Raw genomic sequence first — 115,343 nt, forward strand, 5'->3', positions numbered from 1 at the left:
CCGACGGTTACATCAAGGAGCCCGATCGAGGTTCTACAAGAGTCTCGAGATACCCGGCGACGCGGGTACCGCAATCAAGTTTACAGAGTTTTAGGCTGCATAACAATACCAGGTCACTCCCCGAGCCGGTTAGCTAAGCCACACTTTTGTTGGCAAAAGCTCAGCCAGTTCAGTTCCCCCCAGTTTTAGATTCAGGTGGCTTACTCCACTTCCCTGAGTTTACTTCCCGAGGGCGTCCTCGGACGAAATAGTAACTGCCCCGCACCGCTGCCCGCACTTTCCCACCTAAATGCCGATAAACCTAATCCGGCGCACCCACCTCAAGGGGTGAATGCGCCGGATTTCAGTTCTTTTTAAGCGTTAGAATTCGCCATTAAAGAATGCGGAGCTAAAATCAATGCTCTCTAAAGAGGCAAGGAAATCTTCATCAACTTCTCCGGAAACAAAATCTGCTTCAGAGTAGTTTGAAGCCGCCATAGCCTCAGCAGTTGGTTCAACCCGAATATCGTTGTAACGAGCCAAACCGGTACCAGCTGGAATGAGCTTACCAAGGATAACGTTTTCCTTCAGACCAATCAGCGGATCAGACTTGCCGCTAAGCGCAGCTTCAGTCAAGATCTTGGTGGTTTCTTGGAAGGAAGCCGCAGCCAACCATGAATCGGTTGCCAAGGACGCCTTAGTAATACCCATTAGCTCAGGACGGCCTGCCGCTGGGCGGCCACCTTCAGCTACAGTAGCTCGGTTGACGCGCTTGAACTCAATCTCGTCAACTAACTGACCGGGGAGCAAGTTAGTGTCGCCCGGATCATCCAGTACAGTTACTCGACGGAGCATTTGGCGCACAATCACTTCAATATGCTTAGAGTGAATGTCTACACCCTGGGAACGGTACACTTCCTGCACTTCGTTCACCAGCTGGCGTTGAGTTTCTGACTTGTTGCGGATACGGAGCATCTTCTTAGGATCGATACGACCGGCAGTCAGAGCAGTACCCACCGCAACGTGTTCACCGTCGGCAACTAGCAGTTCTTGACGGCGGGAAACTTCCAGCACCAAATCAGCTTCAGCGTCATCACGAACGATAACGATCTTCCGGTTAGTAGGATCGGTGTCATCGATCTTAACGCGTCCAGCTGCTTCAGCCATCAAAGCCTCACCCTTTGGAGTACGGGCTTCGAAAAGTTCCTGCACACGAGGCAGACCCTGGGTAATGTCAGCTGCGGAAGCTGCACCACCGGTGTGGAAGGTACGCATGGTTAGCTGCGTACCAGGTTCACCAATGGACTGAGCGGCAATAATACCTACAGCTTCACCGATGTCTACTCGTTTACCAGTTGCCAAAGAGCGACCGTAACAAGCAGCACAGGTACCCACAGCAGATTCACAAGATAGTACAGAACGTACCTTAATCTCGGTGATTCCTGCGTCTACCAGCTCGCGAATGAGAACGTCACCCACATCTGCTCCGGCTTTCGCAACTACCTCACCCGCAGCGTTCTTAGCATCTGCTGCCAAGGTACGGGCGTAGGCGGTGGTTTCAACCGTGTCTAACTGAACGGCTTTACCGTTTGAATCCAGTTCAGCGATTTGCATAAGCAGGCCACGGCGAGTACCACAGTCAGCTTCGTGAACGATTACGTCCTGAGAGACGTCCACTAGACGACGAGTCAAGTAACCGGAGTCAGCGGTACGCAACGCGGTATCGGCCAAGCCTTTACGCGCACCGTGAGTTGCGATGAAGTATTCCAAAACGGAAAGACCTTCACGGTAGTTTGACTTAATTGGACGTTCGATCAGCTTCTGCTTCGGGTCAGACACCAGACCACGCATACCGGCAACCTGACGGATCTGATCCCAGTTACCACGTGCTCCGGAAGAAACCATCCGGTAGAGGGTGTTACGTTCGGGGAAGGCAGATTCCATGGTGGTAGCAACTTCCTTAGTAGCTGCAGTCCAGGTTTCTACCAGACCGTTGTAACGTTCTTCTGCGGTGATCAAACCGGTTTCAAAGTCGGCTTGAATCTTCGCGGCTTCTTCTTCGTACTTAGCTAAGATTTCTGGCTTAGAATCTGGGCTCACAATATCTGGGAAAGCAATGGTGATGCCCGACCAGGTAGACCAGTAGAAACCGGCAGATTTAAGGGCGTCTAGTGATTCAGCGACCAGCACCTTCGGGTACAGTTCAGCCAAATCATTAACAATCTTACCCAGCTTCTTCTTATCAACCACTGCTTCTACGTATGGGTATTCCACCGGAAGCTGTTCGTTGAAGATAGCCCGACCTAGAGAGGTTTCCAACTCTACCGGCTGTCCCGGTTCCCAACCTTCTGGGGCTTCCCAGTCGGCAGGAGGAACAATCCCCTCCAGGCGAATCCGTGCCCGCGCGTTCAAATGCAGGTAGCCGCGGTCAAAAGCCATAATGGCTTCGGCCATGGAAGTGTAACGAGGAACAACTGGGTTTCCTTCATTATCCTTCGCAACTTCCACATTTGGATCGGGGTTAGAGGTCAGGTGGAATAGACCAATAATCATGTCCTGAGATGGCATGGTTACTGGGCGTCCGTCAGATGGCTTCAGAATGTTATTGGAAGAAAGCATCAAAATGCGTGCTTCTGCCTGAGCTTCTGCTCCCAGTGGGAGGTGAACTGCCATCTGGTCACCGTCGAAGTCTGCGTTGAACGCACCACAAACCAGTGGGTGTAGCTGAATAGCTTTACCTTCAATCAGCTGTGGTTCGAATGCCTGAATACCTAAACGGTGCAGGGTTGGTGCACGGTTAAGCAGAACTGGGTGTTCGCGAATTACTTCGTCCAATACGTCCCAAACCTCTGGGCGGGAACGATCTACCTTACGCTGGGCAGCCTTGATATTTTGCGCGAACTTCTTTTCGATCAGACGTTTCATCACGAAAGGCTTGAACAGTTCCAGAGCCATCTGCTTAGGCAGACCACACTGGTGCAGTTTCAGCTGCGGGCCAACCACAATCACTGAACGGCCAGAGTAGTCTACACGCTTACCTAATAGGTTTTGACGGAAACGACCCTGCTTACCCTTGAGCATGTCAGAAATAGACTTCAGTGGGCGGTTACCTGGACCGGCAACTGCGCGTCCACGACGCCCATTGTCAAAGAGTGCGTCTACAGATTCTTGTAGCATCCGCTTTTCGTTATTGACAATGATTTCTGGAGCGTTTAGCTCCAGCAGGCGCTTCAAACGGTTGTTGCGGTTGATAACGCGACGGTAAAGGTCATTCAAGTCAGAAGTCGCAAAGCGACCGCCGTCTAGCTGTACCATTGGGCGCAAATCTGGTGGAATCACCGGAATTGCATCCAGTACCATGGCTTCAGGTACGTTATCGGTAGTGAGGAAGGCATTGACTACCTTCAGACGTTTTAAGGCGCGAGTCTTACGCTGCCCGGTTCCGGTGTTGATAATTTCGCGTAGCGCGTCTGCTTCTGCTTCGAGGTCGAAGTTCTTCAGACGTTCTTGAATCGCGGCAGCACCCATGGATCCCTTGAAGTAGATACCGTAACGGGATTGGAGTTCGCGGAAGATTAGTTCGTCACCTTCTAAGTCACCAACTTTTAGTTCGCGGAACTTATCCCACACGTTTTCTAAACGTTCGATACGCATTTCCCAGTTACGACGTACCGCAGTAATATCGCGTTCTGCCGTGCGTCGTTCCCGGTCGCGGGTTTCCTGCTTCGTGCCCTTTGCTTCCATTTCAGCTAGGCGGGTTTCTAATGCTTCCGCCAAAGCGTTAATTTCTGCATCGCGGCGAGCTTCCATCCGCTTGCGTTCTACTTCAAGCTCGTTGCTGAGGGTCTGCAGGTCTTCTCGACGAGCTTCTTCATCAACGGAAGTAATCATGTAGGCAGCAAAGTAGATAACCTTTTCCAGGTCTTTTGGTGCCAGGTCTAGGAGGTATCCCAGACGTGAAGGAACGCCCTTGAAGTACCAGATGTGGGTTACTGGGGTGGCTAGTTCAATGTGTCCCATACGTTCACGACGTACGTCAGCACGAGAGATTTCCACTCCACAGCGTTCACAAACGATCCCTTTAAAGCGAACTCGCTTGTACTTGCCACAAGCACATTCCCAGTCACGGGTGGGGCCGAAGATACGTTCACAGAACAGACCTTCTTTTTCTGGCTTGAGGGTACGGTAGTTAATAGTTTCCGGCTTTTTTACTTCGCCGTGGCTCCAGGCGCGTACATCGTCGGCAGTTGCCAGTCCAATGTGGAGCTTGTCAAACGCATTTGCATCAATCACAGTAGTTGCTCCTTATTAGATATCGTCTAAGGTTGCGCCAGCATTTGGGCGAGTATCCAGGGTAATCCCCAGTTCCTCAGTTGCCGAGCGGCCCACGTCGCGGGAGGTGGTTAAATCAATTGCATTGCCTTCTTTATCCAATGCTTCCACATCTAGACAGAGTGAACGCATTTCGTACATGAGGACGCGGAAGGATTCTGGGATCCCAGCTTCTGGGATATCTTCACCCTTAACGATGGAATTAACTACCGAGACACGGCCCTTCATGTCGTCGGACTTAACAGTTAAGAGTTCCTGCAATGCATAGGCGGCACCGTAGGCTTCCAGTGCCCAAACTTCCATTTCCCCGAAACGCTGTCCACCGAACTGGGCTTTACCGCCCAGAGGCTGCTGGGTGATCATGGAGTATGGACCGGTTGAACGAGCGTGAATCTTATCATCAACCAGGTGGTGCAGTTTCAGCATGTAGGTGTAGCCAACTGCGATCGGGTATGGGAATGGTTCCCCGGAGCGTCCGTCAAATAGGCGTGCTTTACCGTCCTCGTTAATCAAACGCATTCCGTCGCGGTTTGGTAGCGTGTTGCGGAGCAAGCCCATCAGGGTATCTTGTTCCACACCATCGAATACCGGGGTAGCTACGTTAGTTTGTGCTGGGGCAGAAAGTCCTTCTTCTGGAATGAACTTCGCCCAGTTTTCACCATTCTTAACTGCTTCGCGTACGTCCCAACCCATAGCTGCAATCCAGCCCAGGTGGTATTCCAATACCTGTCCTACGTTCATACGACCAGGAACACCCAGTGGGTTAAGGATGATGTCTACTGGTGTGCCGTCTTCTAAGAACGGCATATCTTCAACTGGAAGCACCTTAGAGACAACGCCCTTGTTACCGTGGCGGCCAGCGAGCTTATCACCGATGGTGATTTTACGACGCTGTGCAACGTAAACGCGGACTTTACGGATGATTCCTGGCTGTAGTTCATCATCGCTTGAGTTAGATTCGCGAATTCCGATTACGATACCGGATTCACCGTGTGGAACACGCAGTGAGGTATCGCGAACCTCACGAGCTTTTTCACCGAAGATGGCGCGCAGCAGGCGTTCTTCTGCGGTAAGTTCAGTTTCACCCTTAGGGGTTACTTTACCTACCAAAATGTCACCGGAAGAAACTTCAGCACCGATGCGGATAATGCCGCGTTCGTCTAAGTCAGCCAGTGCATCTTCTGCTACGTTTGGCAGATCGCGCGTGATTTCTTCATCGCCGAGTTTAGTTTCGCGGGAAGCAACTTCATATTCTTCGATGTGGATCGAAGTGAGAAGGTCTTCTTCAACTACGCGACGGGAAAGAATAATTGCGTCTTCGTAGTTCAAGCCTTCCCAGGACATGTAGGCAACCAGGAGGTTCTTACCCAGAGCTAGTTCCCCACCGTCGGTTGCTGGACCGTCAGCGATTAGATCGCCGGCTTCAACTCGTTCACCTTCAACTACAACAACGCGTTGGTTAGTGCAGTTACCAGAGTTGGAGCGCTGGAACTTTTCTAAACGGTAAGAGTCGTAGGAGCCTTCATCGGTGGCCACGGTTACCAGGTCAGCTGATACTTCGGTGACAACCCCGCTGTTGCGGGCGATTACCATTTCCCCTGCGTCGGTGGCGGCACGACGTTCAATACCGGTACCTACCAGTGGGGCTTCGGTGCGTAGCAATGGCACTGCCTGACGTTGCATGTTTGCGCCCATGAGTGCACGGTTTGCATCGTCGTGTTCTAGGAATGGAATCATTGCAGTTGCAACGGAAACCATCTGGCGGGCAGAAACGTCCATGAGGGAAATTTCTTCCACAGGTACCAGTGCAGGGTCTTCACCGGAGATACGGCAAAGTACTTGGTCTTCAACGAAGCGTCCGTCAGCAGTTACTTCTGCTGAGGCCTGTGCGATGGCTTGTCCGTCTTCTTCGTCTGCGGTTAGGTACAGCAGTTCGTCGGTGACTCGTCCGTCACGGACTACGCGGAATGGGGTTTCCACGAAGCCGAAGGGGTTGATACGCCCGAAGGTTGCTAGGGAACCGATCAGACCAATGTTTGGACCTTCCGGAGTTTCGATTGGGCACATACGTCCGTAGTGGGATGGGTGCACGTCTCGAACTTCCATGCCGGCACGGTCACGAGATAGACCGCCTGGCCCCAGTGCAGATAGACGACGTTTGTGAGTCAGTCCAGCTAGCGGGTTATTTTGATCCATGAACTGGGATAGCTGAGAGGTTCCGAAGAATTCTTTAATCGCTGCCGTAACTGGACGGATATTGATTAGCGAAGTTGGGGTGATGGCTTCGATGTCCTGGGTGGTCATACGTTCGCGGATTGTGCGTTCCATACGAGCCATACCAGTACGTACCTGTGCCTGGATTAGTTCACCTACTGCGCGGATACGACGGTTACCGAAGTGGTCGATATCGTCAGTTTCAAGCGGCAGTTCCACTGCTTTTCCGCCGCGTACACCTGGGAATTTCATGCCTTCACGTTCAAATCCGGTGGTTAAACCGCGTTTGTGCAGGCTGAGGAGGTATTTCACGGTGGTGACGATGTCTTCAATTCGCAGTGCTGATTCGGTAAGTGGTGCTTCTAAACCAAGCTTCTTGTTGAGCTTGTAGCGACCTACTTTAGCCAGATCGTAGCGTTTGGAGTTGAAGTAGAAGTTTTCTAGCAGGTTACGGGCTGCTTCAGCAGATACCTGTTCGCCGGGACGAATCTTCCGGTAGATGTCGGTGAGTGCTTCGTCTTCAGTTTTTGCGGTGTCCTTTTCTAGGGTTTCTAGGAGGACGGGGAAATCTGCGAATTCTTCACGTATAGCTGATTCACTCATTCCCAGTGCTTTGAGGAAGTGAGTTACTGGTTGCTTACGTTTACGGTCGATACGTACGCCTACGGAGTCGCGTTTATCGATTTCGAATTCCAGCCAAGCACCCCGAGATGGGATGATCTTTGCTGAGTAGATGGTACGGTCTGAGGTTTTGTCAGATGTAGCTTCGAAGTATACACCCGGGGAACGTACCAGTTGTGATACTACGACACGTTCGGTTCCGTTGATGATGAAGGTACCCCGGTCAGTCATCAGAGGGAAGTCGCCTAGGAAGACGGTTTGTCCCTTGATTTCACCGGTGGTGTGGTTCATGAAGTCTGCTTGTACGTAGAGCGGAGCTTCGTAGGTCTTGTCTTTTTCACGACATTCTTCTACTGAGAACTTTGGTGGTTCAAAGTAGAATTCTTTAAATGCGAGGGACATGGTTTGTCCCGCGTCTTCAATTGGGGATATTTCGGCGAAGATATCTTCCAAACCTGAGGTGGTTGGAAGGAGGTTTTCACCGGATGCATTCGCAGTCTCTACTCGTTTCCGCCACTGTTCAGTGCCGAGGAGCCATTCAAAGCTTTCGACCTGGAGGCTGAGAAGATTAGGAGCCTGCATTGGTTCGCGGAGTTTCGCGAAGGAAATACGTTGCTTAGTATGCCCTTGGGCATTTTTGCTCACTGCAACCAAAGGAAATCCTTCCCTATGTTTCACGGGTTGGCGCGCCGCACCGGTTGCCCCTCTCTGAATCCATTCCAGGGTACGCATAGCGCTTTATAGCGTGTGGTTATGGGTCACATCGGACAAACTGGTGCAACTATTCATATTACGCGGTTTAGGGGGCTTTTTCCAGAGTGTTTTCGCTGGGCGTGCGCGAACTCACGTGATTTCTTTATTTTGCTTTTCAGGTGCTTCATTTTCCGCTGGTGGCAGGGTGGTTTTTCTTTCCCGAGGGCGGTTTTGTTGCGTTCCGGATTTGTGTGTCGGTTTTGTTAGCTGCGGTAGTGTGTTTATTTACAGGGTTTTGTGGTTTTGGGTAAAAGTATTCCCCCGCTCGGTTTGAGCGGGGGAATACTTTAGTAAAAGTGAAATTACTTAACGGTTACGGTACCGCCAGCAGCTTCGAGTTCACCCTTTGCCTTTTCAGCGTCTTCCTTGGATACGCCAGCTAGGATTACAGATGGTGCACCTTCAACCTTAGCCTTTGCTTCGCCCAGGGAGTCACCGGTCAGGCCCTTAACAGCCTTGATTACTGCAACCTTCTTGTCGCCTGCAGCTTCGAGAACTACGTCGAATTCGGTCTGTGCTTCGCCAGCTTCTTCAGCTGCTGGAGCTGCTGCTGCAGCTGCAACTGCAACTGGTGCTGCAGCTTCTACGTCGAATTCTTCTTCGAACTTCTTGATGAAGTCGGACAGTTCTACCAGGGTCAGTTCCTTGAACGCGTCGATCAATTCTTCAGCGGTCAGCTTTGCCATTTTGGCACTTCCTTCCATTAGGTCCTGCTATGAGCAGATTTTATTTTGTTGGCGGCCAGTGTTTTTTAACCAGCCATTCGATAGATATAACCGTGGGGTTTTATCTGTGGAGGCCGAATCAGGCCGCCTTTTCCTGCTTTTCGCGCAGGGCGTCGATGGTGCGCACTGCCTTGGTGGCAGGTGCAGCAAAGAGGAATGCTGCCTTGGATAGTCCAGCTTTGAGTACGCCTGCTGCTTTGGCAAGCAGTACTTCGCGGGATTCCAGATCAGCGAGCTTCTTAACATCTTCAGCGGAGAGTGCAGCACCCTCCATTGCACCGGCTTTGAGAACCAGTGCAGGATTTTCCTTAGCGAAATCACGCAGTGCCTTTGCCGCTTCAACGACTTCTCCATTTACGAAGGCGATTGCGGTTGGGCCATTCAAGGAATCGGCTAGGAAGTCTAAACCGGCTTCCTTAGCAGCGATCTTTAAAAGCGTGTTTTTCGCCACGGTGTACTGAGCGTTACCGGCCAGGGAGCGACGCAACTGTGAAGTTTGCGCTACAGTTAGGCCACGGTATTCGGTCAGCACAACAGCGGAAGAGCTACGGAACAGTTCCACTAGCTCTGCTACTGCAGCTTCTTTGTCAGGCCTTGCCATGGGCCCTCCTTCCGTGATCATCCATCAGTGCCACTTCTTGGCTCCGTCTCTTCTACGATTCCGGGGATAAAAAATCCCCTGCTGCCTTTCGCATACGTAGGCACACAAGGGTCACATAATATGTTTCTCTTAAGTTACACCTACGTTGGTTTCGTTTCCGAGATTACACCTCTAAGAGGTACCGACGGTCTTTGGCTTCTTCTAGATTAACGGGTTGTTTTGGGAATTCCAACTTTTTTTCGCGTGCGACTGCTCACAAGCCCCACCGACCAGCTAAGACGCTGCCCTCCCGATCGGCTAAAAAGTAACCTTGTCGGTCGGCTAAACGGTCCCCTACGCAGCAAGTTAGGATCTCATCGCATGAGGGTATTAGTTACCTGAGATGAGCATTGGCTTTGTGACGAGGCCGTTCGCTTTCTCTGGTGGAGATTAGCTTCCTGAGATAAATATTAGTTTTGCGGCGCGGCAGTTCGCTTTCTCTGGTGGTAATTGACTTTGTGGGGTGAGCCAGAGGCTCACCCCACAAAGTTTGTAGTTTATTTAACTACTACGGTTTGAGAACTAGGTTAGTTCTTTGACCGGCGGTTCCAGTACACCAGGCCACCACCTACAGCTGCCAGGAGAAGTGCTCCTAAAGCGTAGTAGATGATTTCCGCACCGGTACGTGGCAATTCTGGCTTAGGAGGTACAACTGGAGTTACCTTCTTAAAGCCGAAGTCTAGGGTTAGATCTTCTGCTTTATCGACAGTTAGTGCAACTGCAACCTCTTTGCCGGTTGAGGAATCCACTGCCCGATCGGTGCCAACATTTGCTTTAGCTGCTACGAAACCCTTTGGTGGGGTAACCGTTACAACGTAGTGCACGTCTGCTGGAAGGATCTCTAGATCTGAGAAGTAGTACTTACCCTCTGCATTAGTGTGGGTAGTTTTTACTTCCTCACCAGCTACGTTCATAACTGGCTTACCGTCAGTACGGCTGATGGTAAGTTCTACATCAGCAATCGGCTTGTCGGTTGGATCTTGGATGCCATTGTCGTTCAGATCTTCGAATACGTAGTCACCAACGCGTACCTTTCCTGGGCGCTTAGCGTGGAATGGGTCGGCGTCCTTAACTGGTTCTCCGCCAGCTACTGGGGTGGCTTCTACTTGTGCATTGTTGGAATGTTCAAGTTCTTCGCCTAAAGCTGGAAGAGTTGCAGTACAGTCGAAGGTTGCTCCTGGTCTCATTTCAAATCCACCGGGAGCAGTAACTACTCCATCTACAGCAGCAATCGGTGTGCCATTGATTACACACTTGAAGTCGGTCAAAACTGGTCCTGAGAGTGTCTTATCGGTAACTTTCAGGTTAGTTAGGTACGAGGTTCCGGTGTTAGTAATGGTGAATTTAACGGTTGTCTTTTCGGTGCCCTTCAAGATGAGAGCATCAGCTGGAGTGTCGTGGTCTCCAACCGGTAGCACTGCTGGCTGACCGTTGGTTAGCTTTGGACCGTCAGCGGTGAATTCAACACCTTTCCAGTCGCCAACATATTTTTCAATGTCGATTGCTGGAACAGTGCGGACGTATCCGAAGTCTAAGGACAAGTCCTTATCGCCATCTGCAGTCAATGGTTTAACAGTGGTGGCTTCTCCCGTGGAGGAGTCATTTTCTCCGGCTCCGCCATTAGCACCTTCCACGGTCGGGATATGACCGGCGTACGCTGGGGGTAGTTCAGTTACTTGCACAGTGTACTTTTCGCCAGCCTTTAAGACCGGGAGGTTGCAGAACTTGTAGAGACCGTTATTGTCGGTGATTGCCTGTCCAACTTTGTTACCGTCAATGTCGATAACTGGTTCGTTGGTAGGTCCGAAAATGTCCAATTTAGCACCGGCAATAGGTTTATCTGTTCCGTCTTGTAAACCATCTTTGTTGATGTCTTCCCAAACGTAGTCGCCAACGCAAACTGAAGGCTTCTTCAAAATAGCTTCGTTGGTTAGTTCGATTGGGGTGACCTGCCCGGCTCCAATGGTGAAGTTAGCTTTAACATTAGTTACAGTGCTATCTCCTACTTTGAAACGTGGGTTTGACCAGGTGATGGATCCATTCGCTGGGGAATCGATTTCGCTAATTTCAATTTCGGTTCCAACTGGGAAAGGACGATCAGTGGGGTTGTAAACCTTTTCCTGACCTACTGGCAATTCCATGATTACTGGATTTTCAGTAGGGGCTACCCATCCGTTGAATTCGTTTGGTTGTTTACCACCGGGAAGTGTCCACTTAACAGCTACGCGTACTTTCGCATCAGCTGGAACTTGATTAACAGCTGGGCCGTCTACAAGTTTAGTGATTGAGAATGTGCCGTAACCGGGTAGCATCTGCGCGGTACCACCGGCGGAGGCTACAAAGACAGTGCGGTTATTCAACTTAACGTTAGTACCGGTGATAGTAGCGTTGTTACTGTAAATAATGCCGCGATCTACAGTTCCGTCTGCAGTTGTAGGTACGGTGTCATAGTTGATGTGGTAGTGGGTGGTTGGCTCCCAGGTTCCACCGTTTAGTGGAGTGATGGTGATAGTCATAGTTTTACCGTTATTGGTAATTACTGGCTTCACATCAAAGATGGTGTGACCATCAGTGTTTGAGAGCGCTTTACGATTCGGGTTAGAAGTTCCAACGCGAATATTGTGAGGTGGAAGAGGAACCGCTTGTGATTTGACGATGCGAATATCAACGGCTTCGGTTTCTGAGAAACGCTGTCCGTCTGAAAGCGTATCGGTAATTACTAAGGGGTTCGGGATCTGGCCACCAGCTTTTGCAGCCAGTTCTTCGGTGGTGAAACCGATATGCCAGTGAATGTCCTTATGCTTTGAGAATATTGAGTCTGCGTATTTGTAGGGATATGATGGGTTGTATTTTCCTGGACCAGGAACATATGGATCAATTGGCTTGTCGCCCGGGTTAGGAATTGGGGTGATTTTACCGTTTAGATCGAAATCGTGAGTGGTTTGATCGCCTGCTCGGAAGGCACTAATTACGATCCAACCAGTTCCGGTTAAATCAACGTTGCCTGCTTCTTTAGCGCGGGTTAGACCATCGTTAAAGGTACAGGTAACTTTAGAGCCTGCACTATTTGTTCCTGGGGTGAAAGTACAAGAACCGACATTGTATTTTTCGGTTGTATTTGGCACTGTCACCAAAATATCGTAGCCCACTGGGTCAATCGGGGTGAAGTTTACTGGTAGCTGGAGGTAGAAGCTATCGCCTACCTGTGGGTTTGCAGCAGATGCATCCCACTTCCATTTAACACAGGCACGTGCGCCAGAATATGCGATTGGTAAACCGTCACATTTTGGCGGAGCGCCCACTCCGGTCCAACGTTCTACAACAACGTCATAAACACGAATGTCGTTGTTTTGTGCCGCGTATGCTCTCTCCATAAAAGGAGAAATGAAGCCTGCCAAAGCCAAGACAAGCGAGAAGGTTAAAAGCATACTAAGCTTTTGCTTTAATGCGGATTTCATATACTCTCCATGCAATAACGCTCAAGATACACAGTCTCCGAGCGCATTGCGGGAGAACTATGCGTGAGCTTTTGTTAGTACGTACTTTGTATTATACACCTCTAATCGTCATTTAAGAAAGAAATCACGATAATATAAAGCACACAAGACATTGTATCAAGACCTGATTTTGCTCCCTATGGAAAAACAAGAACTCATATTTCCATGGAATTAATATTTAAGCACTGACATACATATTAAATCCAAAATCGTAAAAGTTACTTTCAAAAGCCCCTGCAAAATACTCTTAGAAAACGCTTCGATTCCAGCGTAAATTAATCTTCCCAAAAGGCTCTCTCTTCACCGACTCCCCAGCATTACAGTAAAGTTCTCAGCTACCTGAAAATCCCTTTGAAATATTTTAAGCCCCAGCTCACAGGTGAGCTGGGGCTTAAAATCAACTAGATCTGAAGATCAGGATGGAGAGTTGGTATCCAGGTTACGAGTCTTAGTAACATCCAAAGGAATGCCAGGACCCATAGTGGTGGAAACGGTTCCCTTCTTCAGGTAGCGTCCCTTAGCACTGGATGGCTTCAAACGTAGCACTTCATCCAACACAGTTGCGTAGTTCTGTGCCAGTTGTTCAGCTGAGAAAGAAGTTTTACCAATGATGAATGCCAAGTTCGAGTGCTTATCAACACGGAACTCGATACGTCCACCCTTGATTTCTTTAACTGCCTTAGCCACATCCATGGTTACGGTACCGGTCTTTGGGTTTGGCATCAAACCACGTGGACCAAGTACGCGACCAAGACGGCCAACCTTACCCATTAGATCTGGGGTAGCTACCGCAACGTCGAAATCGGTGTAGCCTGCAGCTACCTTTTCGATCAATTCGTCGCCGCCAACTTCATCCGCACCTGCGTCTAAAGCTGCCTGTGCGCGGTCACCCACGGCGAAGACCAGGACCCGAGCGGTCTTACCGGTGCCGTGTGGGAGGTTTACAGTACCGCGAACCATCTGATCAGCTTTACGCGGATCGACGGAAAGACGGAAGCAAACTTCAACGGTGGCGTCGAACTTAGTAGTTGACGTTGCCTTTGCCAGTTCCATTGCCTCAAGAGGCATGTATAGTTCGCCTGCGTGCACCTTTTCGGCCGCAGCGCGGTAATTCTTTGAGCGCTTCATAATCTGCTATCTCCTTGCAGTCGTGGTTGCTGGGCGAAGCTTGCCCTGCCACTTCATAAATTTTATTTAGAAATCAGGCTTCTACAGTGATACCCATGGAACGAGCGGTACCAGCAATAATCTTCATTGCTGCTTCCACGTCGTTTGCGTTCAGGTCAACCATCTTTGCTTCTGCGATTTCACGCAGCTGAGCTTCAGATAGAGAACCTACCTTCTGGGTGTGTGGTACGCCAGATCCCTTTGGAACTCCAGCAGTCTTCTTAATCATCTGGGACGCTGGTGGCGTCTTGGTGATGAAGGTGAAGGTACGGTCTTCATACACGGTGATTTCAACGGGAACGATGTTTCCACGCTGAGATTCTGTCGCCGCGTTGTAGGCCTTACAGAATTCCATAATGTTTACGCCGTGTTGGCCCAAAGCGGGACCAACCGGAGGTGCTGGGTTAGCAGCACCAGCCTGGATCTGAAGTTTGATCAGGCCGACAACCTTTTTCTTGGGTGCCATAAAATTGGGTCCTTTTACTTATCTAGTTACGTACTGTGCGTTTGCCCAGTACCTTTTTGTATGCCACCTACTTATAGACAGCACACAGTCTTCTATCATATCTTGCGCGCGGAGCGCAATCAATCCGATTAAGAAAGTTTCTTAACCTGATCGAAGCTGAGTTCAATTGGGGTTTCGCGTTCGAATACCATGATAGAAACGGTGAGTTTACGGTGTGCCGGGTCAATTTCCGTAACCGAGGCTTCCATCGATTCGAAAGGTCCGTCCATAACTGTGACAGATTCGCCAATTTCGAAAGTAATCGCGGGGGAGGTGAGAATTTCTGCAGAAACAGCCTTCTTCAGTTCCTTAGCTTCCCACATTGGGGCCAGCAGATTAACTACTTCATCAGTAGTCAGAGGTACTGGGTTCTGTGCGTCTCCAACGAAACCAAGTACTGCTGGAGTGTCTTTAACTACTCGCCAGGAAGTTTCGTTCATGATTGCACGCACCAGCACGTAGCCAGGAACGCGCGGGCGTTCTACAGTTTTCTTACCAGCCTTAGTTAGTTCAGTTACCGTTTCCATGGGAACTTCGGCTTCGAAAATATAGTTTTCCATATTCTGCGTTTGGATACGCTGTTCCAAGTTGGCTTTCACTCGGCGTTCGTGGCCAGAGTAAGTGTGGATAACGTACCAATCCCCCAGCTGTTCTTCCAGTTCAGCGCGTTTTGCAGTTAGGAAATCAACTTCAGCCGCGTCTACTGCTTCCGTAGCGTCTGCTGCTTCTGCCGCGTCAGCCACTTCTGTTTCCGCTGCTTCTACTTCACGGGTTTCGAGGGCGGTTTCCACCACTTCCTCCACAGTTTCAGTGGTTTCTTCAGAGTTCACCTGTTCGCTCACGCTAAAGCCTCCTATTTATAAATGATAAAAAGTAACACACCCTAGTGCGCTTTGACTGGGTGTGTAAATGATTCTTCTTAAGTGTAAAACAAATCCGCCGGATATTCTATCCAGCGGATTATTTTTAAAATGTGATTTAGCCAAATACTAAAACGGAAAGCCAACCAAAGAACAAGTCCAGCAGACCGGTGTATAGCATGATCGCTCCAACGAAAACCAAAACTACCAGCAGGTAAGTTTTCCACTCCCGGAAGGTGGGCCAAATTACCTTTTTTAGCTCGCTGATAACCTGCTTAACGAACTGGATGATGCGTGCGAAGAACCCGAGGGATTCTACATTCTGCGCAGTCTTATCTGCCACGGATCCTCCATACTATTAGCTTCCAAAATAACTTGCAGGGCAGGAGGGACTCGAACCCACAACCGCCGGTTTTGGAGACCGGTGCGCTACCAATTGCGCCACTACCCTACGCATTTAGTTCACAGTCAGTAACTTTTAAGCCACTTACAACAAACTGCGTGCTTAATGAGTCTAAACGATTTTAACTAACAAATACAACTCCAAAGCAAATAACGTGATCTGCACAACTGAGGATTCCAAATTAGATTCAACAGGCGCCCTCGGAAAAGATCTGAATCCTAAATTCCAAAAAGTAAGACGAAAAGATAAATCTCCGAAAAAAATAACCAGTTTCAGGCACACTAATATATGTGAGTACTTTAAATCAGCACCCCCGCGTTTCCGCACGACTGGGCGCAATTGCCCCCTCTGCCACCCTCGCTGTTACCAAGCGCGCTAAAGAACTGGCCGCCCAAGGTAAAAACGTAATCGGTTTTGGCGCTGGCGAACCCGATTTCGCTACCCCCGATTACATTGTTGAAGCAGCCGTGAAAGCCGCTCGCAACCCAAATATGCACAAATACACTGCCAACGACGGTCTTCCTGCCCTACGTGAAGCGATTGCAACGAAAACCCTCCGCGATTCAGGCTATGAAATTAACCCAGCCAATGTTCTGGTCACTAACGGCGGGAAACAAGCAGTTTTCCAAGCAATCGCTGCCGTAGTTTCAGCTGGTGACGAAGTTCTACTTCCAGCCCCCTACTGGACTACCTACCCCGAGGCAATCGCTTTAGCCGGTGGGAAAACCGTGGAAGTTTTCGCAAACGCCGCAGCTGAATACAAAGTAACCGTAGAACAGTTAGAGGCTGCGCGAACTGAAAAAACTAAAGCATTACTGCTTTGCTCCCCCTCAAACCCCACCGGATCGGTTTACACTCCGGCGGAACTTACTGCCATTGGAAAATGGGCAGTTGAAAAAGGTATTTGGGTACTAACTGACGAAATCTACGAACACTTAGTGTACGAAGATGCCGAACCTGCCCACATTGTGAAGCTAGTTCCCGAGCTGGCAGACACCTGTATCGTGATGAACGGGGTGGCTAAGACCTATGCAATGACCGGCTGGCGTGTAGGCTGGATGCTCGGCCCTGCCGACGTGATTAAAGCTGCCTCAAACTTCCAATCTCACCTGACTTCTAACGTAAATAACATTGCACAAATGGCTGCTTTAGAAGCTGTTTCAGGCTCCCTGGATGCAGTTTACGAAATGCGCGAAGCTTTCGACCGCAGACGTCGCCTGATGGTTTCTATGCTGTCCGAAATCCCCGGCTTAGTAGTTCCTAATCCGAAGGGCGCATTCTATGCGTACCCATCTGTGGAAGCTCTTTTAGGAGAAGAAATTGCTGGCACAGTCATCACTTCCTCAGCTGTTCTTGCCGACGTGATTTTAGATAAGGCTGAAGTTGCGGTAGTTCCTGGGGAGGCTTTTGGGCCATCAGGATTTATTCGTCTTTCCTACGCCTTAAATGACCGTGACCTGGAAGAAGGAGTTCAGCGGATTCAAAAACTGATCCGAGGATAGAAAACGCTAACGGCACAGATTGCTGGCCTATAGCACGTTTGCGTGAAGTTGCTGGCGTGTTTACGTGAAGTTGCTGGAGCGTTTGTGTGAAGTTGCTGGCGCGTTTGCGCGGTACTGCGCGCTGGCTACAAGTGAGCTTTTAACCAAGTGACCGTATTAGCTAACAGCTGCGGGGCTTGCGGACCATTGAAAATCTCGTGTTTTTCGCCCAAAACTACGCGATATTCAGCTTCAACCCCCGCAGCTTGTGCCTGCTTCACCAAATGCGCAGATCCGCTGGGCGATACCACTTTGTCAAACTCTCCATGCATAACTAACAGTGGTAACGACCATTTTCCTGCGTTGTCGTGAACAAAATACGACCAGTTAGTCAAAGTAGCCGCAGTTAATAGTGGAACCGGCCCCACGTAGTTAAGCGGGTCAGATTGGTAGGCTGCGATAACTTCTGGAAGTAAAGCCACTTCTGTTGGATCCATTTCCACTGTCGGCATTGCCGGATACTTTCGGGCTAAACGCAAAGCCGCAGCAGTTACTGACCGGGGGATCAGCGAATCTACTGCCGGCCCGGATAAAACTACTCCCATGATCCCTTCCGGACGTAATAATCCTGACACCGCGGTAATCAAACCACCCATTGAATGGCCGAATAAAAATAGCTTCTGGGTGCGTGACACTTTAGCTACCTTACCGCGAGCGCGAAAATGATCCCCAATTAGGGTCTTTATATCCACCACGCATTTTTCTACCGGCTGCCCCTTTCTTACCAGGGAAGTTCCGTGGGCTAACTGGTCGTAAGTGTAAACGTCAAAACCAGCTTCATTAAACCAGCGGATTACCTGAGAGTACCTTCCTTGGTGTTCGGCCAGACCATGTAAGAGCAGAATATCTGCTAATGGTTCCTGTTTTGTTTTATAGACGTAGAGTTGCATGGGGTCCTCCTTGCGGTGGCCTGAGCCACGCTTACTCACCTTAGTTTTTCAAGTACAATGTCTTAAAATGAATTCTATCCTCATATCTAGTTTTCCTCAGAAGTCCCACGGTGAAAGATTTAGCGAAACTTCCTAAAGCCCATTTGCATCTGCACTTTACGGGTGCCATGCGTCCGACAACTATGGTTGAGTTGGCACAAGAACAGGGAGTTCGTTTACCCGCTCACCTTTTAGAAAACGATCCCCTTACTGTCCCAGCTAATGCGCGGGGTTGGTTCAGGTTCCAGCGTTCCTATGATGCTGCCCGTGCTTTAGTGCGTTCAGAAGCGGTAATGCGTCGTTTGATTGATGAGGCTGTGGAGGACGATGTTAGCGAAGGTTCGGTTCGTTTAGAGATTCAAGTAGATCCCACTTCCTACGCGCCGTGGGTAGGTGGTTTAACTCCGGCTTTAGAGATTATTTTAGATCAGGCACGTATTTCTGGAATGCAGCATGGTCTTTCAGTAGGGGTGATTGTTGCCGCTTCACGGATAAGGCACCCTTTGGATGCCCGCACTTTAGCTCGGTTAGCCGCCAAATATGCGGGAACGGCTAACGGTGAAGTGGTAGCTTTTGGACTTTCTAATGATGAAGCTGCGGGTACTACAGCAGAGTTTGCCCACGCTTTTCGTTTGGCTCGTAAAGCTGGCCTGCCAGGAGTTCCTCACGGCGGGGAACTGCTTGGCCCAGATCATGTTAGGCAGGTGATTTCCCATTTGCAGCCGCGCCGGCTGGGTCATGGGGTGCGGGCAGTGGAAGATCCTCGGCTTTTAGATGAATTGATTGCAGCTGGCGTGGGTTTTGAGCTTTGCCCCACTTCTAATGTGTCTTTAGGAGTTTTTGGTGACTTATCTCAATTGCCTTTGCGAGATCTTTTTTCTGCCGGTGCTGCTATTGCCCTGGGGGCGGATGACCCACTGCTATTTCGTTCACGTTTGCTAACTCAGTATGAGTATGCTCGTTCACGTGGTTTTACAGATAGCGAATTGGCTTCGCTGGCAACTTCTTCGATTGAAATTTCTTTGGCTCCGCCAGACTTAAAAGCTCAATGGATTAAACAGGTACAGGCATGGTTGAACAGTTCCCACACGTAGTTAAAGGCATTTATAGCATCAACGGGGTGCGGGTGCGGACCGCGCGATTACGTGCAGGGGCTTTCCAAGTTGGTGATCCTGCTTTTGTTCTGGTCCATGGAATTGGGGTAGATTCTAGGTACTTTTACCAAGTTGCTGAAAAGCTACTTCCCTATGGAGAAGTTCTGCTGGTGGATTTACCTGGTTTTGGTGCTTCACCGCGCCCCCATACTCCACTTTCGATCGCAGGTTTTGCAGCTGTTTTACACGCCGTAATCAAAGCTGCTGAGCTTCATAATCCGGTAATCTTAGGACATTCTATGGGCGCGCAGGTGGTAGCTGAACTGGCTGTGCGTGATCCTGAAATGGCGCAGCGCATCCTGCTGGTAGGGCCGCCGGTAGATTTGCGACGCCACTCTTTCCCCCTTCTACTTTGGCGTTTTCTTCGTTCTTCAATACATGAATCCCCTAAAGTGGCAGCTTTCGCACTAAATGCTTACGCACGTTCAGGAATTTACTGGTTCTCTGTGACCCTACCGGCCGTGATTGGGTTTTCTTTACAAGAAAGACTTAAACTCACAGAAGCGAAAATATCTTTAATCCGCGGACAGTACGATTATTTGGCAGCTCGTAAATGGGTGCACCGCCTTCAGGCTGGTCTGGTTGAACGTGGGCAGGCAGCTGCCCCGCTGGTAGAAATCCCCCGCGGAGCACATTCAATAGTGCTCTGTTTTGAAGAACAGGTAGTAGCCAGCCTTGTAGAACTAAGTAATTTATCTACGCAAACAGATTGAGTGTAACCGTCTGCGGGGCTTTATACCAGCCCGCAGTAATAGCGGGCTACATTTTCTAAGTTATTCGGCGTTTACAAAAACTGGTTCGGGAATCAGCTCAATTCCGAACTTTTCCTTTACTCCTTGTTTCACAACCGTAGCTAGTTCAAAAATATCTGCGGCGCTGGCATTCCCTTGATTAGTTATGGCCAGGACGTGGGCGGTAGAAAGCGCTGCCCCTGACTCAGGACGAACTTTGAACCCCTTTGTAAAACCGGCTTGTGAAATCAGCCAAGCTGCAGAAGTTTTTACCTGGTCTGCGACTTGGAAACGCGGTGCTTCTGCGGGGAGGCTATCCGCTATTTGTGCTGAAAGGATCGGGTTGGTGAAGAAAGAGCCTGCCGAATAGGTGTTGCGATTAGTGTCATCTAATACCATCGATTTAGACCGGCGCAGTTCTAAAACGGCGTCTCTTACTGCCCGTACGTCCAGGCGTTCACCCAAGGTTACGCCCAGCTTATCAGCCAGTTCTTGGTAGGCGATTGGTGCAGATAAGGAAGCTGAACGGGTAGCGAACTCTACAGAAAGGATAATCCACCTGCCGGATGGTCCCCAGAGGCGCCCATTGGAGAGATTTGGATCGGTTACTGAACGTTTGAAGATTGACGTGCGGTAGCCAGCTTCTAAATCAGAGGCAAAAATAGTCTTGGTACGTTGTAAAAGCCGGTCGTAAACGCGAACTGAGGCAATAGAGTCTGCAACTTCCTGCCCGTAAGCTCCAATATTTTGCATGGGAGCCGCCCCCACTGTGCCGGGAATCCCCGAAAGAGCTTCTAAGCCCCCACCCCACTGCCGTTCAACCGCGGTAGCTACCAGTTCATCCCAGGCAACTCCAGCTGTTGCAGTAAATGAGATTCCCCCACAGGCTGAATCGTGGGTGAGTTTTATTTCAGAACGCATATCGCGAATTACTACGCCGGAAAATCCCGTATCAGTGGCCACAATATTTGATCCGCCACCAAGCATCATCACCGCAGTGCCCGCCGCGTCAGCAGCTTTCACAGTCTGGATAATTTCTGCTTCTGTTTCAGCGCGAACCAGGTTATTCACCGGCCCACCTACCCCCAGAGTTGTCCAGTCCCGTAAAAGGAGAGATTCTGGCTGATACTGTCGGTGCGATGGGGTGCGTTCTAACTTTTCCACCTGCGTAGGGTCAAGACTGTAAGTTAGCGAACATGATTCTTCATCCGCATATTTCGCCATGATTCTCCTTATGAAAACTATCTGCCGTGTCGCGGGAAGAATAGTTCTTGCGTATGTTGTATTTACTTACTTGCGTTAAGAATAGCAGTTGCGAAAGAATACTTTTTATTCGGCGGCTGAATTATCTAGTTTGTGATCATTTTGCGGGCGAAGCTGACCGGTGAGCAGAACTGAAATGAATACCGGTAGCACTAACGCCCCTAAAGCCCGTTGATAACCCACGTATTCAGCTAAATATCCGATAAGCGCTGGCCCGGCAATGGCAGCGCTGAAGCTAATCGTACTCATCACTGAAAGCCGAGAGGCGCTTCTAAGTGGGTCAGCAGCTAAAACTGAAGCGCTTAACGGGTATCCTAAAGCGACGCCAACTCCCCAAAAAGCCGCTCCAAATAAAGCCAGCCAATACACTGGGCTAAAGGCTAGGAACACTACCCCAACTAGTCCGAAAATCAATAGGGCACGTAAGAGTTTATCGACCGAGTAAAAACTTTGCAGGTGCGGTGAAAGAAGCCGCGTTGCAGTTAAAGCTGTCAAAAAAATCGCTAAAGAAGCAGTTCCATACCAAACGGGCAAACTGAAACCATCTACCATCGCCAGTGCCAGCCAATCTGCTGCGGCCCCTTCCGTAATTTCAATACCAAAAACCAACACTCCAATTAGTAGGGTACGTTTTTCTTTCCAAGCGTCACTACTTTTTACCACCTGATTAGTTGAGGTGGAATTGCCAGAAGTTTGTTCCCGGTGCTGATCGGTTTCTTTCACCGTCCCTCTGCCCGTCAGTTTTGCAACTGTTGCGGCAGGCAGAAAATGCGTGAAACTCCAAACTGCCAGTAGCGCAGAAAAACAGATTACCGCAGTAATGTGCGTGTAAATAGAAAAGCCGTTACGTAGTGAGCCGACGGCTAAAAGCGCGCCACTGACCGTGCCAATTGAAAAAGCAGCGTGAAACCAAGCCATCCGTGGTTTCCGCAGCTTCACTTCCACGTATCCGCCCTCGGTATTGATAGCTGCGTTAAGTAAGGAAGCGCCGGTATTGGCAGTTAAAAGGCAGCCTACCAGCAGCGGAACGGAGCTTGCTTGCAAAGCCCCCAGCACACCTAATAAGCCGACTGTCCAAAGCGTGAATCCGATAGTCCCGATGCGAGTGGGCCCAAAACGCGTCACTAGCGGACCGGCGGCGGGAATCGCCAGCATAGCTCCCAACGCGGCAGAAATCAGTAGGTTTCCCATTTGCGTGGGAGTGAACTGAAAATGGTCGCGTAAGGCGGGCAGTTCTGAAAGAAAAGTGGCGTGCACTAACCCCAGCACATAAAAGATTAAGAGAGTTGCTCGGGTTGCTGCATTAACTGCCTGATTCTTCATAAATTATTTCCCTAGGGCGCCAGATGAAGGAACATGAAGTTTAGACCTAGATATAACGAAACCCCCACTTGTGAGTGGGGGACGTTAAAGATTAATCTTAGCGGGTCTCGCGGTGAGCCACGGAGCGGCGGCAGCGCGGGCAGTACTTCATAAGTTCCAGACGATCCGGCGTGTTACGACGGTTCTTCTTGGTGATGTAGTTGCGCTCCTTGCACTCCGAGCAGGCCAGAGTAATCTTTGGGCGAACGTCAGATGCCTTGCTAGCCATGATGTTTTCCTTATTTTAAGACTAAAACTTACTGCTCGGCGACCCTTGCTTGAAACTTTTGTAAATTTCATTCAAGAATGAGCCGGTAGCGGGAGCGGGGTTCGAACCCGCGACCTCACGATTATGAGTCGTGCGCTCTCACCAACTGAGCTACCCCGCCGCATGGGGTTTGTGCTCCCACTTTAGATTACTAAAGTAGTCTATTGACTATTCATTCAAATAGCAATATGTTTTTAAGCACAAACAGAGCCCCGAAAGGGAATCGAACCCTTGACCTTCTCCTTACCATGGAGATGCTCTGCCGACTGAGCTATCGGGGCAACATCGACAATCTTACCGATATTCTTCAACTACTGTCAAATCATATTCCGTGTTGATTGTCACTTGCAGTTTTCCAGCAGGTACTGGCAAAACCAGTGGTGGAGGAGGGATTTGAACCCCCGAAGCTTTCGCATCTGATTTACAGTCAGGTCCCTTTGGCCGCTCAGGAACTCCACCAGTGCATTTCGTTGTTTCGTTACCTCAACAACTGGTGCTCCCCTAGCTTAACAGAAAACTATTTCTAAATGCCAATTCGATTTTTACGTTTTCAGCGATTAGTGACGCACCTCCCAACCACCTTGGAAAATACATCGCTTTTTCCTCGCTAAACGACTAACCTATTAGTAGAGTGTTTTGCCCGTTTAAGCGGGCTTAGCCCACTGTTTTCGCCATTTAGTAAGGAGTCATCATGGCAGATTCATCTTTTGATGTTGTTTCCGAAGTTGATCGGCAAGAAGTTGATAACGCAGTTAATCAAGCCGCGAAAGAAGTTAATCAGCGTTACGATTTCAGAGGGGTAGATGCCCTGCTCACTTTCAAGGGTGAAACTATCACCATGGAAGCAAACTCAGCTGAACGTGTATTAGCTATTTTAGATGTGCTTCAGTCAAAACTGATCAAACGCGGAGTTTCCCTTAAAGCCTTGGATTTAGGTGATGGTGAACCAAAAGTATCCGGTAAGATCTACCGTTTAGTGGGCACTTTAAAAGAAGGACTTTCAACTGAAAACGCTAAGAAAATCTCTAAACTAATCCGCGAAGAAGGCCCAAAGAGCGTAAAAGCTAATATCCAGGGCGATTCAGTGCGAGTTACTTCAAAATCAAGAGACGATCTGCAAGAAGTTATCGCCCTTTTGAAAAAAGCTGATATCGACGCTGCTTTACAGTTCACTAACTACCGTTAAAAACAAATCTTAAATAAAAGGGGTGGAACGCAAGTAGATTCTTGCGTTCCACCCCTTTATATCTTTAATAACCTGCCAGTTTCTCTAACTGCGCGATCCGCTGATCCATAGGCGGGTGGGTAGACATAAGCGAACGTAAAGCTCCTCTAAACGGGTTAGCAATCATCATTGCCGCCACATTAGACCGCGTGGGCGTGCGTTGCAACGGATTATTCTTCACTCCCGCTTCAATCTTTCGTAATGCTGAGGCTAAAGCTAAAGGGTCTTCGGTAAGCATAGCCCCATCGTAGTCAGCTTCCAGCTCTCGACTACGTGAAATGCCCATCTGCAAAATAGTAGCAGCTAAGGGAGCTAAAAAGATTAACGCCAAAGACCCCAGTAGTCCCAGCGGATTGCTCTGGCGGTTATCTCCGCGCATCACCCCAAATGACATTATCTGCGCTACCGCTGTGATGACACTGGCCATTCCCGCCGCTAACGTAGAGGTGAGAATATCCCGGTTGTAAACGTGCATTAACTCATGTCCCAAAACGCCGCGCATTTCCCGTTCGTTCAGAAGATGAATAATCCCCTCAGTGCAACAAACCGCCGCGTTCTTCGGGTTGCGTCCCGTAGCAAATGCGTTTGGAGTCATCGAAGGAGAAAGATACAGTCGGGGCATTGGCTGACCGGCTCGTTCAGCCAGCTCCCCCACCATCTGATACATCCACGGGGCTTCTTCAGGGGAAACAGGGCGAGCGTTCATTGAACGTAACGCTAACTTATCTGAGTTCCAGTAGGTGTAAAAGTTCATTCCCAACCCCATCACCACTGAAAGGTAAAAGGGGGCGCTGGAACGAGTTCCGAAAGAAATTAGCGCACCGATAGCCACAACTAAACCCCACATCGCCGCGAATAGCAGGGCTGTTTTCATTGTATTCTTACCCATCGGACTCCTTCCTCAGTTTCATTAAATAAGAAGCATACTAATGCAAGCATATCCTTTAGAAGCTGAACTTTCCTCCCCTAGTTTCTCTCAGCCACTTTAGTGGTTGCTTAAAATTTCCAATTATTTCGAGGGCGGAGTTTTACCCCCGCCCTCGAGAAAATCTGTAACTGGCTTACCGGACTATTCTCCGGGCTGTCCAACTAAATCTATTTCGGAAATATCTTCTCCCCGAGAAATCGCTGTCATGGCTTTACGGGAAGCAACTTTAATACGTTCGCGTGGCCCACGCCCGCCTTCCACTTCACCGTACTGGGCACCCAGCTCTTCTTCAAATGCGTTTAGAAGCTCCCACCCTTCCCAGGTGGTGTAGGCTACGCCGCGTTCTTCAAGGAGCTTAACCATTGCCTCATGTCCAACTGCTTCGGTAGTTGCCTGCAGTTTCCCAGCCTGCGCGTCAGCTACCAGGTTAGCGATAGTTTCTTGCGCATCAGACTTAGTGGAACCGATTAGCCCTACCGGGCCGCGTTTAACCCAACCGGTAGCGTAAATGCCGGTGAGCGGCTGACCATTTTCGCCCAGGACTCGCCCAGCTTCGTTTGGAATCACGCCGCGCTGCTGATCGAAAGGAATACCTTCAATAGGTGAAGAGAAGTAGCCGATAGCTCGGTAAACTGCCTGCACTGGGGTTTCTACGAATTCGCCGGTTCCTTCCACGGACCCATCCCCTACTAAGCGGGTACGTTCAGTCTTTAGCGCACGCACATTCCCGTTTTCATCTGCCAAGATTTCAACGGGTGAATGGAACATGTGAATGTGAATCCGGCGGCTGGCAGTGTGTTCTTCCTGCATAGCGTAGTTAGTGAGCGCCTTAACAACCTGTTTGGTCTGGTTGGAAGACGCGATTGCTTTTTCGGATCCTTCGTCAAAGTCAAAATCTTCTTCGTAAACAATCACGTCTACATCTGGCTGGTGTCCCAGTTCGCGTAGTTCCAGTGGAGTGAACTTCACTTGGGCGGGGCCGCGGCGACCAAAAACGTGTACGTCAGTTACGGGGCTCTTACGCAGTCCTTCGGCTACGTTTTCAGGGATTTCGGTAACGAGGAGGTCCTCAACGTGTTTAGCTAGGACTCGGGCCACGTCTAAGGCTACGTTTCCAACGCCCAAAACCGCGATTTCTTTGGCTTCTAAAGGCCATTCGCGCGGGTAGTCAGGGTGTGCGTCGTACCAGGAAACAAAGTCAGCGGCGCCGTAACACTGCGGGAGGTCTACGCCAGGAATGTCTAGGGGCGCATCTTTATCTGATCCGGTGGCGAAGATTACCGCGTCATAGTGGGCATGGAGATCTTCTACGGTAATGTCTGTGCCTACGTTTACGTTGCCCAATAAGCGGATATCTCCGCGTTGGAGGATCTTATAGAGGGCTACGATGATTTGTTTAATACGTGGGTGATCGGGAGCCACTCCGTAACGAACTAGGCCGTAGGGTGCAGGTAAGCGTTCAAATAGGTCAATATCTACATCCAGTCCTGATTTAGAAAGAATATCTGAAGCATAGATGCCTGCTGGACCAGCGCCGATTACAGCAACTGAGAGTGGTCGCGTCTGGGTCACGTTTCCCCCGTATGAGTATTTTATTTCAGCTAGGTGCTGAAGTTGGATATTTAGATCATTTTAAGTTTACGTAATCTGGCCATTAAATGCACCCGCCAGTTTCAGATCTTGGTTTAAGGTTCCAGTTTCTCCCTGTCGGTTTTGTTGCCTTTCTAAGACGCCTAGTTCTCTTTAGAAGCTTGGGTGTGCCGGGAAATCCAGTGAGCATAAGTATCTACGTGTAGAACTGTCTGCGTGTAATCGGAAGGCGGCTCTTGCTAAGTTAGCAAGAGCCGCCTTCCGAAAGGGGTTAGTTCATGCGATCTACCATTAGTTGCGCCAGGTCGATTAACGCCTGCTTCGCTTTTGAGTCCGGTAGGTCATCTAATGCGTCTACTGCTGAAGCCGCCCACTGTTTAGCTATCTGGCGGGTTTCTTCCACTACTTCAGATTTACCTAAGCGTTCCACTACGGAAGCTAAACGTTCCGGATCGGTCAGGTCTGAATCAATATCTGCTAACAGTTTTTGTCCGTCAGCATCTAAAGTGCCCGCCGCTAAACGCTCTCTCAGAAGTAGGATGGGTAAAGTGACTACGCCTTCTACTAAGTCAGTTCCCGGAGTTTTTCCAGAAACAGAACCGTCAGAGGTGAGGTCAATTACGTCATCTGCTAGTTGGAAAGCTACCCCAATCCGTTCACCATAGAGGCCCACTGCCTGGGCAACTTCATCAGTTGCCCCGCCGTGCCATGCGCCAAAAACGGCTGCGGTATTAATTAGCGACCCGGTTTTATCTGCCAGTACCTGAATGTAGAAATCAACCGGATCCTCATTATTTTGTGGACCGAAAGTCTCATTCAACTGTCCAATGCAGAGTCTTTCGAAGGTCTGCGCGTGGTAATCGATGGTGCGCTGCCCCAGGGAAGCTACCAGGCGGGAAGCACGGGCAAACAGTACGTCTCCGGCCAGGATAGCCCGATTATTTCCCCACTGGTGCTGAGCTGCGGGAACTCCGCGACGCTGTGGCGCTGAGTCCATTACATCGTCGTGATAAAGGGTGGCTAAGTGGGTTAGTTCCACTGCTGTTGCAGCTTCGATTACTGCCTGGGAGGCTACTTTGTCAGCTGCCCCTAGCTGGGCGCAAATAAGCGCCAGCATTGGACGCATCCGTTTACCACCTGCATTAGACAGATGGGAGGTTAGTTCATCAACCAGCTGACTTGAACCAGTCACTGAGTGGCGGAGCAACTCTTCAACTTGTTCCATGTCGGCGTTGAGAAGTTCTTCAAGCGTGTTTTCAGTCATTTTTCCATTAACTTTACGGGAGAAGTACTACTACATTGCCGAGTAGTTCCAGAACTGGGCCGGGGAATACGCCAAGTAGCACAGTTAAAACTGCTGCCATCATGATAGCTACGAAACTATAGCCTTCGGAGCGAATCACGACGGTATTTTCAGATGGTTCAGTTAAGAACATGAGGACTACTAAACGGAAGTAGTAGAACGCGGTCACTGCCGAACAAGCCAATGCTAAGGCTACTAGCCAAATCATTCCACCTTCAATACCGGCTGCGAATACTACGAACTTTCCAATGAAACCACCGGTGAGGGGGATACCTGCAAAAGAAAGCAGGAAAATCAAGAAAGCGGTAGCCAAGGCCGGTGATTTGCGTCCCAGTCCTGCCCAACGTTCTAAGGAAGTTGCTTCTCCGGTGACGTTGCCACCGTTATCAACTGAACGCACTAAAGTAACTACACCGAAGGCGCCGATAGTGGCGATCCCGTAGGTGAGTAGGTAGAAGATAATTGCTCCCGCAGAGTGTGCGGTAACGGCAAATAAACCAATCATCACGAAACCAGCGTGAGCAATGGAAGAGTAGGCTAAAAGACGTTTCACATCAGTTTGTACTAACCCAACAAAAGTACCCACTAAGAGCGTGAGAATCACGATGCCAACTAAAGCGTAGTTAAACTCCCACTCAAGTGGTCCCAAAATGGTCAGGTAAATGCGGATTAAAGCTCCAAAAGCAGCTACTTTAACTGCGGCTGCCATGAAACCGGTGATTGGGGTGGGGGCTCCTTGGTAAACGTCTGGAGTCCAGGCGTGGAAAGGTGCAGCGCCAATCTTAAACAGTAAGCCGATTAGCATCAATAGTCCGCCCACAGTGCCAAAGTAAATCATTGGGGATCCGGGAAGAATCCGAGCGATTGCGGAAAGCTGCAAAGAGGAGGTTGCCCCGTATAAGAATGCGCCGCCTAAGAGCAGGAAGGTGGAAGCAAAAGCACCCAGGACGAAGTATTTCAAAGCAGCTTCTTGGGAAAGCTGCCGCCGCCGCCGCGCGGTGGCTACCATCACGTAAAGTGGCAGGGACATTACTTCGAGGGCGATAAACAGAGCGATCAGCGTATTTGCAGCTGGGAATACCATCATCCCCCCTAAGCTAAAGAGCATTAGAGTGTAGATTTCCGTACGCTGGTAACCTTTTTCGATTGAAAGGTCCTCATCGGCTGAACCGGGACGGTCAGCTGGTTGAGCTGCAAAAGCACCATCTTTAAGTTCACTGCGGTCAGTAACTACCAAGATTGCGATTAGTGCTAATAGGAGTAGCACGGCTTGCACTGTCAGGGTAAGTGGGTCTTCGATGTATTCGATGGTGGCAGTGGGGTTGGTGAATCCTTCATTTAGCCTGGAGGCAACTACCAGGATTGCCCCGATAATGGTGGCTAATGAAAGTACCAGTTGCACGGTGCGACGACCCTTTGCAGGGACAAAAGCCTCTACCAAGACAGATACTACGGCACCTGCGAATACGATGAGGATAGGTAGCAGTGAAAGCCAAGGAATTTCTGGTGTCTGGAGTGGGGCAAATGGAACGAGGAAGTTCACTTTGAGTTCCCTTCGGTCTGAGCATTTTCAAGTGGAGCGCTTTGGAAATTAGTTACTGCTGCTTCAGAAACTGGGGTGAGCGCAGAAATCAGCGGAGCTGACCAGATACCTAGGATTACCATGGCGATTAGTAGTGGCGCGACAGTAAACTTCTGGCGCATATCTAAGTCAGAGAATTTATCCATGTTATCCGGTACCGGCCCGGTGAAGATCTTTTGGTATGGAACTAAAAGATAGAGGGCGGCCAGAACTACTCCAAAAACAGCAACGGCAGCCGCGATGGGAAGTACTTTCCAAGTGCCGATTAAAACTAGGTATTCCGGTACGAAACCAGAAAGGCCTGGAAGAGCTACCGAAGCTAAGCCGGATACCAACCAGGTGCCGGCAAGGATTGGGGTGACCCGTTGCATTCCGCGGTAGTCAGCGATTGCTCGGCTTCCTGTTTGCTCGGTTAGATAACCGGAGATGAGGAACATCGCGGCAATGGAAACTCCGTGTGCAACCATGTAGAACATTGCCCCAGTCATTGCAATCGTGGAACCTACGTAAATACCTAACACCATGAATCCAAAGTGGGATACCGAGGTGAAAGAAACTAAACGCATTAAGTCGCTTTGCCCAATCGCTGCTAAACCACCGTAGATGATGGAAACTAAGGCAAGGCCAATAATCACTGGCGCTGCATAAACCGAAGCATTTGGGAAGAGGGGAAGGCAAAGTGCGATCATCCCGTAAGTACCGATTTTGTCCAGCACACCAACTAGTAGCACTGAAGTGCCGGGTCGGGCTGCCGCAGCAGTGTCGGGTAACCAAGTGTGCAGTGGCACCATGGGGGCCTTAATCGCGAAAGCGATAAAGAAGGTGATGAAAATACCTAACTCTACGTTGAAAGGCAGTTGCGTTTGTGAAAGGTTCTCTAACAGGTATGCCTGGGGGGTTCGTTCTGCGTAGACAAAGAGGGTGATTACCCCCGCTAGCATTACTAAACCGCCTGCCAGCGAGTACAGTAGGAACTTCACTGCAGCTGCTTTTGCGTTGGCAATCCCGTAGCGTCCGATCATGAAGTAAAGCGGGATTAGCATGGCTTCGAATGCGAAGTAGAATACTGCTACGTCGCGGGCTGCGAAAATCAGCACCATGAATGCTTCCAAAAGCAGAATCAAAGCCGCGTAGCGCCCGGCTTCCAAACTGGGGTTAGCTGCCTGGCTATCTTCTTTCCAAGCTGCTACTAGTACCAGTGGAACTAAAGCTAACGCTAAGACAATCATTACTAGGGAAAGTTGCGTTACCCCCAGTGCCCAGCTAATTCCGATTTGCGGAATCCAACTGTAGGTTTCGGCTAGCTGATAGCTTCCAGCTAAAGTCCAGTCGATCTGTGTGGTAGCGAAAAGAACTAGGAGCAGTTCAACTACCGAAACGCCTAGGGCGATGTAGCGACCAGCTTTTTGCAGTGGTTTAACTGACAGGATAAGTACGCCAGCTAAAGCAGGTAGCGCAACTAACAGGGTTAGCACTGGGAAAGTGCTTGAAATAGTTTCTAACATTTCTTTCTCTCCTCCGTGCTTAGAACTGGAAAGCTAAAGTTGTAATCAAAGCTACAACCACGCCAGCTAGAATGTATCCGGCGTATCCGCGGATGTAACCGGTCTGTGTCCAACTTACGGCTGCTCCTAGTTTGGTTGAGAGCTTAGCCAGACCGTGGACAGTGCCATCTACTACGTGTTTGTCGGTAGCAACTACCCCGCGCATTACTGCGTTAGTTGGGGTGACGAAGAGGGCGTTATTCAGCTGGTCTTGGTACAGGTCGTTGCGAGCTGCGTGTACCAGGGAGTTTCCAGCTGGAACAGCTACGGGAACTTCCTCTAGGTGGTACATCTTGTACGCTACGGCTGCGCCGATGATTACCACAGCGAGTGTGGCGATTTGGATAACGATAATCGGAAGTACCGGTTCGTGGTGTTCACCATATCCAAAAACCGGGGATAGCCAGTTGGTGAACATATCGTTCCAAGCTAATACGATACCCATGAAAGTAGCTCCGATTGCCAGGATAATCATTGGAATGGTCATCAGTGGGGAGCTTTCATGCGGGTGGAATTCTGCTTCGCTCCACCGCTGTTTCCCGTAGAAGGTCATGAAGAATAGGCGGGACATGTAGAATGCGGTGATTCCAGCGCCAACCAGGGCGACGATCCCGAATACCCAACCAGCCCAGGGAGCGTCGTAGTTTCCGAAGTGGTTTGCGGTGAATGCGTGTTCGATTAACTTATCCTTTGACCAGAAACCAGCGAAAGGAGGCACGCCGAGAATTGCCAGCCAACCTACTAAGAAAGTACCGGCGGTAATCGGCATAACTTTTTGCAAAGCACCAAAGTGACGCATATTGATTTCATCATCCATGGCATGCATAACTGACCCGGCTCCAAGGAACATGAGAGCTTTGAAGAAGCCGTGGGTGAAGAGGTGGAAGATTGCAAATGCCCAGCCGATTGGGCCTAAGCCAGCTCCGAGCATCATGTAACCGATTTGGCTCATGGTAGAAGCAGCTAGTACTTTCTTCATGTCATCTTTAGCGGTACCAATAATGGCTCCAAAGAGCAGGGTGAATGCGCCAACAATAGCTACGGCGGTAGTGGCGATAGGTGCTTCTAGGTAGATTGCGCCAGAGCGGACTACCAGGTAGACACCTGCGGTAACCATGGTGGCAGCGTGGATTAAAGCAGATACTGGGGTAGGGCCAGCCATTGCGTCCCCCAACCAGGCTTGGAGTGGGAACTGGGCTGATTTACCACAGGCGGCAACAAGCAGGAATAAACCTACTAAAGTGGCGGCGTGTGCCCCAGCTTGCGGGGCTGCTTTAGCAACTTCAGTAAAGTCCACACTTCCGTAGGCGGCGAACATGGTCATCATGGCAAGCAGAAGCCCCATGTCACCCACGCGGTTCATCACGAAGGCTTTCTTAGCAGCTGAAGCGTAGTCTGGGACGAAGTTCCAAAAACCAATCAGCAGGTAGGAGGCTAAGCCTACGCCTTCCCATCCCATGAAGAGTACCGCATATGAGTTACCAAGTACTAGGGTGAGCATGGCGGCGATGAAGAGGTTCAGGTAAGCGAAGAACCTACGCCGGTCTTTATCGTGATCCATATAGGCAACTGCGTAAACGTGGATTAATGACCCCACAAAGGTAACTAGCATTACGAAAGTCAAAGAAAGTGGGTCTAGTAGGAGTCCAAAATTAACGTTGAAATCGCCTGCGGGAATCCAGCTAAAGAGGTGGAGGTTGAGACGACTATTTTCATAGTCAGCTCCCAGTAGTTGCAAGAAAATTGCAAATCCGATGCCGAATGAAGTCCATGAGGCTGCTACAGCCACCCAATGTCCCCAGCGGTCGGTGACGCGTCCGGCTAGTAAGAGCCCCAGGGATACTACCAGAGGCACCACAATCATCAGCCAGGCGTAGCTAGCTACCCCGGTTGCTTCCACTACCGGCGCAGGGGCGCTTGGGCTGAGAGGAAGGTTAATTAGTTCAGTCATATTTGCTTCCTCAGTTCTTCAGTAGGTTTGACTCATCAACGGAGGTGGTCCGTCGGGAGCGGAAAATAGATACAACGATTGCTAGTCCGATTACTACTTCAGCAGCGGCAACAACCATCACGAAGAAAGCCATTACCTGTCCGTTATAGTCGCTGAACATGCGAGCAAAAGTTACAAAGACAAGGTTAGTTGCGTTTAGCATCAGCTCAACTCCCATTAGAGAGATAACTGCTGAGCGTCGCACTAAAACAGTCGCTGCGCCGATGGAAAATAGGGCTAGCGCTAAGAAAAGGTAAAAGTAGAGGCTCATTACTTCTGTTCCTCACCTTCCACGTTGTCATTTACTGAAGGAGACGGTTCTTCATGCTGGAACAAACCAGTTTCTGCTGGTTTACCACCCATCCCCCATGCTTGGGATTGTTCAACCCGTGCCACGGATGCTTGCCCGTGAATCGCCTGGGTAGTGTCGCCTTCTTTGGAGCGACGCAGGTTAGTAGCTAACTTAGGATCAAGGTTGCCGATTGAACGGTCCAAACCACGGACACGCAAAACTCTTGGGATCGATTCATTAACGACTTCCAAAGTTTCCCCTGAAAGCGCACCCACATCCACAGAAGTGGACTGGGCGTATACGCCGGGGGCGGTCATTTGCCCAACGTGGCGTCCGCGCGCAGCATAGGCAGCCATCTTAGCGTCTACTACACTGCGTTGCGTGTGGCGTTTGGTGAGACGATCGGCATTAGTAAGTAGCACTGCGCCGATTACAGCCACGATTAGTAGCATGCCGGATAGTTCCATTGAGAACCAGTAGTTAGCGAAAATAGTTCCGGCTAGTTCTTCAATGGGAGCGTCAGAGAAGGGATTTTCTTTGAACTCACCGGCCAAGTCCAGCTGAGACATTGCTACTGGAGCTACCAGGGCCAGGAAGAAGGCGCTGGCGAAGGCAACAGCCAGGTAGATGTGGGAGCGTTTTTGCGTCTGATATTCGTCAGAAGCGTGCAAACCAATCATCATTAGGACGAAGAGGAACAGCATCATAATCGCCCCGGTGTAAACCACAATCTGCACCGTTCCTAAAAATGGTGCCGAGTGCATGAGGTAGACAATTGCCAGGCCTAACATGACAACAACCATTGAGATTGCAGCGTAGGCGGCTTTCTTAAAGAAAAGCACTCCCAAAGCTCCCGCAATCATCATTGTGGCCACGGCGATGAAGAGAATTGCTTCGGGCCAGCCGGACATTTGCGGTGTATTTTCTAGCAGGGCGGGCATCATTTTGCGACCTCCTGAGGGGCGGGGACAACTGCTTGGGCAGCAGCGTGCAAAGTTGGGTCTTCTGGGCGATTTTCTCTAACCCAGTCTACCTGCGCTTGGGTGGGGCCGGTGACTGCTCCACGGTAGTAATCACCGTCGGTTAGTCCCTCAACCATGGGGTGCGGGGCAGCTAACATTCCCGTTTCCAAGGGCGCCAAGATCTGCTGCTTTTCATAAATAAGGTCGGTACGGTTATAGTCAGCTAACTCAAAGTCAGTGGACATGGTTAGTGCGCGGGTAGGGCAGGCTTCAATACAAAGACCGCAGAAAATGCAGCGGAGGTAATTTACCTGGTAAACCCGACCGTAGCGTTCCCCGGGAGCGTACTGTGCTTCAGGAGTGTTATTAGCTGCCTCAACTAAAATCGCATCTGCTGGACAAGCCCAGGCGCAAAGTTCACAGCCAATACACTTTTCTAATCCATCCGCGTAACGGTTTAGCTGGTGACGCCCGTGGAAACGCGGCATCACGAAAGGACCCTCGAAGGGGTATTGTTCAGTTACCGTGGGACGGAAAAATGACGTGATTGTCACCCCGTAACCGGCAATGGGAGCGAATAGTTCTCCTAAGAATCCTTTGGGATCGTGCTCATAGAGCATTTCGTCTTCTGGGTGGCGCTCAGGCATTGTCGCCCTCCTTTTCAACACCTGCGGTTACGGAAGCGGTTTCTTGTTCGGCGGTAGTGGCGCGAATCCGCCCCGCCCGAGGAGAAACCGGTAGGGTCTGTCCAGGCAGTGGCGGTACCGGGTAGCCGCCTGCGAATGCGTCAAACTCACCACTGTCAGCAGTAGCTGGTTTTTCTTTCTTTTCCCCAATGAAGAAAGATACGACCAGCAGGGAAAGTAGCAGTCCGAATACGCCTGCTATCAGATAGTTATTCCAGTCTGAGAGCCAGTTATTTACAGCCCGCATAACTGCCACGACAACTAGCCAAACTAAGGAAACAGGGATCAGAATCTTCCAACCTAAGGACATGAACTGGTCGTAGCGGAAACGTAGGAGCGTCCCACGGGTCCAAACCATGAAGAAGAACAGTGCCCACAGTTTCAAGGTGAACCACAACATACCGAACCATCCACCGTTGAAGTCGATGAACGGGACGTAGGAAAGGAAGAATGGGGCGTGCCAGCCGCCTAAGAAAACGGTGGTGGCTACAGCCGATACGTTGAACATATTGATGTACTCACCCAGGAAGTACCAGGCGAACTTCATCGAAGAGTATTCAGTCATGTGTCCCGCCACAATTTCACCTTCAGCTTCAGGAAGGTCAAAGGGCAGACGGTTTACTTCACCAATCATCGAAATAATGTAGATCACAAAGGCCGGAGCTAAAGCAAAGGCCCACCAGACGCGGTCTTGGGAAGCAACGATTTCAGAAGTAGACATGGAACCGGCCACGATGAAAACTGAAACCAGTGACATCGACATTGCCAGTTCGTAGGAAATCACCTGCGCGGCGGAACGAACTGAACCCAGCAGTGGAAGGGTAGATTGTGCTGACCAACCGCCCAGCACAATCCCGTATAAGCCCAGGGAAGCGATCGCCAGAATGTAAAGAATAGCAACTGGCATATCAGTTAGCTGAAGTGGAGTTACATATCCGGCGATATTTACATTCGGACCAAAGGGAATCACCGCGAAAATCATGAAAGCGCTGAATGCGGAAATAATCGGCGCGATAAAGTAGATAACTTTATCTGATTTTTCAGTCCAAATATCTTCCTTGAAAAGAAGTTTCACCGCGTCAGCAAAAGCCTGGAAAAGTCCCAGCGGGCCGGCAACGTTCGGGCCAGGGCGGGTTTGCATCCGCGCTAAGCCACGGCGTTCCACCCATAGGGCTAGGACCACGGAAGTAATCAAGAAAACCACAATAAAGACAGCTTTAATAAGCGTAATCCACCAGGTTTCTTGACTAAAATCAGCCACATCCGTAGTTGGCGGAGCAAAAGGCATGGCTACAGCCAGAAGTTGAGAGCTCATCGAGTCACCTCCGAGTTAGCTGCGATAGTTACTACAGAGCCATGCTTGGCTCCCAAAGTTTCATTTACGAATGATCCGGCAGAACACTGCGGTACCCAAACCACCCCAGCTGGTAAATCAGCGATTACTAAAGGTAGTTGAATCATTCCTTGAGCAGTCGAAACTGCTACAGAAGCGCCCTCGCTAAGCCCTAAAGCAGCAGCGCTTTCAGCTGCCAAACGAGCAACTGGTTTCCGAGCCGTACCAGCCAACTCAGTTGCCCCAGCTTGTAATAGCCCAGCGTCCAACATTGGTTTATGGGTAGCCAGGATCGCTTCAGAAGCTGCCAGCTGCGCCACCGGAGTAGAAACAGCTGCTGGTTTCTCACAGCGTACCCCCCGGTACCCCATCAGCTGGTTGATTTCCGCATGAGTGGACTTTAAAGTCTCTAAGCCCAACTCGTACCCCAGCTCAACTGCCAGACGATTTAGAACATCACGGTCAGTTAAAGCACGGGTAGACAGCGCCTGCCCGAACGGACGTAAACGACCTTCCCAGTTAATGAAAGTACCGTTCTTTTCAGCTACCGGAGCAACTGGGAAAACTACGTCCGCCAACTCTGTGGCAGCAGTGCGATTAACTTCTAAAGAAACTACGAACTTAGCATTTTCTAGGGCGCGCAGGAACTCACTTGGGTTCGGCATATCTCGGTGGTCAACACCCCCGGTGATAATCGCATCAAAAACCTCAGCCGCTGCCTCAGCAACGATATTCTTCGTACAGCGAGCAGGTTCCACTGGAAGCGTAGTATTCCAAAGCGCTTCAACTTCTGCGCGGGCAGCCGTATCAGCCACCGGACGACCAAATGGCAGCAAGAGAGGGTTCAAACCAGCGTCTAAACCACCGCGTTCGCCGGCGCGACGAGGAATCCACGCTAACCGAGCTCCAGTTCGCTCAGCCAGCTGAGCCACTGCAGTGTACAGACCCGGAGTATCCGCAGCCCTTTCACCCACCAGAATAATTCCCGATGCCAGTTCCTCAGCTAAAGAACCAGAAATACCAGCTAATACGCTAGCTTCCTCACCTGGGACTGCGCGAAGCAAATCAGCAGAGAGTTTACGCGTCGAATTTGAGGTAAATGGAGCAACCACGCTGACCTTAACCTTGCCAGCAGTCACCCCCTTACGCAAACGGAGGAAAACTGAACCAATCTCATCTTCAGCTTCTAAACCAACCAGCAGAACTCGGCCAGCACTTTCCAACTGCTGGTAGGTTACATCCAAACCTTTCCCAGCTACGTAAGCTCCCAAGAACTTAGATTCCTCACAGGAGGTAAAACGCACCCGCTGATCAATTTGGTTAGTCCCTAAAACAACACGCGCAAACTTAGACCAAGCATAGGCGTCTTCAACCGTCAAACGACCGCCGGGCAGGAAAATAGACTTTCCAGATTCCTTAGCGGCAGCTAAACCAGCAGCAGCCACCTGCAACGCTTCCGACCAGGAAGTTTCCACCAGTTTCCCGTCTTTACGCACCAGAGGTCGTTGCAAACGGTTTTCCGTAGTGGCCCACTGGTAGGCGAAACGATCCTTATCAGTGATCCATTCTTCATTAACCTTCGCATCTTCACCAGCTAAACGGCGAACCACTTCACCACGGCGAATATCAACGCGAAGCGCAGAACCTGAAGCATCATGTTCAGTAACCGATGGAGTAGAAACCAAGTCGAAAGGACGCCCTCGGAAACGGTAAGAAGCAGCAGTCAAAGCCCCAACTGGACAAATCTGAATAGTATTGCCAGAGAAATAAGAGGCAAACGGACGACCAGTTTCATCCAGTTCAGCATCTCCAGTAGGGCCACCAGTTAGTGAACCAGCAACCCCAGGTTTACCGTACGGACCAGCACAACCAGCCGCAGCCGTTAAATCATGACCCGAAGGGTTCAGCTCAGCATTGTAAAAACCCAGTACCTGCGTATCAAAAGTACCAATCTGTTCACCCATGAAATAGTGGTGATCGGTAGGAGCAGTCCCCGCGCCACGACCTTGCAGATCGATGAACGCGTCACCGGCGATCTCTTTAGAAAAACGCACGCAACGCTGGCAGAGAATGCAGCGCTCGCGGTCAAGCATAATCTGGGTGGAGAGTTTAATAGGCTTTGCGAAAGTACGCTTTGCATCAACGAAGCGGCTCTTTTCGCGTCCTTCACTCATCGCCTGATTTTGGAGCGGACATTCACCACCTTTGTCACAGATAGGACAGTCCAGTGGGTGGTTAATCAGCAGGAATTCCATGATTCCCTTCTGTGCCTTTTCCGCCACCTCAGAAGTTCTCTGCGTCTTAACTTCCATACCTTCCATTACGGTCATGGTGCAGGAAGTTTGAGGTTTTGGCATCGGGCGAACCACGCCCTCGCGGTCTGGCATAGCCACTTCAACTAGACATTGGCGGCAAGCACCAACAGGCTTTAGCAGCGGGTGGTCACAAAAACGTGGAATCCGAATGCCCACGCTTTCGGCGGCACGAATGATGAGGGTTCCTGAGGGAACGCTAACCGGGGTGCCGTCAATGGTTAGTTTAACCATATTTGGGGTGCTCATTGAGTACCTCCCTGATTTACAGCAGAAGTGGAAAATACAGCAGATGCTTCATAGGGGAATAGTTCTCGCGCTGGGCGAGTTAAACCGGCTTCAAATTCTTCGCGGAACTTAAGGATTGCGCTCCGCACCGGAGTGGCGGCTGCGTCACCTAAAGCACAGAAAGAACGTCCCGCAATATTCCCGGCAATTTCATCAAGTAAATCAATATCTCCGGGAAGTCCGCGTCCGGCTTCTAGACGTAACATAATCTGTTTCATCCAGTAGGTGCCTTCACGACACGGGGTACATTTACCGCAGGATTCATGCTGGTAGAACTCTGTCCAGCGGGTAACTACTCTAACTACTGAAGTGGTTTCGTCAAATACCTGCAGTGCGCGGGTAGCTAACATAGAGCCAGCTGCGCCCACTGATTCGTAATCTAAAGGCACATCTAGTTCAGCTTCAGTGAAGATAGGAGTAGATGAACCACCCGGGGTCCAGAATTTCAGCTTATGTCCGTCGCGGATGCCCCCGGCCATTTCGATTAATTCTCCCATGGTAATCCCAAAGGGAGCTTCGAACTGTCCCGGATTATTGACGTGTCCTGAGACTGAGAAGAATCCGTGTCCAGTTGATTTTTCAGTTCCCATGGCGGTGAACCAGCCGGTGGGGTTCGCGAAAATACCGGGAACTTGGGAAACTGATTCAACGTTATTAACTACCGTGGGTCGCGCGTAAAGACCGGCAACGGCGGGGAACGGAGGTTTCAACCGAGGGTGTCCGCGGCGTCCTTCTAAGGAGTCCAAAAGAGCGGTTTCTTCACCACAAATGTAGGCGCCAGCACCGGCGTGGGCGGTGATCCGCAGATTGAAATCTCCATTTGGCCCCAGGCCCTGGCCGATTAAACCTGCTTCTTCTGCCTCACGCACGGCAGCTAACAGCCGTCGGTAAACGTGGGCCACTTCCCCGCGAAGGTAGATGAAAGCGTGTTCACAGCGGATTGCGCGGGAAGTAATTGCCATTCCCTCAATCAGAGCGTGTGGGTTAGCCATCAGCAGTGGAATATCTTTACAGGTACCTGGTTCTGATTCGTCTGCGTTCACCACCAGGTAGCGAGGTTTTCCGTCATCTGGAGGGAGGAATGACCATTTCAGTCCGGTTGGGAAGCCTGCCCCACCACGGCCGCGTAGCCCAGAGGCTTTAACGGCTTCAGTGATTTCAGTTGGGGATAGGGTAAGTGCGTGTGCTAAGCCTTTGTAGCCTCCGCGTGCCCGGTATGACTCTAAAGTCCAAGAACGGTCTTCGTCCCAGCCTTTAGAGAGAATCGGAGTGAGGGTACCTGGTTTAGTGAAGGTTACTGCTTCCATCAGTTCTGCCCTTCCTGTCCTTGTGGGGCGGCACCATTAGCGACGGGCGCGGTCCAACAATTTGCTTGCGCGATTTTTAGACCGCGTAGTGAGGCTTCACCAGCACCGACTCCCTCATCTACAAGGCCGTCTTCAAAACCGGCTAGGAGGTGAGAGATCTCTTTGAAAGTGCGGATTTGGTTTGGGCCACGGGTGGGGGCCACGGGACGTCCGGCGATTAAGTTATCTACCAGGGCGATAGTTGATTCAGGGGTTTGGTTATCGAAGAATTCCCAGTTAACCATTACCACTGGCGCGTAGTCACAGGCAGCGTTACATTCCAACCGTTCTAAGGTGATTTTTCCATCAGCAGTGGTTTCATCATGACCAATCTGGAGGTGTCCTTCAACGGCTTCCCAAATTTGGTCACCTCCCATTACTGCGCAAAGGGAGTTAGTGCAGACGCCTACGTTGTAGTCACCATTTGGATGGCGCTTGTACTGTGAGTAAAAGGTCGCTACTGCGGAAACTTCGGGGCGGGTTAGCCCCAGCACGTCAGCGCAAAGGGCGATTCCGTCTGCGGATACGTAGCCGTCTTCAGACTGCACCAGGTGCAGCATTGGTAAAAGGGCGGAGCGCTCATGTCCTTGCGGGTAGCGGGCCACGATTTGGCTGGCTTGTTCGCGCAGGCGGGTTTCAACTTCCGGAGTGTACATTAGCGATCAACACCTCCTAGAACTGGGTCGATAGAAGCAAGGGATACAACCACGTCTGCCAACTGGCCTCCTTCAGTCATCATGGCGAATGATTGTAGGTTTGAGAAAGAGGGGTCGCGGAAGTGAACGCGGTAGGGGCGGGTGCCCCCTTCGGATACAGCGTGGCATCCGATAATGCCCTTAGCGTGTTCTACAGTTTCGTAAACTTGTCCGGCAGGTACTTTGAAACCTTCGGTAACCAGTTTGAAGTGATGGATTAAGGATTCCATCGAGTTACCCATGATTTCGCGAATATGCTCTAATGAGTTACCTTGACCGTCAGCGGAAACGGACAGTTGCGCTGGCCATTTAATGGCGGGGTCTTGGACCATAACTGGTTCGCCCTCAGTGGCATCCAGGTGAGCTAAACACTGGTTGATAATCCGCATTGACTGGTAGCATTCGTCAAAACGTACCATCACGCGGTTATATGCGTCGGACTGGTTGCGAACAGGCACATCAAATTCCAACTGGTCGTAGCCCCAGTATGGCTGGGTCTTACGCAAGTCCAGGGGTAGTCCGGCGGCACGTAAACATGGTCCGGTCATTCCCAGCGCCATCATCGATGCCAAGGACATGTAACCTACGTTCACGTGGCGGAGTTTGAAGATGGGGTTTTCTTGGGTGAGGTCCTGTAATTCCCCAATTCCGGCGCGAACTTTTGGTAGGAGGGTGCGGATGTACTCAGTGGTTCCTTCAGGAATATCTTGAGCTACCCCACCGGGGCGTAAATAAGCGTGATTCATACGCAAACCGGTGATCCGTTCTAAAATACGGAGGATTTCTTCACGTTCACGGAAAGCGATAGTCATCATGGTGGTGGCACCAAGTTCGTTACCACCGGAACCGATTGCAACCAGGTGGGAAGCAATTCGGTTAAGTTCCATCACCAGAATTCGAATCCAGTTAGCTCTTTGCGGTACCTGGTCGGTGATGTTAAGTAGTTTTTCAACTGCTTTAACGTACACTGCTTCGTTGAAAAGTGGAGCCACGTAGTCCATTCGGGTGCAGAAGGTTACTCCCTGCGTCCAGCTGCGGTACTCCATGTTCTTTTCAATACCGGTGTGTAGGTATCCGGTGTTTAAGCGGGATTCGCGTACGGTTTCTCCGTCGATTTCCAAAATCACACGTAAAACACCGTGAGTGGAAGGGTGGACGGGCCCAAGGTTGAGGACAATACGTTCGTTATTGAGTTTTTCGATTTCAGAGATGACGTCTTCCCAGTCCCCGCCCATGGCAAGAACTTCGGGTAGTTCATCAACATCTAGTGCTGCGGCGGTGGCGCGCAGTTGTGGAGTTTCGCTAAGCATTAGTTGTAGGACCTCCGAGTGTCTGGTGGTGGCACGGTAGCGCCCTTGTATTCAACTGGGATACCGCCCAGTGGGTAGTCTTTGCGCTGTGGGTGGCCTACCCAGTCATCTGGCATGGCGGTGCGCGTTAAACCGGGGTGTCCGGTGAAGATAATTCCCATTAGGTCCCAAGTTTCCCGTTCGTGCCAGTCATTGCCTGGGTAGATAGAGACTACTGAGGGAATCCGGCAGTCGGCATCTGGGCAGGTCACTTCAAGACGCAGGTTGCGGTTGTGGGTGACAGACATCAGTGCGTAGACGGCGTGTAGTTCTCTTCCGAGGTCGCCTGGATAATGTACTCCGGACACGCCTAGGCAAAGTTCAAAACGAAGATCCTGGTCGTCACGCAACCACTGGCATACCTGTAGTAGGTGGTCGCGGTTGATGAAGATAGTCAGTTCATCGCGGTCCACTACGACGCGTTCAATCACGTCTTTAACTGCAATACCTTCTGCGGTGATTAGTTCTTCTAAAATATCCACCACTGAATCGAACCAGCCTCCGTAGGGGCGAGCTGATTCGCCGGGGAGGGTGATTTCTCTGGTTAGGCCACCAAAGCCAGTGGTGTCACCGGAACCGGTTACTCCCCACATTCCTTGGCGGATACCAATTACTTCCCCTTCTGGGGCGCTCCGTTCGAGCGGCTGATTTAGCCCTTCACTCGGGGGGACAAGTTCACTCATGCTAGGAGTCCCTTCATCTGTGCGGTAGGAGTAGCTGCTAAGGCTGCTTCTTCGGCGAGGCGAGCGATTTCTGCGCGGCGAGCACCGATTGGTTCAGAGCCGATTTGCTCACGCAGCACCATAATCGAGTTAAGGAGTGCTTCTGGCCGAGGCGGACAGCCAGGAAGATAAACATCGACTGGAATAATATGGTCTGCACCTTGAACCAGCGCATAGTTATTGAACATGCCTCCGGAAGATGCGCAGGCGCCCATGGCGATTACCCACTTTGGTTCTGGCATGGAGTCGTAAACGCGTCTAACGATTGGGGCCATCTTATGGGACATACGCCCAGCGATAATCATTAGGTCGGCGTGACGGGGGGAAGCACGGAATACTTCCAAACCGAAACGTGCCATGTCAAAACGAGGTGTACCGGTGGACATCATTTCGATGGAACAGCAGGCTAACCCCATGGTTACTGGCCACTGAGAGTGTTTGCGTGCCAGGTCCAGTACTCGTTCAACGGAAGTCAGTGCGATTCCGGAAGGCAAGCTTTCTTCGATACCCATTTATTTATTCTCCTCTCAGTCCCATTCCAGGCCGCCCCGGCGCCATTCGTAAATGAATGGAACGGTGACCAGACCGATGAAAGTGAGCATTGCAGCTAAGCCGAATAATCCTAGTTGATCGAAGGCTACTGCCCACGGGTATAGGAATACGACTTCGATGTCGAACACAATGAAAGCCATTGCAACCAGGTAGTACTTAACGGGGAAACGTCCCAGTTCTGCGTCGGCGTGGATTGGGTCCACCCCACATTCGTAGTTGCTGTATTTAACGGTGTTGTGTTTGGTTGGACCAAAAATTGCTGATAGTGCCAAACCACCCAGTGCGACCAGGAAAGCAACTGCTCCCATGATCAACAGCGGGAAATATGGATTAGTCATTGTGTTTTCGCCTCTTTTTTCTTGTTTTTTCTACGTCGGTAGAATCTGCCTTAAACTTTTGGCACGATCCGGGAAAGTAAGTTGATGACGTGGTCGTCAATATCTCCCCCTTTTCGTTCAAAAGAATCTGACAAAAGTTTGTGAACCAGTTTCATTAAACGTGGTCGGGGTAAGCCGTACTTCGTGCAAATCTGCATGATTTTCGGATTTTCAATAAGTCGCACGAAAACCCGTCCCAGCTGGTAGTAGCCGCCCCAATCGGCTTGTAAGGCTTCAGTGTAGCGTTGCATGGCCAGGTCAAAACCGGTATCTGATTGCCGTGAAAGTGCTGAGACCATTGCTTCAGCAGCATAGCGTCCGGCGCGCATAGCAGGAGCGATCCCTTCACCGTCGAAAGGAGATACCATTCCCCCGGCATCGCCCACAATTACCAGACCATTAGCGTAGTGAGGTTTACGGTTAAAAGACATCGGTAACGCGGCGGAACGTAGGGTACCAAGCTGCGTTTCTGGGGTCATTTCCCATTCAGGGGGAAGGTTTGCAATCCAAGTTTTGAAGATTTCTTTATAGGGTAAGGTGGTGGCTTTAGCGGTTGATGAAACTGATCCTAAACCTACGTTCACTATTCCGTTTCCAAGGGGGAAGACCCACCCGTAGCCGGGTAATAGATCGGATTCGCCTGGTTTACCACTCCATAGTTCCAGGTGAGAGTCCATCCACTCATCATTTCCGCGGGGGGATTTAAAGTAAGCGCGGGCTGCCACCCCTAAAGGACGGTGCGGGTGTTTTTCAATCCCCTCGGAAGTTGCTAACCGAGCGGCTACCCCACCGGCTTCGACAACTACTTTCGCGTGGAACTTAATTTCCCGCTGCGCTTTACCTTTGCCGACTTTAGCGATTACTCCATTTACGCGGCCGCTGCTGGAATGTAATGCGCCGATTACGTTGTAACCTTCGTAAAGACGCACACCCGCAGATTCAGCGCGGCGAGCCAAGGCTTCGTCTAAATCCATCCGGGCACGGCACATTCCATAGTTCGGGGTGGATTTCTGCTCTGGCCAAGGCAGGTAAATTGAGTTTCCTCCGCCAATTACGTTAAGACCTTTATTCCGCGCCCACCCGGTGGTGTCTACTCCCATAAGATTGATTTCTGCAACTGCTGCGGGAGTAAGTCCGTCACCACAGATTTTATCGCGGGGAAATTCAGCTTTTTCAAGTAAAGCTACCTCTACCCCAGCGCGGGCCAGATAGTATGCGGTTGCAGATCCCGCGGGGCCGGCACCGACTACCACCACATCAGCGTGTACGTCTTGCGTAGGCAGTTCAGTAGCTGACTGGTTTTCTGCTGGCTGGTTTTCCATAGTTCCCTCTCAATGTGGGCTGCTTTTACTCATATCCCACCGGATTTTGAGCACAGCTGACCCAGGTCTTACGTATCTACCCTACCTACCCATGATTAACTTGCGCTAAAGCATCTAGATTTGCTTGAAATTCTTGGAAAAATCACGGTGGAGCTTAGGTTCTAATCCAGCGTATTAAGAAAGGGAGATGTTACGTATTTAAATCGGCATAAATATTCGTGAAACCGCGCACACTAAAGATTTTTCATTTCCTACCCAGCGCAAACTTATCCAGCAACACACGGCACAAACTTATCCACAGCTACAAACAACGCCCTCGGAAATGAAATATGCAAACTGAAAAGAGATTCTCAACTCTGCCAACAGCTAATCACGGCGAATGGCACGGTGAATTGCCACCACTCCACCCACATAATTGCGGTACTTAATGTGTTTCCACCCGGCTTCGCGCATCAGTCTTCCCAACTCATCTTGCGCATACCAATCTTTCACAGACTCAATGAAATACTCATAAGCCGCTTCAGAAGAAGAAAACCATCCGGCAGCTGGCATCAGCACTTTCCCCAAATAAAAGCGGTACCCCTTAGCCAAAACTTGATTTTCCAACTGCGAGCTTTCCAAAATAACCAGCCTGCCACCGGTTTTCACCACTCGCGCTAACTCTGCTAAGACTTTATCAGTATGGGGAATATTGCGAATACCGAAAGAAATAGTGGCTGCGTCAAAAGCACCATCGGGAAACGGTAGAGAAAGTGCGTTTCCCTGCACAAATGTAATTTCCGGGTGCCGTCTTCTTCCCTCCGCGATCATTCCCGCAGAAAGATCGCAGGCAACCAATTCTGCCCCGGTATCCAAAAGAGCAGCCGTGGAACTTCCCGTTCCCGCTGCCAAATCTAAAACTCGATCTCCTGGACTTACGTCCAAAGCTTCTTTCACAGCCTTACGCCATTTGCGCAACTGTCCCACCGTCATGATTTCATTCATCAGATCATAGCGTTTAGCAACTTTATCAAACATCCCAGCGATTTCCGCTGGGTGTTTTTCTAACGAAGCGCGGGAAACATCAGCTACTTCAAATGACTCACTGAACTCATTACTTGTCATAGCTATAGTCTTACACGTTCAACACGAAAAATACTAACCCAGCGGGCGGGAGCCGAAAATTCACTTTCGTAACTTTATGCGGGTATGGGAAACTATAATCAGTTACTGCGATTTGGCAGTCCCCTAACTCAAGCAGTATTTTCCTATTTCCTCAAATAAGTTGAGCGGCAAAAGAGGTTATTTTGCAACTACACCTGCGGATCCGTCCCCTGAACTTAACAGCAGACACTGACTTTTCAACTGTTTTTTCAGCTCTGTTAGCTGCCTCCACCCCCGATCCTTTATTAAGCGCTTGGCACGGCCCAGCTGTGGGGGAAACTTCCCAACCTACTTTAGTCGGTTCGGGCGCAGCCGTCGCCGCAGTACTTACCCCCACAGAAATACTTACCCTCCGCAAACCCAGTCACGCCGGGTTACAAAAACTACTGCAAGTTTTAGCAGAAACTTCATCTGCTGTAGCCGCAGATCTTTCTTTTCCCTCGCCACAGTTTGCAGCAGCTAGCGAAGTTTGGTCGCAGTTAAACGCCGCGGTTACTGTTAGCAGTGACTCAGTCTCTTTAACTGAGTTTGTTAGCTTAACTGGGTTTAAAGCACCATTTGCTTTCTTTTCCTTTGGTTTTAGCCCTGGCACCGCCGCAATTATTGTTATTCCTGAACGCACTTTAATTGCAACTACTACAGGGATGTGGGAAATAGAAGTTTTAGAAGTGGATGAACCACCTACCGGCTGGGCAGAAAGTTTCCTTTCCTCAGAAGCGGCAACGCGAAAAAATCCAGCTCAGCAGGCGAAGATTTCAGATTCGGCGCTTACACAAAGTTCTCCCCTTTCTTCACCGCAGTTTACTTACACTGATGACTCTGCAGCTGATTGGGAAAAGTCCGTTACGAAACTAATCGCAAGGCTGCGGGCAAAGGAAGCGCAGAAAACGGTGTTGGCTCGCACTGTCACAGTTAAAAGCCAGCGCCCGCTGCAACCTAATTGGATACTAGCTCAGCTTAACGAAGCCTACCCAACTACCTGGAAGTTCTCTGTAGCTGGTTTAGTGGGGGCAACCCCGGAAATGCTCGCCGATATACGTGCCGGACAGGTTTTTTCTCGCGTCCTTGCAGGTACTTGCGCTCCGGGAAATGAAGCCTATCTGATAGCTTCTTCAAAAGACTTAGCAGAGCACAAATTTGCTGCTGAATCAGTGATTCGCGCTTTAGAAACTAAATGTACCCGCTTGCAGGTTTCTCCTGCTCCTTTTGTTCTTCGCCTACCTAATGTGAGTCATCTGGCCACGGATGTAACCGGAACTATTCAGAACCAGGCAACGGCGGGGACTTTATTTGAAGTCTTAGGAAGCCTTCACCCCACCGCAGCAGTTTGTGGGACTCCCACTGCAGCAGCTTTTAAGCTGATTAACGAATTAGAACTGTCTAGTCGCGGACGTTACGCGGCACCAGTAGGTTGGATTGATGGTGCCGGTAATGGGGCGGGTGGTTTAGCCCTGCGCTGCGGGCAAATAGACGCCAGTGGATTAAAAATTTCGCTCTACGCCGGTTGTGGGATTATGCCCGATTCTGATCCGGCAGCTGAGGTGGCTGAAACTCGCGCTAAGTTACGCCCGCTACTTCACGTGTTTAACCTGTAGCCTTTATCCTGCTGGTTTTTCTGCTGGTTTTTCGGTTTTGTCTTCAGCTGGTTTCTCCACCGGTTTCGGTTCCGGTTTGGGCACCAGGGTGAGGACTTCGTTTTTGTCAATTAGTTTATCCACGTGTGAGATTGTGGCTACGTAGGTGCCCGGCTCGGCTACTGCTCCAGCTTGACAGTTACTCCATACTTTCGCATCCCAGGTGAGATTCATTTTCCAACTCTTATTGGGATTTAAAAGCAGTGGGATTTGTGCTTCTTCGGCGGCGCAGTTCAGGCTCTCATAAACGTTTACATCACCTGATTTTAGGCTGATTCCAAATCTATTTGCGCCGCCTTCTAAATAGCAGCTACGAGCAGACTTATTCTTAATATCCACTGTCACGATCCAATGACTACCAACTTGTAAGGTGGTGGCATTTGAGCTGGTGGCAATTTCCAGGTCTCCCGGCTGACATACTGGCACTGCTAGGGTATCTTCTATTTCGGCTACGGTGGTAGCGGAAGCTTGCATGTTCTTTGTAACTACCTGAAACTGCTGGTAGATGTAATATACGGCAATTAGCAAGGCAACTAGCAAAATAGCCGCGCCCACGGATTTCCACCAGAAGGAAAAACCCTCCCGACCGGTTGGCTGCTTCGAGGTAGTGCTCCGCGGTGGCTTATGCCCGTCTCGCCTACTTTTCGCAGCTTGGGCGGATTTTCCTTCCCCTGCCCCTTTCTTTCCCGCCCCCATTTGCACAGTGCGAGTTTTAGTTGGGGTTTCTGCGCTTTGTCTACCGGAGGTTCCGGGAGTTTTCTTCCGCTGATTAGGTGGGTTTGGCTGAGCACCCTCTCTTGGGTTTCTTCTGCGGCCAGCTCCTGTGGATTGAGTTCGCGCTGGCGGGCGTTTGCCTTTTCCGCTTCCTTTGGGGTTGGTTGCGGGAGTTTGTTTTCTGCCTGTGCGTAGGCTTCGTTCCAGTTCAGTCCGGATATCTTCCCATGATTCTCCGGTTAGCCATTCAGCGTTGTCAGCAGAAGTTCTTTTTCTTTCTCGAGGGCGGCGGTTAAATCTTTCCACATCATCCATATCGCGCATACTCTTATCCTTTGGAAGCTCGTTAGCACTGATTTTATCGTTCAACCTTGTGCAGGTGTGGGATTAGCGGCGACGGGTGTTTCGTCGTCGTCATCTAAACGACACCAGTATTCAGTAAGCAGAGCGCTTCCTAGGAAAATAAGGGTGGTTATTGCGACCAGGAGATTTTCTATTAGTACTGGGAATCTGGCGAAGTAAACTGTGTGTGCTAAGAGGGGGAGGGAAATTCCCACATACCAGCCCAGCATGATTGCGGCGGTCCAGGCTGAGGCAACTGCCGCTTGCGCGATTCTTAAAGCTACGGTACCTCGATAACGGGCTTTACCATTTTCAGGGGTTCTTACTCCCCACCCCAGGTAGAGCAAGATTATTGATAATCCAAGAAAAAGTAGTCCGTTAAGCCAGTTTGCTTGTGGGATGGCGTAAGCGCTTACTAATAGGAAATAGCAGATCAGGTACCCAAAAAATGCCGTCACTAAAATTGGGATTAAGAGTAGTTTCCAACTTAGTGGTTTCATCTTCTGGTCTTTCGATTACTCGTCGTCTGTTAAGGCGTCTAATGAAGTCACTGTCCAGGGGGAAAACCCGAAGTCATCAGTGGTTTTTTCTTCATTGCGCGGAGTGACTGGTGTTGCTCCGGTGGGCGCAGGGCGAAGAATCTGCCTGCGTTTTAAGCGGGAAGTAAAGTTGGTGCTTTCTGGATCTGAGTTTGTTTCCGCATTTTCTGTAAAGTAAGTTTGCTGTTCTGCAGCGGTTTTTGCATTTTCTTCAGTATCTGCTGGTTGTTGCTGCGCAGCTTGGTTAAGTTGGTCTTCTACAATTCGCGGTTCAGGCGGGGTAACCACTTTTTTCCAAGAGGGCATTTTCCTTGATTGGGTGGGGGTTTCCGGAACGATACCGTGAATTAGGTCTTCAAAATCTGGTTGTTGTGGGACTGGTTTAGCCTCTGCAACCGGTTTTTGTATTTCAGTGACGGGTTTTGTCACTTCAATACGCGGTTTTGGTTCTTCAACAGTAGGTTTTTTTGCCTCAACTTCAAAGATGCGTGGTTCTTCTGGAGTATTTACCGGTTCTGGTTTAGCTTCAATTTTCTCTGGAATTACCGGGGCTACTGGGGCTACTGGGGTTTGCTGGTAGTCGCGTAAACGTGGTTTCGGTAATTCGGGTGCTGCTGAAATTTTTGGAGCTACGTTTTCTGGCTTATTTTTTCGAGCTGCGGCGATTCTTTCTTGTGCTTCCTTCAGTTCTTTTTCGATCCGGAAACGACGAATTTCCCATTCTCGGTCAATCTGGTGTTTGGTAAGTAACCATTCTGTTTGCATTCGGGCGCGTTTGCCGGCCAGTTCCGCAAAAATGGGAGATTCACTTTCAGTTTCAGAGGTATCTAAGTAGGTGCGTCGAATGCTACCAGTGTCTACGGTAGCTTCAGTGGGTGTTTCAAGTGGTTTATTTGGCGCTAGGGTGCGCGGTTTAGTCTCCGGCACTGGTGTTTCTACTACCGCTACCGGTTTTGAGAAAGCTCCGGCGAGGGCGGCTTCAACCCATTCTTCCGCTAGTTGTTCAACTGTCTGATCTAAAACTTGCTTTACTAGTACCTCTACCCGGCCGTGCCGACCAACGCTAGCTTGCGGATCGATTTGATTCCACGGTTGGAGGACAAATGCTCGTTCATGTGCACGGGGGTGTGGCAAGGTGAGTGTTTCTGTCTCGCAGTGCAGTTGCCCGTAATCGAGGATGTCCAGATCAAGTACGCGCGCTTCCCACCGAGTTTTCCGAACCCGCCCTGCTTTAGCTTCCAAACGATGAAGATTAGCTAATAGTTGCAGGGGGCTTAAGGTGGTTTTTATTTCAATAACTGCGTTGAAATAGTCTGGTTGGGGTGCTTGTTGGGGTTGCAGCACCGGCGCTGTTTTGAACAGTCCAGACACTGCGGTAACAGCAATTTCTGCAGTGTTATCCAGGTTGATAATTGTCTGTGCTAATGTACGCGGAGCGTCACCTAGATTTGCTCCTAAAGCAATTACTGCGGTGACTGCTTCGGCTGGTTTTTGGGCAAGATTAACTTCGGTAACTTTGGGAAGGGGGTTTTGCGCTAACCAGGCTTTGGTACGCCGAATATTCAATGAGATATCGCTAAACTGTACTTCTAATGGTGCCTGGGGTTTGTGAACGTGTACATTAACAGCCGCTACCGGGGGGTAGTCCAATACTTTTCTGGCGATAGTTTCCGCCAGTGATTCCAGAAGATTTACCGGGGTTCCCTGCAAGATGTTAGCAACATCTTTAGCTACCTGCGAATAATCCACTGTGTAGTAAAGGTCATCGGTGGCAGCGGCTTGGCGAATATCTACTTCCAGCACTATATCGACTGAAAAATGCTGTCCCTGAGTTTTCTCCTGAGGGTAGACTCCGTGTAAGCCAAAAGCGGTGATCCCTTTGATAGTAATCAAATCATAGACTGGCTGTTCCAACGGTCCCCCTCTCATTTGCCGACAGATAATTCTTTCGCATTTTATACCTCCCCATTTTATACCAAGTTTTCATGATTGCTTGGTTCCTCTATCTGGGGAAGTATTTTGTATTAAGTTCGTAAGCGGTGGACTACTTCAATTGCGGCTCGGCTAGCGGCTGGTTCGTGTACGCGAACTGCCCAAGCGCCGATTTGTGCGGCGATAACTGAAGTAGCTGCAGTTAGTTCATCAACTCCAACGGTAACTGGTTGCGTTTGGTTTGCTAACTGTAGGCTTAAGTCTTTCAACATACGCTTACGAGAGGTGCCCAGCAGGATCGGATAATCGAAGGCTGCTTTAACCTGTTCAATTTCGCGGAGGAGTTGCCATGAAGCTGTTACGTCTTTTGCGAATCCGAACCCCGGGTCAATAATGATCTGTTCTGGATTTACTCCATGGGTAAGTACTTGCTGCACCTGTTCATTAAGTTCTTTGATGAGGGTGCTGGTCACGTTGTGAGTGAGTAGGTGCTCTGAATCAGTGCCGGGGAAGCCCCGCCAATGTTGAATCACGCATAGGGCGTTAGATTCTGCCATCACCGTAGCCATCTGCGGGTCAAAGCAGGCTCCGGAAATGTCGTTGATGATGGCTGCTCCTGCCATAACGCATTGTTTTGCTGTTTGTGCGTGAACAGTGTCTACGGATACTTTAAATCCACTTTCGGCTAAGGTTTGCACTACCTGTAAGACGCGGTTAAGTTCTTCACTTACTGTTATTCGGTTACTTCCCGGGCGTGTCGATTCGCCGCCCACGTCAATCAAATCTGCACCTTGCTCGCGTAAATAATGGGCTCGTTCAAGGGCGGCGGGCAGCTGATTCCATTTGCCCCCATCGGAAAAGGAGTCCGGGGTGACGTTGAGAATCCCCATCACTAAAGTACGCTGGGGGAAATCCCCCTGTCTGCGGGTAGGCTGGGTTGAGCTGGTTTCCTCTCTTGAGGTATCCCCTTTTCTTAAGGTGTCCTCTTTCATGCGCGCCGGCCACCCATCACTAAATGCATCATTTCTTGTCGCGTTGCAGGATTATTCATGATTCCGCAGAGTTTGGAAGTTACGGTGGATGCACCTGGTTTACGAATTCCCCGCATTGTCATACACATATGTTCAGCTTCCATGATTACGCAGACTCCCATTGGATCTAGTTTTTCTACCAGAGCCTGTGCGATTTGGGTGGTTAAGCGTTCTTGTACCTGGGGTCTACGGGCATATCCTTCTACCAGACGCGCCAGTTTAGAAAGTCCGGTGACGCGGTTATTTCGCGGAATGTAGGCAACGTGTGCGCGCCCATAGAACGGAAGTAAATGATGTTCGCAAACTGAATGAAACTCAATGTCTCTGACAAGTACCATTTCGTCAGTTTCAACGGTAAAGACTTTATCCAGATGTTGCGCCGGGTCTTCTCTTAAACCTGAAAGTATTTCTTTCCAAGCTCGGGCAACTCTCGCTGGAGTTTCTGCTAAGCCTTCTCTTTGGGGGTCTTCACCCACTGCCTGCAGTAAAGCTAAAACTGCTTTTTCTGCAGCAGCTTCATCAAAGTTCACGTCAGTGGCCTTCCCCTGCTTGATTTGGATCAGCTTCATGAGGGACTTCAGTAATCGGATTTTCAGCTTGTTCAGTTAGACTATCTGTCTCGGCTTTCGGTAGTTCCCCAAAGAATGCTCCCTCTACGGCTGCATCTGCCTGATAGTTCCAAACGGGGCGTTCTGGTTGTTTAACTAAAGCGGTGAAGATCTCAGCCAGGTCATGTTCTAAGAGAGTTTCTTCATCCAATAGACGCTGCGCTAAGGTGTCTAATACTTTGCGGTTACGGGAGAGGATTTCCCAGGCTTCACGCATAGCGTTATCTAACAGGACTCTGACTTCTTTATCCACGGCAGCTGCGGTTTCTGGTGACATGGGGTGAGTTTCTCTACTTCCCCCAGCTGGCCCGAAGGGATTGCTATCTGCTTTCCCAAGTTTCGCCAGCCCTAAGGATGAGGACATACCGTAGTCAGCCACAAGTGCGTAAGCTGTGGATGTTACCTTCTCAATGTCATTAGAAGCTCCGGTGGAAGGATCTTGGAACACCAGTTCTTCGGCTACACGACCACCTAAACCGTAAACCAGATCATCTAATAATTGGTTACGAGTTTTTGAATAGCGATCCTCTGTTGGCATTACCATGGTGTAGCCTAAAGCCCGCCCTCGAGGAAGAATAGTCACTTTGGTAACTGGAGCTGAATATCTTGAAGCTGCCGCGCAGATTGCGTGTCCAGCTTCGTGGTATGCAGTTACTGCCCGGTCGTGTTCGTTCATCACTCGAGTTCGCTTTTGCGGGCCTGCCAACACACGGTCAATAGCTTCATCAATTGCCCGCATATCAATCAAATCTGCGTGGCTGCGGGCCGTGAGCAAAGCCGCTTCATTAAGTACGTTTGCTAAGTCTGCACCGGTGAAACCGGGGGTGCGTTTCGCGATCAGTTGCAGATCCACATCTGAAGTTAAGGGCTTACCCTGAGCGTGTACGCGAAGAATCGCTTCACGCCCCTTCATATCGGGTGCATCAACTGGGATCTGTCGATCAAAACGACCGGGCCGAAGCAGGGCTGAGTCCAAAACGTCTGGACGGTTAGTGGCGGCGATTACCAGGAGGTTAGTGGTCGCATCAAAACCGTCCATTTCGACTAGCATCTGGTTAAGGGTTTGGTCGCGTTCATCTGAACCGCCCCCGTAGCCACTGCCACGATGACGTCCAACTGCGTCGATTTCATCAATGAAGATAATCGCCGGAGCTGCCTTTTTTGCCATATCGAAAAGGTCGCGCACGCGAGAAGCGCCCATACCGACGTAAAGTTCCATAAACTCAGAACCAGATACTGAGAAGAAAGGCACTTCAGCTTCTCCGGCAACAGCTTTCGCTAAAAGAGTTTTACCAGTTCCCGGAGGCCCGTATAAAAGTACCCCGCGAGGCACTTTAGCGCCGACTTTCTGATAGCGTTCAGCATTAGCTAAAAAGTTCTTAATTTCTTCAAGTTCTTCTACTGCTTCATCAGCTCCGGCTACGTCAGTAAATCGTACGTTAGGGCGTTCTTTGTTGAAGTCACGTTTCTTCTTCCCCCCTAACATTCCTCCGCCAACGCCGTTAAAGCGCGTCATGAAGAAGTAGAAAATACCCACCAAAATAAACATTGGGAGCATCAGGGTAAACAGGTTCATCAAAAATGATGGCTGCGGATTAGAAACGTCATAACCCTGCTTAAGTTTCTTATCCGAGATGATTTTAAGAACATCTGGACCCTGGTCTTGAGAGAATGTGAAAGCCACAAAAGTTCCATGATTAACTTCACGGTCTTCTGGGTGAGTCGGCTTATGCACATACGCTTTATCTAGTTTCAAGGTGGCAAAACGAGTGGTATCGTTTACGCTCACTGCTTGCACAGTGTCACCTTTTAATAGTTCAAGCGCCTCAGAAGTTTTTATAACTGATGGTTGAAATAGAGCCCACAAAGCCCACAGGGTAATGCTAAATAATGCTAACGGGATTAGCAGTATCCCAATTTTCCGAGAATCTAGCTTCTTTTTTTCTTCCGAAGGCTTCCCTTCAGGAGTAGATCCTGAGGACGGAGAATTTTGCGGTTTCTTAGCCACCTAATCAGTTACCTTTCATTTTTTAGGCATAAACATGCGGAGCTAGCGTTCCTACAAATGGTAGGTTGCGGTAATCTTCCGCATAATCCAAACCATAGCCGACCACGAATTCATTTGCGATATCGAAACCAACGTATTTCACGTCAATATCGACTCGCACTGCCTCTGGCTTACGCAGTAAAGTAGCGATTTCAACTGAAGCTGGGTTTCTGGAGCTTAAGTTGTCTTTCAGCCAGGACAGGGTCAGACCTGAATCAATAATATCCTCAACGATTAAAACATGGCGACCGGTAATGTCCGTATCTAAATCCTTCAAAATTCGGACAACCCCAGAGCTTTTGGTGCCAGATCCATATGAAGAAACTGCCATCCAGTCCATGTGTACTGAATGGTTCATAGCCCGGGAAAGATCAGCCATAATCATAACAGCGCCGCGCAGCACACCTACTAAAAGTAGGTCTTTACCCGCATAGTCGCGATCAATTTCCGCTGCCATTTCAGCAACGCGAGTTTTAATTTCCTCTTCGGTTAGGAAAATGTCTTTTAGAGAATCTCCCATGCTAGCTGCGTCCATCTTTAACCTCCTGTAGATGTTTCTTAGTTACTTTGTTATTGTCTCTTAAACCACTGACAAGTTCCAGCACGATTCGCTGGTGAACATTTTTCTTCCATACTTTACCGTGTTTCGTTTTCTCAATCCGGTCATTACGACGCGCCTGCCAGCCGTTTGGTAAAGAAATTGGTCCTTGCCCTCTCCAATGCGTCACCAGCTGATCGAGTTCCTGCAAATGTTTAGCTGTCAGCATCGCCTTAGACCGCTGGGCAAATAATAGTTTCCACAATCGCATCCGAATTGGTTTTGCTTCTTTCACGAGGGCGGAAACCAGCACTTCCCCCTCAGCTTCAAACTCGCCAGTTAAGAAACGTTCTTGCGCACAAGTGTCCAAATAGGTGGCGTCTTCTTCGGCTAGTTGGGCGCTGCGCCCTAGGGAAATGACTACGTCTTGGCCGAGGACTTGAGAAAGCTGCGGGATGATTAAGTGTCGTAATGCCACCCTTGGCAGTGGCTGCCCAGCGGCAGTTTGCCAGGGACCATCTAACTGATTAGTGGGGTCAGCCACTACTTGTAAAGCCAGCTGCTGGCAAAAGTCCTCTGTGTCTGCACGGCGAACGGACGCTAAAAGTGGCCGGCAAAAATGCAGTTCTGTGCCTGCAGCCAGCTTTTCCTTCCGCTGAGGACGAATCCCCGCCAACGCACGAGTCCCAGCGCCACGGGCTAAACTAAGTAGCACTGTTTCTGCCTGGTCATCTAAGGTGTGTCCTAAGAGGACTCCCACGGTTTGCCCGGGAAAATGTTTCACCGCGTAATCGCGAAAAGCCTGATACCGAGCTTCCCGCGCTGCCGCTTCTACTGCCCCAACTGGATTAACTTCTACTGCGATGATTTCTGCAGGAATTTCTAAGGTAGCTAACTGGGTGGCGGTGGAAGTTGCTTCAAGAGCAGATTCAGCTCGTAGCTGGTGGTCGATGATAACGGCATGAAGCGGCTTTCCCGCGCGGCTGAGCAAATCCGCGGTAGCTACCGTCAAAGCCAGTGAGTCAGCGCCCCCGGAACAACCTACTAGCCAGGTGGTGATTGCCTGAGTGGAGGCTGCCCGAAGTAGGTTCTTAACCGCTAAGGAAACCGCTCTAACTCCCTGCGTGGGTTTTGTTCCAACCAGCTGCGATGCTTTTGAAAAGGGAGCCCTCATCGATTGACCAACGCTTCGATGAACGCGTCTAAATCAACGCGGGTAGCGTAGGCAGCTTCTGGCACACCCGCTGTTTGCACGTGGAAAATAAGCGGCCGACCGGTGCGGGTAACCACCACGCCTGAAAGGGCCGCAGCTGAATCCATTAAACCTGTTTTCGCCTGCACTCGCCCGGCAGTAACCGACGTGTTCAAACGTGATAAAAGTGTTCCGGAAAAGCCGGAAACTGGATTCATTCGGAAAATCTGTTTTTCTACGGAATTTCCTTTTGCCCACAGGTGGTAAAGAAACTCAGCGGTAGTTTGCGGTGCAATCCGATTTTCCTCAGTTAAACCTGAACAGGATTTAATCTCAAACCCATCGTGAGGGATGGGTAGTTTTTTCACCGTTTCAACTAGTTGTGTATAAGCTGCCTGCGGAGTTGAAGCTCCACTTTCTGCTTTAGCAGCTAACCGGCAGAGATGCTCAGCTAAAGTATTATCGGAGCGTTCCAGCATGATTCGCGTAATTTGCAAAATAGTTGCCGAATGTACTTCTGCTACCAGAGGCTGGTCTTGCACCACAAATGCCTGTTCTTGATAACTAACTTCCAGTGGTAAATCGTATTTGGCAAATAGGTCAGCCAAACTATTTCCAACTGCGTTCGTAGGATTTTGATCGTACCCGTTGAAAGTTGCTCCCGCTTTAAACGCAAAGGCCGTTTGTGGGCTAATCCAAACTCGATATTCTTCTCTAATCGTTGGATCTAGCGCCGGACCTTCATGTAGCTGAGTATGAAGCACTAACTTTGTTGGTTTAACTGACGCAGTTTTTAGTTTTTCACTGGCTTGAGTTACCAGGTCTTCTAAACCCGCGTATCCGTCGATTTCTTGTGAGTTTCCTTTACCGGGAGAAAGCAGTAAATCACCTTCTCCAATCAGGTGAAGGGTGTCGCCTTCTTGGTAGAGGCGGGTAGCTAAACGACTCTGCGGATCTAATGATTTCAAAGTTGCGTAAGCCGTGTAGAGTTTCGTAGTTGAAGCGGGGACTACCGGGGTTTTTTCATTTGCAGCGAAAACAATATTGCCAGTAGTGGCGTCAATGACGTAAGCGCCAGCATTCCATTTGCCTCCGGTGGAGGCTTCCAGCTCTTTCCAGATTGGAAGTAGATCGGAGTTTTTTAAAGATGGTAACTCGGTACGCATTTGTGCAGGCAAAATCGTCTCTGCCTGCACCTTTTCACGTTCTGGGAGAGGTTTTCCAAACTCAGGTTCTTTAAAAGTTAAAAATCCGGGGACTAAATCATAGGTATCTGCCACTAAATAGCCGGAAATTCCCCCGATTAAGGCAACTGCGGTGAGGAAACTAACCACCGTCTTTTTCACCATAAATTTCTCCCCGTAATAAAAAAGTAATCCATTCCTAGTTTAGACCGACATTTGTACTTCTCTAATGCGGTATTCTAGAAGTCACAGAACTTTAGGAAGGAAATATCGTGGAATTCGACGTAACTATTGAAATCCCCAAGGGAAACCGCAATAAGTACGAAGTGGACCATGTGACCGGACGTATCCGCCTAGATCGTATGCTCTTTACCTCCACTCGTTATCCTGACGACTATGGTTTCATCGACAATACTCTTGGTGAAGATGGCGACCCCTTAGACGCTTTGGTGTTGCTTGAAGAGCCAACTTTCCCCGGCTGTGTTATTCGTTGTCGCGCTTTAGGAATGTTCCGTATGCGTGATGAAATGGGAGGCGACGATAAAGTCGTTTGTATTCCAGCAGCTGACCAACGTGCTTCTTGGAGAACTGATATCGATGACGTATCAGAATTCCATCGCCTTGAAATCCAACACTTCTTTGAAGTGTATAAGGATTTAGAACCAGGAAAATCTGTTGAAGGAGCCCACTGGGTAGGACGCGAAGAAGCCGAAGCAGAAATTGCTGCTTCCTTCAAACGGGCAGAAGAAACTGGTTACAATACTCACCATCACTGAGTTGAACTTTTCGATGGTGTGTTAGCTCTTAGCTGGCACACCATCTTTTTATATTTCCCAAATCATCAGAACTTCAGTTCACCACGCTAAAGCGTCGCTGCGCGTTCAATTTCAGCTTCTAACTGGGCGGTGGAAAACTCGAGCAATCAGGCTCTTTTACTACCTTAACTGCGGGTAATCCTAACCGTCTCGCACCGAAAGGGAACACCCCGCAAACCCATACTACTACCGAAATAAAACGAGGCCTGTTGGGACTAGTTGAAGCTCTCGTCAACGCCCTCGAAAAATCAAAGTTTTAACTAACTAAGCAAAGTTGCCTACAAACTCTCAAATTCCCCATAAATAGGCTCAGCGGCAAGGGGACAAAACAGTAAAAATCACGCTAGGCTAAGTATATGAAAGTAGAATTTGATCTAAAAGAAGCATTCGGGGAAACTCCCGTCCCTCGCCCAGGATACTGGACTAAAGATATTCTGGGGGACGGTTTCTCGGCTCAAGCAATCCAGCTTCTACCCGACGAAGATGGCGAAAACATCGCTACCTTAGTCCGCCACGAAGCAGCTAATGACCCCCACGCCTTTGCGGGGACCCCGTCTGAACCTAAATTCAGAGCACTTTACATTCACGGGTGGAATGACTATTTCTATCAGCCCGAACTAGCCCGCCACATTGCCTTAGCGGGCGGCCAGTTCTACGCCTTAGATCTGCGTAAATACGGGCGTTCTTTACGTCCAGGGCAAATCTTTGGGTGGGTGACAGACCTTTCAGAATATGATGAAGAAATCTCCGAAGCCTTAGATATTATCGGAGACGATCTGCCGATTCTTCTGATGGCACACTCTACCGGCGGATTAACCACCGTTCTTTTTGCCAACAACTACCCGGGACGTTTCGCGGGTGTTTGGTTGAATTCTCCTTGGCTGGAACTACACCCCTCTGCGCTGATGCGGTATGCAACTGGGCAGCTAGTGGAAGTTGTTACTCCGCTTGATCCCCACATGGTGATGCCGGTGGGTGGGAACAATTTCTTTAGTGAATCATTAGACGGGTGGCAAGACCATGAGGGTGAGCTTCCCGAAGAACTGCTCCCCTATGCTGACGATCCTTCTGTTACCGGTTGGAAACCGAATCGCCTGTGGAAAGGTGATCGGGTCACGTTAGCTGGTTGGTTGCACGCAGTTTCGGTGGGACACCGCCAGGTGGCTGCTGGGTTGAATTTGGATTGCCCGGTGATTTGTTTCGCTTCTACAGCTTCTTTCGAGGGCGAAACATGGACTCCTGAAGTTCGCTACCGCGATACGGTTTTAGATGTTGATGCAATGGTTTACCGGGCGGGTACATTAGGGCCTGATGTAACTATCCGCCGTTTGCGTGGGATACATGATTTAACCTTGTCTTTCCCACCGGTAAGACAGGAATTATGGGCAGCTACGCATCGTTGGTTACAGAGTGTCTTTCCTGATAATCCTATTTCTTTAAGTGATATCCCCTTAGCTCCACGCTGAGGGAAACCGCTCAATAACTGACGGTAAACTTTGGGGTGGGGGCTAACTACCAATAGTTAGCCCCCACCCCAAAGTGTTTTAGAGATTAGATCTAAAAAATTTTCAGCTATAAGTTATTTTAGAATCGCCGCGGAGACCGACGGTGTCTCAACATGGGTTTCCCCTCAGTGCGACCACCGTTTCGCGATGGTTGATTAGCCTGATTACGCTCTACCCTAATCCGGTTAGCTCGCGTGCCTACGCGCCGTTCCTGCGATGGTTTAGATGATTGGGTAGTTGTCTTAATCTCTGCGTTTATTTCATCTAAGGCTTCTTTTAAGGTTGGGCCAGAAACTGATCCGAGTCGCCAAACTTCCCACCCGTCAAAGGGAACTACGCTACCGATTAACCGCACGGCTTCTGTAGGGTCAGTGGTGCTCCATTTATCAGTGTAAATCACTCCTTCGGGACTGAGTTTCGCATAAAAGCGTTCCACGTCGGAAAAACTCCACACTAATTCAATTTCGGTTCCTACGATTTGCGCAATCGTATAAAGCCCCATCTGATCTGGTTCTAAGTATTCGGTCGCAGCAGTCGTTTCTGCTTCAGTTGATTCCCGCGCTTCAGATGATAGTTTTAGCACCTGTGAACGCTGTCCAGTGTGCCGGTCGGCGCGTTTAGGTAGGTTAGATGGCCTGCGTTTAGGTGCGCGACCTGCTGAATCGGAGCGCAGAAAATCAGGGACGCTTAATTCTTCTTCTGGTGCGGCTTGTTTTTCTGGTGTCGCTTCTTTTTCTTGGGGCGCAGTTTCTTCAAGCAGCGTGTCTGGCTCGTAGATAGCGTACTTAGGTTCAGCTTCGGGTTTTGTTAGTTCATCTGCTTTCAGAGCTTCAGTTTCTTCAACAGTTGCCACGATTTCTTCAGTTGCTTTTAAACCTTCATGTCCGGGTAAAGCCAGATGCCCGCCGCTTTGTAATAGTAGGTTGGGGTTGTGTCCGTACAGGCGTGGGCCAACTGCCTGCACTTCAACGAAACGTCGTCCGTTGCGCATTTCTCTAAGAGATAGTTCGTGTACTTCCACCCCGGAAGTTGCCAGTACATCTAAGACAGGACGGACCGCGGGAACTATTTCTGCAACGACCAGAATCAAACGCGGCCCAGGAGCAGGTGAAGGGGGCATGAGGTTTCTAAACTCTGCCCATCCAAACCGGAAGTTATGAATCCCACCGGGGTAGGCGTTAGCTAACTCATTCCACCCCATATTGGCAGTTTCAGCAAGCCGGGAAAGGGATTCAATCATGGTGCTGGAGTCAAGCAGCGGGAGTACTTCAACACTGACTACTTGACCAGAGGGATCCAGGGCGGTTAGTTTAGGTTGCCCCCCGGCAGCATCTTCTTCCCAGGTAATTGGAAAGAGCGGTCGTCCGATTATTTCAAGAACCTGATCTCTTACACTTGCTAAAATGTCTGCAGAGATACCCTCATTTACTGTACGCCCGAACTGAGCTGGAACCAGCTGTCCTCCATCAAGTTCAAATAACGGCATACCCTCACCCCTTCATTACATAGTTACTTTTATTCTCTCATGTTCTAAGAGACTTTGGTATCGCTCTATCAAAGTGTTCAGCAGGTTAAAACCGGATTTTGTAACTATTTTTTAAGTTGAAATTTTCTTTTTATCACAGAACCTCCGCGGTGATTATCCTGCGACTTATTACAAAATCTGCGGTAAGGTAAAGGGGTAAGTTCTTTAGAAAATCATTAACTACTCCGTAGTTAATTTTGCGAAATATTTAGGAGTCACTATGACTGATCACGGTCCAAATCCTTATGTAATGAATATTGAAAAAGCTACGTTAGCTAACAAAAACTACCGCACCACTTTGTGGACCGGACAGGAAATGCAGCTAACTGTAATGAGCATTAAGCCTGGCCATGACATCGGTTTAGAAAAGCACGATGATCACGATCAGTTCATTCGCATTGAAGAAGGCAAAGCTCGCGTTCAGATGGGACCTGCTGAAGATGACCTCAGCTTTGATGTAGAAGCTAATGACGATGATGCTATCTTCATTCCAGCCGGACAGTTCCACAATGTAACCAACATTGGTGATGAAGATCTGAAACTCTACTCCATCTATGCTCCAGCCGAACACGAACACGGCACCGTACACGTAACTTACGAAGAAGCGATGGAAGCAGAAGCACACCACCACCATCACTGAGTTAATTAAACCGAAAGCTACGGCGAACGGTTAAACATAAACTAACGGGGGCGGGACTTTCTAAGAAAGTCCCGCCCCCGTTTTAGCGTGATACCCTATCGCTTAGTTCAGTAGGTTCCACCTACAGCAGCGCGTCCAGCTTCCAAACGTGCGATTGGCACACGGAATGGAGAACAGGAAACGTAGTTCAAACCAACTTCGTGGAAGAAGTGGATTGATTCTGGGTCGCCACCGTGTTCGCCACAAACACCAAGTTTGATTTCTGGCTTAGTGGAACGAGCCCGTTCAACACCTTCGCGTACCACCCGGCCAACGCCGTGCTTATCGATGGTTTCAAATGGGGATACACCAAATACTGCTTCTTCAATGTACTTTGGAATGAAGACGCCTTCTACGTCATCACGTGAGAAGCCCCAAACGGTCTGAGTTAAGTCGTTGGTGCCAAATGAGAAGAAATCAGCTTCTTGAGCCAAGTCTTCAGCAGTCATCGCAGCACGAGGAAGTTCGATCATACAGCCCACGTGAATATCCAGTTCAACGCCAGCCTTTTGAGCTTCTTCTGCGATAATCTGTTCAGCATTGTGACGGATGATGGCCAGTTCTCGGATAGAACCAACCAGTGGAACCATGATTTCTGGACGTGGGTCCAAACCTTCCTTCTTCAAATCTGCAGCTGCTTGGGTGAGCGCGCGGATCTGCAGGTCGAATAAACCTGGGAGGTAGATGCCCAGACGCACGCCACGCAGACCTAACATTGGGTTAGATTCATGCATCCGGCGGACTGCTTCCAGCATCTTCTCATCGGCAGGATCAGCTTTCCCATCAACTGCTTTAGCAACTGCCACCTTAACTTCCAAAGAGGTTAAGTCAGGGAGGAACTCGTGTAGTGGTGGGTCGATCAGGCGCACGGTCATTGGCTTTCCATCCAAGACACGTAGCATCTGCAGGAAGTCGCCCTTTTGAAGTTCTTCTAAAGCATCAAAGCCGGACTGGCGTTCTGCTGAGCCTTCTTCAGCTAAGATAACGCGTTCAATCAAAATACGACGGTCACCTAAGAACATGTGCTCGGTACGGCACAGTCCAATACCCTCCGCCCCAAACTCAATAGCGCGTTCGGAATCTTCTGGAGTATCTGCATTTGCCCGTACCTTCATGGTACGTACAGTATCAGCGTGGGTGAGCAGGCGGTGTACGGAATTAACCAGGTCAGCCATCTGCTCATCGTTACCGGCAGCTGCCAAACCAGCTTCCAAGCCCTTAGCCAAGTAGGTGGTAACTACCGAGTCTACTACCGGAACGTCCCCTGCGAATACTTCACCGGTGGTACCGTCAATTGCGATTACGTCTCCGGCTTTGAGTACTCGATCGCCTACGGTGAGAGTCTTTTCTTCAGCATCAACACGCAGGGCTTCGGCGCCACAGATACAGGTCTTACCCATACCGCGTGCAACAACTGCTGCGTGTGAGGTCTTCCCACCGCGAGCAGTGAGGATACCTTCTGCAGCTACCATACCGGGGAGGTCTTCTGGGTTGGTTTCACGGCGAACCAAGATACACTTGCGACCTTCAGCTGCGGCTGCTTCAGCGTCCTCGTTATTGAAAACAATCTCGCCAACTGCTGCACCTGGGGAAGCTGCCATAGCGCGGGTGAGGAGTTCCTTAGCAGCCGAGTCATCGAACTGGGGGAACATCAGCTGGGTGAGCTGAGCACCGGTTACGCGGGTAAGAGCTTCGTCCATGGTGATGAGTTTTTCATCTACCAGCTGTGTGGCCACGCGGAAAGCGGCGGCGGCGGTGCGCTTCCCCACGCGGGTTTGGAGCATCCAGAGCTTGCCTCGTTCAATGGTGAACTCGATGTCGCAAAGATCCTGGTAGTGAGTTTCCAGCTTACGCATAATGCCCAGCAGTTCAGTGTAGGAAGCTGGGTCGTGATCACCTAGCGTTGCTAAAGGTTCAGTGTTACGAATACCGGCCACAACGTCTTCGCCCTGTGCGTTCATCAGGTAGTCGCCGTAAACGCCGGAGTGTCCGGTGGAAGGGTCGCGGGTGAAGCAAACTCCGGTGCCGGAAGTTTCGCCCATGTTACCAAATACCATGGTCTGTACGTTTACTGCAGTTCCGAGGGATTCTGAAATACGTTCGCGGCGGCGGTAGATCTTCGCGCGTTCGGTGTTCCAGGAGCGGAATACGGCTTCGATGCCCATGTCGAGTTGTTCGCGCGGATCTTGTGGGAAGTCGCGTCCGGTTTCGGCTTTGAAGATTTCTTTGAAAGTGGCTACCAGGCCCTTGAGGTCTGCTGCGGAAAGTTCGTGGTCGTAGTGTACGCCCCGGTCTTCTTTCAGCTGGTCTAATGCGTCTGAGAATCCGTCTGATTCAATGTGCATAACGGTTTTGCCGAACATCTGGATGAGACGACGGTAGGAGTCCCAGGCGAAACGTTCATCGTTAGCAAAGTTTGCTAGGCCAACTACGGATTCATCGTTTAAGCCGATGTTAAGCACAGTTTCCATCATGCCTGGCATAGAGAATTTTGCGCCAGAGCGAACAGATAAAAGCAGCGGGCCAGCGGGATCTCCCAGGTGACGGCCGATTTCGTCTTCAACCTTACGTAGGTTCTTAGTTACTTCAGTGTGAAGTTCTGCGGGAACAGCGCCTTTTTTGTAGTATTCGCGACAGGCATCGGTGGAAATAGTGAAACCTGGGGGGACGGGAAGTCCTAGCTTTGTCATTTCTGCTAGGTTAGCTCCCTTACCACCTAGCAGGTCTTTCATCTCTTTGTCGCCTTCAGAGAAGTGGTAGACGTACTTGACCATTCTGGCCTCTGCTTTCTTATTGTTGATCATATGCCTCGATGCACACTTTCGCGCAACGTTCTTAGTCTACCAAAGTCCTATATATTTGGTGAGCTTGTTTGTACCTGTTTTCAGTGTATTAAAGGATTTGCGCAGGGTTTGAAAAGGGAACATTCCCGCTTCCTGCACTTTACTAACTGCGTCCCCTCGCTTAGTTGGTAAAAGTGAACCAGTTAAATAAAAAGGTTGCGGGTGGATTTCCACCCGCAACCTTTAACAGTTAGTTATCTGACTGTTCTGGCGAACCTTCTGGTTCCTGCGCTTCTATCACCTTGCGGCGTTCCTTGCGGAAGTTAAAGCGTGCTTCTGAACCCTCTCCTTCAGTATCGACGATCACCGTATCACCGGTTTTCACTTCACCGAAGAGAATCTTCTCAGACAGAACATCTTCCACTTCGCGTTGAATCGCGCGGCGCAGTGGGCGCGCTCCCAGAACTGGATCGTATCCCTTGTCTGCCAGCAGTGAGCGGGCAGAATCGGTCATTTCTAAGAACATTCCCTGCTCTACCATGCGGATAGCTAGCTTTGCTACCATCAGATCCACGATCTGCACGATCTGTTCCTTTTGCAAAGGTGGGAAAACAATCGTTTCATCAACACGGTTAAGGAACTCTGGGCGGAAGTGCTGCTTAAGTTCTTCATTAACTTTTTGGCGCATCCGCTCGTAATCATTTGCCATTGCTCCGGCAGCTTGGAATCCGGTTAGCACACCCTTGTTAATGTCACGGGTACCCAGGTTAGTGGTCATGATGATAATAGTGTTCTTAAAGTCCACTACTCGACCTTGGGAGTCAGTTAGGCGACCTTCTTCTAGAATCTGCAACAGGGCATTGAAAATATCCGCGTGGGCTTTTTCAACTTCGTCAAAAAGTACCACTGAGAAGGGTCGGCGGCGAACCTTTTCGGTTAGCTGACCACCCTCGTCATAACCGACGTATCCCGGAGGCGCACCGAAAAGACGCGACGCCGTGTGCTTTTCAGAAAACTCTGACATATCCAGGGAAATCAGGGCGTCTTCATCATCAAAGAGGAACTCAGCCAGTGTTTTTGCCAGCTCCGTCTTACCCACGCCGGTGGGGCCGGCAAAGATGAAGGAACCACCGGGACGTTTTGGATCTTTCAACCCAGAGCGAGTCCGGCGAATCGACTGAGAAATCGCGCGCACTGCGTCGTCTTGCCCAATCACCCGCTGGTGTAATGCTTCTTCCATGTTCAAAAGCTTGTGAGACTCGGCTTCGGTGAGCTTGAAAACTGGAATACCGGTAGACATGGCCAGCACTTCAGCGATTTCTGGCTCACCAATTTCGGAAATGATATCAGCGTCGCCGTCTCTCCAGGCCTTTTCTTTTTCAATCCGCTCTTCAGTCAGGCGAGTTTCTTTATCACGTAAAGATGCTGCCAGTTCAAAATCCTGGTCGTCAATCGCAGATTCTTTTTGCCTGCGCAAGTCAGCAATCTTATCGTCCAGCTCATGTAGTTCTGGCGGAGCTGTCATCCGGCGAATACGCATCCGGGCACCCGCTTCATCCATCAGGTCGATAGCTTTATCAGGTAAGAACCGGTCGGAAATATAGCGGTCAGCCATTTGCGCGGCAGCGATTAAAGCTGCGTCAGTAATGATAATCCGGTGGTGCGCTTCGTAACGATCGCGCAGTCCCTTCAGAATTTCGATAGTTTCATCTACGGAAGGTTCTTCTACCTTAACCGGTTGGAAACGTCTTTCTAAAGCGGCATCTTTTTCAATGTACTTGCGGTACTCTTCCAAAGTGGTTGCGCCGATAGTTTGCAGTTCTCCGCGGGCTAAGAGCGGCTTCAACATTTGGGCTGCGTCAATGGCGCCCTCGGCAGCTCCGGCACCTACCAGCGTGTGGATTTCGTCGAAGAAAATGATGATATCCCCGCGGGTGCGGATTTCTTTGAGCACTTTCTTTAAGCGTTCTTCGAAATCACCGCGGTAGCGTGAACCGGCGATTAGTGAACCGATATCTAGGCTGTAGATTTGCTTATCGCGGATAGTTTCGGGCACGTCACCGCGCACAATTGCTTGCGCTAGGCCTTCTACTACCGCAGTCTTACCAACCCCGGGTTCGCCGATTAGGACCGGGTTGTTTTTGGTGCGGCGTGAGAGGATCTGCATGACGCGTTCCATCTCTGGGTGGCGTCCCACGACGGGGTCGAGTTGTCCTTCGCGTGCGGCGGCGGTGAGGGAACGTCCGAATTGTTCCAAAAGTGCTGAGTTTGCTGGCTGTGGGTCGGCGGTGGTCGCGCCTACCCCCACGGCTTCGCGGCCTCCGGCACGTTGGAATCCCTGGAGAAGTTGAATTACGCTTTGGCGCAGTTCTCCCAGGTCTACCCCAAGCTGCACCAGCACTTTAGAGGCAACGCCTTCGCCTTCGCGGATTATTCCTAGCAGAATATGTTCGGTGCCGATGTAGTTATGTCCCAGTTGCAGGGCTTCTCTGAGGCAAAGTTCCAGGACTTTCTTTGCTCGGGGGGTGAGGGGGATATGTCCGGTGGGAGCATTTTTACCTTCCCCGATCATTTCCACAACGGCTTCGCGGACTTTTTCTCCTTCGATTTCTGACATTTCGATGGCTTTGGCGGCAACGCCTTCACCTTCTTGAATCAGACCGAGTAACAGGTGTTCGGTGCCGATATAGTTGTGGTTTAGTGAGCGGGCTTCATTTTGAGCCAGTACCACAACCCGGCGGGCGCGGTCAGTAAACCGTTCAAACATACTTTCCTCCTATTTTCTATTTCTAGATTAGGGGGCTGGCCAGTAGTTTTCCTCTTTGTTCACCATTAGGGGAATTTCCCGAGGGCGTTAGTGAAAGCTAGCTATTTTTCTGCGCACTGCCCCTCCGGAGCGTGTTTCCCGCTGGGTAGGTATTCTTTCCAGGGCGTCAGCTAAGGCTGGGGAGTGCGGATTTACGGTTTTTCAGCTGGTAGTTTCAGCGTCCGCTGTTTTTGAAGGTGCCGGAAATTTTTTCATGCTGGCTAAATGCCAAGCAGATGATGGCGCGGTCTTTTGCTTTTTCCCACGATTCTTGGGTGGGTGAAAGGGGGGCCAGGTCAAAGATTGAATCTTTAGGGTCTTTTCCGATGTAGTCGCTAAATGCCTGGGGGCAGAATGCTTCTACTTGTGCAATAATCGTTTCGTTTCCTGGGAAGGGCCCCTCGGGAAGGTGGAGGGTATCGACTACTTCGGCGTTGTGGGGGGAACTGCAGGGAACTGTGGTGAGGTTTTCCAGGTCGAATACGCCTGAAGCCAGGGTGTTTTCGGGAAGGTCCAGGCAGTCTGATTTGCTTAGTTCAACAACGGCAGAGCCGCAACCTGTTAGTGCTAATGCACTGGCTGCGGCTACTGCCAGAAGTTTTTTGGTTTTTCCACGCATTTGTTTACGGGATTACCTGGTGTAGTAGCAGGTAGAGAATGGCTGCTACGGCTCCGGCTGCTGGTATGGTGAGGAACCAGGCGATTACGATATTGCCTGCAACGCCCCAGCGCACGGCGGAGAGCCGTTTAGTTGCCCCTACACCCATGATTGCGGAAGTTACCGTGTGGGTGGTAGAGATGGGTGCGTGGAATACGAAGGCTGTTAGGTAGAGAACGCCTGCTGCGACAGATTCTGCTACGAAACCGCGGGCGGGGTCCAGTTCGATTACTTTACGTCCCAGGGTACGCATGATTCTCCAGCCACCGGAGTAGGTTCCCGCGGTGATAGCTGCTGCGGCTGCGAGTTTAACCCAGGTGGGTACTACCCAGTCTCCGGTGAGAGGATCGACGATTTGGTGGGAGGCTCCGTAGCCGCCTGCCATAAGTGCCATAACGATAATACCCATTGTTTTTTGGGCGTCCTGCAGGCCGTGTCCCAGGGCCATTGCTGCGGCAGAAACTGTTTGCGCGTAGCGGAAACGGCGCATGGTCTTATGGTAGGGGAAGGTTTTTACTACTGCCAGCAGTAGTTTCATCAATACGTAGCCTAATACGAAACCAACCAGTGGGGAGAGGAACATGGGGATGATTACCTGGTCTAAGATTCCCTGCCACAAGATGGTGGTTGCTGAGGCCATGCCGGCCCCTACCAGACCGCCGATTAGGGCGTGGGAGGATGATGATGGTAGTCCGTACCACCAGGTGATTAGGTTCCAGGTGATTGCCCCTACCAGCGCGGCTAGGATGATGCCCAGCCCGTGGAGTTGCATTGTGTGGTTTGTTGAACTGGTGAACTGACTGATGTCGATGATGCCTTTACCAATGGTTTTGGCAACCTCAGTTCCTAAAAGTGCACCAATAAAGTTCATGACGGCTGCCATTGCCAGCGCAGCTCGAGGGGTTAAGGCTCGGGTTGAAACTGAGGTGGCGATTGCGTTTGCAGCATCGTGGAAGCCGTTGGTGTAGTCGAAGCCCAGTGCGATAACAATGACGACAACGACCAGAATAAGGGTCAGATCCACTGGTCAGGACTCCTTGATTGCGATCGTTTCTACACCGTTTGCCAGGTGTTCGAAGCTGTCTAGTGCCTTTTCAAGGCAAGCGATGATGTCTTTTAGTTTGATTACTTCCAATGGTTCCATGTCGGATTCAAACAGTAGAGACAGTGTGTGACGGTAGGCTTTGTCGCCTTCGTTTTCGAGGCGGTTGATTTCTACCCAGTAGTCGCGGAGGGAATCGAGGGTTTCCAGTCGTGGCATTGCGTCTGCGGTTAGGTCGCAGCAGCGTTGGATTGCGTTGAGCTGTTTGCGGATTCCGGCTGGCAGTTCTTCTACTTTGTAAAGAACGATCAGGTCTCCTGCTTCGTCCATGTAGTCCATGCAGTCATCCAGGCAGCCTGCGATGTAGGCAATGTCGTCACGGTCAAAGGGGGTTACGAAAGTTTGGTTTAGTTTGTTGATTACAGCGTGGGTTGCTTCGTCACACGCGTGTTCAACGTCATGTAGTTCGTTGCGTAGGGCGATACGACCTTCATAGTCTTCGTCAGGAATACGTGAGAGTAGTTCTGCACCACGTACCATGAGCTTTGCTTGCTTTGCGAGTAGTTCAAAGAAGCTGTCGCCTTTTTCTGTTTTCTTAAAACGCATTTCCATACTCCGTTTAGATTGATGGTCATATGCTCTTCCAGACTAATCGAGTTTTGCGGTAAAACATACGCAAGTTAAGGAGCTATTTGGAGTTAAATTCTAGTGACTGCGGTTTTTTCCTTAGTTTTCGCGGATTGCGCTTCCCCTCCAAAAACAAGTTGTGGGGCAGATCACATATTATTTTCTTTTCGAGGGCGCCCCGAAAACACAAATTAGTTCCTAAAACTATTTTTCAAAATAAATTCTCCGCCCTAAATTTTCCGCTTACCTAAACTGTGTGAAAGCGAGACTATTCGCCCGTTGAACCTGCGCGGGCATAAAGCGGACATAAAAAGGACATTGAGTTAAAAAGCGCCTGTCGGCGCGAAGGCCACTCTAGGTGGCAAAAGTTGGAGCCCGGGGCTTTATTAACTCAATGTCACTTTTAATTCTAAGACCAATTCCCAGATTCCGCTACATTATGGGAATATCGAATTGTGAAAGAAAGTAAATTTTCTGCTTCTACAGGCAAACACAGCGCTACAAAAAAACGATTTTTCCTTGATATTCTCAACGAAAACGAACAATTCGGGCGGGTTATTAAACTTCCCCTTCGTTACCTTTCTGCAACCACAGTAGTTCTGCTGCTGCTTTTCATGGCTATATTTTTTGGCCTGACGGGGCAACGTGACATCATTACTTTCACAGTTGCCGTTGCCGTAGTCGTCCTCGCTTACGGCTGGCATGATTTGGTGGATGCCCCAACCCGAAACAGTTCTTTAATCACGATTTTGTTAGTCGGGATTATCAATATCATTGTGATTCGCTTAACTGGAGATTTAGCTTGGGCGGGTATCTCTGCCGGTTTAAGTATCCTCATTGCCGCAGTTGCTGAAACTCTCCGTTCCGCTCCGCGTTTAAATCTGCTTGAGTCTCTTTCCAGTTCAGTTTTTGGCGCTTTAGTTGCGATAATCGGTTCAGGTTGGGTGGCTTTAGAAACTTCTCAACTGTGGTCCACGATCCTGCTAGCTTGCACCATTATGGTGGCGGCAGCGGTAGTGGGTAACCAGGTTGGCTCCACTTTACGCACAAATGCTATTGGAGCACTGGTTGCCGGAAGTATTTCTGGCTTGCTCCTGGGTTTACTGGCCACTCAGTTAAGCAACTTCCAAAGAATCGCACATTTGGCTTTAGAATCCCTTTCTTCCAAAATAGATCCGCTTCTGGGTATGCTATTTTTAACTACCAGCCTGGGCTTTGCCTTAGGCGGGGTAATCACTACAGTTGATGCTCTTTTTGGCGAACATAAGCGGCGCCGAAGTGAGAAAGCTGCTTTTGCCAGAGGAGCAATGAAATTCCTGCTGGTGGTAATGCCCATTTACGTCCTAATCCGCACCGGAGCATTCTAAAGTTCCACTGCTACAGATTAGTATTCAACTGCTATATAGCTGAGTAAAGGTTTCCCGCATGATACATATTCCCGATAATCTTCCTTTAAAGGTTGCTCCCTTAACTTGGCTTTTGGGAACTTGGCAAGGTTGGGGAGTTTATACTGACGCGCCCTCGGCAACTGAAAAAACTGCTGCCACTGCCCCAGCTTCCACCTGCCTGTTGGAATACAGTGTGCAGGTTGAAGGCGACCAGTTACGCTTACAAAAAACCGTTTGGCGCACCCAACCGGGAGTGGTTTTAGATAATGAAGCACCGGTTGCGCAGGGGCTTTCTGCATTAGAAAAAACTTCCCTCGCGTGGCAAACCAGCGGTTACTGGGAACTTGCCCCCCACGAAAAACTACCTAATGGCATGCTTATCCAAGCTACTTCCAGCTCTAGCACGGGTAATGTTTCTCTGTGGCAGGGAACTGTGCAGGGCCCGCGAGCGCAGCTGACTTTAGATGTTTCTGCTGGAGCTGCGCAGGCTCGTTCGTTAGAGCATGGGCAACTTCTGCTTGGGATTGTTAAAAGTGAGTTGTTCCTGGTGGAGTCCTTACAGTTTAAAGGCTCTGAAATCACGCTTTCGGGAAGATTGGCAAAAGTTCACGAGGCTGATCCGATTCCTCTACTTCCCGATGGGCCACCTTTAGCGGGGGTTATCAATGAGTGAGCAGGCAGTTACCGCCGGTATACCGGGTGCGGTTTTAGATGCTGAGCAGCCTTTGGCAGTCCATCATTACGGTGATTTATCGGGTGAACAGTGGGCTTTAGAAGCTGGCCGTGCGCTGAGAGATTTTTCTTCTTTGGCAGTGGTGCAGGTTTGTGGGGTTGATCGGCTTTCTTGGCTGACAACTTTATCGTCACAGATTTTAACGGATTTGCAGCCTGGGCAAAGCCGTGAACTTTTACTTTTAGATCCGCAGGGAAGAATCCAGTTTGCCTGCGCCGCTATGGATGATGGCTCGCAGCTTTTGCTGCTTCTCGAGGGCGCTAAAACCACTGCTTTAGTTGAGTTTCTAAAGCGAATGCAGTTCATGTTAAGAGTGGAAGTTAAGGACGTTTCAAAGAACTTTCAAGTAGTTGCCACGGTTTGTTCAACTGCGAAACTTCCGCGGCTGCGGGAAAGTTTACTTGCCCTGCCCGGAGCTACTTTCACCTGGGTAGATCCTTGGCCAGAGGTTACTCCCGGGGGAGCTACCTACACTCCAGTTGATTTTATCCACCCCGCAACCCATCGCAGGCGCCTTTTTGTGTTGGTTAATGCAGCTGAGTTTGCTCAGTTTAAACAGGGGTGGGACGAGCTTCCTACCACCAGTAAGGATTGTCCCTGGGCGGGTAGTAATGCTTGGGAGGCTTTGCGGATTGAAGATTTACGTCCGGCTTTTGCTTCGGAGGTGGATTCTAAAGCACTTCCCCATGAGCTTGATTGGCTACGCACGGCAGTTCATTTGCAAAAGGGCTGTTACTGCGGGCAGGAAGCTGTGGCACGAATCGTTAATCTGGGGAAGCCTCCGCGTCGTTTAGTTCTTTTACAGTTAGATGGTTCCCAGTCGGTGCAGGTGAAGCCGGGGGCGGCGGTGCAGGCGGGTAAACGTGTAGTTGGTGCGGTGACTTCTGTGGCTCGGCACGCTGATTTAGGGCCGATTGCTTTAGCTTTAGTAAAGCGTGGGATTGGCTTGGAGATTCCCCTTGAGGTGGTTCAAGGAGAAGAAACTGTACCTGCTTTGCAAGAGGTGATTGTTTCTGTGGAGGGAAAGTCATCTGCTTCGCCCGCGCAACGTCCGGGATCAGAGCTGCGTGGCGTTAATTTACGCAAACGGGAGGAATAGTTGCGCGCTTTAATTCAACGAGTTAAGGGGGCTTCTGTTACGGTTTCCGGGCAGGTTGTGGGGCAGATTGAGGGGCCGGGCCTCTGTGTGCTGCTTGGGGTTACTCATAGTGACGGCTTACCGCAGGTTAAGAAGATTGCCGGAAAGATTGCTAATTTGCGGATTATGGCGGATGAGAAATCGGTTTTAGAAGTTGCGGGTAGTGTTTTGGTTGTCAGTCAGTTCACTCTCTACGGTGATACGCGCAAAGGGCGGCGCCCCAGTTGGGTGGCGGCTGCACCTGGAGAGGTGGCTGAGCCGTTAGTCAATGCGGTGGTTGAGCAGCTTCGCAGCGTTTATGGGCTGACGGTAGCTACGGGTGTTTTTGGCGCCCAAATGGAGGTTGCCGTAACAAATGATGGGCCGGTAACCGTTTCAGTGGAAGCCTAAGCGTTTAGCTTTCATTAACTTAGCTTTTAATCAACTTTGCTTTCATCAACTTAGCTGAGTGCTTATGAAATGGCTGCTGCTACGGGTCTTTGACTGTTTCTAACCGCGGATGGGAACGCGGTGGGTTTCTACCGCGATTACTTCCGCTGCGTCTGTATTTGCATTCGGGTAGGCTACGTGCACAATGGTGAGTTGCGCGGTTTGGTCAAAATCGTTACCTTCGGGGAATTGTCTTGCAACGTTGATTGAAGCAGCTTCCACCAGTGGCCCTAGCATATGTTCGATGAGTTCCGGGTGGGCGCTGATTGCCAGTGGTTCACCCGGATGTTTTAGAAGCTTTTGGATTACTTCTTGGGTTCTATCGAGTTTAATGATTTTAAACTCTCTTAAAGGCTCATCGTCGGGCAAGTTATCTTTGACAGTTGCAGCTGCCGGTTCTTTTTCCGACTGTTTTGGAACAGCGGGGACTTTAAGTTGTCCGCCGACGCGGGAGGCGAATAGGGCTGGGGAAGGCACTACTCGTTTAGTTGGTTTTAGTTCAGCTGCTTTAGCGCCCTCGGAACAGTCTGTTTCCGGTTCTACGGTTTTTTCCGCGGTGGGAAGGTAGCTTAGTTCCGCGGGGAGTTTTAGTTCTTCAGCAACAGAAACGACCGTTCCTAAGATGGTGCTGTAGGGCTCTAAGGTGCGTTTGCAGCGGCTGGCGGGAGCGCTTAAAAGGCGGGTAACTCCCAGGGCAGAGAGCATATCAATAAGTTCTATTGATTGGCGTGTGCCAGCCCGTGAAAGTGTGCGGGATGCTTCTGGATAGTTTCGCCCCCTGCATTGCGCGTGGCTAAGTAGAGCGATAGTGGCGGTCATTAACTGCCCGGCTTCTGCGCGGGAGACCAGGTCGTCTAAGAGACGTTTGTCACCGCGTCTAGTTAGCATTTCTCGCGCGTCTGTGGGGCTTACCCAGCGGGCTTCGTCGATTTCTTTTTTCGGCGCAGGTGTCACCGGAGGGCGAGTATTGATGAGATTTTCTTCAGTTACTGGCAGTCCCACCCAGTAATAGACTTCCTTAGTTTGCCCCATTCCCAGCCGGTAGCGTTGGGCGGTCATCGGAGCGTAAAGGCTGACAGCTATGCCGGTTTCTTCTTCTACTTCCCTGACGCCAGCAGCCAAAAGTGGCTCATTTACTTCGGCTTTTCCTTTGGGCCAGGACCAGTCATCGTAGCGAGGGCGGTGTACCAGGAGTACTTCAATCTCTGCGCGATCGTAGCGTTGTCCGTAAGCTGGTTTTTGCGTGCGGTCAGCCAGACGCCACACTAAAGCTCCGGCGGAGCGAACAATGCGGGAGGGAATCGGGCTGGGGCGGGTTAAGGATCCTCGCCGAGCTACCGGTTTAGTTTGCGAAACATTCGGCGTGGGAGGACCTGGCACCGTAGCCCCTGGGGTGGGACGAGGTTGGGTCACTTCTTCTACTTAAGCTTGTACCTGCGGCTTGCTATTTTAGCTTACGCAGTGGTTACGGATAGGTCAGAGCTACTTCTGATTCTACCGTGTTTAGCTCAGTTGGACGAGGGCAGACTATGATGCAAAATAGTCTTTTTTCTCAGATTAAGTTCCCTGTTTGGTCGCGATCTGCGGCAAGTTTTAGTTCTTTTGCGGTTAAAGTGAGGGCTTTAGCTCGGCGGGTAACTTCTGTGGCCAACTCATCTTGGTCACTTTCAATCCAGTTACTTCCGTAGGCTGCTCCGGTGGCCAGCACCCACATGGCGGTAGCTGCCAAAGTAAGCAGGGGGGCAAGTTTCCCCCACTCGGTAGCTTGGATTTGCAGTTGGGCGGTGAAGATTTTTTCAATTTCCTGATCGAGGTCGCTCAGGTTCAAGTTTTCTGTGTTATTAGTTTGCCCAGCTTGTTGGAGGACGGCTAACCCATTTTGGTAGCGTTCTTCAACTGTCTCTTTGTCACGGCGATACCATTGTTGGAATAAGTAAAGTCTCCAAAATGCACCGGCTAAAGTGAAAGCCGGTTGTTCTTCCCATAGGTCAGCAACCAGGTCTATGCCGCTGGTTGTAATAGTTTCTACCAGGTGTTCGATTGCTGCGGGGCTAAAGTCTTCATCGGCTAAACCAATTAGGGAACGTGCTGCAGTATTGGCTACGTGTAAAGTGGCGGCGGGATCTTCTGCACCGATTATATTTTCAGCCTGTTCGGCGCTTAACATGGCGGGACGACGAAACCTAGACATGTTTCTCCAGTTGGTTGAGAAGTTCTGCTTTGAACTTTCTAGGATACAGAAAAACCCTCGCTTTTGCGAGGGGATTTGTGGCGACCCCGACCGGGCTCGAACCGGCGACCTCCGCCGTGACAGGGCGGCGCGCTAACCGACTGCGCTACGGGGCCAAAATTGAAATAGTACCCCCAACGGGATTCGAACCCGTGCCGCCGCCGTGAAAGGGCGGTGTCCTAGGCCGCTAGACGATGGGGGCCTATTGTTCTGCTTGGAATCCCGTTTGAGTTTTACTCACTCGTTCTCCCGTTTGGAACTATTTAAGTCTATGCAATATCCACACTAAACTGCAAATCCATTTCATGTGACCCTGCTCACCGCCGGTTTTTTCTGGAAATTCTCAGAAATATAAAACACTTGCTTCCTATGAACCAGGTAGTCTAATGGCATGGACACTAATACTGAGACGGTAGCTAAAGGAGCCGTCGATCTTTTGCAATTCGCATTAGGAATTGTTGGAGGCGCAACTATAGCCCTGCTAGTTGGGGTAATTTTGTGGACTATGGTGCGCCTTTTAGCACGTCGCCATGAAAGCATCCGCGCAATCCAAAAACGGGTGCGCACCCCTTTCCTATCTTTCTTCCCGATCGTGGGCGCCTGGCTTGGAATGCAGTACACCATGAACCGTTTTGGTTTAGACAGCCCCTGGATGCCCTATGCGCAACACGCAGTTTTTATCCTGACGATTTTAGTAGTTGGTTGGCTTTGCTTCGTAGCTGCCCGCGCCATTGAAGATATCGCCGTTATGCGAGCTGAAGGATACTCTTCTCGCAGACTTACCACGCAAGCGCAAATGCTACGCCGGATTTTCCAAGTTGCGATTGCGGTCTTTACTATAGTCGCCATTATCCTTTCTTTCCCTGATGCGCGTGTCCTAATGGGCTCAGTCTTAGCTTCCGCCGGTGTAATCTCAATCGTTGCCGGTTTAGCAGCTCAAGATTCTTTAAGTAATACATTTGCCGGTTTACAACTAACTTTCACCGACGCAATTCGGGTGGGTGACTACCTGAGCGTCGATGGGATGAACGGCACAGTTGAAGAAATTACCCTCACCTACGTGGTGCTGCGGATTTGGGATGATCGGCGGGTGATTTTACCTTCAACAACTTTCACTAAAAATCGTTTTGAAAACTGGACCAGAGTTCATACGAAACTATTGGGGACAGTTGAGTTACACCTGGATTGGCGCGCTCCCATCGCTTTAATCCGCCAAGAAGTTGATCGTCTTCTTTCCCAAACAGAACTGTGGGATCAGCGAACTGTAAATGTGCAGGTAACCGATTCCAATGAGCAGTGGATTTTAGTGCGGGTAGTTGTTTCTGCTGAAAACTCAGGCAACCTGTGGGACCTCAAGTGCTATCTACGTGAAAACCTGGTGCGTTGGCTGGTTGAAAATGCTCCTTACTCTCTTTCTAGAGTGCGTTGGCAGCAAGAAGAAATTAAAGTAGTGAGCCATAATCGCAGTGACGAAGAGATAGTTCGCTTAGCCCAGGAACTAACTGCCTTAGAAAATATTGACGATACTAACACTTTGCAAACTCCCCCTGGTTTGGGAGCTAAACCACTTATTGAACCAGCTAAAACAGCCCAGGAAGCTCGGTTACAAGCGTCTAAAAAACGCGCTGAAAAAGTGCGTCGCAAACGTATCCGCGATCGAGTAAATGAGTTACATCAGCAAGAGGACGCGGCTGAAACCGCTTCCAAAAAAGTAGCTGCTCCCCTCCCAAAGCCCGTGGGAACTTCTGAAACGGTTGTGTTAAGCGCTTCAGATCTGCTGGAAGTTAATCAGTTAGTGAAGCCAGCAGATTCCTCTACCCGCTCAGATCGTCTATATTCAGGTAGTGAAGATGCGGATGAGCGAGCCAAACTCACCCAAGGGCCCGGGATTGAAGCCTTCCAACAAAGAGAAGTCACTACTGTTATGCGTGCTTTACGCGACGGAGAAATAACTTTAGATGACGCGCTTTCTCGTTTTGCCGCCTCCCCTGAGGCGCAGGCAAAGATCCGCACCGAACACGATTTACAAAAGGATAAAAATGAAAGAAATAATAGTTGATTTAGAAGCTGCTAAGCGCACTAATTCTCAGTGGAAAGAAATCCTCACTCCGATGGAATATCACGTACTTCGTGAAGCTGGTACGGAACGGCCTGGCACCGGGGAACTGCTCCACGAAAATCGAGTGGGCACCTACCGTTGCCGGGCTTGTCAGGCAGTTTTATTCAAGTCCGAAACAAAGTTTGATTCTCACTGTGGCTGGCCCTCATTTTATGCAGCCGAGGACGCTGCCGTTCGCCTTTTAGAAGATACTTCCCATGGAATGGTACGCACGGAAGTGCGTTGCGCAAACTGTGATTCACATTTGGGGCACATTTTTGACGACGCTCCCCAAACGCCAACGGGGCAGCGCTACTGTATGAACTCGATTAGCTTATCTTTTGAGGAACAAAACTAACCTTCGACTCTAAAGGAGCTTTCCACTAAGTTGCTCAGTCAGATTCTTTCCAAAACTCCAGCACCTTTACTTTTTATTTTTTCGGGTTTAACCCAGTATGTTGGAGCTGCCGTGGCAGTTGGAGTATTCGCTTCTCTCTCCCCCGCAGCTACCGCCTGGTGGCGGTTCGCTTTAGCTGGGGTGGTGCTCTTTCTTTGGCAAAGACCCTGGCAAGTTGGCTATACGCTAACGCAGCTACGCAATGCGATCTTTTTTGGCCTGATAATGGCAGGAATGAATATCGTTTTCTACGAAGCGTTAGCGCGGATCGATCTGGGAGTTGTAGTTTCTTTAGAGTTTCTGGGCCCAGTGGCGGTGGCTATCAGCTTAAATCGTTCCCAAAGGGCGCGGATAGCTGCCTTTTTAGCGTTATTTGGGGTGGTGAGTATTTCCGGCTTTGCTCTGGATTTAAGCGCCCCCGAAATTGGGTTGGGATTGTTCTTTTCGTTCTTAGCTGGCGCGCTATGGGCTGGGTACATTATTTTAGGGAAGCAAGTTTCTGCTCAAGGCGGGTTACATTCTTTAGCGATCGGCGCTTTCGCTGCCGCAATTGCCTATGCTCCTTTTGGGCTTAGTTCGATTCCCACTGTTTTTCAAGATGGGCAACTATTCTTAGCTTTAGGGGCGGTAGCTTTATTTTCGACTTTAATCCCCTACTCTTTGGATCAGATTATTCTCAGACGTTTAGATGCGCCAACTTTTTCGCTATTGAATGCGTTACTACCAGCATCTTCAATGGTGATCGGGGTGATAGTTTTACAGCAGATCCCCACCTTAAGTGGTTTAATCGGATTGATTTTAATTTCAATTTCAGTTTGGCTGGCCACTTCCTCACAATCTTCTGCAAAACCGAAAGAAATCTAATATGGGTACCACCGGAATAGTTGGCTTCATAGTTATTGGCGCGCTTTTAGGGGCCATTGCACGTCTTTTTATGAAAGGAAATGAAACCAGTATTTTAGTCTGGACAGTTTCCTTAGGAACTTTAGGTAGTTTCTTAGGCGGTTGGACGGCAGGTATTTCTCTCACCCGTCCCGGGGGGATTTTTTCGTGGATTGCCGCTGTCCTCACCAGCCTATTTTTGCTGGGAATTTATGGCTTTTTTAACACTAAACGAAAGTAGTTTTGTACATTAGCGGAAAAACCGCTAAACTTATTTTCTGATGGGCCTATAGCTCAATTGGCAGAGCAACAGACTTTTAATCTGTGGGTTCAGGGTTCGATTCCCTGTGGGCCCACCATCACAGCCCCGACTGATCCAGTCGGGGCTTTTGATTTCCCCGCAGGCTACCTAAAAGCATCTTTTACCAGCTCTTAAAAGCAGCCCCCATTTATTGGAAAATCCCCAAAATATCTGAAAACCTTTCAGTGGGATAAGGGTCACAGCGGGGATTTAGGTTGTAAATTTGCAAATACACCTAAAAACAAGCTAAGCTGATGAAGTCTTAAGGCCCCGTAGCGCAGTCGGTTAGCGCGCCGCCCTGTCACGGCGGAGGTCGCCGGTTCGAGCCCGGTCGGGGTCGCTGGATTGCCAGCGAAACTAAAACTAAATAGTCTTTTCTGACAATCTTGCCTCTGTAGCTCAGTTGGTAGAGCGTTCGACTGAAAATCGAAAGGTCACCGGATCGACGCCGGTCGGAGGCACAGTCTAAAGCCCGAAGAATTTATTTCTTCGGGCTTTAAACATATTTTGAATCACCTTGACGAAACCATAGCGAAAAAATCTCGAATAAGAGACAATTAGACCTATGAGCGAAAAGCCAATTACCACCACGCCAGAAAATACCGTTCTCAAAGTAGAGAACCTACGTTACTTAAACAAAGGGTTGAAACACCATCTCAGTTTTGAGATCCACACCGGAGAAATCATCGCGATTTTAGGTGCGTCCGGAACTGGAAAAACCACTTTGTTAAATACGTTAGCGGGACTATCCCCTGCCGATGGGATGCTCACCCTAGCGGGCTACTATCTCAACGACCTGGCCCCCAAAAAAGCTACCCAGCTGCGCAGCGAATATTTCAGTTTCCTCAAAGCTAACCCACCGGCCCCGCAGGGAAAAAAAGTTAAACGAGCAATCACTGAAATAACTACCGCACTTAGCCAAAAGCCCGTTGATTACCTCGAAGAAATCATTGACGGACTTGGCCTTTCCCCGCATCTAGATAAGTCGATGGATGAACTCAGTGACAGTGCGAAACAAACTGTTGCGTTAGCAGCCGCCCTCGGGAAAAAATCCCAAATCCTCTTTGCCGATAATCCCACTCGGCGAATGACTCCAGAAGACACTGCCCTGGCCCTCCAGACGCTACTTAAAGTTGTTTCTGAACATAAGCTAACTGCCATCTACTCAACCAGCGACCCGGCTATCGCTGCCCTTGCTGATCGCGTGCTGGTAATCAGAAATGGGGAAATAATCGTTGAACTGGCTGGGCCAAACGAACCAGAAAATATCGCTAACTTCACCAGCTACCTAGCTGAACTGGCTTACCCACCTGTTTTAGTAGCTAATCCTGCTTCTGCTCGACTGGAAGAAGAACTAGACGAAGCCCCAGCTGTAACCGGACAGTTCCCCATCATTTTGCCACTTCCCAACCGACCCGTGGAATCCGATTTAGACGCAGATGAAACAGAAACGTCCTTAAACACCCAAACGGAACCTGCAGAAGTAAACGATTCAGAAAATATCGATCTGACTGTTTTAGATCAGCTCACCAAAGCAGCTGGGGAAGGATCCGCCAAACCCGAAGCAGAGCGTCCCTTACCTGGAGAAACTTTAGAAGAAACTCTACAAAGGCTTGCTCCCACCCGCAATTTCGATCCTGATTCAGCGCATCTACTTGATGAAGCTCAACGTATTTTGAAATCGCTTCCCGGCTCAGTCATTCCAGATCCTACCTGGCCTACTAATCGAGGTACCGAAGATGTTTAAACTCTCCGCTCGTCTAATCTTTCACGATATTTTTCGTTTAACTGGGGTAACTATTATCCTCACCGCCCTAACCGCCTGCCTGGTACTGAGTTTTGCGCTCCTAGCAAAAGCTCCTATCCTCGGAGGAATACTAGCAGGGACCCTAGCTTTTTTAACTTTAGCGATAGCCGGTGGGTTCACCTACGCATTCACCCTTAGACATAGCAGCTACTTAGGGTACCTACACTTAAACGGCGTTAAACTAACTCGGCTTACTTTAATGGCCACCACTCTACCGCTTCTCTTTGCGTGGATTGGGGTTGGGCTGGGAACCCTGGGAGGATATTTACTATTAAGTTCCCCCTATCTAAATACTTACTCAGTATTTGTAAAAGCTACCGCGCCAGCCTTCAACTATGCTTCCTACCAGGTCACTCCGCTGATAGCTACCCTAGTTTCGCAGCTACTCTTAACCTTGGTAAGTTTCGGGATTCTCAGTATCGCGGTATCGCCCACGCAAATCCGCAGACAAGCAGTGATTTAAGACCCTAAACCTCTTTTGCTTTAGTTGCCTTAATCAACCTGTCCCCCGCAGGTGCAATCAGAAGATTTACCCTGCCAACACAGAAATAGGTTATCGAAATAAGTAGCTAGTAGAGACAAACTACCTTAATAAATGAGAAACTAAGAGAAACGTCTAAAACTCTAGGAGAATATAATGTCAACCGAAAGTTCCCAACCCGTAGAACCGGTCACAATTGTGAACACTACGCAATCACGGGGTGCCACTTCACTGGGACAACTTTTTGCTGAAATGTCAGCCCAGGTCTCTACTTTAGTGCGCGGCGAAATTGAGCTAACTAAAGTTAAAGCTGTTTCTATGGTGAAGAAACTGGGGATTGGCGCTGTTCTGCTAGCGGGAGCCGGTTTATTCGCACTCTACCTTCTGGGATGGATTTTCCACACGATTGAACTTCTCTTAGCTCTGGTAGTTCCAGTTTGGGCAGCTTCGCTGATCACCACCGGAATCATCCTTTTAATTGTGATTATTTTAGCGTTACTGGGAATGAGCCTACTGAAAAAAGGCCAGGCAGATAAGCCAAATCCAAAAGAAAATATCAACTTAAACATCACCGCGATTAAGAAGGGATTAGGTAAATGAGCGAGGCACGTACGGTGGCAGAAATTGAAGCAGAAATTCAACGTACTCGACTAGCTTTACAATCAACCGTGGATGAAATTACCCACCGCGTTGATCCCCGCGAACAGGTAGCGGAGATGAAAGAACGCGCTAAAAATTACACTTCGGTGGTAAAAGAACAGGTATTGGACACGGTAGAACGCGCTAAAGGTGGTTCTGCAAAGGATATCGGCATTTTAGCGGGAGTAGCTATTGTGGCGGTCCTGGGGATAGCCGCATTAGTAAAACGCTGATTACTGCTGAACGCTGCTTATCTGCTGGAAGTGTGTAAAGCATTTCTTTGATAAACCAGTTCTCTATAACACCTAGAAAGAAACTGGTTTATCCTGTTAAGTCCTCTTGTATTTTCACTTCACCTCTGTTTGCTATTTTCCTCATAGGAAAATAATTGCTTAGCAGATAGAGAAAGTGAGACAAATTCGATACAATAGGCAAGGTAGTTTAATGAAGTCTAGGAACCGTGAGGTTCCGTTAGATAGTGGAGGGGGTCGACGCCTATGGGGCGCGGCCGTCAGAAGGCCAAGCAAACTAAAGTCGCTCGTAAGCTGAAGTACTTTAGCCCAGAGACGGACTTAGAAGCTTTGCAAAAAGAACTCTCGGGAGCCAATAAATCAGAGGACTCACCATACGGTGAGATTCCTCCCGCAACCGAGGAAGATGATTGGGAAGACTATCGCTGATAGCTATCAATTGTTTAGGGCGCCTGCTATTAAGCAGGCGCCCTAAACATTAACCTCCCATTAAATCATTAACGTCCCATTGAATAGTGGGCCACCCGGTGTCTTAACCTACACACTTTCGGGAAGAACTTCTTAATACTGGTATTCGCCAACTAATAAAGCTCCGCCGCCATTTACACCCTTTGCGCCCTGCACCAAACGACCGGTGATTCCTCCGGCGATTTCAGCAGTCACTACTCGCCCAAGTTCCCAAGCAGGCATATTTAGCTGCGCTAATGTCTTTAACACTGAGTCAGCGTCCTCGGCAGCAACTACTACCACCATGCCAACTCCCAGGTTAAGGGTTTCTTCTAATGCTGGCCACGGCACTTCACCCAACTGTCGCATCAGGTTAAATACGGGCGGAACAGTCCAGCTATCGCGTTCTATGATTGCTGTTAAACCGGCTGGGATAACCCGGGAAATATTCGCTCCTAAACCGCCTCCAGTAATATGGGAAAGCGCGTGGACTCCGCTTTGATGCTGATCAATAATCGTGAGACATTCACGCGTGTATAAGCGAGTCGGTTCCAGAACTTCTTCACCAAGGGTTCTCCCAAATTCGGCGACTTCCCGCTCCCACTTCCAACCCGAGTCAGCGATTATTCGCCGTACCAGTGAGTAACCGTTGGAATGCAATCCGGAAGCTCCCATTGCGATGAGTATGTCACCGGCTTGGACGCGGTGGGCGCCCAGTAGTTTCGGTTCATCAACCACGCCGGTAGCTGCCCCGGCAATATCATATTCATCAGGAGCCATTAAACCGGGGTGTTCTGCTGTTTCCCCGCCGATTAAAGGACAGTCTACTGCCGCGCAAGCAGTTGCAATCCCGCGCACAATGTCAGCAATTTTTTCTGGGAAAACTTTTCCCGTAGCAATGTAGTCGGTCATCAGGAGCGGACGCGCTCCCATCACCACCAGGTCATCCACTACCATTCCCACCAGATCTTGCCCGATAGTATGGTGGATATCTAAGGCTTGGGCGATTGCTACTTTGGTGCCCACACCATCTGTGGAAGATGCCAACAGTGGTTTTTTCATATCTTTTAACGCGGATGCGTCAATCAGCCCCGCGAATCCTCCGGCGCCGGCTCGTACGGTGGCATTATGAGAGGCATTGACTGCACTTTTCATCAGCTCTACAGCTTGGTCTCCTGCTGCGATATCTACGCCAGCTTCCGCATAGTCAACCATTTTGGCTCCTTTGTTTTTCCGAGGGCGTTCTTAAAACTATTCGTTAAAATTTAGTGTGCTTGCAGGGGAAGATCAGCAGGTGGTTGCCCCAGGGGTACCGGGCACGGGAGTTCCCGGTGGAATAGGCATGGGGTATTCTCCGTTGAAGCAAGCTAGGCAGAGGCGATCTTTCGGTTGTCCGGTGGCTTCTACCAGGGCTTCTAAGGTTAGGTACCCCAGGGAATCTGCTCCGATTGAACGGCAAACCGCTTCAGTGTCCATACTGGAGGAGATTAACTCTGCGCGAGTGGGAAAATCGATTCCGAAAAAACAGGGCCACATTACTGGTGGAGCGGAAATTCGCACGTGCACTTCTTTAGCTCCTGCGGCGCGGAGCATGGAGACTAAGGCTCTTTGGGTATTTCCTCGGACGATTGAATCATCTACTACTACCAGTCTTTTCCCTTCGATTACTTCGCGAAGTGGATTTAGTTTGAGGCGAATTCCCAGTTGTCTTAGTGACTGCGTTGGTTGAATGAAGGTACGTCCCACGTAGGCGTTTTTTACCAGCCCTTGGGCGTAGGGAATTCCTGAGGCTTGCGCGTAGCCAATCGCTGCGGGTGTTCCAGACTCTGGGGTGGCGATCACCAGATCGGCATCAATCGGGTATTCTTTCGCCAGGGCCGCTCCCATTGCTTGGCGTGCCACGATAATTGATTTTCCAGCAATTTTTGTATCGGGCCGTGCTAAGTAAAGGTATTCAAAAGCACAGCCGTGTGGAGTGGGTTGGGCGAATTTGAATGAGCGGACGCCGTCAGAATCAATGGCGATTAATTCTCCGGGTTCAATTTCGCGTACAAAGTCTGCGCCGACGATATCCAGGGCTGCGGTTTCAGAAGCAAGTACCCAGCCGCGCGCTAAGCGTCCTAATACCAGGGGGCGGATGCCGTGTGCGTCTCGGGCGCCGTAGAGGGTGCGCTCATCCATGAAACAAAGTGAGAATGCACCGTCAATTTCAGGAAGTACATTTAAAGCAGCTTCAATTAGGGATCCGCGGGCGGTTTGGGGTACGTCTACTTGTGATTTTGTTTCATCACGTTGTGATTTTTCTTTAACGCTCCCGTAAGCGCCTAGTAGGGCGGTGAGAACTGCGGTATCAGTTGATTCAGATTTGATTTTCTGATCGCTAATTTCGGAAGCTTTTTTCCTTAGCTCTAGGGTGTTTGTCAGGTTTCCATTATGTGCTAAGGCAACTGATCCGGTGGGGGTTGGCCCTAAGGCAGGTTGGGCGTTTTCCCATATGTCAGCCCCGGTTGTCGCGTAGCGAACGTGACCGACTGCCAGGTGTCCTTTAAGACCCGTGAGAGCTTGATCGTCAAAGACTTGAGAGACTAATCCCATATCTTTATAAATCCGAATAGCGCGCCCGTCTGATACGGCGATTCCAGCTGACTGCTGTCCTCTGTGTTGCAGCGCGAATAGGCCAAAGTAGGTGAATCGTGAAACTTCTTCACCCGGTGCCCAGACTCCAAAGACACCACATTCTTCTTGAATGAGTTCATCTTCGGGCAGCATTTCTAAGGAAAAATTATCATCTCCATGCACACTCATATTTTTACATAGGGCACTTTAGACAAGTGAGGTTGTGTCATAAAGTGGTCATTCCTGTGTCTTATTCCGAAATTGCCTCTAACATTGCCTGTGGTTTTCTCAGGACGCTGGTAAAACTACTGTTCCTTATCGTTCCGAAGCACGGGAAGCGGTACGAGCCAGAATATGCGACCCGATTGGAGCAGAAATAGTCTGAAAGACAACCACTAAAACTGAAGCGATAAACCACTTCCAAGTCTGCTGTGTTAAAGCCATTCCCAAAGCAATAAGAAATACTCCCAACCACTGTGGTTTAGCGGCCGCGTGCATTCGGGCATAGAGGTCGTCAAATATGACGATACCGATCGCTGCTACCAAAAGCACTAACGCTCCTAAGAAAAGACTAACCGCCCCCAGATAAGTTAGAACTTCATTCATGAGTGTTTTTCCTCTCCAGCCGAATCGTCCTTATGCCAATCGACGCCGCGCACGAACCGCCCCACAATTACGGAGCTGAAAAAACCTGTTAAAGCTAAGATCACAACAAAAATCATTACTTCAGAACGTTGCGAGAGAATCGAAATTAACGTCACCGCAGCCAAAGCAGTAACTGTTAAAACATCTACCGCCACAGCCCGGTCAAGGGTGGATGGTCCCCAGGCAAGCCGCAGGAGAGTAAGTATCGCCGTAAGCAAAATAATCACTCCAGTTGCCCCATAAAGTACCTGCAACATTAGGCTTGCCTCCCTTTAGATACACAACGTAAGATCCGTTTTTCCTGAGCTTGAACAGAGGCAATTACAGCGGATTCTCCCCCCTGCTGGCGCAAGTCGAATACGTGAAGAGTTAAAGCTGGCGGCGTAACCTCCATCTCTAACACGATAGTTCCGGGAATGAGGTTAATCATCGCAGCCGTCATAGAGAGAATAATGTCTTCTGAACTGGTTAAGGGAACTACAATAACTGCAGATTCAATCTTTGCTTGCTGCGGTGCAAGCACCCTTAGTTTCACTAAAACTACCCGCATAACTTGGACACTAATCACCCAGGCAGCTAAAACGACCTCCCCCAGAAAATAACTGATTAGCCAAAGCGTGGGAAGCACCCGAATTCTGTTAAATAGCCCCGAATGAGGCAGGGGGAAAGCGACTTGGACTAATAAAGCAACGAATAAGCCACTGAGGACGATCAGTAAATCTACAGAAGCGAATAAAAGAAGCCACAGCGCCCATAAACAGAGGGTGATAAAAGGTGAAATCCGCTGAGTGTAAGAGACTAAACGCGGGCTGGTCACTTTTCTTCATCTCCTTCAGATACGCTCTTTTGCCACTGCTTTGACCATTCCTGCAGGTATTGGGGGGCTTTTTCTCTCAAGTGTTTAGAAATCCCCTTTCCGCGCCCATCTTCGCCGATTACTGAGTGAATATAGGTGTAGCGGGTCGTTTGGTCAAAAGCCGCTGACTGCGCATATTGGTAGATTGTTCCCGCGAATACACTCATGCCTAACATGATGATCAAAAGTCCTGAAGCTGCCCCGTACATCAGCCAGTTAGTTCCGCTGGTATTTTGTTCAGCTTCCGTTCTGGTAGTTAGTTGCAGTAGTTCAGACTGTTCGGCAATAGAAAGCTGCTGACGTTCTCTGCGTTGGTAGGCACGCTGCTGACGCTGCGACATTTCTAAAGTGATTTCCCGGTCGATTACGTTCTGGTCATCTTCCGGTTGCCAAAAAGCGAAGTTCCAGACCTTAACCACCACGTAAAGGGTTAAAAATGAAGTAACCATGCCAGCTGCTAAAAGACTCCACGCCGGAATAGAAGCTACGGTTACAGACGCTTGGGTTAAACCAAGTTTCCCAATGAACCCAGAAAAAGGTGGAATCCCAATCAGGTTAAGAGACGCAAGCAAAAACATGACGGATAAAAGGGGACGCTCGCGTAATAATCCCCCCAAATGCCGCAGGGAAGCAGTTCCCCGGTATCTTTCAATCAACCCTACCAGTAGGAAAAGTCCCGCCTGCACCAAAATATGGTGGGCAGCGTAATAGATAGTTGCGGCGATCCCCGCAACTGACTGGAGGGCTAAACCCCAAATCATGAAGCCAATATGGGAAACCAGAGTAAAGGAAAGAATCCGCCTAATATCATCTTGTGCAACCGCACCTAAAATCCCCACTAGCATAGTGGCGATCCCCACGATCGCCAGTAAAAGATCTGTTTCATGTCCTGGGAATAAAAGTACCTCTAAACGAATCAGCGCATAAATACCCACTTTAGTGAGTAAACCAGCAAAAACTGCGGTAACTGGTGCCGGGGCAGTTGGGTAAGAATCTGGAAGCCAAGCAGAGAGCGGAAAAACCGCTGCTTTGATCCCAAATGCTACCAGTAGAGTGAACTCAATAATCAGCGAAGCCGAAGGGGAAATCTCGCGTAGTCGAAGCGCTAACTGCGCTAAATTTACAGTTCCAGTTGCCGCATAAGCGTAGGCGATTCCGATTAAGAAAATAAGGGAAGATACCAGAGAAATAACCACGTAAACTGTGCCAGAACGAGTCCGCCCCTGCGTCCCGCCTAAAGTAATTAATACAAAAGAAGCAGCCAAGAGAATCTCGAACCCTACGTAGAGATTAAATAGGTCACCGGTGAGAAACGCATTTGATACTCCCGCCACCAAAATCAAATAGGTGGGGTGGAAAATCACGATCGGCACATCAGGGTCAGAATCAGTTAAGTTCTGAGCCACCGAATATGAAAGAACAGCTAAGGTAACTATTTGCGAAACTACTAGCATTAAAGCTGAAAGCCGATCGGCTATGAGCGTAACTCCAATCGGCGCAGCCCAGTTTCCTATATCTAAAACTACCGGCGCTGCGTTAGTTGCAATCAGTAAACTAATTCCCACCGCGAGCACCACTATGAGGGTCAGGAGGGAGATGAGTTGCTGCAGTCGAGGCCGGCGAAAAGCTAACAGAGCTAATCCAGCGGAAAAGAGTGGCAAAAGCACGGGGATTGGTAAAAGCCAGTTCATCACTTACCGCCCTCGATATCTTCTGCGTCATAGTCCACCGTTGGATCTTCGTCACCAGTGGTTGCTTCTGTCAGACTCTCATCAACCGCACTTTTACGAGCCAGCAGCCTATCTTCAATATCATCAACTACCTCATCGTGCCCTGTTAGGACGAAGGAACGGTATGCTAACGCCATTCCAAACGCCGTGGTACCTAAACCGATTACAATCGCAGTTAGCATCATTGCCTGCGGAAGGGGATCAGCAACTTGCTGTAAGTCAGTTTCTGCCAGATTATTTTGCCCCAGCAAAACTGCTTTGCCGCTGCCACCACCGGCGCTGAGAATCAGCAGATTAACGCCGTGAGTTAGGAACGCTAACCCAATTACAATCCGAGTTAAAGTCCGTTCCATTACCAGGTAGGTGCCGGCAGCTACTAGGATGCCTGCCAGGATAATAATGCTAAGCGATACCATTAAGCGCCCTCCTGTTCTTTCTCGATCTGTGCTCCTAAAGCCAAAATAATGTCTAAAACTAAAGCAACCACCAGCACGTAAACGCCAATATCTAATAAAAGCGCGGAAGTGAAATGCAGGTGCCCTAAGCCGAAGACATCTATGTCAAACTCGGTAGTTTGTAAAATTGTGTCCCCGAATAAAACCGGTAAAATCCCACTTAAAGTTGCTAAAAATAGTCCTAAGCCCAGTAGTTTTCCAGGATTAAGTGGCAGTGCAAGGCGCAGTTCGTGTCTACCCCCAGCCAAATATCGTAGGATTAACGCAATTCCAGCGAGCATTCCTCCGGCAAAGCCGCCTCCGGGTTGGTTATGTCCGATTAAAAGTAGCCATAATGAAGCCACTAAGAAAACAGGAAAGAGCAGGCGGGTTCCCACTTCTAGCAGTAAAGAACGTTTTTCAATACTCAAAAACTGTGCTCCGGGAAGCCACTTCCCTGCTTCTCGAGGGCGTTTTATACGGATCTGTCCAGTGCGTTTAGTGAGGTAAATGAGAGAGGCAACGCCGGTGGCGGTGACCAGCACAACGGAAAGTTCCCCCACGGTGTCCCAGGCTCGCACGTCCACTAAAATCACGTTTACAATGTTTTCTCCGGCTCCGAAAACGTAGCCTTCAGCAGGGATTAAAACTGAGTCTGCGGTGGCAACACGCGCCTGTTGGGTTAGCAACGCCCCCAACACAACTGTTAATCCAACAAAAATAGCGATACTTAACCGAGTCCAAAAGGCTCTTGCCAGGGGGCGGGCAGAAAAGTATTTCGGCAGGTGTCTGACTACCAGGACAAAAACTACCAGGGAAACTACTTCTACAACTAACTGGGTTAAAGCTAAGTCTGGGGCGCCGTAATCTATGAAAATCACTGCGATAGTTAAACCAATCACCCCTAAACCTAAAACTGCTTTTAAACGGTTGCGAGCGCGAACAGTGACTATGGTAGCGATGATAGCAACGAAAACAGCTCCGGCTTGAACCGGGGAATCTGCAAAGTAAAGTCCCGTGAGTGTAAAGTCTCCACTGTAAAGAGAATAGCCCACGGCAAACCCTAAGAGGACAGTCAAAACCAGTGTGATTGTAGCTACGTCAGCTGGAAGGCTCCCTCTTTGTACTTTAGAAGTTAAACGTACCGCAATGGTTTCTAAAATTACTAAGAACCAACGGTAGGTATCAGCTGCTTTGAACCGAGTGAACGCTAATTTTGCTTGGAGTTGCGCCCAGCGCCCTCGGAAAATGAATAAACCGCTGCCGGCCAGGAGAATAATTCCCGTGACTGCCGCCGGCTGCCAACCTGACCAATAGGCAATGTGCGCGTGTCCAGGAAGCTGTTTCACTTCCCCAAATTTGAGGAGATTAGCGGCAAGCTGGGCAATCGGCAGGTAGAAAGTTAAAGCTGCTAAAGCAACTAAAGGGAGGAAAGCAATCGCAGGAAGTGGTTTACAGGTAACTGCAGCTACCTTTGGTTTAGTAGCAAACGCCCCCCACCAAAACCGAAGTGAATAAGTAATTGTGAAAATAGAGCCGACTATTAGAGCTATTAGGAAAGTGATTTCTCCTCTGGGAGTAATCCAAGTTGCTTCCGTGCCAAATAATCCGGCGGTTAATAGCGCTTCTTTTCCTAAATATCCCAGTAGCGGCGGAATCCCCGCCATTGATGCTGCTGCCACTGCCGCTACTGTTGCTAAAGCAGGTTGTTTTTTAGCTAAACCGGACAGTTGTTGAAGATCTCTGGTTCCGGTGAGTTTTTCCACTAACCCCACGGTCATAAATAAGGTGGACTTGAAAACTGAATGGGCTAAGAGTAAGGCAATAGCAGCTGCATAAACGGGGGCAGAGCCAAAGGCGATGGCGGCAGAGATTAACCCCAGTTGTGACACGGTTCCATAGGCTAAAACAAGTTTTAGATCGGTTTGTTTTAAGGCTCGGTAGCCACCCACCAGCATGGTGATTAAGCCAAAGAACACTACGGTAGCTGACCAGCCGGGAATGAGGGTAAAGCCGGGTACCAGTTTCCCGAATAGGAATACGCCAGCTTTAACCATGGCAGCTGAATGTAGGTAAGCTGAGACGGGGGTGGGAGCTGCCATGGCTCCGGGAAGCCAAAAATGGTTGGGAAAAAGTGCTGATTTTGAGGCGGCACCAATGAAAATCAAAAATGCTCCACAAAGGGTTTGGGGAGTATTCAGTGGGTAGGTTCCACTGGTCATAGCTTCTAAAAGGTTAGAAATAATGAAGTAGTTTTGCGTGGTGGAGTGGGGCACTGCTAAGAGGATGAATCCGGCGAACATGGCCAGCGATCCGGCTGAGGTGATGTGGATTGCTTGGCGGGCGGCGGCTCGGGCGGTGCGCCGATCGTAGTGGTGTCCGATTAGCAGGAAACTTAGGACCGTAGTCATTTCCCAAAAGAGGTATACCATCATCAGGTGGTTAGAAATTACCAGCCCGTACATGGCGGCTGCGAAGCCAGCGAAAACAGCGGTGAAGCGAGGCAGCCCCGCAGCATTTTTAGGGAAATATCGGCTTGCATAGACCATCACCAGGGCGCCTATTCCGGTGACGATTAGGCTCATTAGCCAGGCGAGGGGATCTAGTTGGAAGTTTAACGAAAGGTTAAGCCCACTCACCCAGATGAAGTTAGTTTCTAACGGTCTTTCGCTGAATACTTGCGGGGTTTGCCAAATGGTCCAGGTAAAAGTGGCGGCCAGGGGGAGGGCTAAGACCAGCAGGGCGTTGCGTTTTAGTTTACGAGTGATGATTGGGGCACAAGCGGCAGAAAGGAGTTGTATGAGTAGTAGTAAAAGCACTTTTAGAGTCCCTTGGCCCGGTGAGTTTATTTTCTTAACTTTTTGCGCACTGCGTTCTTATTCCAAGGTAGCAGTTAGTGTAGATTTATGTTTGATTCGGGCGGTGGGTCAGTTTGGTTGGCAACGATTTTGGCGCTTAACTTTACCTGTTCTTAGGAAAGTTAGATAATTGGAGTTAGTTTATTGTCTTTTCTGGGAGTTTTGGTTGGATCCTACTACTGTGCGCCTGATTAGCCTGTTTTTGGCGTTGATTTTTACGGGCATTGGCTTATACGCTTTTTCGCGCGCCATTTTCATTCTTGTTTCACGCGTGAAACAGGGAAAGCCTCAGCCGGGTAGGTTTTCACAGCCGGGTGCTCGTTTGAAAATGCTTTTGGTGAATCTTTTGTCTCATCGTGAGTTCAAGGGACGCCCTGGAGTGCGGGTGGCGCATTGGCTGGTTATGCTGTCTTTCCCGATTCTTTTCTTGACTTTATTGACGGGTTACGGTCAGCTTTTTAATCCTGCTTTCCAGCTTCCGTTGGCGCATTTTTATCCGTTTGAATGGTTGATTGAAGTTTTTGCGTGGGGTAGTTTGCTGGGGATTTTCTGGCTGGTTTTCGTGCGCGTTCGTGCGGGTGCTGGTTCTTTAGCAGAGGCCGAGGGCGGTAGGCAGCGGGTTACTTCTGGAGTTGAGCCTAATCGCGGAAAAGGTTCGGTGGCGTCAAGATTTTTGGGTTCTACTCGGTGGGAAGCTGTTTTTGTTGAAGCGATTATTGCTTTAGTTGTGGTGGCGGTAATTGGTTTACGTGCGATTGAATATGCCTTGGCTAAGTTGAATGTTGCTGATGAGTTTGGGCAGGTTTTATTTGCTTCGCAGTATGCTACTTACTGGCATTTTCCGCTCACTGGCTGGTTGGGTGATTTGCTGGTGGGAGTGCCGGTTAATGGTTTGTTAAGTGGCTTGTATGTTTTAGCTTTGGTGAAGATTTTTGTCTCCATGAGTTGGATGACGGTTGTTGGTGTGGTCACGACGATGGGGGTGGCTTGGCATCGTTTCTTAGCGGTGGTGAATGTTTATGCGCGCCGTTATCCGTCTGGGGTGAAGTCTTTGGGGGCGCTGCCTCCTCTTTTGGTCGAGGGCGTTGCGGTACGTACTGATGAAGATTTAGAGTCGCTTTCAGATGATGCTGTTTTGGGTTATGGTTCAGCTGCGGATTTGACTTGGAAAGCGCGGTTAGATTTTTCGACTTGTACTGAGTGTGGGCGCTGTCAAGAGCTTTGTCCGGCGTGGAATACTGGTAAGCCGCTTTCTCCGAAGTTGTTGATGCTTGCGTTGCGTGACCATGTTGCTGCGGTGGAAACTACGGGGGCTTTGCCTGCGCCTGAGGAGGGTTCTAATTTAGTTGAGGTTGATTGGCCTCAGTCGGCGCATTCTTTTGATTTATTGCAGGTTTTACAGGCGTCGGGGAATACTTCTGAGGCGGGTGTTTCTTTAGTTGAGTCTGCTTTAGTGGGCGAGGTTATTTCTGAGGATGCGCTGTGGGATTGTACTACCTGCGGGGCGTGTGTGGATCAGTGTCCGGTGGATATTGAGCATGTGGATCATATTATTAATTTGCGGCGGCATCAGGTGTTGATGGAGTCTGCTTTTCCACGTGATTTGGCGAAGCCTTTTAGGTCTTTGGAGACGAAGGGGAATCCTTATGGGCAGGCGGCTCGTAAGCGTTTGGATTGGGCGAAGAATTTAGAGTTTCCGGTGCCGGTGATTGGTGAGGATGTTGCTGACGCTTCTGAAGTGGACTGGGTTTTTTGGGTCGGTTGTGCGGGAGCTTTTGATGATAAGGCGAAGAAAACCACGGCGGCTATTGCGGAGCTTTTGTGGCGGGCGCAAGTACGTTTTGGGGTATTGGGTTCGGCTGAGTCCTGTACTGGTGATCCGGCGCGCCGAGCTGGTAACGAGTTGCTTTTCCAGATGTTAGCTGAGCAGGCTATTTCTACTTTGCAAGATGCGGCTGTGAAGCGGATTGTGGTTTCTTGCGCGCACTGTTTCAATACGATTGCGAATGAGTACCCGGAATTGGGCGGTACTTTTGAGGTGATTCATCATACGCAGTTGTTGAATCGTTTAGTGCGTGAGGGGCATCTGCGTTTAGCTCCTCCTGCTCCTGAAGATGCTGTTAAAGTAACTTTCCATGATCCTTGTTATTTGGGGCGGCATAATCAGGTGTTTTCTCCGCCGCGGGAGTTGTTGGCAGCTAATGCGGGGCTTGATTTGGTGGAGATGCCGCGTACTAAAGAAAGAGCTCTTTGCTGTGGTGCCGGTGGCGCGCGGGCGTGGATGGAGGAAACTCGCGGGGAGAGAATTGCGCAAGTGCGCGTTGATGAGGCGGTGCAGACGGGAGCGACTGTGGTAGCTACGGGTTGTCCGTTTTGTACGCAGATGTTGTCTTCTACTTCTGCTCCGGTTGAGGTTAAGGACGTTTCTTTGTTGATGTTGGAGGCGGTTCGGCGCGCTGCTGAAAACAGTGGTGATTAGAGTCTACTGCAGTAGTTGAGTTGCTGCATTTTCTGTTGGTTTAGCGCCTCGCGCGGTGTTTTCTGCGCTGGTTCAGCGGCCCGCCCGGTGGTTTCTGCGCTTCTTTTTGTTTATTTTCGAGGGCGTACCAAAGCGGTACTTTCTCTAATAATGAGTTTTGTGGGGATTAACTTTTCGTATTCGTCAGTAATAATTCCGTTTTCGATCTGTTTTATGACTAGCTCTACCATGGCGCGTCCTGCGGCAGCGAAATCTTGGTGGACGGTGGTTAGGGGGACGGGGACAAATTCGCCCAGTTCGATTCCGTCAAACCCAATTACAGATATATCTTCGGGTACTCTTAACCCGGCTTCGTAGATGGCGCGCATTACTCCGAAAGCAATTTCGTCGTTTGCACACATTACCGCAGTGATATGCGGTTGTTGAATGATTTGTTTTCCAGCTTGATATCCTGAGTGTGCGCTCCAGTCTCCTTGATAAACCGGATTTAGGGGAAGCCCTTTTGCTTTTAAGGCTTTTTCCCATTCGTTTTGTCGTAAGAGGGCTGATTGTGAGTTTTTGGGACCACTTACGTGAGCAATTTGCTGGTGCCCTAAACCAATTAGGTGTTCCATAGCCTGCTGCATTCCCACGCATTGATCGGCATTAACTGACGGGTAGCGGTGTAATAGCCCACTATCTGCGACTGCTACGGGCAGGTCGGGGGGAAGGGATAGTTCCGTGTCAGTGCTGGTACCGGCTTGGACGATGATTAGTCCGTCAATAGATTGTTCTGAAAGGCGGCGTACCAGGTATTTTCCGCTATCACTTTGGGGTTCTTGGGTTTGTACTAACGCGATGGTGTAGTCAGCTGCTAAGGCGGCGGCTACTACCCCGCCGGTGGTGAGGGCTTCACCGGTACGTTCGATCTGTTGGGTGAGCACTCCCAGTACACCAAATTTCCCTGAGCGGAGCGCCTGTGCGGCGCGGTTGGGAACGTAGCCGAGTTCTGCCATGGCGGCAAGGACTTTTTCTCTAGTTGCGGGGCTGACTTTTTGTGCCCCGGTGGAGATGCGGGAAACAGTTTGCGCAGAGACTCCGGCCAGTTTCGCTACATCTGCGATAGAAGGCCCAGTCCTGGTTGATTTGCGACGCCCTTGCCCCATAATCTGTCTTTCTGATCGTTTACTGTGTGTAGGATAGCTGCTTGCCTTTGGTGGCTAATGTGTTGGTGTATCTTTCCTACATTTATCGCATTTATTCTCTTAAATCTAATCCGTTATCAAAGCGTTACATTTATTTTCTAGAGAATGTTTACGTAAACACGATACCATGTTCACGTAAACATTGTGGATCCTACGGCAGCTTCCACAAAGCTACACACTCAAGAAATGAGACTCAATGATGAGAAAACTACACAAATCAATGGTGGCATTATTTGCCGCAGCCAGCCTAGCCCTATCAGCCTGCGCTGGCGGAACCGCTCCCAGCACAGACTCGGCAACAACCCCTGAGGATATGACCCTCACCGTCTGGACTTGGGACCCAGCATTCAACATTTACGCAATGCAAGAAGCTGAAAAGGTTTACCAAGAAAAACACCCTAATTTCAAACTAAATATCGTAGATACCCCCTGGGATGATCTACAAGCTAAGCTGATTACCCTTGCCCAATCCGGCCAAACCGATCAGCTTCCAGATATCTTCCTGATGCAAAACTACGCCTTCCAAAAGAACGCGATCAACTATCCGGAACTATTTTCTGACCTAACAGATTCAAAGATTAACTTCGCAGACTTCCCTAAATCAGTTGTGGACTACTCCACGGTAGACGGAAAGAATCTGGGACTGCCCTTTGACTCCGGCACTGCCATTCTTGCCCTGCGCACAGACGTACTTAAAGAAGCCGGTTTCACCGTTGAAGATTTCACCAACATCACCTGGAAAGAATTCATCGCTAAAGGCAAGGTAGTAAAAGAAAAAACCGGTCGCCCCATGCTATCTTCCCTGGCTGGACAATCTGACCTAACTAAAATGATGATCCAATCCGCCGGAGCTTCCCTCTTTAATGAAAAAGGTGAACCAACTATTGCAGACAATGAAGTCCTCTTAAAAGCTGCGCTCACCTACAAGGAACTGGTGGATTCCGGAGTTCTAATTGAAGTGAACTCCTGGGACGAGTTCATCTCCTCTTTCGTAAATGACCAAGTTACCGGTGTACTCCAAGGCGCCTGGATTTCCGGATCCATCCAAACTGCTGAAAATCAATCAGGTAAGTGGGCAGTAACTTCTATCCCCGCCCTAGATGACGTTAAAGACGCCACCCACTACTCTGCTAACGGCGGTTCCTCCTGGGTAGTTTCCTCTAACGCTAAGAAAGAACTGGCAACCGACTTCCTAAAGAGCACTTTTGGTGAATCCACCAAGTTCTATGACACGATTTTGCCTAAGTCAGGAGCGATTGCCAACTACATTCCAGCTGGTAGTTCACCTGTTTACAACGAGCCACAAGAGTTCTATGGCGGACAGGCCATCTACGCTGACATTGTGAAGTACGGCCAAAACGTGCCATCAGACAACACCGGCGTTTACTACTACGAAGGTCTTTCAGCTGTTTCCGCTGCCCTAACCAAGATTGTTAAGGGCGCAGATCCGAAAGAAGCCCTAAAAGAAGCTCAACAAACCGTTGAGTTCGAAATGAAGTAACCAAACTACATTAAAAGCGGGGGCAACCTCCTCAGCGTTGCCCCCGCTCCAGTAATCCCCCAACTAATAATCTTCACACCCCTGCAAGCATTTAGAGTTTCAAAATTTCCAAACTCTCAGCTAAAGATTATTTTCTTTTCTTAACTTTCCTTTCCTTCTGTTAATCGACTGCCCTGCCCATCAAAGGAGATGACTGGTGACTAAAACACGTCGTTCACTAACACAAGGACAAAGATATAACCTCATTGGCTGGTGGTTCCTCCTCCCCGCTGCCCTGCTTATCTTTGTCATGAATTTCTACCCCATGTTTAAGGCGTTCTTACTCTCACTCCAAACAGGGCGAGGTCGCCAGTTAAACTTCGCAGATCCACTGTGGTCCAACTACGCAAGACTTTTTGAAGATGAAATATTCCTCCTAACTATGCGGAATACTTTCATTTACCTTATTATCCAAGTTCCCATCATGCTGTTCTTTGCCTTAATTTTGGCGATTTTACTAAATAATCCAAACCTCAAATATAAGGGCCTTTGGAGAACTGCTATCTTCCTTCCCTCCGCAGTTTCTTTAGTTTCATACTCGCTGGTATTTCGCACTATGTTCGCCACTGACGGGTTTGTAAATGACGCCCTATTAGCTGTTGGAGCTATTTCTGAGCCGGTGAACTGGCTGGGACAAACTCATACCGCCCAGTTCGTCATTATCCTGGGTCTCCTGTGGCGCTGGACTGGTTTTAACATGATTTTCTTCTTAGCTGCCCTGCAAAATATCGACCGCTCTAGTTTAGAAGCAGCCCGTTTAGATGGCGCTAACGCATGGCAAACATTTTGGTATGTAACCGTACCGCAACTTAAACCAATGATTCTCTTAACTGCCATCATGTCAACAAACGGCACCTTACAGCTATTCGACGAATCATGGAACTTAACTAAGGGCGGCCCAGCCTACACTTCAATGACAATGTCCCACTACCTCTATGAACTTTCGTTCCTGAAAAGCCCGAACTTTGGGTACGCCGCCGCAATCTCATACATCATTCTAATCCTGGTAGCAGTTCTTGCATTTATTCAAATGAAGGTTGGTGATAAGCGTGATTAAGCAACTTCGCAGTATCCCCGCTTACCTATTTCTCACAATTACGGCTTTATTTTCTGTATTCCCGCTTTATTTCATGACAGTTTCTGCCACGAATACCTCCCAGGACGTCCTCGCCTCCCGCCTAATACCCGGCAGTAACTTATTCGACAACTTCACCAAACTAATTTCCCAACAAGACCTGGGTTCTGCACTGTATCACTCCTCAGTGAACGCTATTTTGGCGACTTTCTTCTCTCTCTTAATCTGTTCTATTGCCGGCTACGGTTTTGAAGTCTACCACTCAAAAGGCAAGGATCTGTTAATGGCGATACTGCTCTTAGCGATGATGATCCCCTTTGCCGCCACCATGATCCCGCTCTTCCAGCTGTTTGCTGCCAACGGGTTGATGAACTCAACTGCTGCAGTGATTCTACCAACCATTTCTACCCCATTTTTAATCCTGTTATTTAGGCAGGCTTCCCGAAATTTCCCACATGAAATCTTAGAAGCTGCCCGGTTAGATGGGCTTTCAGAACTAGCGATTTTCATTAGAATCTATCTGCCTACTATGCGGGCCACCTATGCTGCTGCCGCAGTAATCACTTTCATGCAGGCATGGAATAACTTCCTGTGGCCCAAAGTGATTTTAGTGGACTCAGCCTACCAAACTATGCCGATGCTAATTTCCAACTTCTCTTCCGGATATGTAACTGACTACGGCGCGTTAATGCTAGCAGTTTTGATTGCCTCACTTCCCGCCATGCTTATCTTCCTAGCTTTGCAGCGTGCTTTCGCTGAGGGCATTACAGGAGCAATCAAATGACATTTACACTTGCTTGGCTTAGTGACCCAACTAAAGTTCACGATCAGCGACTTCCAGCGCGCAGTGACCACCGTTGGTTCGCGAACGAAACTGAAAGTTTAACCGAATCTTCAAGTTACGAACATGACCTGTGCGGGGACTGGGATTTTCGGTACTATCCCACCCCTCAAGCGCTACCGAGGTTCACAGAGTTTTCTGATTTAGCAAAAGAACCTAAATGGGACACTCTTAGCGTTCCCGGGCATCTGCAAACTAACGGCTATGACCGAAACCGTTACACGAATACGCAGTACCCGTGGGACGGGTGGGAAACACTCCCCAGCGGAGCAGTCCCACAGTTACATAATCCAGTGGGAGTATATCGAAAAATCTTCGACGCTCCCCCACGGATACAAGAAAACTCGCGAATGCGTTTACGTTTTGAAGGAGCTGAATCTGCCCTGGCAGTTTGGTTAAACGGAAACTGGGTGGGGTATTCAACCGATTCTTTTACCCCGGCAGAGTTCGATATTTCCAATTTCTTAACGGATAAAGAAAATACGCTTTTGGTAGTTGTCTTTATGTGGCATGCCGGTTCGTGGCTGGAAGATCAGGATTTCTTCCGCTTCAGTGGATTACATCGCCCCGTCTACCTACTTGAAGTACCCGCTGCACACGTTGAACACCTGCAAACTAGCTACCAAATTAGTGAAAACCTGCAGGTGGCCACCGTTTCAGTTCAATGTGAGGGAAGTGATTCTACGGCACTTCAACTCCAAGTTTCTGACGAAACTGGTCTGATTAGAGAACTAACCTACCAGCCAGATTCGCAGAGCTTCAACTGTACTATAGAAAACCCGCGGCTTTGGTCCGCAGAAGATCCTCACCTATACGAGTTGCTGATTACTGTGCGGACTACAGCAGGGGAAATCAGTGAAGTAATCCGCGAAAAAATAGGGATCAGAAAATTTGAAATCAAAAACCAACTGCTTCTCTTAAACGGTAAGCGGCTGGTTTTCAAAGGCGTGAACCGCCACGAATTTGGCCCCGCTGGCAGAGTCGTTTCAAAAGAAATGACAACTCGTGACCTGTTAGCCTTAAAAGCTAATGGGATTAACGCAATCCGCACCAGCCACTACCCGAATTCCTCGTTTTTCTACGCTGAATGTGATCGGCTGGGGTTCTATGTAATTGACGAAATGAACCTTGAAAGCCACGGTGAATGGGATCGGCTTCGCTTTGAGAATCTCCCCGTAGAAAAAGCTGTTCCCGGAGATAACCCAATTTGGCTGGTACCGTTATTAGACCGCGCTGAATCAATGTTAAAACGCGATTACAATCATCCTTCCGTGCTGATCTGGTCATGCGGAAATGAATCATACGGCGGAAGTAACCTGCTAAAAGTCGCTAACTACTTCCGTAAAAACGATACGCGTCCAGTTCACTATGAAGGGACTTTTTGGGATCCACGCTATTTGGAAACAACCGACATTTTCTCTTCCATGTATGTTCCCGCGAGCGAAATCGAAGCCTACCTGGCTGAGCATCGTGATAAACCCTATATTGTTTGCGAGTTTGCGCACGCAATGGGAAACTCTTTTGGGGCAGTGGAAAAATACTTAGAACTAACCCGAAAAGACCCGTTATTTCACGGTGGTTTCATCTGGGATTTTGCCGATCAAGCGGTTCTAGCAACCACTGCGGGCGGCGAAACCTACTGGGCTTATGGGGGAGATAGCGGCGAAGCCCCCCATGATTTTGAGTTCTGTGGCAATGGGATTTTCTTTGCTGACCACAATGCCACCCCTAAATTGCAAGAAGTAAAAGCAGTTTATGCGCCTTTCCAAATTAGAGTAGCTGCGGCAAGTGTAGAAATTACTAATGAATTTCTATTCACTTCCTCAGCTAACTACGAGTGTCGCGTCAGCTTAGCAGAAAATGGGTTGGAAATAGCTGCCGCTACTTTTGAAACGCAGGTTCTTCCGGGACAGACAAAGCAATATCCCCTGCCCTCCGCAGTGCAGATTCCTGTTCCTACCGGTAGCGTCACTGCGGCCGAGTACGCTCTTACAGTTTCTTTACATGAGCGAATCGATAGAGAATGGTGTAATGCCGGACATGAAGTTGCTTTTGGGCAAGCAGTGTTCAGATATCAAGTTGATTCTGCAGGTGAACTTGCCTTACAGGAAGTTCCCATGCCGGGGTCTTTCGCAGCGCGGAAGTTAATTGAATCGAGCGCGGCGCCCGCTCTTTGTGAAGTAGAGCCTGAGTTACCGGTAAGTTGGTTAGTGCAAAATAAGGCAGCTAATCCAACGTTATCGGAGGCATCTTTACGAGTTGTCGAGGGGGTTCACAATATCGGCGTACACGGCCCGCAGTTTTCCATGCTTTTTTCTAAAGTCTATGGAGTTCCCCTCTCATACCGTTACGGTCTGCCCGGACGCGGCCCAGATAGTGGGCGCCAGCTTCTGCTGATACCTCCAAAACCTTGTTTTTGGCATGCGCAAACCTCTAACGAAAAAGGTTGGAATTCAACTGCATATGATGGGCAGTGGCTACTTGCCAGCCGCTACGGTACGTTCTGTGCAGATACAACTAACCCAGAGTTCAGTTACGACACTGAAAAAGCCCTAATCAGATACGCTTACGATCTGCCCACCAGTCCACCTTCAAAAGCACAGGTAACTTATCGAATAGAAGTGACTGGCAGAGTTGAAGTAGAAGTAACGGTTTCTCCTGGAACAGGTTTAGGTGACATGCCTGAGTTTGGAATGCTCTTAGCCGTTCCTAAAGAACTCAATGCCCTCAGGTGGTACGGTGAAGGCCCGGATGAGTGTTATGTAGATCGCCGTACCGGAGCGCGCTTAGGGATCTACGAATCTACAGTATCCGCACAGCATACTCCCTATTTGCGCCCTCAGGAATCTGGAAACAGAACGGGGGTGCGTTGGGCGGAACTGTTAGATGAGAATGGGAATGGGCTACGCTTCGATGCGGGTGCTTCTTTGATTGGGATGGAGTTTTCTGCCCAACCGTGGAGTCCCTTTGAAGTTGAAAATGCCCGCCACCTTCATGAGCTTCCCCCAAGTTCGTGTACCTGGGTGCGTCCGGCTCTTATGCGCCGGGGCGTAGGCGGAGATAATTCTTGGGGAAGCCGCACCCACCCAGAGTACTGTTTACCAACTGGAACCGAACTGAAATTTAGGTTCGCTTTCCAAGGGATCTACAAATAGTGATCCTCTAAGTTGTAGCGCCGGCTAGGAAAACTAGTTGGCGCTACAACTTAGTCAGCACTACAACTTAGTCGGCGATTAAAAAGCCGTCCTCGTCTAAAATCACTCCTGAACAGGTTTTCGCAAGCAAAATCGCAATCTGTTCTATTTCAGCGCTGGCGCGGGATCGTTCTAAACGTAGTGAACGAGTCATCCCCAGTGGATTGTCCACATTTACCTGCATATCAAAACTACTGTAAGGGTTCTGATTATCTGGAAGCCAAGTGATGCAGTATTCAACTACGCTTCCAGTGGACCACGCCTGGTGTCTGACCGCAACTGGCAAATGCTGTTTAACTTTCGCTACGCTAATTTCAACAGCAGAGCGATTCCCCACTGACGCGCGCATGAGGTACGCCAAATAATCGATAGTTCCTTGGAGTACTTTCGCATCTGCCGATTCGGTAACTTCAGCAATAGTCTGAAGCTCGTTCTCTGGAATTACTTTCGCCAGTTCAAGTTCTTCTCGCGCAGTGAAAATCTGGGTTTCTAAAGCTTCATCAACTTGTTCTGTTACCGATTTAAGATCAGGGAAATACCCTTTTAAAAGAGTGCTTAAATCAGTGTTATCTAACCAGCGTGGGGCAAAAACTCTTAGATTAACAGCGCTATCAGGGTCAGGCGTAATCGGAGTTTGAGGTTTTTCAGGATTCGCATTTGAAGCTACGCGCACTGCTCCGGCTAAACGTTTAGCCATCCGCAAAACAGCGTTAAGTGCGCCCAGTTCTGCTCCGGCTGGCTGCATATTCCCAAAAGAGTCTGCCCAAACACTTGGGTTTCCAATCAGCACCTTACTTACTCGGCTGCGTTCTGGAGCCACTTCAAGTACCCACACCTGCGCAAATTCGGGGTTGATATTCAACTGTTTTGCATCAGTTGTTTGGATTTCAAATGGGCCGCGCAACCGGGCGCCCTCGAAAAGGAAAAGTTCTCCGGGGGCCAGCCAGCGCGCCTGCTCCCAAATGGAAACAGCTAATGCTTCTAACTCGCGCGGATCAACTTCCGTTGTCAATAAAAGCAAGTGATTATCTGCTGCCAACGAGGACGCAAAAGGCTGCGCGTCTTCCCACCGCACTTGAAATAGCTCAGCAGCGGCTACCACGTCAGCGGCTTGTAAATCGCCTGCTTGCGTAACTGTAAGAACTGGTTCTGAATAAAACTGATCTCCAAATAAACCTGCGTGTAAAGCAGTTGAAGTTACAGTTTCTGCGTCCGTTTCAGTAGTTTGATGAAACTCAGCCGGGGGATTAGAAAACTGAGTTCCTTTCAACTGTTCTAAGCTCTCTTGCCGCTGTGCTTGCAAATCAGCTAGACGTTCAGCAATTGACTGTCGTTTGGGAGTGGAAGAATTCTCTTCGGGAAATGATTTTGGCATAGTTCACTTCTTAAATCGGAGTTTAAACGCAAAATTACAGGCGCTGAATGGAGCTGCCATCCATTGATTCGGAAACGTAAACTCGATGGAAATTTAAATGCGATCGGGATGCGGTTGGGCCGCGCTGCCCTTGATAGCGTGAACCGGTTGCTCCTGAACCATATGGATTTTCAGCTTCAGAGGAAAGTTGGAAGAAACAAAGTTGCCCAATCTTCATTCCCGGATAAAGCAAAATCGGCATGGTGGCCGTATTAGAAAGTTCTAAAGTTACATGCCCTGTGAAACCTGGGTCGATAAACCCAGCGGTTGAGTGAGTAAGTAACCCCAATCTTCCCAGTGAGGATTTACCTTCCAACCGCGCAGCAATCGCATTTCCTAAAGTGACTTTCTCATAGGTGGCGCCCAATACAAACTCACCTGGGTGTAGTACGAATGGGCGGTCGCCGGTATCAACTAAAGAAGTTAGGTCACTTTGATCAGCGGCCGGATCAATCACAGAGTACTTATGATTATTAAAAAGGCGGAAATAGCGGTCTAATCTTACATCAATACTAGCTGGCTGAAGCATTTGCGGATCCCAGGGGTCTAAGCCTATTTCCCCTGTTTCAATCCCTTGCAATATGTCTTTATCACTCAGTAGCATCTTTGTTCCTTACCTAATACTTTTATCTAAGCCTATTGTGCCCTGTAGATAAGGGTCTTGCCTATAGTTTTCAAAAAATCGTAAGCTACTCTACGCCCTCGGCAATTTTTGCTCGCTTCAGTTGAATTGATCCGTCTTGGAAAGCGAAAAAGTGGAGGTTTGCTCCCGTTACAGAGGCTTTATCCCCCGGAGAGGGAACTTGTTTTACAATCACCCAAGCTTCTGGTTGCCGCGTGTACCAACCGTCTTTTGCACCCAGAAATTTGCCACTTCCTTGGGCGGTAAACTCAAACTGTTGAAAACCAGCTGCAGAGAGCACTTCTTTAGCTTCCGCAATAGAAAGCCAGCGAACATCCGGAACCACTGCTCGGTCAGCTTCTACCGTTCGGTTTGTTTGCAAAACCCAAAAGAGGATTCCCAGCGCCACTAAAGCAGAAAATGCCATGATAATGTAATCCGCCCAATCGGCTTTCTTAAAACGCTCTCCCATTGGTGAACCTCCTCTAAGACTAGAATTCTACTTTATATTGTTTGCAACCTAACCTAAACTCAACCACCCGACGCCCTGCAGACTGAGCGGGTACAGGGGCTAATGATTAGGCGGGGTGATATTTCCGTTCTTGCCAGGCGGCAACATCAAACCCAACAAGCAGAAGTCCACGGAAAAGATCGATGGCGTGGTCGCCACGATTATGGCTCTGGGCCGCGTAATCCGACGCGGCAACAATTACCCCGCGGGTTCAGTCTACTACGAGCGCGGGATGCTGGCGCTATGAGCACGCGCATGGACGAATACGCCAAAGCCTGTGCCAATCAATCCCAAGATAGAATAGGCAACGCTGCAGATGAGGGCTGAATCGTTGTAGTGCACGAATAGTGTAGGCAAGAACCCGAGGAACGGGGTCAGGAGCCACCGCCAGCCGAAACCATGACGTACCCCATGACACACCCCATCGATAACACTCAAAAAGACGGGGTGTTGAAAGCTGAGGCTGGACCGGTGAAGATCTGACTTAACTCACCTGCCGCCAGTAAAAGTGGGCTTAACCGAATTTAGTGAACATTCTTCCTGGGGAACTGCTGGAGGATAGAAACAGGCTGAGTCGCCTATTGCGTCACTGGTCTATTGACGATGCCATGCCTATTAAGATTTAGATTTGAGAATGCTCAATATTTCTCGAACCACGTATCTCAGTGAACGTTTCGGTACTTTATTGAGTGTGGAATCCAGAGTTTCTAATGCGGACGTCAAATCGGCAAGTGTTGCGCATTTGCAAGTTTCGTTCTGATTTGTAATATCGTCAATCAAAATCCCAACTACCTTAGAATCTTCGTTGTAAAACATAGCTACTATTTCTTGTCCTACCCCAAAAGCGATTGTGGGCATGAGGATAAATAAAATAATCGATAAATCTATTGGTTTTGAATCTGGATATTGTGGAACGATGGCTATAATCATTGAAATCAGCCCAAAGGTTATTGGAAGCAGCCTAATGATTATCGAAGAAGAGACCATTGTGCGATGAGCTTTAGCCTTAGAACATTGTTCGTCAGTTAGTTTTATAGGCACATCACGATTAAGAATTTGCGTCATCTTTTTCTCTATGCGATGGTTGGCGATTTTTTCTTGAGCATCGAAAATTAAAGGGATTGAGCTTAGACCGGTAGAAATAACTTAGACCGGCAGAAATAAAGGGCATGAAAAAGAGAACAACTGTAACAATAACTGCTACCGGCAGAATAGATTCCTTAACAGCTCCTGCTATCATGTGGATGCCTTGGACTGACTGATTCTACTTTGGTTTGAAGATTGGATTAGAAGGTGAGCGTGGATTCAGGTCGGGGCTAACGCGCTACAAACTAGCTAACGCGACCAGTTTTCTTAACCTCTTGGGACATACCCTCTAACGCAAACGCCGTTTTGTCATTATCGGCGTCCAAGTGGAGCGGGTGACGGGAATCGAACCCGCCTCTACAGCTTGGGAAGCTGTCATTCTACCGATGAACTACACCCGCAGATGTGGATAAACACAACAGAATAATCATACCCCTAAGACGTATTTTGCTTCAACATGACAGAATGAATATATGAGTGAAATGAAACGCCCGGTGGTGGCAGCAGCAATTTTTGATACTTGTGCGACACAGCCAAAAATCCTCTGCGCACAACGTGCTTACCCTGAGGCTTTGCGGGGAAAGTGGGAGCTTCCCGGTGGAAAAGCTGAACTTGGGGAGAGTCTGGAAGCTGCTTTGCAAAGAGAGATTTCTGAAGAGTTGGGTGCGCAGATAGTTTTACATGAGCCGGTGCTTTCTTCTTTGCTTCCGCAAGGGGCGTGGCCGATTCTCCAAGGGCGGGTCATGTATGTTTGGTTGGCGACAATCGTTTCTGGTGGTAATCCTCCGCAGGCTTTGGAAGATCATTTGCAGGTGCGTTGGTGTACTTTAGCGCAGGCGAGAGAACTTGAGTGGTTAGCTCCTAATATTTCGATTATGGAAGCGGCTTTTTCACTCTTGCAAGAAAAGCGGTTTCAGCGGTAGGCAGCGGCTATACTCTCCCCTCCTCACTTCACCTCACATCACTTCACTTCACATCACCTCACCTCACCTCACCTCACCTCACCTCACCCGATGATTATGACATCCTGTCCTGAATGTGTCATAATACGCCTATGCCTAAAATTGTTGGTGTAACTATTGATGAACATCGCGAGCTGACGCGCCAAGCACTTTTTACTGCTCTTTCTAACCTGCTTAAAGAGCAGAGTTTTGAGACTATCACCATGGCGCAGATTTCCCGCCGAGCCAAGGTGGGGCGCACTGCTGTTTATAATCACTTTGCTGATAAAGAAACGTTGTTATTGGAGTTAATGAGTGCCACTACTCAGCAGTTCAGTAAGATTTTGGCGGAAGCTCTTGAGGTTGTTGATGACCCGTTGCAAAAGCTTCGGATTTATATTCGCTCTCAGTTGGAGTTGAAGCACCACTATCATTTGGGGGAAGGTCTTAATCTGCGTTCTTTGGCGGCGGGGAGAGATACTTCTAAGTTGCGTGAGCACGCGCAGATCCTCGATCAGATTTTGACGCATTTGCTGCAGCTTGCTCATCGTGCTGGTGAGATTCAGATGCCTTCACCGCAAACTAATTCTTTAATCCAGGCTTGTATTTCTGGTCAGCTAGTTCCTTCTCATCCGATGCAAAAGGCTCGTGTTATTGGGGAAACTGAGGCTTTTATTTTGCGGGCTTTGGGTGCTAATGAGCAGGCGTTGCGTAATATTGATCCGCGAGTGTCAGAGCTAAAGTTTATCTTTTCTGACGATGATGAAGAAGTTTTCGAAGATGTGGATGAGGGAAATAGCACTTATCTGCGCTGTCCGGTGCATGTTTCTTAGTTCCCCGTTGTTTTCCGGTTTTTCTCTATCTGTTTTTAGTTATTTTTAGGGGCAATTCCCAGTGGGAATTGCCCCTAAAAATAGTTTTATTTATCGCGTGAGCTTGCGTTTTATTCTGCGGCAGATGCTTCGCCTTCGGCGATTTCTTTGCGTACTTCGTCCATATCTAGAGCTTTGATTTGGGTGATGAGGTCATCCAGGTCGCCGCCTTGGAGTACGCCGGAGTGGCGGAATAGGGCGATGCCGTCACGGAAAGCCATTAGGGTTGGAATGGATTGGATCTGCGCTGCAGCTGCCATCTGCTGTTCTTTTTCGGTGTCTACTTTGCCGAATACTACGTCTGGGTGACGTTCGGAGGCTTCTTCAAAGATGGGGCCGAACATGCGGCATGGTCCGCACCAAGCTGCCCAGAAATCAACCAGAACAATGCCTTCTTTTTCTACAGTTTCGCCGAATGATTCGTAAGTAAAATCTACAGTTGCCATTATCTTCCTTTATGGTTCGTAGTGATTGTATAAGTTTAGTTTAGTCTAGTTTTTTCTTTATTGCCCGATGAGACGGCGTCCTTCAAAGGCTCTTCCTAAAGTGATTTCGTCAGCGTATTCTAAGTCTCCGCCCACAGGTAGTCCCAGGGCCAGGCGAGAGGCAGGGACGGTGATTGCTTCCAGGGTGCGGGCCAGGTAGCTGGCGGTGGCTTCTCCTTCGATATTTGGGTCGGTTGCGATAATAACTTCTTTTACTCCGCTTAACCGGCTAAATAGTTGGCGCATTCGCAGTTGGTCTGGGCCGATTCCTTTCATCGGGTCAATAGCGCCGCCGAGGACGTGGTAGAGGCCTCTGTATGAGCCTGTTCGTTCGATGACTTCAATGTCTTTAGCTTCTTCAACTACGCAGATTAAAGTTTGATCCCTGCGTGGGTCAGCACAAATGCGACACTGTTCCATTTCTGAGATGTTTCCGCAGTTTTCGCAGAATCGGACTTTATCTTTCACGGCTTTAAGTGCGTTTGCCAGTCGCATTACGTCTGCCGAGTCTGCGCTGAGAATATGAAAGGCGATACGCAGGGCTGATTTTGGTCCGACTCCAGGCAGTGCACCCAGTTCGTCAATCAGATCTTGAACGGCACCTTCGTACATTATTCACCTTCTCTAAGTTCGTTGATGACTACTGCGCCGAAAACTTTTTGTACTACGGGGATTCCCATTTCGATTCCGTTTCCTGCGTCAGCGTCTGCCAGGGTGGCTCCTTGAGTTTCGTCCTCCCAGGTTACTTCGCTCTCAGTTTCGGCTTTACTGTAAGTAGCGGAGTTTATTTCCGTAGGCGCAGCGCTAAAGCTGTTTTCAGTGGGGGCAGAATAGTTGCTCCCAGGATTAGGGTTTACGGGCGTCTCAGCTTCTGCAGAATAATCTGGTTCCAGTGAATAATCTGGTTCCGGTGAATACTGGGGGGCTGCTGTATAAACCGGTTCCACTTGGTAAACCGGTTCTGGCTGGTAGATTGGTTCAGCTAGGGAAGCAGACTCAGCCGAGTAAGCAGATTCAGTCTGGGAAACAGATTCAGGCGAGCTTGTAGACTCAGCTGGGTAAGCAGACTCAGCCGAGTAACTCGGTTCTAGTTGGTAACTCGGTTCTGGCTGGTAAACTCTCACCACCGGCGCCGGAGAGGACACAGTCGCAATAGGTTCTTCCGCAGCTATTTCAGGTTCCCATTCCTCAGCTACCACCAGTGGACCCACGAATTTTGCGCGTTTAGGTTCCCCTAAAGTCTGCGCAATTACTTGCTCAACTAAAGCAGTTGGTTTAGCTTGAGATAGCTTTTCCGCCTGTTCGATGGTGGGCAGTTGGAAAGTGATTTCCTGTTCAGTTTCTTTATGGATTTTCAGTGCGGCTACAACATTTTTCCACCCTGAGTGTTCAGCTAAGAATCTCTGCGTAAACTGCACCCACAGTTGCGACAATTGCGGTCTTTCCATGGGTTTAACTGGTTCAGGTGCAACTACAGTTGCTTCTGGTTCAACTACTGGCACTGGCTTTATTTCCGCTTCAAGGGGTTCAATTGAGTACCCTAATCCTGCTGCGGAAGTTTCAACCATTGAAGCTGCTTCTGCACTTACCGGTTCTACGGGTTCTTCCTTTACCGGAGTGTTCTGCTGGTTTTTTTCTCTTTGCCGGCGCAGTTCTTCACGCGCCAGCGCCGCCCCACTTAACCCCTGGTTTTCAGCTGGTATCTGTCCCCTGGGTTGAGAACTATTTTCCGGGGCTGAAGCAGTTTGCGCTGAGGTTTCAATCCCTGGATTCAACCGACCGGTTTCCACCAGAATCCGCCCAATTAAAAGCTCAACTTGTAGTTTCGGGGAAGTTGCCCCCACCATAGAGCGCAATGCTTCATCAGTTAGATCAGCTGCTTTAGATAAACTTGCTGGCCCCCACTGAGAAGCCTGTTGGTACATTGCTTGTGCTTGTTCTGCCGGTATCCCTTGGAGTAGCGCCTTAGCGCCCTCGGGAGCTAAGGAAATTAACAGCAGATCCCGGAGACGCTGCAGGAAGTCCTCTACGAAGCGACGCGGATCGTGACCGGAGTCAATCATTTTTTCTAAGGAAGCGAAAACGGCGCTTCCGTTGCCCGCGTGAAGCTGCGTCACGATGTCATCAAGCAGCAGACCGTCGGTATATCCCAGCAGGGCTACGGCTCTTTCATAGCTGATTTCGCTTGCTTGCGCACCGGCCATCAGCTGGTCGAGGACGGAAAGTGAATCTCTCACAGAACCACCTCCGGCACGAACTACCAGCGAAAGAACTCCTGGAGCAACACTAATTTTCTCTGCGTCGCAGAGACTTTGCAGGTAGGGGGTGAGCACGTCTGCGGGAACAAGACGGAAAGGATAGTGGTGGGTACGCGAACGAATCGTCCCAATCACACGTTCAGGTTCAGTGGTAGCAAAAACGAACTTCACGTGTTCGGGGGGTTCTTCCACCAGTTTCAGTAAAGCGTTAAAGCCTTGTGCAGTCACCATGTGGGCTTCATCTAAAATGAAAACTTTATAGCGGTCACGAGCCGGTGCGAAAGCTGCTCTTTCGCGTAGTTCACGCGCATCATCAACGCCGTTGTGAGAGGCAGCGTCGATTTCAACAACATCTAAAGAACCTGTGCCCCCAGTTGCTAACTCCACACATGAATCGCACTTACCACAGGGGTTGTCTGTGGGGCCCTCCACACAGTTTAGGCAGCGCGCCAGAATCCGCGCCGAAGTTGTTTTCCCACACCCGCGCGGGCCAGAGAAAAGGTAGGCGTGGGTAACGCGGTTAGCTTTCAGTGCCGCTTTCAGCGGGTCTGTTACGTGGTCTTGTCCAATAACTTCTGCGAAAGTTTCCGGACGGTATCGTCTATATAGTGCAGTGCTCACAAATCCACTCTATATGGAGGCACTGACATTTTCTGCCCCCAAAGGGTAACAAAAACTGCCAAGAAACTTCCGAACCTATCTTTTACCTTGATTTTTCAAGGAAAAATCTGCGAAAGCAAAATTGAAACTCTCCTGTAAAAAGATGTGCAATTAAGGTCACAAGTAAATCAATTCGACCTTTAGTAGGGTTTTCTGTAAGATTAACTCTTGTTGAAGTTATTTTATAGCTACTTCGACTGTGGAGGATTCGCCTAGTGGCCTATGGCGCACGCTTGGAAAGCGTGTTGGGTGCAAGCCCTCGGGGGTTCGAATCCCCCATCCTCCGCCACTACCCCGACATTTAAGTAAATGTCGGGGTTTTTCTTATTTGTAAACTGGCGAATAAAAAAGTTTTAGCCGAGCTATAAAGCTCGGCTAAAACTAATATCCCATCAACACAGTGCGAGTTCTCAACGCATTAGTCTAAAACTCTACTTCAGATCACTTTCTGAAGATACTTCTATATTAGAAAGTGTTTCTGAGCGGAGCTTTAAATGAACCTTAGAGTTTCCTGGGAAATTTTTTCGGAGGGTTTTCTTTCAATTAAGGCGCATTAGCAAGCAAAAACTCTAACAGACTAATCGCCCCCACTTTACTAAGCGGATTATTCTTATTCCCACACTTCGGAGATTGAATACAACTTGGACAACCATACTCGCACGGACAAGCACGCACTAAATCCAAAGTCGCTGCCACCCACTTTTGCGCATGATTAAAACCGTAAGCAGCAAACCCAGCTCCCCCCGCAAAAGCATCGTGAATAAAAACTGTTGGCTGCAGCGTCTGCTCATGTAAAACTGTCGATAAGCCACCCAAATCCCAACGATCACAAGTCGCCAACAAAGGAAGCATCGCAATCATCGCGTGCTCACAGGCATGTAACGTCCCCGGCAGTTCACCAGCTTCAATCCCTAAACTCTCATGCACTGCAGGAGAAAGCTCAAACCAAACCGACTGCGTTTCCAACAGGCGCGGCGGTAACGCTAACCGAGTATTTGCCACATGCTCTAACTTCGGCAACCTAAAAGTGTCAAAATCAGTAACCTGCTCACTAACCCGCGTATTACCTAATCTCCACGTAACTTCAGCTAAATCAGAAGTCCAACTCTTAACCGCATCACCCAAAATATAAACTGACGTACGTGCCCCAGAAATCGTCCGAAACTCCGTAGTCACTTTTCGTGCCAAAGCAACAGAAACACTCGGCCCCCGCCCTCGCTCTGCTCTGCCCGTATCACTACCAGCTACCGGCAAATACTCCACAATCTCATAAGTATCCCCCTGGTGAACATAAACCGCACCAGCATGAACCTGACTATCAGCTTGCCCAGCAGAAACAGTACCAACTACCCGCCCCGTACCAGCTTCAATCACCTGAACTTCCCCAGCTACACCCCTTAAATCAGTTAAAGAATGCGGGGCAACCGCTAACTCAATATTCCAAAACCAGCCGCCCGGATGCTTACGCAAATACCCCGCCTGCTCTAACTGCTTAAAATACCCATCATCAGCCAACCCAAACAATAAAGCGTCTGCAGAAACCAAAGACTGCTCCGCCGCCGCCGCGCAAAGATGCGGCATCAGAATATAAGAATTCGTGGGATTAATAGTGGCAGCTTCCACCGGCTCAAAAACCATTTCCGGATGACTAATCACATAGTTATCTAACGGGTTATCAGCCGCCACAAAAACACTAATCCCCACATTTCCAGCCCGACCAGCACGCCCCACCTGCTGCCAAAAAGAAGCACGCGTCCCCGGCCACCCCACGGTAACAGTAACATCTAAACTGGAAATATCAATCCCCAACTCTAAAGCATTAGTAGTCACCAAACAACGAATATCCCCACCGCGCAAACCAGCTTCCAACTCTCGGCGCTCCTCCGGCAAATACCCACCGCGATACGCCGCCACCGCCGCTTGCAAAACCGGATTAACTACCTGCAACGCACTCTTAATCTGCGCCGCTACCGACTCCGCAGCACTACGCGAACGCACAAAACACAACACTTTAGCTCCCGCAGCAACCAACTGAGCCGTAAGTTTCGCAGCTTCAACCGTTGCAGAAACCCTTTTAGGTTCAGTATCGCCCTCGGAAAAAATAAACCCCGGTTGCCAAAACAATAACTCCCGCGCTGCAGCTGGCGAAGAATCTGCCGTAATCGCAGTAATCTCTTCACTACCCACTCCAATCAACGCCCCCGCAGTATCGCGTGGCTCAGCCACCGTGGCAGAAAGGAAAACAACCGTCGGATTAGCCCCCAACCGGCGAGCTACCCGCAACAGTCGGCGAAGTACCAGCGCCATATGAGAACCCGTCATCCCCCGCCAGTAATGCATCTCATCGACAACCAGATATTTCAACCCACTCAACAGCCGCACCCACCGCTGATTCCCCGGAAGCATAACGTGATGTAAATAATCCGGATTCGTCAGCACCAAGTTAGCTTCAGCACGCACCCACTCTTTCGTTTCTTTCGGAGCATCTCCATCAGCAACCCCAACCTGCACTCCCGTCAATTGCTTTTCTAAAATACTCAGCTGATGAGCTTGATCAGCTGCTAAAGCTTTAGTCGGCGCAACATAAATCGCCGTAGGGGGCTTTGCCCAGTTCTGCAAAGTTAAACGCTGCGCATAAGCCACCCGGCCCTGCAGTGCGTTAAGGACCGGCAACCAAGCAGAAAGAGACTTACCTGAACCCGTGCCAGTAGCAATAACCGTGTGCCGACCACTCCAAATAGCATCGGCTGCGTCAATCTGATGGTTCCACGGTTGTTTCACGCCAGTGTCATTAAATGCTGCCACCACCTCTGGCAACACCCAAGCAGGCCAAGTGCCAAGCTCAGCAGGACGCTCAGGAAAATGCACCCGTTTTCTCAGCCGGTCACTACCCCCGTCCAAATTCACCAAAGTCGTCAAGTACTTTTGTGAATCACCCTGGTCACTTTCAGCTAACACGAATACCTAAACCTTGGTTTAGAGATTCTTTAAAGTAGCAACAACCTGCGCCATAAACTGTAAAGCCTCAACTGCCGTAGCAGCAGCTGCAGAAATATTCTCTAAAAGCTGAGCGTCATCTAAACCCTCACCAATAGCGACAATAAAATCAGCTACCACCTGCATTTGCCCATCAAC

At 49.5% G+C, this 115,343-nt stretch carries 97 protein-coding genes and 11 tRNA genes (1 of these 108 running past the window's edge); 34 read left to right on the forward strand and 74 right to left on the reverse strand.

The features are described 5' to 3' along the window. The first annotated feature begins 195 nt into the window (after nt 1-195). On the forward strand, nt 196-357 hold the full coding sequence (locus NXS08_RS03885; RefSeq protein WP_259137516.1) for a hypothetical protein: 162 nt from the start codon (nt 196-198) through the stop codon (nt 355-357). A 3-nt stretch (nt 358-360) separates the two neighbouring features. Here NXS08_RS03885 and NXS08_RS03890 read toward each other — a convergent pair whose 3' ends face one another. The 10 genes from NXS08_RS03890 to NXS08_RS03935 all read right to left on the reverse strand — a co-directional run bounded on the left by NXS08_RS03890 (nt 361) and on the right by NXS08_RS03935 (nt 15,744). Next, entirely contained in the window at nt 361-4,272 is a 3,912-nt protein-coding gene (locus NXS08_RS03890; protein ID WP_259137519.1) for a DNA-directed RNA polymerase subunit beta', read from the reverse strand. Nucleotides 4,273-4,287: 15 nt separating this feature from the next. After that, nucleotides 4,288-7,728: a DNA-directed RNA polymerase subunit beta gene (rpoB, locus tag NXS08_RS03895; protein ID WP_396232250.1), complete on the reverse strand. Its 3,441-nt coding sequence runs from the start codon at nt 7,726-7,728 to the stop codon at nt 4,288-4,290. Nucleotides 7,729-8,201: 473 nt separating this feature from the next. Next, nucleotides 8,202-8,585: a 50S ribosomal protein L7/L12 gene (gene rplL / locus NXS08_RS03900; RefSeq protein WP_259137523.1), complete on the reverse strand. Its 384-nt coding sequence runs from the start codon at nt 8,583-8,585 to the stop codon at nt 8,202-8,204. A gap of 118 nt (nt 8,586-8,703) precedes the next feature. Next, nucleotides 8,704-9,225 (reverse strand): 50S ribosomal protein L10, encoded by a 522-nt coding sequence (gene rplJ / locus NXS08_RS03905; protein ID WP_259137526.1) that lies wholly within the window; start codon nt 9,223-9,225, stop codon nt 8,704-8,706. A gap of 566 nt (nt 9,226-9,791) precedes the next feature. Next, the gene (locus tag NXS08_RS03910) at nt 9,792-12,722 is read right to left on the reverse strand and encodes an SdrD B-like domain-containing protein (RefSeq protein WP_259137528.1); all 2,931 of its coding nucleotides are present in this window, start codon (nt 12,720-12,722) and stop codon (nt 9,792-9,794) included. Nucleotides 12,723-13,175: 453 nt separating this feature from the next. After that, nucleotides 13,176-13,892: a 50S ribosomal protein L1 gene (rplA, locus tag NXS08_RS03915; RefSeq protein WP_259138026.1), complete on the reverse strand. Its 717-nt coding sequence runs from the start codon at nt 13,890-13,892 to the stop codon at nt 13,176-13,178. A gap of 70 nt (nt 13,893-13,962) precedes the next feature. Then, nucleotides 13,963-14,394 carry a 50S ribosomal protein L11 gene (gene rplK, locus NXS08_RS03920; RefSeq protein WP_259137530.1) on the reverse strand — a complete coding sequence of 144 codons (432 nt, stop codon included), beginning with the start codon at nt 14,392-14,394 and terminating at the stop codon, nt 13,963-13,965. Between the two features lie 128 nt (nt 14,395-14,522). Then, nucleotides 14,523-15,275, reverse strand: coding sequence for a transcription termination/antitermination protein NusG (gene nusG, locus NXS08_RS03925; RefSeq protein WP_259137532.1), 753 nt, complete (start codon nt 15,273-15,275; stop codon nt 14,523-14,525). A gap of 136 nt (nt 15,276-15,411) precedes the next feature. Then, nucleotides 15,412-15,636: a preprotein translocase subunit SecE gene (secE, locus tag NXS08_RS03930; protein ID WP_259137535.1), complete on the reverse strand. Its 225-nt coding sequence runs from the start codon at nt 15,634-15,636 to the stop codon at nt 15,412-15,414. A 35-nt stretch (nt 15,637-15,671) separates the two neighbouring features. Beyond that, nucleotides 15,672-15,744: transfer RNA gene (locus NXS08_RS03935), tRNA-Trp, on the reverse strand. A 242-nt stretch (nt 15,745-15,986) separates the two neighbouring features. Here NXS08_RS03935 and NXS08_RS03940 point away from each other — a divergent pair. After that, complete coding sequence (locus NXS08_RS03940) at nt 15,987-17,198, forward strand: pyridoxal phosphate-dependent aminotransferase (RefSeq protein ID WP_259137537.1); 1,212 nt, start codon at nt 15,987-15,989, stop codon at nt 17,196-17,198. 125 nt (nt 17,199-17,323) lie between these two features. Here the strand turns inward: NXS08_RS03940 and NXS08_RS03945 are convergent, their stop codons facing one another. Further along, complete coding sequence (locus NXS08_RS03945) at nt 17,324-18,127, reverse strand: lysophospholipase (RefSeq protein ID WP_259137540.1); 804 nt, start codon at nt 18,125-18,127, stop codon at nt 17,324-17,326. Nucleotides 18,128-18,237: 110 nt separating this feature from the next. Between NXS08_RS03945 and NXS08_RS03950 the strand changes: the two genes are divergently transcribed. Both NXS08_RS03950 and NXS08_RS03955 read left to right on the forward strand, forming a co-directional pair. Further along, entirely contained in the window at nt 18,238-19,260 is a 1,023-nt protein-coding gene (locus NXS08_RS03950; protein ID WP_259137542.1) for an adenosine deaminase, read from the forward strand. Continuing rightward, nucleotides 19,236-20,033, forward strand: coding sequence for an alpha/beta fold hydrolase (locus tag NXS08_RS03955; protein ID WP_259137544.1), 798 nt, complete (start codon nt 19,236-19,238; stop codon nt 20,031-20,033). Before NXS08_RS03950 ends, NXS08_RS03955 begins: the two co-directional genes overlap by 25 nt. A gap of 60 nt (nt 20,034-20,093) precedes the next feature. On the opposite strand, the gene NXS08_RS03960 is transcribed toward NXS08_RS03955, so the two are convergent. From NXS08_RS03960 to NXS08_RS03985, 6 genes are all read right to left on the reverse strand, one after another. Continuing rightward, the gene (locus NXS08_RS03960) at nt 20,094-21,275 is read right to left on the reverse strand and encodes a UDP-N-acetylmuramate dehydrogenase (protein WP_259137546.1); all 1,182 of its coding nucleotides are present in this window, start codon (nt 21,273-21,275) and stop codon (nt 20,094-20,096) included. Nucleotides 21,276-21,380: 105 nt separating this feature from the next. After that, complete coding sequence (locus NXS08_RS03965; protein ID WP_259137547.1) at nt 21,381-22,637, reverse strand: sugar MFS transporter; 1,257 nt, start codon at nt 22,635-22,637, stop codon at nt 21,381-21,383. A gap of 97 nt (nt 22,638-22,734) precedes the next feature. Next, nucleotides 22,735-22,905 carry a 50S ribosomal protein L33 gene (gene rpmG / locus NXS08_RS03970; RefSeq protein WP_006547375.1) on the reverse strand — a complete coding sequence of 57 codons (171 nt, stop codon included), beginning with the start codon at nt 22,903-22,905 and terminating at the stop codon, nt 22,735-22,737. A gap of 86 nt (nt 22,906-22,991) precedes the next feature. After that, a tRNA-Met gene (locus tag NXS08_RS03975) sits at nt 22,992-23,065 on the reverse strand. 87 nt (nt 23,066-23,152) lie between these two features. After that, nucleotides 23,153-23,225 (reverse strand) — tRNA-Thr (locus tag NXS08_RS03980). A gap of 97 nt (nt 23,226-23,322) precedes the next feature. Continuing rightward, nucleotides 23,323-23,403: transfer RNA gene (locus NXS08_RS03985), tRNA-Tyr, on the reverse strand. Nucleotides 23,404-23,635: 232 nt separating this feature from the next. Between NXS08_RS03985 and NXS08_RS03990 the strand changes: the two genes are divergently transcribed. Further along, nucleotides 23,636-24,130 carry a YajQ family cyclic di-GMP-binding protein gene (locus NXS08_RS03990; RefSeq protein WP_259137550.1) on the forward strand — a complete coding sequence of 165 codons (495 nt, stop codon included), beginning with the start codon at nt 23,636-23,638 and terminating at the stop codon, nt 24,128-24,130. A gap of 64 nt (nt 24,131-24,194) precedes the next feature. Here NXS08_RS03990 and htpX read toward each other — a convergent pair whose 3' ends face one another. The 19 genes from htpX to NXS08_RS04085 all read right to left on the reverse strand — a co-directional run bounded on the left by htpX (nt 24,195) and on the right by NXS08_RS04085 (nt 46,446). Continuing rightward, nucleotides 24,195-25,058 (reverse strand): zinc metalloprotease HtpX, encoded by an 864-nt coding sequence (htpX, locus tag NXS08_RS03995; RefSeq protein WP_259137552.1) that lies wholly within the window; start codon nt 25,056-25,058, stop codon nt 24,195-24,197. A 180-nt stretch (nt 25,059-25,238) separates the two neighbouring features. Then, entirely contained in the window at nt 25,239-26,669 is a 1,431-nt protein-coding gene (locus NXS08_RS04000) for an FAD-dependent oxidoreductase (RefSeq protein WP_259137554.1), read from the reverse strand. A 289-nt stretch (nt 26,670-26,958) separates the two neighbouring features. Further along, nucleotides 26,959-27,951, reverse strand: a complete 993-nt coding sequence (locus tag NXS08_RS04005) for a polyprenyl synthetase family protein (protein ID WP_259137558.1) — start codon at nt 27,949-27,951, stop codon at nt 26,959-26,961. A gap of 13 nt (nt 27,952-27,964) precedes the next feature. Then, nucleotides 27,965-29,533 (reverse strand): NADH-quinone oxidoreductase subunit NuoN, encoded by a 1,569-nt coding sequence (gene nuoN / locus NXS08_RS04010; RefSeq protein ID WP_259137560.1) that lies wholly within the window; start codon nt 29,531-29,533, stop codon nt 27,965-27,967. After that, the gene (locus tag NXS08_RS04015) at nt 29,530-31,077 is read right to left on the reverse strand and encodes an NADH-quinone oxidoreductase subunit M (protein ID WP_259137563.1); all 1,548 of its coding nucleotides are present in this window, start codon (nt 31,075-31,077) and stop codon (nt 29,530-29,532) included. The genes nuoN and NXS08_RS04015 overlap by 4 nt, the downstream gene beginning before the upstream one ends. A 19-nt stretch (nt 31,078-31,096) precedes the next feature. Next, complete coding sequence (nuoL, locus tag NXS08_RS04020) at nt 31,097-33,067, reverse strand: NADH-quinone oxidoreductase subunit L (RefSeq protein ID WP_259137565.1); 1,971 nt, start codon at nt 33,065-33,067, stop codon at nt 31,097-31,099. Nucleotides 33,068-33,077: 10 nt separating this feature from the next. Continuing rightward, nucleotides 33,078-33,377, reverse strand: a complete 300-nt coding sequence (nuoK, locus tag NXS08_RS04025; protein WP_259137567.1) for an NADH-quinone oxidoreductase subunit NuoK — start codon at nt 33,375-33,377, stop codon at nt 33,078-33,080. Further along, nucleotides 33,377-34,342, reverse strand: a complete 966-nt coding sequence (locus tag NXS08_RS04030) for an NADH-quinone oxidoreductase subunit J (RefSeq protein WP_259137569.1) — start codon at nt 34,340-34,342, stop codon at nt 33,377-33,379. The genes nuoK and NXS08_RS04030 overlap by 1 nt, the downstream gene beginning before the upstream one ends. Continuing rightward, nucleotides 34,339-35,007 (reverse strand): NADH-quinone oxidoreductase subunit NuoI, encoded by a 669-nt coding sequence (nuoI, locus tag NXS08_RS04035; RefSeq protein ID WP_259137571.1) that lies wholly within the window; start codon nt 35,005-35,007, stop codon nt 34,339-34,341. The genes NXS08_RS04030 and nuoI overlap by 4 nt, the downstream gene beginning before the upstream one ends. Next, the gene (gene nuoH / locus NXS08_RS04040) at nt 35,000-36,361 is read right to left on the reverse strand and encodes an NADH-quinone oxidoreductase subunit NuoH (RefSeq protein WP_259137574.1); all 1,362 of its coding nucleotides are present in this window, start codon (nt 36,359-36,361) and stop codon (nt 35,000-35,002) included. The genes nuoI and nuoH overlap by 8 nt, the downstream gene beginning before the upstream one ends. Next, nucleotides 36,358-38,940, reverse strand: a complete 2,583-nt coding sequence (locus NXS08_RS04045; RefSeq protein ID WP_259137577.1) for an NADH-quinone oxidoreductase subunit G — start codon at nt 38,938-38,940, stop codon at nt 36,358-36,360. The genes nuoH and NXS08_RS04045 overlap by 4 nt, the downstream gene beginning before the upstream one ends. Continuing rightward, complete coding sequence (gene nuoF, locus NXS08_RS04050) at nt 38,937-40,286, reverse strand: NADH-quinone oxidoreductase subunit NuoF (RefSeq protein WP_259137579.1); 1,350 nt, start codon at nt 40,284-40,286, stop codon at nt 38,937-38,939. The genes NXS08_RS04045 and nuoF overlap by 4 nt, the downstream gene beginning before the upstream one ends. Next, a complete protein-coding gene (gene nuoE / locus NXS08_RS04055) occupies nt 40,286-40,981 on the reverse strand; it encodes an NADH-quinone oxidoreductase subunit NuoE (protein ID WP_259137581.1) in 696 nt (231 codons plus the stop codon). Before nuoE ends, nuoF begins: the two co-directional genes overlap by 1 nt. Next, nucleotides 40,981-42,330 carry an NADH-quinone oxidoreductase subunit D gene (locus NXS08_RS04060; protein WP_259137583.1) on the reverse strand — a complete coding sequence of 450 codons (1,350 nt, stop codon included), beginning with the start codon at nt 42,328-42,330 and terminating at the stop codon, nt 40,981-40,983. The genes nuoE and NXS08_RS04060 overlap by 1 nt, the downstream gene beginning before the upstream one ends. Then, a complete protein-coding gene (locus NXS08_RS04065; protein ID WP_259137585.1) occupies nt 42,330-43,052 on the reverse strand; it encodes an NADH-quinone oxidoreductase subunit C in 723 nt (240 codons plus the stop codon). Before NXS08_RS04065 ends, NXS08_RS04060 begins: the two co-directional genes overlap by 1 nt. Further along, entirely contained in the window at nt 43,049-43,603 is a 555-nt protein-coding gene (locus NXS08_RS04070) for an NADH-quinone oxidoreductase subunit B (RefSeq protein WP_259137587.1), read from the reverse strand. Before NXS08_RS04070 ends, NXS08_RS04065 begins: the two co-directional genes overlap by 4 nt. Before the next feature lie 15 nt (nt 43,604-43,618). Continuing rightward, nucleotides 43,619-43,981 carry an NADH-quinone oxidoreductase subunit A gene (locus tag NXS08_RS04075; RefSeq protein ID WP_259137589.1) on the reverse strand — a complete coding sequence of 121 codons (363 nt, stop codon included), beginning with the start codon at nt 43,979-43,981 and terminating at the stop codon, nt 43,619-43,621. 50 nt (nt 43,982-44,031) lie between these two features. Beyond that, complete coding sequence (locus NXS08_RS04080) at nt 44,032-45,342, reverse strand: geranylgeranyl reductase family protein (RefSeq protein ID WP_259137591.1); 1,311 nt, start codon at nt 45,340-45,342, stop codon at nt 44,032-44,034. 366 nt (nt 45,343-45,708) lie between these two features. Next, a complete protein-coding gene (locus NXS08_RS04085) occupies nt 45,709-46,446 on the reverse strand; it encodes a class I SAM-dependent methyltransferase (protein ID WP_259137592.1) in 738 nt (245 codons plus the stop codon). Nucleotides 46,447-46,628: 182 nt separating this feature from the next. Between NXS08_RS04085 and NXS08_RS04090 the strand changes: the two genes are divergently transcribed. Continuing rightward, a complete protein-coding gene (locus NXS08_RS04090) occupies nt 46,629-48,080 on the forward strand; it encodes an isochorismate synthase MenF (RefSeq protein WP_259137594.1) in 1,452 nt (483 codons plus the stop codon). A gap of 3 nt (nt 48,081-48,083) precedes the next feature. Here the strand turns inward: NXS08_RS04090 and NXS08_RS04095 are convergent, their stop codons facing one another. The 9 genes from NXS08_RS04095 to NXS08_RS04135 form a co-directional block, all read right to left on the reverse strand. Next, nucleotides 48,084-49,157: a hypothetical protein gene (locus NXS08_RS04095; RefSeq protein WP_259137596.1), complete on the reverse strand. Its 1,074-nt coding sequence runs from the start codon at nt 49,155-49,157 to the stop codon at nt 48,084-48,086. A gap of 41 nt (nt 49,158-49,198) precedes the next feature. Beyond that, complete coding sequence (locus NXS08_RS04100; RefSeq protein ID WP_259137598.1) at nt 49,199-49,675, reverse strand: DUF3180 domain-containing protein; 477 nt, start codon at nt 49,673-49,675, stop codon at nt 49,199-49,201. Nucleotides 49,676-49,690: 15 nt separating this feature from the next. Beyond that, the gene (gene folK, locus NXS08_RS04105) at nt 49,691-51,628 is read right to left on the reverse strand and encodes a 2-amino-4-hydroxy-6-hydroxymethyldihydropteridine diphosphokinase (protein WP_259137600.1); all 1,938 of its coding nucleotides are present in this window, start codon (nt 51,626-51,628) and stop codon (nt 49,691-49,693) included. A 110-nt stretch (nt 51,629-51,738) separates the two neighbouring features. Beyond that, entirely contained in the window at nt 51,739-52,638 is a 900-nt protein-coding gene (gene folP, locus NXS08_RS04110; RefSeq protein WP_259137602.1) for a dihydropteroate synthase, read from the reverse strand. Beyond that, a complete protein-coding gene (folE, locus tag NXS08_RS04115) occupies nt 52,635-53,246 on the reverse strand; it encodes a GTP cyclohydrolase I FolE (protein WP_396232246.1) in 612 nt (203 codons plus the stop codon). Before folE ends, folP begins: the two co-directional genes overlap by 4 nt. Beyond that, nucleotides 53,209-55,203: an ATP-dependent zinc metalloprotease FtsH gene (ftsH, locus tag NXS08_RS04120; protein WP_259138031.1), complete on the reverse strand. Its 1,995-nt coding sequence runs from the start codon at nt 55,201-55,203 to the stop codon at nt 53,209-53,211. The genes folE and ftsH overlap by 38 nt, the downstream gene beginning before the upstream one ends. Nucleotides 55,204-55,315: 112 nt before the next feature. Next, complete coding sequence (gene hpt / locus NXS08_RS04125) at nt 55,316-55,867, reverse strand: hypoxanthine phosphoribosyltransferase (RefSeq protein WP_259137604.1); 552 nt, start codon at nt 55,865-55,867, stop codon at nt 55,316-55,318. Continuing rightward, nucleotides 55,854-57,044 (reverse strand): tRNA lysidine(34) synthetase TilS, encoded by a 1,191-nt coding sequence (gene tilS / locus NXS08_RS04130; RefSeq protein WP_259137606.1) that lies wholly within the window; start codon nt 57,042-57,044, stop codon nt 55,854-55,856. The genes hpt and tilS overlap by 14 nt, the downstream gene beginning before the upstream one ends. Next, entirely contained in the window at nt 57,041-58,411 is a 1,371-nt protein-coding gene (locus NXS08_RS04135; RefSeq protein WP_259137609.1) for a D-alanyl-D-alanine carboxypeptidase, read from the reverse strand. Before NXS08_RS04135 ends, tilS begins: the two co-directional genes overlap by 4 nt. Before the next feature lie 107 nt (nt 58,412-58,518). On the opposite strand from NXS08_RS04135, the gene NXS08_RS04140 reads away from it, so the two are divergent. Both NXS08_RS04140 and NXS08_RS04145 read left to right on the forward strand, forming a co-directional pair. Next, nucleotides 58,519-59,022 (forward strand): inorganic diphosphatase, encoded by a 504-nt coding sequence (locus NXS08_RS04140; RefSeq protein WP_259137611.1) that lies wholly within the window; start codon nt 58,519-58,521, stop codon nt 59,020-59,022. A gap of 395 nt (nt 59,023-59,417) precedes the next feature. Further along, a complete protein-coding gene (locus NXS08_RS04145) occupies nt 59,418-60,527 on the forward strand; it encodes an alpha/beta hydrolase (protein WP_259137614.1) in 1,110 nt (369 codons plus the stop codon). Nucleotides 60,528-60,645: 118 nt separating this feature from the next. Here NXS08_RS04145 and NXS08_RS04150 read toward each other — a convergent pair whose 3' ends face one another. Further along, entirely contained in the window at nt 60,646-62,052 is a 1,407-nt protein-coding gene (locus NXS08_RS04150) for a hypothetical protein (protein WP_259137616.1), read from the reverse strand. A 259-nt stretch (nt 62,053-62,311) separates the two neighbouring features. Between NXS08_RS04150 and NXS08_RS04155 the strand changes: the two genes are divergently transcribed. Beyond that, nucleotides 62,312-62,731, forward strand: coding sequence for a cupin domain-containing protein (locus NXS08_RS04155; protein ID WP_259137618.1), 420 nt, complete (start codon nt 62,312-62,314; stop codon nt 62,729-62,731). A 107-nt stretch (nt 62,732-62,838) separates the two neighbouring features. Here the strand turns inward: NXS08_RS04155 and ppdK are convergent, their stop codons facing one another. The 5 genes from ppdK to NXS08_RS04180 form a co-directional block, all read right to left on the reverse strand. Further along, the gene (gene ppdK, locus NXS08_RS04160; protein ID WP_259138034.1) at nt 62,839-65,544 is read right to left on the reverse strand and encodes a pyruvate, phosphate dikinase; all 2,706 of its coding nucleotides are present in this window, start codon (nt 65,542-65,544) and stop codon (nt 62,839-62,841) included. Between the two features lie 259 nt (nt 65,545-65,803). Then, on the reverse strand, nt 65,804-68,320 hold the full coding sequence (locus NXS08_RS04165) for an ATP-dependent Clp protease ATP-binding subunit (RefSeq protein WP_259137620.1): 2,517 nt from the start codon (nt 68,318-68,320) through the stop codon (nt 65,804-65,806). 214 nt (nt 68,321-68,534) lie between these two features. After that, a complete protein-coding gene (locus NXS08_RS04170; RefSeq protein WP_259137625.1) occupies nt 68,535-68,978 on the reverse strand; it encodes a septum formation family protein in 444 nt (147 codons plus the stop codon). Between the two features lie 4 nt (nt 68,979-68,982). After that, on the reverse strand, nt 68,983-70,041 hold the full coding sequence (locus tag NXS08_RS04175) for an inorganic phosphate transporter (protein WP_259137627.1): 1,059 nt from the start codon (nt 70,039-70,041) through the stop codon (nt 68,983-68,985). Nucleotides 70,042-70,044: 3 nt separating this feature from the next. Beyond that, on the reverse strand, nt 70,045-70,665 hold the full coding sequence (locus NXS08_RS04180) for a DUF47 family protein (RefSeq protein WP_310546943.1): 621 nt from the start codon (nt 70,663-70,665) through the stop codon (nt 70,045-70,047). Between the two features lie 476 nt (nt 70,666-71,141). Between NXS08_RS04180 and NXS08_RS04185 the strand changes: the two genes are divergently transcribed. The 4 genes from NXS08_RS04185 to dtd are packed head-to-tail and all read left to right on the forward strand — an operon-like array spanning nt 71,142 to nt 74,335. Next, a complete protein-coding gene (locus NXS08_RS04185) occupies nt 71,142-72,053 on the forward strand; it encodes a hypothetical protein (protein WP_259137631.1) in 912 nt (303 codons plus the stop codon). A 58-nt stretch (nt 72,054-72,111) separates the two neighbouring features. Then, nucleotides 72,112-72,747, forward strand: coding sequence for a heme-binding beta-barrel domain-containing protein (locus NXS08_RS04190; RefSeq protein WP_259137633.1), 636 nt, complete (start codon nt 72,112-72,114; stop codon nt 72,745-72,747). Then, a complete protein-coding gene (locus NXS08_RS04195) occupies nt 72,740-73,906 on the forward strand; it encodes a folate-binding protein YgfZ (protein ID WP_259137634.1) in 1,167 nt (388 codons plus the stop codon). Before NXS08_RS04190 ends, NXS08_RS04195 begins: the two co-directional genes overlap by 8 nt. Then, nucleotides 73,907-74,335 carry a D-aminoacyl-tRNA deacylase gene (dtd, locus tag NXS08_RS04200; protein ID WP_259137636.1) on the forward strand — a complete coding sequence of 143 codons (429 nt, stop codon included), beginning with the start codon at nt 73,907-73,909 and terminating at the stop codon, nt 74,333-74,335. A gap of 99 nt (nt 74,336-74,434) precedes the next feature. On the opposite strand, the gene NXS08_RS04205 is transcribed toward dtd, so the two are convergent. The 4 genes from NXS08_RS04205 to NXS08_RS04220 form a co-directional block, all read right to left on the reverse strand. Further along, complete coding sequence (locus NXS08_RS04205) at nt 74,435-75,787, reverse strand: NUDIX hydrolase (protein ID WP_259137638.1); 1,353 nt, start codon at nt 75,785-75,787, stop codon at nt 74,435-74,437. Between the two features lie 139 nt (nt 75,788-75,926). Beyond that, the gene (locus NXS08_RS04210) at nt 75,927-76,565 is read right to left on the reverse strand and encodes a hypothetical protein (RefSeq protein WP_259137642.1); all 639 of its coding nucleotides are present in this window, start codon (nt 76,563-76,565) and stop codon (nt 75,927-75,929) included. A 78-nt stretch (nt 76,566-76,643) separates the two neighbouring features. Further along, a tRNA-Asp gene (locus NXS08_RS04215) sits at nt 76,644-76,720 on the reverse strand. A gap of 13 nt (nt 76,721-76,733) precedes the next feature. Further along, nucleotides 76,734-76,806, reverse strand: a tRNA-Glu gene (locus NXS08_RS04220). Between the two features lie 189 nt (nt 76,807-76,995). Between NXS08_RS04220 and NXS08_RS04225 the strand changes: the two genes are divergently transcribed. The 12 genes from NXS08_RS04225 to NXS08_RS04280 all read left to right on the forward strand — a co-directional run bounded on the left by NXS08_RS04225 (nt 76,996) and on the right by NXS08_RS04280 (nt 83,889). Then, on the forward strand, nt 76,996-78,663 hold the full coding sequence (locus NXS08_RS04225; protein WP_259137643.1) for a mechanosensitive ion channel family protein: 1,668 nt from the start codon (nt 76,996-76,998) through the stop codon (nt 78,661-78,663). Beyond that, nucleotides 78,644-79,060 (forward strand): peptide-methionine (R)-S-oxide reductase MsrB, encoded by a 417-nt coding sequence (msrB, locus tag NXS08_RS04230; protein ID WP_259137647.1) that lies wholly within the window; start codon nt 78,644-78,646, stop codon nt 79,058-79,060. The genes NXS08_RS04225 and msrB overlap by 20 nt, the downstream gene beginning before the upstream one ends. A gap of 30 nt (nt 79,061-79,090) precedes the next feature. Next, nucleotides 79,091-79,963: a DMT family transporter gene (locus tag NXS08_RS04235; protein ID WP_259137649.1), complete on the forward strand. Its 873-nt coding sequence runs from the start codon at nt 79,091-79,093 to the stop codon at nt 79,961-79,963. Between the two features lies 1 nt (nt 79,964). Next, a complete protein-coding gene (locus tag NXS08_RS04240; RefSeq protein WP_259137653.1) occupies nt 79,965-80,222 on the forward strand; it encodes a GlsB/YeaQ/YmgE family stress response membrane protein in 258 nt (85 codons plus the stop codon). A 42-nt stretch (nt 80,223-80,264) separates the two neighbouring features. Further along, nucleotides 80,265-80,340, forward strand: a tRNA-Lys gene (locus NXS08_RS04245). 208 nt (nt 80,341-80,548) lie between these two features. Next, a tRNA-Asp gene (locus NXS08_RS04250) sits at nt 80,549-80,622 on the forward strand. Between the two features lie 48 nt (nt 80,623-80,670). Then, nucleotides 80,671-80,743, forward strand: a tRNA-Phe gene (locus NXS08_RS04255). A 104-nt stretch (nt 80,744-80,847) separates the two neighbouring features. After that, the gene (locus NXS08_RS04260) at nt 80,848-82,029 is read left to right on the forward strand and encodes an ATP-binding cassette domain-containing protein (RefSeq protein WP_259137656.1); all 1,182 of its coding nucleotides are present in this window, start codon (nt 80,848-80,850) and stop codon (nt 82,027-82,029) included. Next, nucleotides 82,022-82,552, forward strand: a complete 531-nt coding sequence (locus tag NXS08_RS04265) for a hypothetical protein (protein WP_259137658.1) — start codon at nt 82,022-82,024, stop codon at nt 82,550-82,552. Before NXS08_RS04260 ends, NXS08_RS04265 begins: the two co-directional genes overlap by 8 nt. Before the next feature lie 174 nt (nt 82,553-82,726). After that, nucleotides 82,727-83,170 (forward strand): phage holin family protein, encoded by a 444-nt coding sequence (locus NXS08_RS04270; RefSeq protein WP_259137661.1) that lies wholly within the window; start codon nt 82,727-82,729, stop codon nt 83,168-83,170. Beyond that, nucleotides 83,167-83,442 (forward strand): DUF3618 domain-containing protein, encoded by a 276-nt coding sequence (locus NXS08_RS04275; protein WP_259137664.1) that lies wholly within the window; start codon nt 83,167-83,169, stop codon nt 83,440-83,442. The genes NXS08_RS04270 and NXS08_RS04275 overlap by 4 nt, the downstream gene beginning before the upstream one ends. Nucleotides 83,443-83,706: 264 nt before the next feature. Further along, entirely contained in the window at nt 83,707-83,889 is a 183-nt protein-coding gene (locus NXS08_RS04280) for a DUF3073 domain-containing protein (RefSeq protein ID WP_259137667.1), read from the forward strand. 132 nt (nt 83,890-84,021) lie between these two features. Here NXS08_RS04280 and purM read toward each other — a convergent pair whose 3' ends face one another. From purM to NXS08_RS04320, 8 genes are all read right to left on the reverse strand, one after another. Next, nucleotides 84,022-85,122, reverse strand: a complete 1,101-nt coding sequence (purM, locus tag NXS08_RS04285; protein WP_259137668.1) for a phosphoribosylformylglycinamidine cyclo-ligase — start codon at nt 85,120-85,122, stop codon at nt 84,022-84,024. A 72-nt stretch (nt 85,123-85,194) separates the two neighbouring features. Continuing rightward, nucleotides 85,195-86,676 carry an amidophosphoribosyltransferase gene (purF, locus tag NXS08_RS04290; protein WP_259138036.1) on the reverse strand — a complete coding sequence of 494 codons (1,482 nt, stop codon included), beginning with the start codon at nt 86,674-86,676 and terminating at the stop codon, nt 85,195-85,197. Between the two features lie 162 nt (nt 86,677-86,838). Continuing rightward, the gene (gene mnhG / locus NXS08_RS04295; protein ID WP_259137671.1) at nt 86,839-87,129 is read right to left on the reverse strand and encodes a monovalent cation/H(+) antiporter subunit G; all 291 of its coding nucleotides are present in this window, start codon (nt 87,127-87,129) and stop codon (nt 86,839-86,841) included. Continuing rightward, entirely contained in the window at nt 87,126-87,425 is a 300-nt protein-coding gene (locus NXS08_RS04300; RefSeq protein WP_259137673.1) for an MrpF/PhaF family protein, read from the reverse strand. Before NXS08_RS04300 ends, mnhG begins: the two co-directional genes overlap by 4 nt. Further along, a complete protein-coding gene (locus NXS08_RS04305; RefSeq protein ID WP_259137676.1) occupies nt 87,425-87,985 on the reverse strand; it encodes a Na+/H+ antiporter subunit E in 561 nt (186 codons plus the stop codon). The genes NXS08_RS04300 and NXS08_RS04305 overlap by 1 nt, the downstream gene beginning before the upstream one ends. Continuing rightward, entirely contained in the window at nt 87,982-89,715 is a 1,734-nt protein-coding gene (locus NXS08_RS04310) for a Na+/H+ antiporter subunit D (RefSeq protein ID WP_259137679.1), read from the reverse strand. Before NXS08_RS04310 ends, NXS08_RS04305 begins: the two co-directional genes overlap by 4 nt. Continuing rightward, the gene (locus tag NXS08_RS04315) at nt 89,715-90,170 is read right to left on the reverse strand and encodes an NADH-quinone oxidoreductase subunit K (protein WP_259137681.1); all 456 of its coding nucleotides are present in this window, start codon (nt 90,168-90,170) and stop codon (nt 89,715-89,717) included. The genes NXS08_RS04310 and NXS08_RS04315 overlap by 1 nt, the downstream gene beginning before the upstream one ends. Continuing rightward, entirely contained in the window at nt 90,170-93,007 is a 2,838-nt protein-coding gene (locus NXS08_RS04320) for a Na+/H+ antiporter subunit A (RefSeq protein ID WP_259137683.1), read from the reverse strand. Before NXS08_RS04320 ends, NXS08_RS04315 begins: the two co-directional genes overlap by 1 nt. Nucleotides 93,008-93,176: 169 nt before the next feature. Here NXS08_RS04320 and NXS08_RS04325 point away from each other — a divergent pair, with 169 nt between their 5' ends. Beyond that, nucleotides 93,177-95,525, forward strand: a complete 2,349-nt coding sequence (locus tag NXS08_RS04325) for a (Fe-S)-binding protein (RefSeq protein WP_259137686.1) — start codon at nt 93,177-93,179, stop codon at nt 95,523-95,525. A gap of 110 nt (nt 95,526-95,635) precedes the next feature. Here the strand turns inward: NXS08_RS04325 and NXS08_RS04330 are convergent, their stop codons facing one another. Next, complete coding sequence (locus tag NXS08_RS04330) at nt 95,636-96,670, reverse strand: LacI family DNA-binding transcriptional regulator (RefSeq protein WP_259137688.1); 1,035 nt, start codon at nt 96,668-96,670, stop codon at nt 95,636-95,638. Between the two features lie 235 nt (nt 96,671-96,905). On the opposite strand from NXS08_RS04330, the gene NXS08_RS04335 reads away from it, so the two are divergent. The 4 genes from NXS08_RS04335 to NXS08_RS04350 all read left to right on the forward strand — a co-directional run bounded on the left by NXS08_RS04335 (nt 96,906) and on the right by NXS08_RS04350 (nt 103,320). Continuing rightward, nucleotides 96,906-98,210 (forward strand): ABC transporter substrate-binding protein, encoded by a 1,305-nt coding sequence (locus NXS08_RS04335; RefSeq protein WP_259137690.1) that lies wholly within the window; start codon nt 96,906-96,908, stop codon nt 98,208-98,210. 196 nt (nt 98,211-98,406) lie between these two features. After that, nucleotides 98,407-99,306 carry a carbohydrate ABC transporter permease gene (locus tag NXS08_RS04340; protein WP_259137692.1) on the forward strand — a complete coding sequence of 300 codons (900 nt, stop codon included), beginning with the start codon at nt 98,407-98,409 and terminating at the stop codon, nt 99,304-99,306. After that, a complete protein-coding gene (locus NXS08_RS04345; protein WP_259137693.1) occupies nt 99,299-100,108 on the forward strand; it encodes a carbohydrate ABC transporter permease in 810 nt (269 codons plus the stop codon). The genes NXS08_RS04340 and NXS08_RS04345 overlap by 8 nt, the downstream gene beginning before the upstream one ends. Continuing rightward, nucleotides 100,105-103,320 carry a glycoside hydrolase family 2 TIM barrel-domain containing protein gene (locus NXS08_RS04350; protein ID WP_259137697.1) on the forward strand — a complete coding sequence of 1,072 codons (3,216 nt, stop codon included), beginning with the start codon at nt 100,105-100,107 and terminating at the stop codon, nt 103,318-103,320. Before NXS08_RS04345 ends, NXS08_RS04350 begins: the two co-directional genes overlap by 4 nt. Before the next feature lie 67 nt (nt 103,321-103,387). Here the strand turns inward: NXS08_RS04350 and NXS08_RS04355 are convergent, their stop codons facing one another. From NXS08_RS04355 to NXS08_RS04365, 3 genes are all read right to left on the reverse strand, one after another. Further along, nucleotides 103,388-104,734, reverse strand: coding sequence for a hypothetical protein (locus NXS08_RS04355; protein ID WP_259137699.1), 1,347 nt, complete (start codon nt 104,732-104,734; stop codon nt 103,388-103,390). Between the two features lie 34 nt (nt 104,735-104,768). Continuing rightward, entirely contained in the window at nt 104,769-105,377 is a 609-nt protein-coding gene (dcd, locus tag NXS08_RS04360; protein WP_259137700.1) for a dCTP deaminase, read from the reverse strand. A gap of 85 nt (nt 105,378-105,462) precedes the next feature. After that, nucleotides 105,463-105,867 carry a Stk1 family PASTA domain-containing Ser/Thr kinase gene (locus tag NXS08_RS04365; RefSeq protein ID WP_259137702.1) on the reverse strand — a complete coding sequence of 135 codons (405 nt, stop codon included), beginning with the start codon at nt 105,865-105,867 and terminating at the stop codon, nt 105,463-105,465. Between the two features lie 102 nt (nt 105,868-105,969). Between NXS08_RS04365 and NXS08_RS07415 the strand changes: the two genes are divergently transcribed. After that, entirely contained in the window at nt 105,970-106,233 is a 264-nt protein-coding gene (locus NXS08_RS07415; protein WP_396232252.1) for a hypothetical protein, read from the forward strand. A gap of 288 nt (nt 106,234-106,521) precedes the next feature. Here the strand turns inward: NXS08_RS07415 and NXS08_RS04375 are convergent, their stop codons facing one another. Next, nucleotides 106,522-106,971, reverse strand: coding sequence for a hypothetical protein (locus tag NXS08_RS04375; RefSeq protein WP_259137705.1), 450 nt, complete (start codon nt 106,969-106,971; stop codon nt 106,522-106,524). Between the two features lie 348 nt (nt 106,972-107,319). Continuing rightward, nucleotides 107,320-107,393, reverse strand: a tRNA-Gly gene (locus NXS08_RS04380). A 72-nt stretch (nt 107,394-107,465) separates the two neighbouring features. Here NXS08_RS04380 and NXS08_RS04385 point away from each other — a divergent pair. Then, nucleotides 107,466-107,915 carry a (deoxy)nucleoside triphosphate pyrophosphohydrolase gene (locus NXS08_RS04385; RefSeq protein ID WP_259137708.1) on the forward strand — a complete coding sequence of 150 codons (450 nt, stop codon included), beginning with the start codon at nt 107,466-107,468 and terminating at the stop codon, nt 107,913-107,915. A 131-nt stretch (nt 107,916-108,046) separates the two neighbouring features. Further along, on the forward strand, nt 108,047-108,766 hold the full coding sequence (locus NXS08_RS04390) for a TetR/AcrR family transcriptional regulator (protein ID WP_259137710.1): 720 nt from the start codon (nt 108,047-108,049) through the stop codon (nt 108,764-108,766). A 110-nt stretch (nt 108,767-108,876) separates the two neighbouring features. On the opposite strand, the gene trxA is transcribed toward NXS08_RS04390, so the two are convergent. The 3 genes from trxA to NXS08_RS04405 are packed head-to-tail and all read right to left on the reverse strand — an operon-like array spanning nt 108,877 to nt 112,169. Further along, nucleotides 108,877-109,251: a thioredoxin gene (trxA, locus tag NXS08_RS04395; protein ID WP_259137712.1), complete on the reverse strand. Its 375-nt coding sequence runs from the start codon at nt 109,249-109,251 to the stop codon at nt 108,877-108,879. Nucleotides 109,252-109,308: 57 nt separating this feature from the next. Beyond that, nucleotides 109,309-109,902, reverse strand: coding sequence for a recombination mediator RecR (gene recR, locus NXS08_RS04400; protein ID WP_259137716.1), 594 nt, complete (start codon nt 109,900-109,902; stop codon nt 109,309-109,311). Further along, entirely contained in the window at nt 109,902-112,169 is a 2,268-nt protein-coding gene (locus NXS08_RS04405) for a DNA polymerase III subunit gamma and tau (protein ID WP_259137718.1), read from the reverse strand. Before NXS08_RS04405 ends, recR begins: the two co-directional genes overlap by 1 nt. A 240-nt stretch (nt 112,170-112,409) precedes the next feature. On the opposite strand from NXS08_RS04405, the gene NXS08_RS04410 reads away from it, so the two are divergent. Then, a tRNA-Ser gene (locus NXS08_RS04410) sits at nt 112,410-112,497 on the forward strand. Between the two features lie 254 nt (nt 112,498-112,751). Here NXS08_RS04410 and NXS08_RS04415 read toward each other — a convergent pair. Then, nucleotides 112,752-115,166: a DEAD/DEAH box helicase gene (locus tag NXS08_RS04415; protein WP_259137720.1), complete on the reverse strand. Its 2,415-nt coding sequence runs from the start codon at nt 115,164-115,166 to the stop codon at nt 112,752-112,754. A gap of 18 nt (nt 115,167-115,184) precedes the next feature. Continuing rightward, nucleotides 115,185-115,343: the end of a YbjN domain-containing protein gene (locus NXS08_RS04420; RefSeq protein ID WP_259137722.1), read on the reverse strand. It continues 294 nt past the right edge of the window; the window shows 159 of its 453 coding nt (coding positions 295-453); its start codon lies beyond the right edge, outside the window; it ends in the stop codon at nt 115,185-115,187.

The organism is Gleimia sp. 6138-11-ORH1 (genome assembly GCF_024814355.1).
Classification (GTDB): Bacteria; Actinomycetota; Actinomycetes; order Actinomycetales; family Actinomycetaceae; genus Gleimia.

Coding starts and splice junctions, on each gene's coding strand:
- rpoB (WP_396232250.1), bottom strand. CDS start 7,728: ATGCAGGCTCCTAATCTTCTCAGCCTCCAGGTCGAAAGCTTTGAATGG.
- rplL (WP_259137523.1), bottom strand. CDS start 8,585: ATGGCAAAGCTGACCGCTGAAGAATTGATCGACGCGTTCAAGGAACTG.
- rplJ (WP_259137526.1), bottom strand. CDS start 9,225: ATGGCAAGGCCTGACAAAGAAGCTGCAGTAGCAGAGCTAGTGGAACTG.
- NXS08_RS03910 (WP_259137528.1), bottom strand. CDS start 12,722: ATGAAATCCGCATTAAAGCAAAAGCTTAGTATGCTTTTAACCTTCTCG.
- rplK (WP_259137530.1), bottom strand. CDS start 14,394: ATGGCACCCAAGAAAAAGGTTGTCGGCCTGATCAAACTTCAGATCCAG.
- NXS08_RS03945 (WP_259137540.1), bottom strand. CDS start 18,127: ATGCAACTCTACGTCTATAAAACAAAACAGGAACCATTAGCAGATATT.
- NXS08_RS03955 (WP_259137544.1), top strand. CDS start 19,236: ATGGTTGAACAGTTCCCACACGTAGTTAAAGGCATTTATAGCATCAAC.
- NXS08_RS03960 (WP_259137546.1), bottom strand. CDS start 21,275: ATGGCGAAATATGCGGATGAAGAATCATGTTCGCTAACTTACAGTCTT.
- NXS08_RS03965 (WP_259137547.1), bottom strand. CDS start 22,637: ATGAAGAATCAGGCAGTTAATGCAGCAACCCGAGCAACTCTCTTAATC.
- rpmG (WP_006547375.1), bottom strand. CDS start 22,905: ATGGCTAGCAAGGCATCTGACGTTCGCCCAAAGATTACTCTGGCCTGC.
- NXS08_RS03990 (WP_259137550.1), top strand. CDS start 23,636: ATGGCAGATTCATCTTTTGATGTTGTTTCCGAAGTTGATCGGCAAGAA.
- htpX (WP_259137552.1), bottom strand. CDS start 25,058: ATGGGTAAGAATACAATGAAAACAGCCCTGCTATTCGCGGCGATGTGG.
- NXS08_RS04005 (WP_259137558.1), bottom strand. CDS start 27,951: ATGACTGAAAACACGCTTGAAGAACTTCTCAACGCCGACATGGAACAA.
- NXS08_RS04015 (WP_259137563.1), bottom strand. CDS start 31,077: ATGTTAGAAACTATTTCAAGCACTTTCCCAGTGCTAACCCTGTTAGTT.
- nuoL (WP_259137565.1), bottom strand. CDS start 33,067: ATGACTGAACTAATTAACCTTCCTCTCAGCCCAAGCGCCCCTGCGCCG.
- nuoK (WP_259137567.1), bottom strand. CDS start 33,377: ATGAGCCTCTACTTTTACCTTTTCTTAGCGCTAGCCCTATTTTCCATC.
- NXS08_RS04030 (WP_259137569.1), bottom strand. CDS start 34,342: ATGATGCCCGCCCTGCTAGAAAATACACCGCAAATGTCCGGCTGGCCC.
- nuoI (WP_259137571.1), bottom strand. CDS start 35,007: ATGCCTGAGCGCCACCCAGAAGACGAAATGCTCTATGAGCACGATCCC.
- nuoH (WP_259137574.1), bottom strand. CDS start 36,361: ATGAGCTCTCAACTTCTGGCTGTAGCCATGCCTTTTGCTCCGCCAACT.
- NXS08_RS04045 (WP_259137577.1), bottom strand. CDS start 38,940: ATGAGCACCCCAAATATGGTTAAACTAACCATTGACGGCACCCCGGTT.
- nuoF (WP_259137579.1), bottom strand. CDS start 40,286: ATGGAAGCAGTAACCTTCACTAAACCAGGTACCCTCACTCCGATTCTC.
- nuoE (WP_259137581.1), bottom strand. CDS start 40,981: ATGTACACTCCGGAAGTTGAAACCCGCCTGCGCGAACAAGCCAGCCAA.
- NXS08_RS04060 (WP_259137583.1), bottom strand. CDS start 42,330: ATGCTTAGCGAAACTCCACAACTGCGCGCCACCGCCGCAGCACTAGAT.
- NXS08_RS04065 (WP_259137585.1), bottom strand. CDS start 43,052: ATGAGTGAACTTGTCCCCCCGAGTGAAGGGCTAAATCAGCCGCTCGAA.
- NXS08_RS04070 (WP_259137587.1), bottom strand. CDS start 43,603: ATGGGTATCGAAGAAAGCTTGCCTTCCGGAATCGCACTGACTTCCGTT.
- NXS08_RS04075 (WP_259137589.1), bottom strand. CDS start 43,981: ATGACTAATCCATATTTCCCGCTGTTGATCATGGGAGCAGTTGCTTTC.
- NXS08_RS04080 (WP_259137591.1), bottom strand. CDS start 45,342: ATGGAAAACCAGCCAGCAGAAAACCAGTCAGCTACTGAACTGCCTACG.
- NXS08_RS04085 (WP_259137592.1), bottom strand. CDS start 46,446: ATGACAAGTAATGAGTTCAGTGAGTCATTTGAAGTAGCTGATGTTTCC.
- NXS08_RS04095 (WP_259137596.1), bottom strand. CDS start 49,157: ATGCGCGATATGGATGATGTGGAAAGATTTAACCGCCGCCCTCGAGAA.
- NXS08_RS04100 (WP_259137598.1), bottom strand. CDS start 49,675: ATGAAACCACTAAGTTGGAAACTACTCTTAATCCCAATTTTAGTGACG.
- folP (WP_259137602.1), bottom strand. CDS start 52,638: ATGAAAGAGGACACCTTAAGAAAAGGGGATACCTCAAGAGAGGAAACC.
- folE (WP_396232246.1), bottom strand. CDS start 53,246: ATGAAGCTGATCCAAATCAAGCAGGGGAAGGCCACTGACGTGAACTTT.
- hpt (WP_259137604.1), bottom strand. CDS start 55,867: ATGGACGCAGCTAGCATGGGAGATTCTCTAAAAGACATTTTCCTAACC.
- tilS (WP_259137606.1), bottom strand. CDS start 57,044: ATGAGGGCTCCCTTTTCAAAAGCATCGCAGCTGGTTGGAACAAAACCC.
- NXS08_RS04135 (WP_259137609.1), bottom strand. CDS start 58,411: ATGGTGAAAAAGACGGTGGTTAGTTTCCTCACCGCAGTTGCCTTAATC.
- NXS08_RS04145 (WP_259137614.1), top strand. CDS start 59,418: ATGAAAGTAGAATTTGATCTAAAAGAAGCATTCGGGGAAACTCCCGTC.
- NXS08_RS04150 (WP_259137616.1), bottom strand. CDS start 62,052: ATGCCGTTATTTGAACTTGATGGAGGACAGCTGGTTCCAGCTCAGTTC.
- NXS08_RS04155 (WP_259137618.1), top strand. CDS start 62,312: ATGACTGATCACGGTCCAAATCCTTATGTAATGAATATTGAAAAAGCT.
- ppdK (WP_259138034.1), bottom strand. CDS start 65,544: ATGGTCAAGTACGTCTACCACTTCTCTGAAGGCGACAAAGAGATGAAA.
- NXS08_RS04165 (WP_259137620.1), bottom strand. CDS start 68,320: ATGTTTGAACGGTTTACTGACCGCGCCCGCCGGGTTGTGGTACTGGCT.
- NXS08_RS04170 (WP_259137625.1), bottom strand. CDS start 68,978: ATGCGTGGAAAAACCAAAAAACTTCTGGCAGTAGCCGCAGCCAGTGCA.
- NXS08_RS04180 (WP_310546943.1), bottom strand. CDS start 70,665: ATGCGTTTTAAGAAAACAGAAAAAGGCGACAGCTTCTTTGAACTACTC.
- NXS08_RS04190 (WP_259137633.1), top strand. CDS start 72,112: ATGATACATATTCCCGATAATCTTCCTTTAAAGGTTGCTCCCTTAACT.
- NXS08_RS04195 (WP_259137634.1), top strand. CDS start 72,740: ATGAGTGAGCAGGCAGTTACCGCCGGTATACCGGGTGCGGTTTTAGAT.
- NXS08_RS04210 (WP_259137642.1), bottom strand. CDS start 76,565: ATGTCTAGGTTTCGTCGTCCCGCCATGTTAAGCGCCGAACAGGCTGAA.
- NXS08_RS04225 (WP_259137643.1), top strand. CDS start 76,996: ATGGACACTAATACTGAGACGGTAGCTAAAGGAGCCGTCGATCTTTTG.
- msrB (WP_259137647.1), top strand. CDS start 78,644: ATGAAAGAAATAATAGTTGATTTAGAAGCTGCTAAGCGCACTAATTCT.
- NXS08_RS04240 (WP_259137653.1), top strand. CDS start 79,965: ATGGGTACCACCGGAATAGTTGGCTTCATAGTTATTGGCGCGCTTTTA.
- NXS08_RS04260 (WP_259137656.1), top strand. CDS start 80,848: ATGAGCGAAAAGCCAATTACCACCACGCCAGAAAATACCGTTCTCAAA.
- NXS08_RS04265 (WP_259137658.1), top strand. CDS start 82,022: ATGTTTAAACTCTCCGCTCGTCTAATCTTTCACGATATTTTTCGTTTA.
- NXS08_RS04270 (WP_259137661.1), top strand. CDS start 82,727: ATGTCAACCGAAAGTTCCCAACCCGTAGAACCGGTCACAATTGTGAAC.
- NXS08_RS04275 (WP_259137664.1), top strand. CDS start 83,167: ATGAGCGAGGCACGTACGGTGGCAGAAATTGAAGCAGAAATTCAACGT.
- NXS08_RS04280 (WP_259137667.1), top strand. CDS start 83,707: ATGGGGCGCGGCCGTCAGAAGGCCAAGCAAACTAAAGTCGCTCGTAAG.
- purM (WP_259137668.1), bottom strand. CDS start 85,122: ATGGTTGACTATGCGGAAGCTGGCGTAGATATCGCAGCAGGAGACCAA.
- purF (WP_259138036.1), bottom strand. CDS start 86,676: ATGCTGCCCGAAGATGAACTCATTCAAGAAGAATGTGGTGTCTTTGGA.
- mnhG (WP_259137671.1), bottom strand. CDS start 87,129: ATGAATGAAGTTCTAACTTATCTGGGGGCGGTTAGTCTTTTCTTAGGA.
- NXS08_RS04300 (WP_259137673.1), bottom strand. CDS start 87,425: ATGTTGCAGGTACTTTATGGGGCAACTGGAGTGATTATTTTGCTTACG.
- NXS08_RS04310 (WP_259137679.1), bottom strand. CDS start 89,715: ATGAACTGGCTTTTACCAATCCCCGTGCTTTTGCCACTCTTTTCCGCT.
- NXS08_RS04315 (WP_259137681.1), bottom strand. CDS start 90,170: ATGGTATCGCTTAGCATTATTATCCTGGCAGGCATCCTAGTAGCTGCC.
- NXS08_RS04330 (WP_259137688.1), bottom strand. CDS start 96,670: ATGGGGCAAGGGCGTCGCAAATCAACCAGGACTGGGCCTTCTATCGCA.
- NXS08_RS04335 (WP_259137690.1), top strand. CDS start 96,906: ATGATGAGAAAACTACACAAATCAATGGTGGCATTATTTGCCGCAGCC.
- NXS08_RS04350 (WP_259137697.1), top strand. CDS start 100,105: ATGACATTTACACTTGCTTGGCTTAGTGACCCAACTAAAGTTCACGAT.
- NXS08_RS04355 (WP_259137699.1), bottom strand. CDS start 104,734: ATGCCAAAATCATTTCCCGAAGAGAATTCTTCCACTCCCAAACGACAG.
- dcd (WP_259137700.1), bottom strand. CDS start 105,377: ATGCTACTGAGTGATAAAGACATATTGCAAGGGATTGAAACAGGGGAA.
- NXS08_RS04365 (WP_259137702.1), bottom strand. CDS start 105,867: ATGGGAGAGCGTTTTAAGAAAGCCGATTGGGCGGATTACATTATCATG.
- NXS08_RS07415 (WP_396232252.1), top strand. CDS start 105,970: ATGATTAGGCGGGGTGATATTTCCGTTCTTGCCAGGCGGCAACATCAA.
- NXS08_RS04375 (WP_259137705.1), bottom strand. CDS start 106,971: ATGACGCAAATTCTTAATCGTGATGTGCCTATAAAACTAACTGACGAA.
- NXS08_RS04385 (WP_259137708.1), top strand. CDS start 107,466: ATGAGTGAAATGAAACGCCCGGTGGTGGCAGCAGCAATTTTTGATACT.
- NXS08_RS04390 (WP_259137710.1), top strand. CDS start 108,047: ATGCCTAAAATTGTTGGTGTAACTATTGATGAACATCGCGAGCTGACG.
- trxA (WP_259137712.1), bottom strand. CDS start 109,251: ATGGCAACTGTAGATTTTACTTACGAATCATTCGGCGAAACTGTAGAA.
- recR (WP_259137716.1), bottom strand. CDS start 109,902: ATGTACGAAGGTGCCGTTCAAGATCTGATTGACGAACTGGGTGCACTG.